Origin of the sequence: Methylopila sp. Yamaguchi, assembly GCF_002897035.1 — a bacterium.
Classification (GTDB): Bacteria; Pseudomonadota; Alphaproteobacteria; order Rhizobiales; family Methylopilaceae; genus Methylopila.
Genome location: NZ_BAUX01000010.1, coordinates 1 through 113254 on the forward strand (window position 1 = coordinate 1; position 113254 = coordinate 113254).

The 113254-nt window shown below is 69.0% G+C and carries 106 protein-coding genes and 1 pseudogene (1 of these 107 cut by a window edge); 60 read left to right on the plus strand and 47 right to left on the minus strand.

Translation table 11 applies throughout. The features are described 5' to 3' along the window. The coding region (locus METY_RS12605) for a YhdP family protein (RefSeq protein WP_103121750.1) at positions 1-3054 on the plus strand (3054 nt) is incomplete at its 5' end. Between the two features lie 9 nt (positions 3055-3063). Here the strand turns inward: METY_RS12605 and tyrS are convergent. Together tyrS and METY_RS20880 are read right to left on the minus strand one after the other, a co-directional pair. Further along, on the minus strand, positions 3064-4323 hold the full coding sequence (gene tyrS / locus METY_RS12610) for a tyrosine--tRNA ligase (RefSeq protein WP_103121751.1): 1260 nt from the start codon (positions 4321-4323) through the stop codon (positions 3064-3066). Positions 4324-4602: 279 nt separating this feature from the next. Further along, positions 4603-5139 (minus strand): hypothetical protein, encoded by a 537-nt coding sequence (locus tag METY_RS20880; RefSeq protein WP_146035718.1) that lies wholly within the window; start codon positions 5137-5139, stop codon positions 4603-4605. 136 nt (positions 5140-5275) lie between these two features. Here METY_RS20880 and METY_RS12615 point away from each other — a divergent pair, with 136 nt between their 5' ends. The 12 genes from METY_RS12615 to lipA all read left to right on the plus strand — a co-directional run bounded on the left by METY_RS12615 (position 5276) and on the right by lipA (position 17009). Beyond that, entirely contained in the window at positions 5276-6370 is a 1095-nt protein-coding gene (locus METY_RS12615; RefSeq protein ID WP_103121752.1) for an anhydro-N-acetylmuramic acid kinase, read from the plus strand. A gap of 147 nt (positions 6371-6517) precedes the next feature. Continuing rightward, positions 6518-8332, plus strand: coding sequence for a potassium/proton antiporter (locus METY_RS12620; RefSeq protein WP_103121753.1), 1815 nt, complete (start codon positions 6518-6520; stop codon positions 8330-8332). A 37-nt stretch (positions 8333-8369) separates the two neighbouring features. Then, the gene (locus METY_RS12625; RefSeq protein ID WP_103121754.1) at positions 8370-8681 is read left to right on the plus strand and encodes an FtsB family cell division protein; all 312 of its coding nucleotides are present in this window, start codon (positions 8370-8372) and stop codon (positions 8679-8681) included. A gap of 191 nt (positions 8682-8872) precedes the next feature. Continuing rightward, the gene (pdhA, locus tag METY_RS12630; protein ID WP_103121755.1) at positions 8873-9931 is read left to right on the plus strand and encodes a pyruvate dehydrogenase (acetyl-transferring) E1 component subunit alpha; all 1059 of its coding nucleotides are present in this window, start codon (positions 8873-8875) and stop codon (positions 9929-9931) included. 83 nt (positions 9932-10014) lie between these two features. Next, positions 10015-11496: a pyruvate dehydrogenase complex E1 component subunit beta gene (locus METY_RS12635; protein ID WP_103121756.1), complete on the plus strand. Its 1482-nt coding sequence runs from the start codon at positions 10015-10017 to the stop codon at positions 11494-11496. A gap of 10 nt (positions 11497-11506) precedes the next feature. Further along, the gene (locus METY_RS21230; protein ID WP_200819671.1) at positions 11507-11674 is read left to right on the plus strand and encodes a hypothetical protein; all 168 of its coding nucleotides are present in this window, start codon (positions 11507-11509) and stop codon (positions 11672-11674) included. Between the two features lie 4 nt (positions 11675-11678). Then, complete coding sequence (locus METY_RS12640) at positions 11679-12281, plus strand: Uma2 family endonuclease (protein WP_103121757.1); 603 nt, start codon at positions 11679-11681, stop codon at positions 12279-12281. 4 nt (positions 12282-12285) lie between these two features. After that, positions 12286-13680, plus strand: a complete 1395-nt coding sequence (locus METY_RS12645; RefSeq protein WP_103121758.1) for a pyruvate dehydrogenase complex dihydrolipoamide acetyltransferase — start codon at positions 12286-12288, stop codon at positions 13678-13680. A 2-nt stretch (positions 13681-13682) separates the two neighbouring features. After that, positions 13683-14063, plus strand: a complete 381-nt coding sequence (locus METY_RS12650; RefSeq protein WP_103121759.1) for a tautomerase family protein — start codon at positions 13683-13685, stop codon at positions 14061-14063. A 17-nt stretch (positions 14064-14080) separates the two neighbouring features. Beyond that, on the plus strand, positions 14081-15520 hold the full coding sequence (gene lpdA, locus METY_RS12655) for a dihydrolipoyl dehydrogenase (protein WP_103121760.1): 1440 nt from the start codon (positions 14081-14083) through the stop codon (positions 15518-15520). A gap of 86 nt (positions 15521-15606) precedes the next feature. Then, complete coding sequence (locus METY_RS12660; protein WP_103121761.1) at positions 15607-15867, plus strand: GlsB/YeaQ/YmgE family stress response membrane protein; 261 nt, start codon at positions 15607-15609, stop codon at positions 15865-15867. Positions 15868-16025: 158 nt separating this feature from the next. Then, the gene (gene lipA, locus METY_RS12665) at positions 16026-17009 is read left to right on the plus strand and encodes a lipoyl synthase (protein WP_103121762.1); all 984 of its coding nucleotides are present in this window, start codon (positions 16026-16028) and stop codon (positions 17007-17009) included. Positions 17010-17373: 364 nt separating this feature from the next. Here the strand turns inward: lipA and METY_RS12670 are convergent, their stop codons facing one another. Further along, positions 17374-18069 carry an alpha/beta hydrolase gene (locus METY_RS12670; protein ID WP_103121763.1) on the minus strand — a complete coding sequence of 232 codons (696 nt, stop codon included), beginning with the start codon at positions 18067-18069 and terminating at the stop codon, positions 17374-17376. Positions 18070-18264: 195 nt separating this feature from the next. Between METY_RS12670 and METY_RS12675 the strand changes: the two genes are divergently transcribed. The 11 genes from METY_RS12675 (at position 18265) to METY_RS12725 (ending at position 28224) form a co-directional block, all read left to right on the plus strand. Further along, positions 18265-19431 carry a cysteine desulfurase family protein gene (locus tag METY_RS12675; protein ID WP_103121764.1) on the plus strand — a complete coding sequence of 389 codons (1167 nt, stop codon included), beginning with the start codon at positions 18265-18267 and terminating at the stop codon, positions 19429-19431. Positions 19432-19530: 99 nt separating this feature from the next. Continuing rightward, positions 19531-21000: a Fe-S cluster assembly protein SufB gene (gene sufB / locus METY_RS12680; protein WP_103121765.1), complete on the plus strand. Its 1470-nt coding sequence runs from the start codon at positions 19531-19533 to the stop codon at positions 20998-21000. 139 nt (positions 21001-21139) lie between these two features. Continuing rightward, complete coding sequence (gene sufC / locus METY_RS12685) at positions 21140-21892, plus strand: Fe-S cluster assembly ATPase SufC (RefSeq protein ID WP_103121766.1); 753 nt, start codon at positions 21140-21142, stop codon at positions 21890-21892. 14 nt (positions 21893-21906) lie between these two features. Further along, positions 21907-23226, plus strand: a complete 1320-nt coding sequence (sufD, locus tag METY_RS12690; RefSeq protein ID WP_244593639.1) for a Fe-S cluster assembly protein SufD — start codon at positions 21907-21909, stop codon at positions 23224-23226. A gap of 151 nt (positions 23227-23377) precedes the next feature. Next, positions 23378-24625, plus strand: a complete 1248-nt coding sequence (locus tag METY_RS12695) for a cysteine desulfurase (RefSeq protein WP_103121768.1) — start codon at positions 23378-23380, stop codon at positions 24623-24625. A 14-nt stretch (positions 24626-24639) separates the two neighbouring features. Next, positions 24640-25011 (plus strand): SUF system Fe-S cluster assembly protein, encoded by a 372-nt coding sequence (locus METY_RS12700; RefSeq protein ID WP_103121769.1) that lies wholly within the window; start codon positions 24640-24642, stop codon positions 25009-25011. A gap of 6 nt (positions 25012-25017) precedes the next feature. Next, complete coding sequence (locus METY_RS12705; protein ID WP_103121770.1) at positions 25018-25452, plus strand: VOC family protein; 435 nt, start codon at positions 25018-25020, stop codon at positions 25450-25452. 112 nt (positions 25453-25564) lie between these two features. Next, positions 25565-25951, plus strand: coding sequence for a HesB/IscA family protein (locus METY_RS12710; RefSeq protein WP_200819672.1), 387 nt, complete (start codon positions 25565-25567; stop codon positions 25949-25951). Then, positions 25951-26313 carry a TfoX/Sxy family protein gene (locus tag METY_RS12715; protein ID WP_103121772.1) on the plus strand — a complete coding sequence of 121 codons (363 nt, stop codon included), beginning with the start codon at positions 25951-25953 and terminating at the stop codon, positions 26311-26313. The genes METY_RS12710 and METY_RS12715 overlap by 1 nt, the downstream gene beginning before the upstream one ends. Beyond that, complete coding sequence (gene tenA, locus METY_RS12720) at positions 26310-26975, plus strand: thiaminase II (protein WP_103121773.1); 666 nt, start codon at positions 26310-26312, stop codon at positions 26973-26975. Before METY_RS12715 ends, tenA begins: the two co-directional genes overlap by 4 nt. 136 nt (positions 26976-27111) lie before the next feature. Beyond that, positions 27112-28224 carry an alkene reductase gene (locus tag METY_RS12725; RefSeq protein ID WP_103121774.1) on the plus strand — a complete coding sequence of 371 codons (1113 nt, stop codon included), beginning with the start codon at positions 27112-27114 and terminating at the stop codon, positions 28222-28224. On the opposite strand, the gene METY_RS12730 is transcribed toward METY_RS12725, so the two are convergent. Then, positions 28194-29315, minus strand: a complete 1122-nt coding sequence (locus METY_RS12730) for a GGDEF domain-containing protein (RefSeq protein ID WP_103121775.1) — start codon at positions 29313-29315, stop codon at positions 28194-28196. The two genes, METY_RS12725 and METY_RS12730, sit on opposite strands and share 31 nt — an antisense overlap. Before the next feature lie 152 nt (positions 29316-29467). Then, positions 29468-30958: a DEAD/DEAH box helicase gene (locus METY_RS12735; RefSeq protein WP_103121776.1), complete on the minus strand. Its 1491-nt coding sequence runs from the start codon at positions 30956-30958 to the stop codon at positions 29468-29470. 198 nt (positions 30959-31156) lie between these two features. Here METY_RS12735 and METY_RS12740 point away from each other — a divergent pair, with 198 nt between their 5' ends. Then, positions 31157-31855, plus strand: coding sequence for an alpha/beta fold hydrolase (locus METY_RS12740; RefSeq protein WP_103121777.1), 699 nt, complete (start codon positions 31157-31159; stop codon positions 31853-31855). A gap of 224 nt (positions 31856-32079) precedes the next feature. Here the strand turns inward: METY_RS12740 and METY_RS12745 are convergent, their stop codons facing one another. Both METY_RS12745 and parE read right to left on the minus strand, forming a co-directional pair. Beyond that, positions 32080-32604, minus strand: coding sequence for a hypothetical protein (locus METY_RS12745; RefSeq protein WP_103121778.1), 525 nt, complete (start codon positions 32602-32604; stop codon positions 32080-32082). Positions 32605-32941: 337 nt separating this feature from the next. Beyond that, positions 32942-34987 carry a DNA topoisomerase IV subunit B gene (gene parE / locus METY_RS12750; protein WP_103121779.1) on the minus strand — a complete coding sequence of 682 codons (2046 nt, stop codon included), beginning with the start codon at positions 34985-34987 and terminating at the stop codon, positions 32942-32944. A gap of 170 nt (positions 34988-35157) precedes the next feature. Between parE and METY_RS12755 the strand changes: the two genes are divergently transcribed. Next, the gene (locus tag METY_RS12755; RefSeq protein ID WP_103121780.1) at positions 35158-36102 is read left to right on the plus strand and encodes an alpha/beta hydrolase; all 945 of its coding nucleotides are present in this window, start codon (positions 35158-35160) and stop codon (positions 36100-36102) included. Positions 36103-36117: 15 nt separating this feature from the next. Here METY_RS12755 and mazG read toward each other — a convergent pair whose 3' ends face one another. The 4 genes from mazG to METY_RS12775 form a co-directional block, all read right to left on the minus strand. Next, positions 36118-36951 carry a nucleoside triphosphate pyrophosphohydrolase gene (gene mazG / locus METY_RS12760; protein WP_103121781.1) on the minus strand — a complete coding sequence of 278 codons (834 nt, stop codon included), beginning with the start codon at positions 36949-36951 and terminating at the stop codon, positions 36118-36120. A gap of 59 nt (positions 36952-37010) precedes the next feature. Further along, positions 37011-37580: a tyrosine-protein phosphatase gene (locus tag METY_RS12765; protein WP_103121782.1), complete on the minus strand. Its 570-nt coding sequence runs from the start codon at positions 37578-37580 to the stop codon at positions 37011-37013. Between the two features lie 482 nt (positions 37581-38062). Beyond that, positions 38063-39151, minus strand: coding sequence for a transglutaminase-like domain-containing protein (locus METY_RS12770; protein ID WP_200819678.1), 1089 nt, complete (start codon positions 39149-39151; stop codon positions 38063-38065). A 19-nt stretch (positions 39152-39170) separates the two neighbouring features. Beyond that, entirely contained in the window at positions 39171-39737 is a 567-nt protein-coding gene (locus tag METY_RS12775; RefSeq protein WP_103121784.1) for a TlpA family protein disulfide reductase, read from the minus strand. 186 nt (positions 39738-39923) lie between these two features. Between METY_RS12775 and METY_RS12780 the strand changes: the two genes are divergently transcribed. The 14 genes from METY_RS12780 (at position 39924) to METY_RS12845 (ending at position 52911) form a co-directional block, all read left to right on the plus strand. Next, positions 39924-41144, plus strand: coding sequence for a threonine ammonia-lyase (locus METY_RS12780; RefSeq protein WP_103121785.1), 1221 nt, complete (start codon positions 39924-39926; stop codon positions 41142-41144). A gap of 142 nt (positions 41145-41286) precedes the next feature. After that, positions 41287-41754, plus strand: coding sequence for a type II 3-dehydroquinate dehydratase (gene aroQ / locus METY_RS12785; RefSeq protein ID WP_103121786.1), 468 nt, complete (start codon positions 41287-41289; stop codon positions 41752-41754). Positions 41755-41783: 29 nt separating this feature from the next. Then, positions 41784-42254 (plus strand): acetyl-CoA carboxylase biotin carboxyl carrier protein, encoded by a 471-nt coding sequence (gene accB, locus METY_RS12790; RefSeq protein ID WP_103121787.1) that lies wholly within the window; start codon positions 41784-41786, stop codon positions 42252-42254. A 7-nt stretch (positions 42255-42261) separates the two neighbouring features. Continuing rightward, complete coding sequence (accC, locus tag METY_RS12795) at positions 42262-43620, plus strand: acetyl-CoA carboxylase biotin carboxylase subunit (RefSeq protein WP_103121788.1); 1359 nt, start codon at positions 42262-42264, stop codon at positions 43618-43620. 10 nt (positions 43621-43630) lie between these two features. Next, positions 43631-44299, plus strand: coding sequence for a leucyl/phenylalanyl-tRNA--protein transferase (gene aat / locus METY_RS12800; protein ID WP_103121789.1), 669 nt, complete (start codon positions 43631-43633; stop codon positions 44297-44299). Between the two features lie 59 nt (positions 44300-44358). Beyond that, positions 44359-45258 (plus strand): hypothetical protein, encoded by a 900-nt coding sequence (locus tag METY_RS12805; protein WP_103121790.1) that lies wholly within the window; start codon positions 44359-44361, stop codon positions 45256-45258. Positions 45259-45323: 65 nt separating this feature from the next. Beyond that, positions 45324-46298, plus strand: coding sequence for a glycosyltransferase family 2 protein (locus tag METY_RS12810; protein WP_103121791.1), 975 nt, complete (start codon positions 45324-45326; stop codon positions 46296-46298). 86 nt (positions 46299-46384) lie between these two features. After that, the gene (map, locus tag METY_RS12815) at positions 46385-47215 is read left to right on the plus strand and encodes a type I methionyl aminopeptidase (protein ID WP_103121792.1); all 831 of its coding nucleotides are present in this window, start codon (positions 46385-46387) and stop codon (positions 47213-47215) included. A 95-nt stretch (positions 47216-47310) separates the two neighbouring features. After that, positions 47311-48087 (plus strand): RadC family protein, encoded by a 777-nt coding sequence (gene radC / locus METY_RS12820; RefSeq protein ID WP_244593640.1) that lies wholly within the window; start codon positions 47311-47313, stop codon positions 48085-48087. Between the two features lie 129 nt (positions 48088-48216). Next, positions 48217-49614: a circularly permuted type 2 ATP-grasp protein gene (locus METY_RS12825; protein ID WP_103121794.1), complete on the plus strand. Its 1398-nt coding sequence runs from the start codon at positions 48217-48219 to the stop codon at positions 49612-49614. A 46-nt stretch (positions 49615-49660) separates the two neighbouring features. Beyond that, positions 49661-50602, plus strand: coding sequence for an alpha-E domain-containing protein (locus tag METY_RS12830; RefSeq protein ID WP_103121795.1), 942 nt, complete (start codon positions 49661-49663; stop codon positions 50600-50602). Positions 50603-50642: 40 nt separating this feature from the next. Further along, positions 50643-51542 (plus strand): transglutaminase family protein, encoded by a 900-nt coding sequence (locus METY_RS12835; RefSeq protein ID WP_103121796.1) that lies wholly within the window; start codon positions 50643-50645, stop codon positions 51540-51542. Positions 51543-51585: 43 nt separating this feature from the next. Further along, positions 51586-52026 (plus strand): hypothetical protein, encoded by a 441-nt coding sequence (locus tag METY_RS12840; protein ID WP_103121797.1) that lies wholly within the window; start codon positions 51586-51588, stop codon positions 52024-52026. Positions 52027-52152: 126 nt separating this feature from the next. Beyond that, positions 52153-52911, plus strand: a complete 759-nt coding sequence (locus METY_RS12845) for a peptidase (RefSeq protein WP_103121798.1) — start codon at positions 52153-52155, stop codon at positions 52909-52911. Between the two features lie 56 nt (positions 52912-52967). Here METY_RS12845 and METY_RS21415 read toward each other — a convergent pair whose 3' ends face one another. The 3 genes from METY_RS21415 to METY_RS12860 all read right to left on the minus strand — a co-directional run bounded on the left by METY_RS21415 (position 52968) and on the right by METY_RS12860 (position 54705). Next, positions 52968-53423 carry a DUF2155 domain-containing protein gene (locus METY_RS21415; RefSeq protein WP_346433156.1) on the minus strand — a complete coding sequence of 152 codons (456 nt, stop codon included), beginning with the start codon at positions 53421-53423 and terminating at the stop codon, positions 52968-52970. A 122-nt stretch (positions 53424-53545) separates the two neighbouring features. Further along, complete coding sequence (locus tag METY_RS12855; RefSeq protein WP_103121800.1) at positions 53546-53965, minus strand: NADH:ubiquinone oxidoreductase subunit NDUFA12; 420 nt, start codon at positions 53963-53965, stop codon at positions 53546-53548. Between the two features lie 86 nt (positions 53966-54051). Then, entirely contained in the window at positions 54052-54705 is a 654-nt protein-coding gene (locus METY_RS12860; RefSeq protein WP_160147355.1) for a TIGR02594 family protein, read from the minus strand. Positions 54706-55240: 535 nt separating this feature from the next. On the opposite strand from METY_RS12860, the gene METY_RS12865 reads away from it, so the two are divergent. The 4 genes from METY_RS12865 (at position 55241) to lexA (ending at position 61834) form a co-directional block, all read left to right on the plus strand. Then, positions 55241-58936, plus strand: a complete 3696-nt coding sequence (locus METY_RS12865; protein WP_103121802.1) for a vitamin B12-dependent ribonucleotide reductase — start codon at positions 55241-55243, stop codon at positions 58934-58936. Between the two features lie 155 nt (positions 58937-59091). Next, on the plus strand, positions 59092-59559 hold the full coding sequence (locus tag METY_RS12870; protein WP_103121803.1) for a hypothetical protein: 468 nt from the start codon (positions 59092-59094) through the stop codon (positions 59557-59559). Next, positions 59541-60617 carry a serine/threonine-protein kinase gene (locus METY_RS12875; RefSeq protein WP_103121804.1) on the plus strand — a complete coding sequence of 359 codons (1077 nt, stop codon included), beginning with the start codon at positions 59541-59543 and terminating at the stop codon, positions 60615-60617. The genes METY_RS12870 and METY_RS12875 overlap by 19 nt, the downstream gene beginning before the upstream one ends. 515 nt (positions 60618-61132) lie before the next feature. Beyond that, positions 61133-61834, plus strand: coding sequence for a transcriptional repressor LexA (gene lexA, locus METY_RS12880; protein ID WP_020185275.1), 702 nt, complete (start codon positions 61133-61135; stop codon positions 61832-61834). Here the strand turns inward: lexA and METY_RS12885 are convergent. After that, a complete protein-coding gene (locus METY_RS12885; RefSeq protein ID WP_103121805.1) occupies positions 61828-64179 on the minus strand; it encodes a ComEC/Rec2 family competence protein in 2352 nt (783 codons plus the stop codon). The genes lexA and METY_RS12885 overlap by 7 nt on opposite strands. 79 nt (positions 64180-64258) lie before the next feature. On the opposite strand from METY_RS12885, the gene gltX reads away from it, so the two are divergent. Both gltX and gltA read left to right on the plus strand, forming a co-directional pair. After that, positions 64259-65689 carry a glutamate--tRNA ligase gene (gene gltX, locus METY_RS12890; RefSeq protein WP_103121806.1) on the plus strand — a complete coding sequence of 477 codons (1431 nt, stop codon included), beginning with the start codon at positions 64259-64261 and terminating at the stop codon, positions 65687-65689. A gap of 179 nt (positions 65690-65868) precedes the next feature. Continuing rightward, on the plus strand, positions 65869-67161 hold the full coding sequence (gene gltA / locus METY_RS12895) for a citrate synthase (protein ID WP_103121807.1): 1293 nt from the start codon (positions 65869-65871) through the stop codon (positions 67159-67161). A gap of 89 nt (positions 67162-67250) precedes the next feature. Here gltA and METY_RS12900 read toward each other — a convergent pair whose 3' ends face one another. The 18 genes and pseudogenes from METY_RS12900 to METY_RS12985 all read right to left on the minus strand — a co-directional run bounded on the left by METY_RS12900 (position 67251) and on the right by METY_RS12985 (position 86384). After that, positions 67251-68330 carry an alanine racemase gene (locus METY_RS12900; protein ID WP_103121808.1) on the minus strand — a complete coding sequence of 360 codons (1080 nt, stop codon included), beginning with the start codon at positions 68328-68330 and terminating at the stop codon, positions 67251-67253. Beyond that, a complete protein-coding gene (locus tag METY_RS12905) occupies positions 68327-68785 on the minus strand; it encodes a RidA family protein (protein WP_103121809.1) in 459 nt (152 codons plus the stop codon). Before METY_RS12905 ends, METY_RS12900 begins: the two co-directional genes overlap by 4 nt. A 67-nt stretch (positions 68786-68852) precedes the next feature. Further along, positions 68853-70484 carry a dihydroxyacetone kinase subunit DhaK gene (locus tag METY_RS12910; RefSeq protein ID WP_103121810.1) on the minus strand — a complete coding sequence of 544 codons (1632 nt, stop codon included), beginning with the start codon at positions 70482-70484 and terminating at the stop codon, positions 68853-68855. A gap of 92 nt (positions 70485-70576) precedes the next feature. Then, positions 70577-71854 (minus strand): amidase, encoded by a 1278-nt coding sequence (locus METY_RS12915; RefSeq protein ID WP_103121811.1) that lies wholly within the window; start codon positions 71852-71854, stop codon positions 70577-70579. Between the two features lie 11 nt (positions 71855-71865). After that, a pseudogene (lpxB, locus tag METY_RS12920) lies at positions 71866-73033 on the minus strand (lipid-A-disaccharide synthase). Continuing rightward, positions 73030-73872 (minus strand): LpxI family protein, encoded by an 843-nt coding sequence (locus tag METY_RS12925; protein ID WP_103121812.1) that lies wholly within the window; start codon positions 73870-73872, stop codon positions 73030-73032. The pseudogene lpxB and the gene METY_RS12925 overlap by 4 nt, the downstream one beginning before the upstream one ends. After that, positions 73869-74675: an acyl-ACP--UDP-N-acetylglucosamine O-acyltransferase gene (lpxA, locus tag METY_RS12930; protein WP_103121813.1), complete on the minus strand. Its 807-nt coding sequence runs from the start codon at positions 74673-74675 to the stop codon at positions 73869-73871. The genes METY_RS12925 and lpxA overlap by 4 nt, the downstream gene beginning before the upstream one ends. A gap of 25 nt (positions 74676-74700) precedes the next feature. After that, a complete protein-coding gene (gene fabZ / locus METY_RS12935; RefSeq protein ID WP_103121814.1) occupies positions 74701-75183 on the minus strand; it encodes a 3-hydroxyacyl-ACP dehydratase FabZ in 483 nt (160 codons plus the stop codon). Beyond that, complete coding sequence (gene lpxD / locus METY_RS12940) at positions 75180-76253, minus strand: UDP-3-O-(3-hydroxymyristoyl)glucosamine N-acyltransferase (RefSeq protein ID WP_103121815.1); 1074 nt, start codon at positions 76251-76253, stop codon at positions 75180-75182. The genes fabZ and lpxD overlap by 4 nt, the downstream gene beginning before the upstream one ends. A gap of 80 nt (positions 76254-76333) precedes the next feature. Beyond that, positions 76334-78706 carry an outer membrane protein assembly factor BamA gene (bamA, locus tag METY_RS12945; RefSeq protein WP_103121816.1) on the minus strand — a complete coding sequence of 791 codons (2373 nt, stop codon included), beginning with the start codon at positions 78704-78706 and terminating at the stop codon, positions 76334-76336. A gap of 185 nt (positions 78707-78891) precedes the next feature. Beyond that, complete coding sequence (gene rseP / locus METY_RS12950) at positions 78892-80040, minus strand: RIP metalloprotease RseP (protein ID WP_103121817.1); 1149 nt, start codon at positions 80038-80040, stop codon at positions 78892-78894. 52 nt (positions 80041-80092) lie between these two features. Next, positions 80093-81286 carry a 1-deoxy-D-xylulose-5-phosphate reductoisomerase gene (gene dxr, locus METY_RS12955; RefSeq protein WP_103121818.1) on the minus strand — a complete coding sequence of 398 codons (1194 nt, stop codon included), beginning with the start codon at positions 81284-81286 and terminating at the stop codon, positions 80093-80095. A 7-nt stretch (positions 81287-81293) separates the two neighbouring features. Beyond that, complete coding sequence (locus METY_RS12960; RefSeq protein WP_103121819.1) at positions 81294-82151, minus strand: phosphatidate cytidylyltransferase; 858 nt, start codon at positions 82149-82151, stop codon at positions 81294-81296. Further along, positions 82148-82915, minus strand: coding sequence for an isoprenyl transferase (locus tag METY_RS12965; protein WP_103121820.1), 768 nt, complete (start codon positions 82913-82915; stop codon positions 82148-82150). Before METY_RS12965 ends, METY_RS12960 begins: the two co-directional genes overlap by 4 nt. 63 nt (positions 82916-82978) lie before the next feature. Beyond that, positions 82979-83539 (minus strand): ribosome recycling factor, encoded by a 561-nt coding sequence (frr, locus tag METY_RS12970; RefSeq protein WP_103121821.1) that lies wholly within the window; start codon positions 83537-83539, stop codon positions 82979-82981. A 40-nt stretch (positions 83540-83579) separates the two neighbouring features. After that, a complete protein-coding gene (gene pyrH, locus METY_RS12975) occupies positions 83580-84305 on the minus strand; it encodes a UMP kinase (RefSeq protein ID WP_103121822.1) in 726 nt (241 codons plus the stop codon). A gap of 10 nt (positions 84306-84315) precedes the next feature. Further along, positions 84316-85242: a translation elongation factor Ts gene (gene tsf / locus METY_RS12980; protein WP_103121823.1), complete on the minus strand. Its 927-nt coding sequence runs from the start codon at positions 85240-85242 to the stop codon at positions 84316-84318. Between the two features lie 104 nt (positions 85243-85346). Further along, entirely contained in the window at positions 85347-86384 is a 1038-nt protein-coding gene (locus METY_RS12985; RefSeq protein ID WP_103121824.1) for a 30S ribosomal protein S2, read from the minus strand. A 313-nt stretch (positions 86385-86697) separates the two neighbouring features. Between METY_RS12985 and METY_RS12990 the strand changes: the two genes are divergently transcribed. Further along, the gene (locus tag METY_RS12990) at positions 86698-87843 is read left to right on the plus strand and encodes a DUF2865 domain-containing protein (RefSeq protein WP_103121825.1); all 1146 of its coding nucleotides are present in this window, start codon (positions 86698-86700) and stop codon (positions 87841-87843) included. Positions 87844-88126: 283 nt separating this feature from the next. Here the strand turns inward: METY_RS12990 and parC are convergent, their stop codons facing one another. Continuing rightward, positions 88127-90370, minus strand: a complete 2244-nt coding sequence (gene parC / locus METY_RS12995; RefSeq protein WP_103121826.1) for a DNA topoisomerase IV subunit A — start codon at positions 90368-90370, stop codon at positions 88127-88129. A gap of 152 nt (positions 90371-90522) precedes the next feature. On the opposite strand from parC, the gene METY_RS13000 reads away from it, so the two are divergent. Together METY_RS13000 and METY_RS13005 are read left to right on the plus strand one after the other, a co-directional pair. Next, a complete protein-coding gene (locus METY_RS13000) occupies positions 90523-91440 on the plus strand; it encodes an aldo/keto reductase (RefSeq protein ID WP_103121827.1) in 918 nt (305 codons plus the stop codon). A 181-nt stretch (positions 91441-91621) separates the two neighbouring features. Beyond that, positions 91622-92326, plus strand: a complete 705-nt coding sequence (locus METY_RS13005) for a DUF6064 family protein (protein WP_103121828.1) — start codon at positions 91622-91624, stop codon at positions 92324-92326. On the opposite strand, the gene recO is transcribed toward METY_RS13005, so the two are convergent. Beyond that, a complete protein-coding gene (gene recO / locus METY_RS13010; RefSeq protein ID WP_103121915.1) occupies positions 92271-92999 on the minus strand; it encodes a DNA repair protein RecO in 729 nt (242 codons plus the stop codon). The two genes, METY_RS13005 and recO, sit on opposite strands and share 56 nt — an antisense overlap. Positions 93000-93162: 163 nt before the next feature. On the opposite strand from recO, the gene METY_RS13015 reads away from it, so the two are divergent. Beyond that, entirely contained in the window at positions 93163-94071 is a 909-nt protein-coding gene (locus METY_RS13015; RefSeq protein WP_103121829.1) for a cation diffusion facilitator family transporter, read from the plus strand. A 9-nt stretch (positions 94072-94080) separates the two neighbouring features. Here METY_RS13015 and METY_RS13020 read toward each other — a convergent pair whose 3' ends face one another. Next, the gene (locus METY_RS13020) at positions 94081-94452 is read right to left on the minus strand and encodes a winged helix-turn-helix transcriptional regulator (protein ID WP_103121830.1); all 372 of its coding nucleotides are present in this window, start codon (positions 94450-94452) and stop codon (positions 94081-94083) included. Positions 94453-94562: 110 nt separating this feature from the next. On the opposite strand from METY_RS13020, the gene METY_RS13025 reads away from it, so the two are divergent. After that, the gene (locus METY_RS13025) at positions 94563-95579 is read left to right on the plus strand and encodes a zinc-binding alcohol dehydrogenase family protein (RefSeq protein ID WP_103121831.1); all 1017 of its coding nucleotides are present in this window, start codon (positions 94563-94565) and stop codon (positions 95577-95579) included. Between the two features lie 133 nt (positions 95580-95712). After that, complete coding sequence (locus tag METY_RS13030) at positions 95713-96126, plus strand: hypothetical protein (RefSeq protein WP_146035720.1); 414 nt, start codon at positions 95713-95715, stop codon at positions 96124-96126. A gap of 118 nt (positions 96127-96244) precedes the next feature. Here the strand turns inward: METY_RS13030 and eno are convergent, their stop codons facing one another. Further along, entirely contained in the window at positions 96245-97528 is a 1284-nt protein-coding gene (gene eno / locus METY_RS13035) for a phosphopyruvate hydratase (protein WP_103121833.1), read from the minus strand. 127 nt (positions 97529-97655) lie between these two features. Between eno and queF the strand changes: the two genes are divergently transcribed. Together queF and METY_RS13045 are read left to right on the plus strand one after the other, a co-directional pair. After that, a complete protein-coding gene (gene queF, locus METY_RS13040; RefSeq protein ID WP_103121834.1) occupies positions 97656-98102 on the plus strand; it encodes a preQ(1) synthase in 447 nt (148 codons plus the stop codon). Between the two features lie 240 nt (positions 98103-98342). Then, complete coding sequence (locus tag METY_RS13045) at positions 98343-99365, plus strand: hypothetical protein (RefSeq protein ID WP_103121835.1); 1023 nt, start codon at positions 98343-98345, stop codon at positions 99363-99365. Positions 99366-99522: 157 nt separating this feature from the next. On the opposite strand, the gene METY_RS13050 is transcribed toward METY_RS13045, so the two are convergent. From METY_RS13050 to METY_RS13085, 8 genes are all read right to left on the minus strand, one after another. Beyond that, positions 99523-100080: a TerB family tellurite resistance protein gene (locus METY_RS13050; RefSeq protein WP_103121836.1), complete on the minus strand. Its 558-nt coding sequence runs from the start codon at positions 100078-100080 to the stop codon at positions 99523-99525. A 120-nt stretch (positions 100081-100200) separates the two neighbouring features. Then, positions 100201-101046: a 3-deoxy-8-phosphooctulonate synthase gene (gene kdsA / locus METY_RS13055; RefSeq protein ID WP_103121837.1), complete on the minus strand. Its 846-nt coding sequence runs from the start codon at positions 101044-101046 to the stop codon at positions 100201-100203. Between the two features lie 150 nt (positions 101047-101196). Next, positions 101197-102006, minus strand: a complete 810-nt coding sequence (locus METY_RS13060; protein ID WP_103121838.1) for a VOC family protein — start codon at positions 102004-102006, stop codon at positions 101197-101199. Between the two features lie 26 nt (positions 102007-102032). Then, the gene (gatB, locus tag METY_RS13065; protein ID WP_103121839.1) at positions 102033-103511 is read right to left on the minus strand and encodes an Asp-tRNA(Asn)/Glu-tRNA(Gln) amidotransferase subunit GatB; all 1479 of its coding nucleotides are present in this window, start codon (positions 103509-103511) and stop codon (positions 102033-102035) included. Positions 103512-103602: 91 nt separating this feature from the next. After that, positions 103603-103905, minus strand: coding sequence for a chorismate mutase (locus METY_RS13070; RefSeq protein ID WP_244593641.1), 303 nt, complete (start codon positions 103903-103905; stop codon positions 103603-103605). Then, complete coding sequence (gatA, locus tag METY_RS13075) at positions 103902-105380, minus strand: Asp-tRNA(Asn)/Glu-tRNA(Gln) amidotransferase subunit GatA (RefSeq protein ID WP_103121841.1); 1479 nt, start codon at positions 105378-105380, stop codon at positions 103902-103904. Before gatA ends, METY_RS13070 begins: the two co-directional genes overlap by 4 nt. Positions 105381-105421: 41 nt before the next feature. Continuing rightward, positions 105422-105709, minus strand: coding sequence for an Asp-tRNA(Asn)/Glu-tRNA(Gln) amidotransferase subunit GatC (gene gatC / locus METY_RS13080; protein WP_103121842.1), 288 nt, complete (start codon positions 105707-105709; stop codon positions 105422-105424). A 237-nt stretch (positions 105710-105946) separates the two neighbouring features. Next, positions 105947-106660 (minus strand): metal-dependent hydrolase, encoded by a 714-nt coding sequence (locus METY_RS13085; RefSeq protein WP_103121843.1) that lies wholly within the window; start codon positions 106658-106660, stop codon positions 105947-105949. Positions 106661-106787: 127 nt separating this feature from the next. Here METY_RS13085 and ruvX point away from each other — a divergent pair, with 127 nt between their 5' ends. Then, positions 106788-107285, plus strand: coding sequence for a Holliday junction resolvase RuvX (gene ruvX, locus METY_RS13090; protein ID WP_103121844.1), 498 nt, complete (start codon positions 106788-106790; stop codon positions 107283-107285). A 50-nt stretch (positions 107286-107335) separates the two neighbouring features. Here the strand turns inward: ruvX and METY_RS13095 are convergent, their stop codons facing one another. Beyond that, a complete protein-coding gene (locus METY_RS13095) occupies positions 107336-107722 on the minus strand; it encodes a hypothetical protein (protein WP_103121845.1) in 387 nt (128 codons plus the stop codon). 175 nt (positions 107723-107897) lie between these two features. Between METY_RS13095 and METY_RS13100 the strand changes: the two genes are divergently transcribed. Further along, entirely contained in the window at positions 107898-108827 is a 930-nt protein-coding gene (locus tag METY_RS13100; protein WP_103121846.1) for an AEC family transporter, read from the plus strand. A gap of 21 nt (positions 108828-108848) precedes the next feature. Here the strand turns inward: METY_RS13100 and METY_RS13105 are convergent, their stop codons facing one another. Further along, positions 108849-109373 carry a hypothetical protein gene (locus METY_RS13105; RefSeq protein WP_103121847.1) on the minus strand — a complete coding sequence of 175 codons (525 nt, stop codon included), beginning with the start codon at positions 109371-109373 and terminating at the stop codon, positions 108849-108851. Between the two features lie 197 nt (positions 109374-109570). On the opposite strand from METY_RS13105, the gene METY_RS13110 reads away from it, so the two are divergent. The 4 genes from METY_RS13110 to dprA all read left to right on the plus strand — a co-directional run. After that, positions 109571-110527, plus strand: coding sequence for an aspartate carbamoyltransferase catalytic subunit (locus tag METY_RS13110; protein WP_103121848.1), 957 nt, complete (start codon positions 109571-109573; stop codon positions 110525-110527). A 5-nt stretch (positions 110528-110532) separates the two neighbouring features. After that, complete coding sequence (locus METY_RS13115) at positions 110533-111828, plus strand: dihydroorotase (RefSeq protein WP_103121849.1); 1296 nt, start codon at positions 110533-110535, stop codon at positions 111826-111828. A gap of 61 nt (positions 111829-111889) precedes the next feature. Then, positions 111890-112519, plus strand: a complete 630-nt coding sequence (gene plsY / locus METY_RS13120; protein ID WP_103121850.1) for a glycerol-3-phosphate 1-O-acyltransferase PlsY — start codon at positions 111890-111892, stop codon at positions 112517-112519. 5 nt (positions 112520-112524) lie between these two features. Next, on the plus strand, positions 112525-113254 hold the 5' portion of the coding sequence (gene dprA / locus METY_RS13125) for a DNA-processing protein DprA (RefSeq protein ID WP_103121851.1). It continues 395 nt past the right edge of the window; 730 of the gene's 1125 nt are visible here — the first part of the coding sequence; it begins with the start codon at positions 112525-112527; its stop codon lies beyond the right edge, outside the window.

Below are 113254 nucleotides of genomic sequence, written 5' to 3' on the forward strand. Positions count from 1 at the left end.
CTCAGGCTCGACGGACTGGCGCTGCTGAGGGGCGACGTTCGGGTGCGCTCCGTCCACGCGACGACCCCGCGCATCGACGCGCAGTTCGAACAGACGATGGGCGCGGCCTCGAAACGGACCGACCTGCCGGACCGCATCCTCGCGGGGGTTGCCGACCTCGACCGGCTGCTCGGGCCGGGCGGCGCGGTCGGCGCGCTCGAGGAGGTCGAGGTCACCGGCGCCGCGCTGCTGGTCGGACGCGCCGGCCAGTCGGTCATGACGCAGGACAACGTCGCGCTGCGGCTCTCCCGAGGGGAACACGGGGCCATCGCCCTGACGACCTCGTCGGCGCGCCCCGAGGATCGCTGGACGATCGCCGTCACGATCGCCCCGGACGCCGCGACGAACGGGCGCGTGATCGACCTGGGGCTGGAGAACGTGTCCCTCGCGCCGTACTCGGCGCCGTTCGCCCAGAAGGCCGGCGCTCCGCCAGCCACGGGGAGGCTGTCGGGCCATCTCAGCGCCCGCATCGGGCCCGACGGGCGGCTCGCGGCGGGCGACGGGCGGATCGGCGCCCGGAGTCTCTCGGTCGCCCTTCCCGGCGCGTCCGACGGCGCGGCGCGCAGCATCGACGTCGATGACCTGAAGCTCGATCTCGCCTGGGATCCGGCGAAGCGCGCCGTGGTCATCGAGCCCTCCCGCATCGTCGGACGCACGGGCCAGATGTCGTTCAGCGGCGCGCTGACCGCGCCGGCCCCCGGCCAGAGCATGTGGCTCGCCCATCTCGACGGGCGCGACGTGCTGCTCGCGGGCGAACAGTTGGGCGACACGCCGCTCCGGCTCGACCAAGTGGTCCTGGACGCCCGATTTGACGCAGAGGCTGCGACTCTCGACGTGACGCGGGCCCAAGTGCTTGGTCCGACCGCCAAGGCGGCGGCGACCGCGCTGATCCGCTTCGAAGGCGCAAGCCCCGCCATTCGGCTCGGCGTGGTCAGCGACCCGATGCCGACCTCCGCCATCCTGCGCCTATGGCCGCCCTTTCTCGGTCGCGACGTGCGGAATTGGGCGGTACAGAACATCCGCGCCGGCCAGGTCGACGCATTCTCCTTGACCCTCGACATTCCCGCCGGCGCGCTCGCCGCAATGGGGCCGACGGACCCGCTTCCTCCGGGCTCGATGGCGATCGACGTCGCCTTCTCCGACGCGACCCTGCGCGGGGCGCCGACGCTGCCCTGGATCGAAGCCGCCACGGGCTCGGTCGCGGCGACGGCGACCGACGCCCGCGTCACGGTAGGGAAGGGCTTCGTCCCCGGTCCGGGCGGCGGTTTGTCGATCGCCGACGTCAGTTTCGCCACGGGCGGCTTCGGCGCGCCCTTCCCGAAGGCGACGGTCGCGTTCACGGCGCAGGGCGCTCTCGATCCGGCGCTCGCGCTCCTGGCCTCAGGCGCGGTCGGACCGAACCCGCTTCCGCCGCAGCTCGATCCCGCGAAAGTCTCGGGCAAGGTCTCGGCCGACGTTTCGGCCGCCTTCGAGCTTGGGCATTCCGACGCCAAGCCGGGACCGCCGGTCGCGGTCAAGGTCGCCGCCGACATCACCGACGTCACAATCACCGACGTTTTCGCCGGCCGCGCCTTCGACAAGGGCGCCTTCAAGCTCGCCGTGGACGGCGCGAGCAAGACGCTGTCGGGGAAAGGCCGCATCGCGGGCGCCCCGGCGACGATCGGCGTAATCGAGACGCCTGCGACCGCGAGCTCGCCCGCCAAACGCCAGTTGACCGCGACCCTCACGGCTGACGCTTCCGACTTGACGCGGCTCGGCTTCGACGTTCCGGGAACGCTCAAAGGCGCCGTGCCGCTGCAGATAGCGCTCGCCCTCGACGAACCTCGCGCTCCGATCAGCCTGTCGGCCGATCTCACCGCCGTCGGGATCGACGGGCTGGTGCCGGGGTTTCGGAAGCCTGCCGGACGGCCCGGCAAGCTCGCGCTGATCGTGGATAAGACCCCCGAAAAGACGGTCGTGAGGGATTTCGCGATCGAAAGCGGCGACCGGTCGGTGCGCGGGGGCATCGAGTTCGGCCCCAAGGGCGAACTGCTCGCGGCCACCTTCCCGATCTACCGCCCAGCCCCCGGCGACGACGCGCGGGTCGAGATCGACAAGCTCCGGTCCGGCTCGACCAAGGTGGTGGTCCAGGGCGCGGCGCTGGACTTGAAGCCGTTGCTCGACTCGTTCCGGGGCAAGACCGCGGCGGCGCGGGGCGCCGACAAGCCCGCCTCCGGCGGCGTTCCGAAGACGCTCGACGTGGTCGCCAAGCTCGGCACCGGCCTCGGCTACGGCGGCGAAGCGATCGCGGGGCTTGATCTCAGGCTCGCCATGCGCGACGGCCGGGTGACGGACGCGGATGGCTCAGGGCGGATCGGAAGCGGCGGCATCAGGCTCGCGACCGCCGACGACGGCCGGCTGCGGCTCAGCGGCGGCGACGCGGGCGCCTTCTTTCGATTTGCGGATCTCTACGGCCGCGTGGATGGCGGACAGTTCGACCTGCAGGCCTCGCTTGCGGGCGGTCCCGGCGTCCTGAACGTCAGGGACTTCCTTGTGCGGAATGAGACCGCGCTCGACCGGGTGCGACAGACGACGGGAGCGGACGCGAACGCCGCCGCCGCGGACGCCCGGAGGGGCGCCACGCGGTTCGAGCGGCTGCGGGTGGCCTTCGCGCAGGGGCAGGGACGGATTGAGGTCAAGGACGCGGTCGTCTACGGGCCGCAACTCGGCGCGACGCTCGAAGGCGTGGTGGACTACGCCGCCGACAGCGTCTCGCTCGTCGGCACCTTCGTGCCGGCGTATTCGCTGAACAACCTCTTCAGCAAGGTTCCGATCATCGGCGCGCTGCTGACCGGCGGAAAGAATGGCGGTCTTCTGGGCGTGACCTTCCAGGTCACCGGCAAGACCGCGTCGCCGACGGTGACCATCAACCCGATGTCCGCGGTGGCGCCGGGCTTCCTGCGCAAGCTGTTCGAGTTCCGGCAGGGCGCCCCCGAGGGCGGGACCGCAGGCAATGTCCCGGCCGAGGCGCAGTAGAGCTTGAGTTCAGCCGCGCGGACGCAGAAGCACGTGCTTCTTGCGGCCCAGCGAAAGCTTGATCACGCCCTCGGGGGTGAGGTCCGCCGCGGTCAAGCTCGCGCGCTCGTCCGTCACCGGGGCGTCGTTGACCCGGAGGCCGCCGCCCTTCACCTGCCGGCGCGCCTCGCCGTTGGAGGCGACGAGCCTGGCGATCTCGGCGAAGGCGGTTAGCACGCCCAAACCGGCCGCGAGCGCCGAAGACTCCACCTCGACCGTCGGCAGGGTGTCGGCGAGGGCGCCTTCCTCGAAGGTCTTGCGAGCTGTGGCCTCCGCCTCTTCCGCCGCCGCGCGGCCGTGGACCAGCGCGGTCGCCTCCGTCGCCAGAACCTTCTTGGCTTCGTTGATCTCAGCGCCGCCGAGCGCGCCGAGGCGTTCGATCTCGGAAAGCGGCAGGTCGGTGAACAGCTTGAGGAAGCGCACCACGTCGGCGTCCTCGGTGTTCCGCCAGTACTGCCAGAACACGTAGGGGCTCGCCATGTCGGCGTTCAGCCACACCGCGCCGCCGGCGGTCTTGCCCATCTTGGCGCCCGAGGCTGTGGTGATGAGCGGGCAGGTGAGGGCGAACACGCCGGCGCCGTCCACGCGGCGCGACAGCTCGATGCCGTTGACGATGTTGCCCCACTGGTCGGAGCCGCCCATCTGGAGCCGGCAGCCGTAGCGCCGGTTCAGCTCCAGGAAGTCGTAGGCCTGCAAGATCATGTAGTTGAACTCGAGGAAGGAGAACGGCTGCTCCTGCTCGAGGCGGGTCTTCACGCTGTCGAACGACAGCATGCGGTTGATCGAGAAATGCCGGCCGATCTCGCGCAGGAACGGCACGTACTCGAGCCTGTCGAGCCACTCCGCGTTGTCGACCATGATCGCGTCGGTCGGGCCCTCGCCGAAGGCCATGAACTGCTGGAAAACGGTCTTGATCGACTGCTTGTTGGCCGCGATCTGTGCGTCGTCGAGCAGCGGGCGCTGGGTGTCGCGGAACGACGGGTCGCCGATCTTGGTGGTGCCGCCGCCCATCAGCACGATCGGCCGATGCCCGGTCTGTTGCAGCCGCCGCAGCATCATGATGTTCGCCATGTGCCCGACGTGCAGGCTTGGCGCCGTCAGGTCGTAGCCGATGTAGGCCGTGACGATCCCCTCGCTCGCGAGCTGGTCGAGCGCGACCGGGTCGGAGATCTGATGGATCTGGCCGCGCTCCTCGAGCAGGCGCAGGAAATCGGAACGGTATGCGGTCATAGGGCGCAGGCTCGTCGCTCAACAGGACTGGATGCGCGGCGTGTGTATCAGGTTCCGGGGGTGAATCCACGCTGATCACCCGAAACGGGCGCGCGCTGGTAGGGGCTTAGAGCCGGTCCGCCAATGCCTTACGGTCCGATCTGGCGTCGTCCCGAGCTTGTCCCGGCACCTATAGCCTCAGCGGTTCATGGTCTGACGCCGTCGCGGCTAGGGGGACCGGCGCTTCGGCCGGAATGACGCCTTTCGTCGGTCGCGCTGTGGGACTTGTAGGACGGATCCCTAGTCGCAGCGACTCTCAGCTTGGTGCGACACCCTGTACGGACTGTAACCTGCTCCAAACATTGCAAAACATTCTCTCAGCTCGGCAGGCGAGAAGAAGCGGCGCGCTTTGGGCTCGCGCCGCGGTCGGTCCACTGCGCCGAGATAAGTCCATGTGGCGCTGTCGCTGGAGCTTACCCTCGGCTTGAAAACATCCTCACCGGCCTTTGGGTCGTTGACGTCGACCATTTCGCTGTCTCCGCCGCCCCCCAAGACGACCAGCCATTCATCTGGCGTCCGATAGAAATTCACTCGCGTGGCAGGTCCCCAGTTCGACCAAAGCCTCCGCTTAGTGGCGCCACGCGGCGTTTGCACGACGAGCCAGAATGTCTCATCGGCGACGCCGGACCACGCTTCAAAGCGGACAGCGACGCCGGCCAAAGGAACGGGCACGTCTACCGAAGCGGAAGGGAGGGCAAAGGCGTAAAGTAAAATCGCACCCATGCACGCGATGACCGCCACGATAAACGCCGCGGCAATCTTCAGCGCGAGGAGCACGAATCTCATAACGGAATTATACCTGGACCAGCGGTGTTCTCGTGCTCGTTTCGGCATCTGCGTCGACGGCGCTGGCTGAAACATTGATGTCCTGGCGCGCAGTTGAACGCTTTGATTGATGATGCAAGGTGCGAATATGCGCGCGATCGGCCTGATGAGCGGTACCTCCTTCGACGGCGTCGATGTGGCGTTGGTGGAGACGAACGGCGAGCGCATCGAGGCCTTCGGGCCCTCAGGCTATCGGCCCTATACGACTGACGAACGCGCCGTGCTCGCCCGGGCCTTGGCCGACGCGCCTGCGATCTCGGTCCGGACGGAGCGGCCCGGCGCCGTCGCGGAGGCCGAATCAATCGTGACGGACGCTCACGCGGAGGCGGTCGAGCGGTTCTTCGCCGAGCATGGGCTCCGCGCCGACGACGTCGACGTCATCGGCTTCCACGGGCAGACCGTGCTGCACCGGCCGGCCGACCGCCTAACGGTGCAGATCGGCGACGGCCAGGCGCTCGCCCGCAGGCTGGGCGTTCAGGTGGTCTACGATTTTCGCGCCGCGGACGTGGCGGCGGGCGGGCAGGGGGCGCCGCTCGCGCCCACCATCCACCCCGTGCTGGTGCGGGCGCTCGACCTGCCGCGCCCGTTGGCGGTGCTTAACCTCGGCGGCGTCGGAAACGTCACCTTCATCGGGGCGGACGGCGCGCTGGTGGCCTTCGACACGGGACCGGCCAACGCGCTCATGGACGATCGGTTGCTGCGCGAGACCGGCGAGGCCTTCGACCGCGACGGCGCGATCGCGGCGTCAGGCGTCGTGAACCGTGAGGCGCTCGCCCGTCTGTTGGGCCATCCCTACTTCGACGTCGCGCCGCCGAAGTCGCTCGACCGCAACGCCTTCGACGCCGGCCCCACGGAGACGCTGCCGCTGCCGGACGCCTTGGCGACCCTCGCGGCCTTCACGGTCGAGGCGGTCGTCCGGGCCGCGGGCCATCTGCCGCAGCCGCCCGCGCTCTGGATCGTCGCCGGCGGCGGGGCGCGCAACCCGACGCTCCTGGCGGGGCTTCGGGATCGGCTTCAGGTCGAGGTGAAAACCGCTGACGCCGTAGGGCTTTCGGCCGATGCGCTGGAGGCGCAGGCCTTCGCGGTGCTCGCGGTGCGCAGTCTGAAGGGGTTGCCGCTGACCTATCCCGGCACCACCGGCGCGCCGCGCCCCTTGACCGGCGGCGTGCTCGCCCGGTCATAAGCCGCATAAGATGTTGTTCCGCCTTGATCTCGCGGCATTCGTCGGGGAAGTTCCAACCTCCTTCCTCTGACGCTTCGGCGCTCGGACCACGCCGGGGTCACCCCAGGCGCGCCCGGTCGCCCGTGGCGTGCATGCGAACCGGCGGGCATGGACAACATCACGGTCGTCAATGCGATCCTGCTGTTCGGGGCGGCGCTGGTGCTCGTCGGCATCCTGTCGTCGCTCGTCGCATCCCGGTTCGGCGCGCCGCTGCTGCTCGTCTTCCTCATCATCGGCATGCTGACCGGCGCGGACGGGCCGGGCGGCGTCGCCTTCGACAACTACCGGCTGACCTATCTGATCGGCTCGCTCGCGCTCGCGATCATCCTGTTCGACGGCGGGCTGCGCACGCGCATCTCCCATCTCGCGGGCTCGCTCGCGCCGGCGATCGGGCTCGCCACGGTCGGCGTGGTGATCACAGCCGGGCTGATCGGCGCCTTCGCCTCCTACGTGCTGAACCTCAGGCTTTCGGAAGGCTTCCTGATCGGGGCCACCATCGCCTCGACCGACGCCGCGGCGGTGTTCTTCCTGATCCGCGCCAGCGGCCTGCAGCTCCAGCGGCGGGTCGGCGGCGTGCTGGAGATCGAATCCAGCACCAACGACCCGGTCGCGGTGTTCCTCACCGTCATGATGGTCGGGCTGGTCAGCGCCTCCGGCGGGCACGACGGGCTGACGATCCTCGGCGAGTTCCTGCAGGAGGCGATCATCGGCGGCGCGGCCGGCGTCGCGGGCGGGTTCGCGCTCGCCTTTGTGCTGAACAAGGTCGATCTGCCGTCCGGGCTGCACCCGCTGTTCGTGGTGGCGAGCGCCGTCGCGCTGTTCGCGCTCGCGGCGGTCATGCACGGTTCCGGCTTTCTGGCGGTCTATCTCGCGGGCATCGTGGTGGGCAACCGGCAGGTGCGCGCGCTTCCCAGCATCATCGCCTTCCACGACACCGTCACCTGGCTTTGCCAGATCGTGATGTTCATCGTGCTCGGCCTTCTCGTCACGCCGTCGACCCTCCTGCCGTCCCTCGGCGCTTCGCTCGCGATCGCCTTCGTTCTGATCTTCGTGGCGCGGCCGGCGGCGGTCGCGCTCTGCCTGCTGCCGTTTGGTTTCTCGCGCAAGGAGATCGGCTTCGTGGGCTGGGTCGGTCTGCGCGGCGCGGTGTCGATCTTCCTCGCCGCGATCCCGACGCTGGCCGGCGCTCCCAACGCGCAGATCTATTTCAACGTCGCATTCGTGGTGGTGATCGTCTCGCTGCTGGTGCAGGGCTGGACGATCACCGAGCTCGCGAAGCGGCTGGGCCTCGCCGTCCGCCAGACCGGCCGGCAGGTGCAGCGGATCGAGATCGACCTGCCGGGCCAGCTCGCGCAGGAGATGGTCGGCTACCCCGTGACGCCGAAATGTCCGATCCTCGCCCGGGACGCGGTGCCCAAATGGGCGACGCCGGTGTTCGTGATCCGGGAGGACCGCATCCTCGATCCGCTCCAGGCCGGCGCGCTGAAGCCTGGCGACTACGGCTATTTTCTTGCGCCGCACAACCGCGTGGCGGAGCTCGATGGCCTCTTCGCGTCCACCGAAGCCGGGCGCGCGCGGCCTGCGCTCAGCGAGTTCGCGCTGCGGGGAGACGCGGCGCTCGCGACGCTGTCGGCTATGTACGGCCTTGAGGTGCCCCCCGAGGACGCCGGATCGACGGTCGCGGAGGTCTTCGCCCGGCGCTTCGAGAACGAACCTGCCGTCGGCGACGCCGTGGAGTTCGGCGGGGCGACCCTCGTCGTGCGCGGCGTCGACGAGGGCAAGGTCGTGCGGGTCGGCCTCCGCATCGAGGACGAGCCCGACGCGACGGTCTCGCTCGTCCCCACGGGGCCGCGCGCCGCCTCGCGCAACGCCGCGGACAGGCTGTGGCGGAAAGTGCAGGGCGCGCTGAAACGCGCGGCTTAAAGGAATTCGAAACCATGTCGGCGTCACTCTCGCGGACATGATCATTCGTCACCGTTGGCGCACGGCCGCCGCCCAGCTCGCGCTCTGGCTCGTCGCCGCCGGCGCAATCGTCTATTTCAGCCAGCAGGCCTATGTGGGCGCCCACGGCCTCGTCGCCAGCCGCGAGTTCGAGGCTGAGATCGCGACGCTGTCGGAGCAGCTCGCCTCTCTCAAGGAGACGCGCCAGAGCTACGAGCATCGGATCGACCTGCTCAGCTCCGACCAGCTCGACCCTGACCTGCTCGATGAAGAAGCCCGCGTCGACCTCGGCTGGCTGCACCCCAACGACAGGGTCGTCGAGACGCGCTGACGTCTTCGCAGATGCAGCGCAGCCTGTTGGGCTGCTCTTCGCTATCGCACAATCAAAATACTCTATGGACCCCCTTGCGACTTTAGTTGCATCCGGGCACATACGTTCCAAGCGATCTGGGCGTCGGCTCGATTTGCCTTAAGGTCGCGTTAGGTTTCCGTCTTAAGGAAGCCCAGCCCAGGGGAACGTCCATGGCCGTATCCGCCGCAAAAGCCGCCCCGACCTCCGACAGCCAACCCGCGCCGGAAGCCGCTCCCGAGACCGGGGTCTCGTCCGCGAGCGGGGCGCTCGAGTTCACGAAGGAGGAAGAGCTTCACGCCCATCGCGAGATGCTCCTCATTCGCCGCTTCGAGGAGAAGGCCGGCCAGCTCTACGGCATGGGCCTCATCGGCGGCTTCTGCCACCTCTATATCGGCCAGGAAGCCGTCGTCATCGGCATGCAGATGGCGGTTGAGCCAGGCGACCAGGTGATCACCGGCTACCGCGACCACGGCCACATGCTCGCCTGCGAGATGGACCCGAAGGGCGTCATGGCGGAGCTCACGGGGCGTCGCGGCGGCTACTCCAAGGGCAAAGGCGGCTCGATGCACATGTTCAGCGTCGAGAAGCAGTTCTACGGCGGCCACGGCATCGTCGGCGCGCAGGTGTCCCTCGGGACGGGCCTCGCCTTCGCCAACCGCTACAAGAAGAACGGCAAGGTCTCCCTGGTCTATTTCGGGGACGGCGCGTCCAACCAGGGCCAGGTCTACGAGAGCTTCAACATGGCGAAGCTCTGGAAGCTGCCGGTCGTCTACGTCATCGAAAACAACAAGTACGGCATGGGCACCTCGGTCGAGCGCGCCTCGTCGAACACCAACCTGTCCCAGCGGGGCGCGAGCTTCGACATCCCCGGCGAGCAGGTCGACGGCATGGACGTGCGCGCGGTCAAGGCCGCCGGCGCGCGGGCGATCGCCCACGCCCGCGAGGGCAAGGGCCCGTACATCCTCGAGATGGTCACCTACCGCTACCGCGGCCACTCGATGTCCGATCCGGCGAAGTACCGCTCGAAGGACGAAGTCCAGAAGATGCGCGAGACCCATGACCCGATCGAGCAGGTGCGCGCGCGCCTGATCAAGGCGGGGCTTGCGACCGAGGACGAACTCAAGGCCGTCGACAAGGAGGTGCGCGACATCGTCAACGCCGCCGCCGAGTTCGCGACCAACGATCCCGAGCCCGATCCGTCGGAGCTCTGGACCGACATTCTGCGCTGAGCGGCCGAACGTAAGCAGTCGTTGCGCCGCCGGCGGGCTCCGCCGCCGGCCAAAAAGCCTTCAAGGATAGAGGGACGTCCCCGATGCCGATCGAAGTCCTCATGCCGGCGTTGTCGCCGACCATGGAGGCGGGGAAGCTCGCCAAGTGGTTGAAGAAGGAAGGCGACGCCGTGAAGTCCGGCGACGTCATCGCGGAGATCGAGACCGACAAGGCGACCATGGAGGTCGAGGCGGTCGACGAGGGCGTGCTCGGCAAGATCCTCATCGCGGACGGTTCCGAGGACGTGAAGGTCAACACCCCGATCGCGCTGATCCTGGCGGACGGAGAAGACGAGAGCGCGCTGAAGAACGGCGCCTCGACTCCGGCTGGAGACGCGCAGCCGAAGCCCGACGCGGCGCCCGCTGCCGGCGAGCCGAAGACCGGCGGGGAGGCGGCCGCGAAACGCGCCGACGAAGGCGCAGCGAAAGACGCGAGCGGCGGCAAGCAGCCGACAGGCGATGCGAAGGCCACGGGTTCGGCGGCGGCGAACCCGCCGGCGCCCGAGGTCCTGCCGGAACCCGACGTCCCTGAGGGCACCGAGATGGTGATGACCACCGTCCGGGACGCTCTGCGCGACGCGATGCTTGAGGAGATGCGCGCCGACGAGCGCGTGTTCCTGATGGGCGAGGAGGTCGCCGAGTACCAGGGCGCCTACAAGGTCAGCCAGGGGCTGCTCGAGGAGTTCGGCGCGGAGCGCGTGATCGACACGCCGATCACCGAGCACGGCTTCGCCGGCGTCGGCGTCGGCGCGGCGCTCGCCGGCCTCAAGCCCATCGTCGAGTTCATGACGTTCAACTTCGCGATGCAGGCGATCGACCAGATCATCAACTCCGCCGCGAAGACCCTCTACATGTCCGGCGGCCAGATGGGCTGTTCGATCGTGTTCCGCGGCGCGAACGGCGCCGCCGCCCGGGTCGGCGCGCAGCACAGCCAGGACTACGCCGCCTGGTACTCGAACGTGCCGGGCCTCACCGTGCTCGCCCCCTACACCGCGGCCGACGCCAAGGGCCTGCTCAAGGCCGCGATCCGGGACAACAACACGGTCATCTTCCTCGAGAACGAGATCCTCTACGGCCAGCAGTTCCCGGTGCCGAAGCTCGACGACTACGTCGTGCCGATCGGCAAGGCCAAGATCGCGCGACCGGGCAAGGACGTGACCATCGTCGCCTGGTCGATCGGAATGACCTACGCCCTGAAGGCCGCGGAAGAACTCGCCAAGGACGGCGTCGACGCCGAGGTGATCGATCTGCGCACCATCCGTCCGATGGACACGGACACGATCATCGAGTCGGTCAAGAAGACCGGGCGGCTCGTGACCGTCGAGGAGGGGTGGGCGCAGTCCGGCGTCGGCGCCGAGATTTCGGCGCGCGTCATGGAGCGCGCCTTCGACTGGCTCGACGCCCCCGTGACCCGCGTTTCAGGCAAAGATGTGCCGATGCCCTACGCCGCGAACCTCGAGAAGCTCGCGCTGCCGAGCGTCGCCGAGGTCGTCGAGGCGGCCAAGGCGGTGTGCTACCGGACGTGAGGAGACGCAGATGCTCGGACGTATCCTGAAGACGGTCGCGAACGAGTTTCTGCGTAACCGCGCCCAGCGCGCCGGCTCGGGGCCCCGGCGGCTGCCCCCGACCTCCTTGCGCGAGGCCCAGAGCCGGGTGGTCCATCATGTGGTCCGCACGGTGCTGAACAGGTTCATGAGGCGATGACCGCATGAGCGCCGATCCGGCTCTTCGCCGCGCAACTTACGCCGATCTGGAGGCTGTCCCGCCGCATCGCGTGGCGGAAATCATCAATGGCCGCTTGGAGACGCACCCGCGGCCGAGGCCGACCCACGGCGCCGCGGCCTTGCGCCTGGGCGCGAAGCTCGGCGAGCCGTTCGATTTCGGCGACGGAGGTCACGGAGGCTGGATTTTCATCATGGAGCCCGAGCTTCATTTCGGAACTGACGTGGTGGTTCCCGATCTGGCCGGCTGGCGCCGTGAACGGCTGCCGGTCGAACCGAAGACCCCCTACCTTGAGATCGCGCCCGATTGGGCCTGCGAAATCCTGTCTCCGCCGACCGAGCGGCTCGATCGTGGCCCGAAGCGCCGGATCTACGCCGACGCCGGCGTCGGCCATCTCTGGCTTCTCGACCCCACCGTCCGATTGCTCGAAGTCTTCGGCAACGTAGCGGGCCAATGGTTGCTGCTCGCGACCGCCGAGCCGGGCGAAGAGGTCCGCGCGGCCCCCTTCGACGCCGTGGGTTTCCCGCTCGACGCGCTGTTTCCGTTCGACGCGCCTTCTCCCGATACGAAGCCTTCCGAAGAGGCCTGAACCGATGCCGACCAACATCCTGATGCCCGCGCTGTCGCCGACGATGGAGAAGGGCAACCTCGCCAAGTGGCTCGTGAAGGAGGGCGACGCGGTCAAGTCCGGCGACGTGATCGCCGAGATCGAGACCGACAAGGCGACCATGGAGGTCGAGGCCGTCGACGAGGGCACCGTTGGAAAGATCGTGGTGCCGGAAGGCACGTCCGACGTCCCGGTCAACGAATTGATTGCGGTCCTCCTGGAGGAGGGCGAAGACGCCAGCGCTCTGGACGGGGCCTCGAAGCCGCAGGCGAAGGCCGCGCCGGAGCCGGCCAAATCCGAAGCGCCGACGTCCGACGCGGCCCCGCGCCCGAGCGAAGCGGCGCACGACGACGCTCCGAAATCCGAGAGCAAGGCGGAGGCGCCGAAGGCGGCCGCGAACGGTCATGACAAGGGCGAACGCGTGTTCGCCTCGCCGCTCGCGCGGCGGCTCGCCAAGGAAGCGGGCGTCGACCTGAAGGCGATCTCCGGATCAGGCCCGCACGGCCGCGTGGTGAAGGCCGACGTGGAGCAGGCCAAGGCCTCCGGGGGTGCGAAGGCCGCCAGCGAAGCGAAGACGCCGTCTTCGGACGCCAACGCGCCGGAGGCGGCGCCCGCCGTCAAGGCCCCGACGCCCACCGGCGCCTCCGACGAGGCGATCAAGAAGCTTTTCGCACCGGGCTCTTATGAGGAGATCCCGCACGACGGCATGCGCAAGACCATCGCGCGCCGCATGACCGAAGCCCGCCAGACGGTGCCGACGTTCTATCTCACGGTCGACTGTGAGATCGACGCGCTGCTGGCCCTCCGGGAGCAGATCAACGCTTCCGCTCCGGAGAAGGATGGCAAGGCCGCCTGGAAGGTCTCCGTGAACGACATGGTGATCAAGGCGCTCGGCGTGGCGCTGGCGCAGGTGCCGGACGCCAATGTGAGCTGGACCGAGGGCGCCATGCTGAGACACAAGCACGCCGACGTCGGCGTCGCAGTGGCGCTGCCGAACAACGGCCTGATCACGCCGATCATTCGCGCGGTCGAGACCAAGACGCTGTCGGTGATCGCGAAGGAGATGAAGGACTTCGCCCAGCGGGCGAAGGACCGCAAGCTGAAGCCTGAGGAGTATCAGGGCGGCACCAGCGCGGTGTCGAACCTCGGCATGTTCGGGATCAAGGACTTCACCGCGGTGATCAACCCGCCGCACTCGACCATCCTGGCGGTCGGCGGCGGCGAGAAGCGCGCGGTGGTCAAGGGCGGCGAGATCAAGATCGCGACCGTCATGAGCCTCACGCTGTCCTGCGACCACCGCTCCGTCGACGGCGCGCTCGGCGCGACGCTGATCTCCGCTATCAAGCGGCTGATCGAGAAGCCCATGGGGCTTTTAGTCTAGCCATGCCCCTGGTTCGCGTTTCTCTCCTGAAGGGCCGCAGCGCGGCCGCCAAGCGCGCGATCGCCGATGGGGTTTATGACGCCCTGCGCGCGGTGTTCTCAGTCCCGGAAGACGACAAGTTCGTCGTGTTTCACGAGCACGACGCCGACGGGTTCATCTTCGAGCCGAGCTATCTCGGCGTCGCGCATGACGACGGCCTCGTGATCCTCCAGATCGCGATCAGCGACGGGCGCACGGTCGAGCTGAAGCAGGCGTTCTATCGCAGCGTCGTCGAGCGGCTTCAGGCGGACCCGGGCGTCGAGCCGCGCAACGTCTTCATCAACCTGATCGAGGTCAGGAAAGAAAACTGGTCGTTCGGCGACGGCGTCGCTCAGTACGTCTGACCACTAAGGGGAACCCCATGGCCGACACCTACGACGTCCTCATCATCGGCGGCGGTCCCGGCGGCTACGTGACGGCGATCCGCGCGGCGCAGCTCGGCTTCAAGACGGCCGTGGTCGAGCGTGAGCATCTCGGCGGCATCTGCCTGAACTGGGGCTGCATCCCGACCAAGGCGCTGCTGCGGTCGGCCGAAGTGTTCCACTACATGGAGCACGCCAAGGACTACGGCCTCTCGGCCGAGAAGGTCGGCTTCGACATGGCGGCCGTCGTGAAGCGCTCACGCGGGGTCTCGTCGCAGCTCAACGGCGGCGTCGGCTACCTGCTGAAGAAGAACAAGGTCGACGTGATCTGGGGCGAGGCGACGCTGACCAAGCCCGGCGAGGTCAAGGTCGTCGCGCCGAAGAAGTCCGTGCAGGGTCCGCCCGCGCCGGCCCCAAAGGGCGCGCTGGGGGAGGGAACCTACGCCGCCAAGAACGTCATCGTCGCCACCGGCGCGCGGCCGCGGGTGCTGCCGGGCCTCGAGCCTGACAAGAAGCTCGTCTGGACCTACTTCGAGGCCATGGTCCCCGAAGCCATGCCCAAGTCCCTGCTGGTCGTGGGCTCAGGCGCGATCGGCATCGAATTCGCGAGCTTCTACCGCACCATGGGCGCCGAGGTGACCGTGGTCGAGGTGCTGCCGCAGATCCTGCCCGTCGAGGACGAGGAGATCGCGGCCCACGCAAGGAAGCGCTTTGAAAAGCAGGGCATCCGCATTCTCACCGGGGCCAAGGTGACCAAGCTCGACAAGAGCGCGAACGACGTCACCGCGACCGTGGAGCTCGGCGACGGCAAGACCGAGACGATCAAGGTCGATCGTGTCATCTCGGCCGTCGGCGTCGTCGGCAACATCGAGAACCTCGGGCTTGAGGCGCTCGGGGTGAAGACCGATCGCGGCTGCGTCGTGACGGACGGCCTCGGCCGCACCAACGTGAAGGGCGTCTACGCCATTGGCGACGTCGCCGGTCCGCCTATGCTCGCGCACAAGGCCGAGCATGAGGGCGTCATCTGCGTTGAGGGCATCAAGGGTCTGCACCCTCACGAGATGGACAAGGCGAAGATCCCCGGCTGCACCTATTGTCAGCCGCAGATCGCCTCGGTGGGCGTCACGGAGAAGAAGGCCAAGGAGCAGGGCCGTAAGGTCAGAGTCGGCCGCTTCCCGTTCAACGGCAACGGCAAGGCGATCGCGCTGGGCGAGCCGGAAGGTCTGGTCAAGACCATCTTCGACGCGGAGACGGGCGAACTCATCGGAGCGCACATGGTGGGCGCCGAGGTGACCGAGCTGATCCAGGGCTTCGTGGTCGCCATGAACCTCGAGACCACCGAAGAAGAGCTGATGCATGCGGTCTTCCCGCACCCCACGCTCTCGGAAATGATGCACGAGAGCGTGCTCGACGCCTATGGCCGCGTCATTCACACGTGAGGGCGGAGTGAATTTTTTCCCGAGCCCGGAACGAGGAACCGCCTCCGAGGTTTATGTCCCGTCGGGACATAAAGGGAGTGCTGTCCATGGAAGGCGTCGGCTGGCTTATGGCGATCATTCTCGGCGCGATCGCCGGGTGGATCGCCGAGCAGATCATGAAATCGGACATGGGTCTGCTCATGAACATTATCCTCGGCATCGTCGGGGCTCTGGTCATGAACGCGATCCTCAAGGCTGTCGGCGTGATCCCGCCGGGCGGCTGGATCTGGCAATGCATCGTGGCGGTCGCGGGCGCGTGCCTGCTGATCTTCCTCTGGCGCCTCATCGCGGGCCGTCGCACGGTCTAGTTCTGCGCGGCGCGCTCCTCGGCCATGCGGAGCCGGGCGCGCGGATCGACGGCGAAGGCGTCTTCGCCTAAGTTTTGAGGAGAGCGGGCTCGCGTCCGCTCTCCTTTTTGTTTGCCGCGAGGGTTCTCGCGACGGAAACGGAAAGACGACACGCTCCCATGGTCACGGTCCTCGATCGCACGACCGGCCCCGTCCGGCCGCGCCACCCCGAAAAGGCGCGCCGGCCCGAGACCGAACAGCTCAAGAAGCCGGATTGGATCCGCGTGCGCGCGCCGGGGTCGCCGGTCTGGCGCGAGACGCAGGAGATCGTGCGCTCCAACAAACTCGTCACCGTCTGCGAGGAGGCCGGCTGCCCGAACATCGGCGAGTGCTGGTCGAAGAAGCACGCGACCTTCATGATCCTCGGCGACACCTGCACGCGCGCCTGCGCCTTCTGCAACGTCCGAACCGGCATGCCCGAGGCGGTCGACGGCGGCGAGCCGCAGCGGGTTGCGGAGGCTGTCGCAAAGCTCGGCCTGCACCATGTGGTCATCACCTCTGTCGACCGTGACGACCTGGCCGACGGCGGCGCAAGGCATTTTGCGGACGTCATCGGCGCCATTCGGCGGTCGAGCCCGGGCACCACGATCGAGGTGCTGACGCCCGACTTCCTCCGGAAGCCGGGCGCGCTGGAGATCGTCGTCGAGGCGCGGCCCGACGTGTTCAACCACAACCTCGAATGCGTGCCGTCGCTCTATCTCACCGTCCGTCCCGGCGCCCGCTACTTCCACTCCATCCGCTTGCTCCAGCGGGTGAAGGAGTTGGACCCCTCGATGTTCACGAAATCCGGCATCATGGTCGGGCTGGGCGAGGAGCGGAACGAGGTGCTGCAGCTGATGGACGACCTGCGCACCGCCGAGGTCGACTTCCTGACGATCGGCCAGTACCTGCAGCCGACCAAGCGCCACCACGCCATCGCCCGCTTCGTCACGCCGGACGAGTTCAAATCCTACGAGACCATCGCCTACGCCAAAGGCTTTCTGATGGTGTCGTCGAGCCCGCTCACCCGCTCGTCGCATCACGCCGGCGAAGATTTTGCGCAGATGGTGGCGAACCGCGCGGCCAAGCTCGGCGCAAAGCCTGCGGCCGTCGCGGCGGAGTAGTGCCTTTCCGCCCGGTTGTTTGCTTGAGAGCCGTTCGAGCCGAACACTGCGTTTGCGACGGCGCGAGCGTCCCGCTTGATCAAGAGCAGGCAAGGCTAGGCGCCGTCATGGTCCGTCTTGACCGGACAATCCACGTCCGATGTCGAGTTTTAAGCTCTCGTCATTCCCCGGTTCATCGGGGAATCCAGGCCGGATCGTCAAGTACGAGCGGGGCAGGGCTGGATGCCCCGGATAAACCGGGGCATGACGCGCGAGGCATCAGGCGGGGTCATATTCCAGACAAGCGCTGAGGCCCGTTGCCGCTCCGGATCCGAGCTTCAGGCCGTTACATGAGGGCCATGTTCCCAGCCGGATGGAGGCAGCCTTACGCCGCGTCCTCGCCCGTGCCGGGCTCCGCTGGGGGCGCCGCGGCTTCTCCGATCGGTCCGAGGCGCTTGTCGAGGTAGGCGTTCACCTCGGTGAGCAGCTCCTCGGTGCGATTCTCGAAGAAATGGTTGGCGCCCGGGATGATCGACTGATCGATCACGATGCCCTTCTGCGTCTTCAGCTTCTCGATGAGCGTCTGGACGTCCTTCATCGGCGCCACGCGGTCCTGGTCGCCGTGCACGAACAGGCCGGAGGAGGGGCAGGGCGCAAGGAAGGAGAAGTCGAAGCGGTTCGCAGGCGGGGCGACGGAGATGAACCCTTCGACCTCTGGGCGGCGCATCAGCAACTGCATGCCGATCCAGGCTCCGAAGGAGACGCCGGCGATCCAGCAGGCGCGGGCGTCGGGATTAAGAGCCTGCGCCCAGTCGAGCGCGGAGGCGGCGTCCGACAGCTCGCCCGAGCCGTGATCGAAGCTGCCCTGGCTGCGGCCGACGCCCCGGAAGTTGAAGCGCAGCACCGAAAAGCCGCGGTTCAGGAAGGCGTAATAGAGGTTGTACACGATCTGGTTGTTCATCGTGCCCCCGAACTGCGGGTGCGGGTGCAGGATGAGCGCGATCGGAGCCCGCCGCTTCTTGGCCGGGTGGTAGCGGCCTTCGATGCGGCCGGCCGGTCCGTTGAAGATCACCTCGGGCATAGATGTGTCCTTGAAAAACGGAGCGCGGCCGCTCCCTCATTCGCGAAACGCGGCGCAAGGCTGCGTCAGCGGCCATGGCCGCGAGGCCGCCTTGCATATAGGAAGCGCTGTCTCTAGCACGAATGATCCGGCGGAATGCAAGGCTTGCGCATCCGCTCAGCCTGTGCGGCCCGGCGAAGACGATCGGAGGCCCCGATGCGCGTCTATCTCGACCACAACGCCACCACCACGACCCGCCCTGAAGCGATCGCCGCGATCGCCGAGACGCTCGCGACGGTCGGCAACCCGTCGTCGGTCCACGCCGATGGCCGCGGCAAGCGCCGGCTGGTGGAGGAGGCGCGGGCGAAGATCGCACGGCTCGTCGGCGCGCAGCCGTCCGGCGTCGTCTTCACCAGCGGTGGTACGGAAGCCTCGAACCTCGCTCTGTCGTCCTCGATCCGCGATCCGCGGGATCCGCGACCGGTGACGCGCCTGATCGCCTCGGCGATCGAACACCCCGCGGTCCTCGCCGGCGCCCGCTTTTCGGCGGACGCCGTGACGATCGCGCCCGTGACGGCAGCGGGTCTGATCGACCTCGCCGCCTTGGAGCGCGCTCTTGCGGAGCACGCCGCCGCGCATCCCGGCAAGCGGGCGATCCTGGCCCTGATGCTCGCCAACAACGAGACAGGCGTGATCCAGCCGGTGGCGGACGCTGTCGCGCTCGCGAAGCGCTACGGCGCGCTGGTCCATGTCGACGCCGTTCAGGCGGTCGGCAAGATCCCGGTCGCTCTCGACGCGCTCGGCTGCGACTTCCTCGCCCTTGCGGCCCACAAGTTCGGCGGCCCGGCCGGCGTCGGCGCGCTCGTGCGCCGGGACGAAGGGATCCATGTGGACGAAGCCGTCGTGCGCGGCGGCGGACAGGAAAAGGGCTGGCGCGGCGGCACCGAGAACGTCGCCGGCATCGTCGGCCTCGGCGTCGCGGCTGAGGCGGCTGGCCGTGATCTCGAGGCTTTCGCCCGGCTGGCGGAACAGCGCGACCGTCTCGAGGCGGGGGTGAAGGCGCTCGGCCCGGTCACGATCTTCGGCGCGGAGGCGCCGCGGCTGCCCAACACCTCCTGCTTCGCCGACCCGCGGGTGTCGTCGTCGAGCGCGATGATCGCGCTCGATCTCGCCGGCGTCTCGGTTTCGTCGGGGTCGGCCTGCTCGTCGGGGAAAGCGAAAGCGTCTCCGGTGCTTGACGCAATGGGAGTGACGCACGATCTGTCGAACGGAATGCTACGCGCGAGCTTCGGCTGGTCCTCGGGACCGAACGACGCCGAAACGTTTCTCGCTGCTTGGTCCGGCATCGTCAAACGCATCGTAGCTCATGCGAACGCGGCTTGACGGTGCGTCAATCGGCCTTCAGCAAGCGTCGCATTCCTGCTACTTAGACTCGTTCAAGCACCGCCTGGCCTCCCGCCGGACGGATGGGAGTGAAGAAATATGCCGGCTGTTCAGGAGACCGTCGCCCGCGTTCGCGAGATCGACGTCGACCAGTACAAATACGGCTTCGTCACCAACATCGAATCCGACCGCGCGGAAAAAGGCCTGTCGGAGGATACCGTCCGCTTCATCTCCGCCAAGAAGGGCGAACCGGAGTGGATGCTGGAGTGGCGGCTCGACGCCTATCGCCGCTGGCGGACCATGGTCGAGCCGGACTGGGCGCGCGTGGACTATCCGCCCATCGCCTATGACGAGCTTTATTACTACTCCGCTCCGAAATCGACCGCCGGCCCGAAGACGCTCGACGAGGTCGATCCCGAGCTTCTGCGCACCTACGAGAAGCTCGGCATTCCGTTGCGCGAGCAGGAGATCCTGGCCGGCGTCGAGCAGCGCCGGGTGGCGGTTGACGCCGTGTTCGACTCGGTATCGGTCGCGACCACCTTCAAGAAGGAGTTGGCCCAGGCCGGCGTCATCTTCTGCCCGATCTCCGAGGCGATCCGCGAGCATCCGGAGCTGGTGAAGAAGTACCTCGGTTCGGTGGTCCCCACCTCCGACAACTTCTTCGCGACGCTGAACTCCGCCGTGTTCTCGGACGGTTCGTTCGTCTACGTGCCGAAGGGCGTCCGCTGCCCAATGGAGCTGTCGACCTACTTCCGCATCAACGAGCAGAACACCGGCCAGTTCGAGCGCACGCTGATCATCGCCGACGAGGGCTCGTTTGTGAGCTATCTCGAAGGCTGCACAGCGCCGATGCGCGATGAGAACCAGCTGCATGCCGCGGTGGTGGAGCTGGTCGCCCACGACGACGCCGAGATCAAATACTCGACCGTTCAGAACTGGTACCCCGGCGACGCGGAGGGCAAGGGCGGCATCTACAACTTCGTCACCAAGCGCGGCGACTGCCGGGGCCGGAACTCCAAGATCTCCTGGACGCAGGTGGAGACCGGCTCGGCCATCACCTGGAAGTACCCGAGCTGCATCCTGCGCGGCGACGGATCGCGCGGCGAGTTCTACTCGATCGCGATCTCGAACGGCCGGCAGCAGGTCGACTCGGGCACCAAGATGATCCACCTGGGCAAGAACACGACCTCCAAGATCATCTCGAAGGGCATTTCGGCCGGGCGCTCGCAGAACACCTACCGCGGGCTGGTCTCGGCTCACCGCAAGGCGACCAACGCCCGCAACTTCACGAACTGCGACAGCCTGCTGATCGGCGATGAATGCGGCGCGCACACCGTGCCTTACCTCGAGGCCAAGACCTCGACCGCGGTGTTCGAACACGAGGCGACGACGTCCAAAATTTCGGACGACCAGAAGTTCTACTGCCTGCAGCGCGGGCTGTCGGAGGAGGAGGCGGTGGCGCTCATCGTCAACGGCTTCGTCAAGGACGTGCTGCAGCAGCTGCCGATGGAGTTCGCGGTCGAGGCTCAGAAGCTGATCTCGATCAGCCTCGAAGGCAGCGTGGGCTAGGGTCTCGCGGCGTCATCCCGGCCGAGCGAAGCGAGAGCCGGGATCGTCTCCAGAACGGGACGTCATATTTTGGATAACGATCCCGGCTCGCGAGGCTCCGCCTCGCGTCCGGGAAGACGGATGTTGAAACGGGAAGACAATGCTCTCGATCAAAAACCTCCACGCCTCCATCGAGGACAAGCCGATCCTGCGCGGGCTCGACCTCGAGGTGAAACCGGGGGAGGTGCACGCGATCATGGGGCCGAACGGCTCGGGCAAGTCGACGCTGTCCTACGTGCTCGCCGGCAAGGACGACTACGAGGTGACCGAGGGTTCCGCGACACTCGACGGTCAGGACCTGTTCGCTCTGGCGGCCGACGAGCGCGCCGCGGCGGGCCTGTTCCTCGCCTTCCAGTACCCGTTGGAGATCCCCGGCGTCGCCACCATGACCTTCCTCAAGGCGGCGGTGAACGCGCAGCGGCGCGCTCGCGGCGAGGGCGACCTGCCGACCCCGCAGTTCATGAAGCTCGTGCGGGAAAAAGCTGACGGCCTTGGCATTTCCAGCGACATGCTGAAGCGTGGACTCAACGTCGGCTTCTCCGGCGGCGAGAAGAAGCGCAACGAAATTTTGCAGATGGCGCTGCTGGAGCCGAAGCTCTGCGTGCTCGACGAGACCGACTCCGGCCTCGACATTGACGCGCTGAAGGTCGTCTCCGAGGGCGTCAACGCGCTCCGGGCCAAGGACCGCGCGTTTGTCGTCATCACCCATTACCAGCGCCTGCTCGACCACATCGCGCCGGACGTGGTGCATGTGATGGCGAAGGGCCGCATCGTCCGCACCGGCGGACCGGAGCTCGCCCATGAGCTCGAAGCTCGCGGCTACGCCGATTACGTCGGCGAAGCCGCGGCGTGAGGAGCGACGACACGATGAACGCCGAAGTCCGCTCCATCCGCACCGCCGCCGAGACCGCCCTCTCCGAGATCTTCGCCTCGGCCTTCGCGGGGCTTCCGGGCGACGCGGCGGTCGCCGAGCGCCGCCGGACCGCCTTCGACGCCTTCAAGACCGCCGGCCTGCCGTCGCGGCGCGTCGAGGACTGGAAGTACACCGACCTGCGCGCTCTGATGCGCGACGCCAAGCCTGTCGCGGGCGCGCCCGACGGCGTGATGATCGCGGCGGCCCGTGGCGCGCTCGCGCCCTACGCCGCGATCGACGCCACCCGCGTGACCTTCGTCAACGGCCGCTTCGTCGAGGAGCTGTCGGACCTTGCGACGGCTGAGGGCGTGTCGGTGACGCTGCTCAAGGACACGCTCGCGACCGGAGCCGGCGTCGAGGCGCTGTCGGACGGCGTTTCGCCCGTCGGCAACGTCGCCGTCGCGCTTAACACGGCCTTCGTCGCCGACGGCGTCGTGGTCTCGGTCGCACCCGGCGTGACCGCGTCGCGGCCGCTCCACGTCGCGAACATCCAGGCGGGCTCGGAGCACGCGGCCTACGGCAGGGTCGTGGCGAGGGTCGGAGAGGGCGGAAACGTCCTGCTGATCGAGAGTCACATCGGCGACGCCGGCGCCCACCAGACCAACAGCGTCGTCACCCTCGACGTCGCGGACGGCGCCCGCGCCGAGCTGGTCAAGATCCAGGACGAGAGCCTCGACACCCTGCATCTCGCCACTCTCGCCGTTCGCTTGGGCGCCAAGGCGGAGCTGAAGACCTTCGCGCTCGCCGCCGGCGCCCGGGCCGCGCGGCAGCAGATCTACGTCTCCTTCACCGGCGACGCCTCCACCGCGGAGATCCGCGGCGCAGGGTTCGCCGGCGCCTCGCGGCACCTCGACACCACGCTGGTCGTCGAGCACGACGCGGTCGGCTGCGCCAGCCGCGAGCACTTCAAGACCGCGCTCGACGGCGAGGCCCGCTCGGTGTTCCAGGGCAAGATCGTGGTGAAGCCTGGCGCGCAGAAGACCGACGGCAAGATGATGGCGCAGGCCCTGCTGCTGTCGGAGGCGGCCGAGGCGGACGCCAAGCCGGAGCTCGAGATCTTCGCCGACGACGTGGTCTGCGGCCATGGCGCGACGGTCGGCGCGCTGGACGACGAGCTGCTGTTCTACCTGAAGTCCCGCGGCATCCCCCAGAAGGAAGCCGAGGCGCTGATGGTGCAGGCCTTCGTCGGCGAAGTGATCGAGACCATCGAGCATGAGGGTCTGCGCGAGCTCGTCACCCACCGCGCGCTCGCTTGGCTCACCGCCCGGACGTGAGCCCCGACGCTTCCGCAGGGCGGCGTCGCGCTGTCGTCGGGCAACGGATCAGCGAGCGCTAGGGTTCATCGCCGTCGCAACATGGTCATGGCCGCCGACGCGTGTGGGCGCTGGGGCTTGTGATCTGACGCAAAACAGTTAGATCACTAGCATGTCCCTCGCCCATATCGCTGACGCGCCTTCCTACGACGTCGAACGCCTGCGCGCGGACTTTCCCGCGCTCGCGCTGACCGTCCACGGCAAGCCGCTCGCCTATCTCGACAACGGCGCTTCGGCGCAGAAGCCTGTCCAGGTGCTCGACCGCATGCGGCGCGCCTATGAGACGGAGTATTCGAACGTCCATCGCGGCCTGCATTACCTGGCGAACGCCGCGACGGAAGCCTTTGAAGGCGGCCGCGAGAGCGTGCGCGCCTTCCTGAACGCCCCGTCGATCGACGACATCGTCTTCACGCGTTCCGCGACGGAGGCGATCAATCTCGTCGCGAACGGCGTCGGCCTCGCCGGCATTAAGGAGGGCGACGAGATCGTCCTCACCATTATGGAGCATCACTCCAACATCGTGCCGTGGCATTTCCTGCGCGAGCGCCGCGGCGCGGTGCTGAAGTGGGTTCAGGTGCGCGAGGACGGCTCGTTCGACATCGAGGCCTTCGAGGCCGCGCTGACGGAGCGCACCAAGTTCGTCGCGGTCACCCACATGTCGAACGTGCTCGGCACCGTGGTGCCGGTGAAGGAGGTCTGCCGCCTGGCCCATGAGCGCGGCGTGCCCGTTCTCGTCGACGGCAGCCAGGGCGCGGTCCACCTCGCGCCGGACGTCCAGGACATTGACTGCGACTACTACGTGCTCACGGGCCACAAGGTCTACGGGCCCACGGGCATCGGCGCGCTCTACGGCAAGACCGAGCGGCTCAGGGCGCTCGCGCCGTTCAACGGTGGCGGCGAGATGATCCGCGACGTGACGGAAGGCAACGTGACCTACGGCGACCCGCCGCACAGGTTCGAGGCCGGCACGCCGCCCATCGTTCAGGCGATCGGCCTCGGCGCCGCGCTCGACTACATGCGGGCGGTGGGGCTCGACGCCATCGCGGCCCATGAGGCCGCGCTCGGCGCCTATGCGCACGAGCGCCTCAGCCGGATCAACGCCGTCACGATCTTCGGCCACGCGCCGGGGAAGGGGGCGATCGTCGCCTTCAATCTTGAGGGCGCCCATGCCCACGACGTTGCGACGGTGCTCGACCGCTCGGGCGTCGCGGTGCGCGCCGGCACCCATTGCGCGCAGCCGCTGCTGCAGCGGCTCGGCGTCACGTCCACCTGCCGGGCCTCGTTCGCCCTTTACAACACGACCGACGAGATTGATCGTCTCGCGGAAGCGCTCACGAAGGCGCGCGACCTGTTCGCGTGAGGAAAGGCTCTGACATGAGCGATGCTGACGTCACCACGGCGCCTGCGCCGTCCGCCGCATCCGCCATCCCGCCGGAGGAGCTCGACCGTCTGACGGACGAGATCATCGGCGCGCTGAAGACCGTGTACGATCCTGAGATCCCGGTCGACATTTACGAACTCGGTCTCGTCTATCGCATCGACGTGTCCGACGACCGCGACATCGCGATCGATATGACGCTGACTGCGCCGGGTTGCCCCGTGGCGGGCGAGATGCCGGGCTGGGTTGAGAACGCGGTCAGCGCGGTGCCGGGCGTCGGCAAGGTGACGGTGACCATGGTGTTCGACCCGCCGTGGGACCAGAGCCGCATGTCCGATGAGGCCCGCGTCGCGCTCGACATGTGGTGACGCCGCATGGCGGACGATGGGAACGGCTCGCCTCGCATCGCCCGCGTCCTTGAGACGGCGCTCTACGTCGACGATCTCGTTCGCGCCTCGCACTTCTATGATCATCTGTTCGGCTTCTCTAAGCTCTTCGCCGACGCGCGGCTGATCGCCTATGACGTCGGCGGGGAAAGCGTGCTTCTGCTCTTCGCGCGCGGCGCGAGCGTGACCACCCAAACGCTGCCGGGCGGCGAAATCCCTGCTCACGACGGCTCCGGCGCGCTGCACATGGCGTTTGCGATCGACCGCGACGAGCTTGCCCCGTGGGAGGACCGGCTCGGCGCCGGAGGGATCGCCATCGAAGGCCGGGTGGAATGGCCCCGCGGGGGGGTGAGCCTCTATTTCCGTGATCCGGACCGGAACCTGCTGGAGCTCGCCACGCCGGGGCTCTGGAAAAGCTACTGAAGCGCGCTCAAGCCGGCATGAGCTCAAGGCGTCCGCTGCTCTTCATTTCGAATGCGCGAAGGCTTATCTTCCGGACCAACGGAAAGCCCGCCGCTACCGGAGCTTCAAGATCATGGCCGCTGCCCGACCCAGGCCCAAGGTGATGACGTTGACCGACCGCGCAGCCCAGCGCGTGCGCACGATCATCGAACGTTCGGAGACGCCGCTCGCGGGCCTGCGCATCGGCGTCAAGACCGGCGGCTGCGCCGGCATGGAGTACACGATGGCCTACGCCGCCGAGGCCGGCGCCCTTGACGAGATCGTCGAGGACAAGGGCGTCAAGGTGATGATCGATCCCAAGGCGATCCTGTACCTGCTCGGGACCGAAATGGACTTCGTGACCGAGAAGCTCACCCAGCGTTTCGTGTTCAACAACCCCAATCAGACCTCCGCCTGCGGTTGCGGCGAGTCGGTCGCCATTACGCCCGCGCTGCCCGAGAGCTACGTCTCCGCGAACTGATGGCCCTCGAGGCGGACGAGGCGGCGGAGCTCTTTCGCAAGCTGGGACCGGTCCAGGTGCGCCGGATGTTCGGGGGTGTGGGCGTGTACCACGCGGGCGCAATGTTCGCGCTCGAGGCTGCCGGCACGCTGTACCTCAAGGCGGATCCCGCCGCCGCCGACGCTTTCCGTTCGGAGGGCTGCGAGCCGTTCTCCTACGAGACCACGACCGGACGGCGGACCATCACATCGTTCTGGCGGGCGCCTGAGCGGTTGATGGACGAGCCGGACGAACTCGCCCTGTGGGCGCGCCGCTCGGTCGCGATCGCCCTGGCGAAGAAAGACGCTGCGAAGCCGCGGCGACGGAAGGGAGCCCGCTCATGACTCTCTTTGAGCGGCTCAAAGCCGACGCCGCCGCGGAGTGGCGCTCCTACGTGGACCACGATTTCGTCCGCGCCCTGGGGGACGGCTCGCTGCCGGAGGCGGCGTTCCGCAGCTATCTCGTCCAAGATTACTTGTTCCTCATCCAGTTCGCCCGCGCCTACGGCCTCGCCGTCTACAAGGGCGGGCGGCTGTCCGACATGCGCGCGGCCGCGGCCACGCTTCACGCCATCCTCGATGTCGAGATGGACCTGCACGTCCGCGTCTGCGCCCAGTGGGGACTGACGGAGAGGGACCTTGAAGCGGCGGAGGAGGGCGGGGCCTGCGTGGCCTACACGCGCTTCGTGCTCGACGCCGGGCTGCGCGGGGACCTGTTGGACCTGCTGACGGCTCTCAGCCCCTGCGTCGTGGGCTACGCGGAGATCGGCGCGGCCTTGGCCCGAGGCGGCGTGGCGGCGGACAATCCTTACCGCTCCTGGATCGAGGAGTACGCCGGCTCCGCCTATCAGCAGATCGCCGAGAGCGCGCGCGCGACGCTCGACCGTCTCGGCGAGGAGCGGCTGACGCTGACGCGCTACGCCGAGCTCGCAAAGCTCTTCGCCGCGGCGTCGCGGCTGGAGGCCGCATTCTGGCAGGCAGGCTTGGACGCAGCGGCGGCCCGCTGAGCGCCGGGCGTTGGCGCAGATCTGGGTTGCGCGCGGATGTCCCGACGCGGCCTCCCGCCAGGAACAGGGCGACCTATCTCGCACTCCAAGGTTCGCGGCCGACGAGCCGCGGCCCAGCAAAAGACCGGAGCCTTTGATGACCGACACCCTCGACCCGCTCTTCCAGCCGCTGAAGGCGGGCGCCCTCAACCTTCGCAACCGCATTGTGATGGCGCCGCTGACGCGATCGCGCGCCGACCACAAGACGCTCGCGCCCCGGCAGATCAACGCCGACTACTATGGCCAGCGGGCGAGCGCCGGCATGATCATCGCGGAGGCGACCCAGATCATGCCCGAGGGCCAGGGCTACGCCTGGACGCCGGGCATCTACTCCGACGAGCAGATCGCGGGCTGGAAGCTCGTCACGGACGCCGTCCACGCCAAGGGCGGCACGATCGTGCTGCAGCTTTGGCACGTGGGGCGCATCTCGCACCGCGACCTGCAGCCCGGCGGCAAGCTTCCCGTCGCGCCCTCGGCGGTGAAGCCCGAGGGGAAGGCCTTTACCGAGACCGGCTTCAAGGATCTCGAGACGCCTCGGGCGCTGGAGCTCGACGAAATCCCCGGCATCGTCGCCCAGTACGGTCAGGCCTCGAAGAACGCCATCGCCGCCGGGTTCGACGGCGTCGAGGTGCACGGCGCGAACGGGTATCTGCTGGACCAGTTCCTGCGCGACAAGACCAACCTGCGCACTGACGCCTACGGCGGATCGATACCGAACCGCGCTCGGTTCCTGCTGGAGGCGACCCAGGCCGCGGTGGACGCAATCGGCAAGGAGCGCGTCGGCATCCGCCTGTCGCCGGTCAGCCCGGCCAACGACTGCGCCGACTCGAATCCCGAACCGCTGTTCACCTACGTGACGGAAAAGCTCTCGGAGATGGGCCTGGCCTTCCTCCACGTGATCGAAGGCGAGACCCGCGGCTCGCGCGCGCCCGAGGGCGCCTTCGACCTCTCGGTGCTGCGAAAGGCCTTCAAAGGCGTCTACATCGGCAACAACGGCTACGATCCGAAGCTCGCGGCGGCGCGCGTGGCGAACGGCGAAGTCGACGCTGTCGCTTTCGGCCGGCCGTTCATCGCGAACCCGGACCTCGTGGAGCGGATCCGCGACGGGGCGCCGCTGGCGCAGCCGGACGAGGCCACGTTCTACGGCGGCGACGCGAAAGGCTACGTGGACTACCCGACCTACCGCGAAGCGGACGCGAAGGTGGCCTGACGCGGGCCGGCGTGCTCGCCGGCGGCGTCCATCTCCGAAAACAGCGGATCGGTCTCGGCGATCACGAGGTTCCGTCCGCTTCGTTTCGCGACGTACATGCAGCGGTCGGCGCGGTCGATCACGGTTTGGCCCGTGTCGCCGCGCCGCCATTCCGCGACGCCGACGGACACCGTGACCCGGCCGAGGTGTTCGCCCGTCGAGCGCTTTACCAGGTCCTTGGTCATGACCGCGCGGCGGATGCGCTCCGCCACGGCGATCGCGCCCTGCAGGCCGGTGTCCGGCAGCACGATCGCGAACTCCTCGCCGCCGAAGCGCGCGGCGAGGTCTTGCCCCTTCACGTTCTGCTTGAGCGCGAGCGCGACGAGCCGAAGGACCTGATCGCCGGTGAGATGGCCGTAGCTGTCGTTGAAGGTCTTGAACCGGTCGATGTCGATCAGCAGAACGGAGAACTGCGCCGGCCGGTCGGCTTGCGACTCGGCGTCCAGCAGCGCGCGGTCAAGCGCGCCCTGCAGGAACTTGCGGTTCGCGAGACCGGTGAGCGGATCGGTGAGCGACTCCGCGCGGATCACCTCGAGCGTGTCGTGAAGCTTGCGCATTTCGGTCTGCGAACCGGCGAGCCGCTCCTCGAGGGCTTTCGTCCGGTTGATCATCGCGTGCGTCGCCGACAGCAGCAGCTCGCCAAGACGTCCGAGCACGACGCCGCCGGCGCCTTCGACGCTCTGGGCCTCGCGCATGACGCTTTCGAGCGCTTTGGCGTAATCGCTGTTTGCGCCCCGCGCGGCCTTCAGCGCGTCGTTGACCTCACCGATCTCTTCGATGATGCGGGTGCCGACGTGATCGACGCGTTCCGACAGACGCAACGGCGACAGGTAGGTTTCGTACAGCAGGTCAAGATCAGCCTCGGAGATGCCCGGGCTGTGCTCCAGCGCCTCGTTGATCGCGCGGTTCAGCGCGGAGTTATACCCCGTCGCATAGGTGTACCAGAGCTCGTAATTGCGTGGATAGGCCGCGTGCCGGTGCACACGCAGCCGCTGGATCGCGGCGTCGCTGAAAGCCAGCGTCCGGTCGAAGTCACTTGAGCCCCGCGTCATCGGAGGGCGCTCCCCAGCCTGCCGTCCCCCACCTCCCCGGCGGGAGTCGTCGGCAGCGGCTTTCGGCCGACAAGTCCTAGATGACGTCCGAGGGCGTAAAACTCGCGTTAAAGCTGCGGCGCCTATTTAAGCTGATTGCAGCTGCGACGATCTTACGCGCGCTTGAGCCGTACAGGCCTAAGCAGGAATGCGGGCACATGATCGCCGAGGCCGAGGACCGGCGCGTCGTCATGCGCCGAGGCCGGCGGCCGGCGCTCGCTATGGTTGCGCGGTCCGCGCGAGGGGGAGGAGCCATCGGTCCGATGCGCGCGCGCGGCGGGAGGCGCCTCGCGGGCCGGCGGGGGAGCCACTGCGGCGGCAGGCGGCTTCGCGCTCCGAGCCCGCTCTTTCGGGGCGGGGGAGGCGGCCTCGGCCGCTGGCGAGGCCGCTTCGATCTTGGGCGCAGTCTTGGCCGCGCCAGCGGCGCGACCGCCGCGCGTGCGCCGCCGCGGAGCGGCGCTGGCGAGCGCCTCGGCGTCGGGCGCGCCGCCCTGCCACTCAAGCTTTGTCTTGATCAGCTTCTCGATCGTCTCGAGGTACTTCCCGTCCGACGGCGAGACCAGCGTCAACGCCACGCCGCTGCGCCCGGCGCGGCCGGTGCGGCCGATGCGGTGGACGTAGTCTTCGGCGTGGATCGGCACGTCGTAGTTCACGACGTGGCTGACGTCCGGGATGTCCAGGCCGCGCGCGGCGACGTCGCTCGCCACGAGCAGGTCGACTTCGCCCGTCTTGAAGCTGTCGAGCGCGGCCATGCGGGCGCGCTGGTCCAGATCGCCATGCAGCGCCGCGACCTTGAAGCCGTGCTGCTGCAGGGATTTGTAGACGACGGCCACGTCGCGCTTGCGGTTGCAGAAAATGATCGCGTTCTTGAACCCCTCGACCTGCGCCACTTCGCGGCGCAGGACCTCGCGCTTGTCGGCGGCGTCGTCGCTGGTGGCGATCAGGCGCTGCGTCACAGTCGTCGCGGTGGAGGAGGGCCGCGCCACCTCGATGCGGACGGGATCGCGCAGGAACTGCTCGGTGAGGCGGGTAATCTCCGGCGGCATCGTCGCGGAGAAGAACAGCGTCTGCCGGGCGGCCGGGATCAGCTTGCAGATGCGCTCAATGTCCGGGATGAAGCCCATGTCGAGCATGCGGTCGGCTTCGTCGATCACGAGGATCTCGATCCCGGTCAGCAGAAGGCGTCCGCGCTCGTGATGGTCGAGCAGGCGGCCGGGGGTCGCGATCAGAACGTCGACGCCGCGGGTGAGCTTGGCGTCCTGGTCGCCGAAGGAGACGCCGCCGATGAGGAGCGCCATCGAGAGCTTATGGTTCTGCCCGTACTTCGCGAAGCTTTCCTCGACCTGAGCCGCGAGTTCGCGGGTGGGCTCAAGGATCAGCGTGCGCGGCATACGCGCGCGCGCGCGGCCTTGCTCAAGCCGCGTCAGCATCGGAAGGGTGAAGGAGGCCGTCTTGCCGGTGCCGGTCTGAGCGATGCCGAGCACGTCCTTGCGCGCCAGCACTTCGGGAATGGCGGCCGCCTGGATCGGCGTCGGGTTCGTGTACCCCGACGCTTCCACGGCGGACAGCACTTTCGGGCTCAGGCCGAGATCGGAAAAGGTCATGTCATCCTTAAGCGGTTCGATCGAGGAGCCGGCGCGGCGCGTCCGCCGAAAGATCCAACTCCTTGGCCCGTGCGGGACGACATCGTCCCACGGCCAGCGATCTGCCGCGGAGATGAGGCATTTGCAGCGAATTGTCAATTGCCGTGGACGCGGAAACTATAACGCGGAGCGCGGACACACGGCGGGAGCGACGATCTGATGGAAGCAACATTGCCAATCGTCTTCGCGCCCGGTCTCGGTTGCACGGAACGACTGTTCACGCCGCAGATCGCGAACCTTGGCGCTCGGCCGTTCATGACGGTCGACCATCGCAGGCATGCGACGATCGCCGAGATCGCCGCCGCGGCGCTGGCCGAGGCTCCGGAGCGTTTCGCGCTGGTCGGGCTTTCCATGGGCGGCTACGTCGCCTTTGAGATGCTGAAAGCGGCTCCCGAGCGGATCGTCCGCCTCGCGCTGCTGGACACGACCGCCTACCCCGACACCGAGGAGGGCCGGGGGCGGCGCCGGGTCCTGATCGCCGCGGCCGAGCGCGGCAAGCTCGGTTCGATCCACGCTGCGACCTACGCGCGCTACGTCCACCCCGCCCGCGCCGACGAGCGCGACCTCGAACGCGTCGTTCATGCCATGCTGATCGAAACCGGAGCGCCGGCCTTCGCGCGGCAGATGACCGCGATCCTGAATCGTGAGGATTTCTCGTCGATCCCGCCGACCATCCGCTGTCCCACGCTCGTGCTTGTGGGCGACGAGGACACGCCGACGCCGCCGGAGCACGCGCGGCGCATGGCGGCCGCCATTCCCGGCGCCGACCTCGTGATCGTCCCGGACTGCGGCCACCTGTCGACCCTGGAGCGGCCCGAGGCCGTCAACGCGGCGCTCGGGCGCCTGCTGGCGGTGTAGGGCGGTCTATTGAAGCGCGGACTCTTGGTGCTAACCACACCCCTGTCCCGGCCTTGAGCCGGGACCCAGATCCGCCTGCGCTCGTGGATTGAGCGCTGGGGCGTCCTGCTAATTTTGAGAACTCTGAGGGTTTGGGTCCCGGCTCGAGGCCGGGACAAGGCAGGCGCGTGGCCCGTCGCGAAGAGCTCAGCTCCCGTGCATCCCCGGCCGCGTCGACCGAGACGTTAGTTCGTAGCCGGACCGAACCGCGTGTCGCCGGGGTCTCCGATGATCAGCACCCAGGTGTCGCGGATGCCGTCCTTGTCAGGGGCCGTGTCCATGAACACCGACACGCCGGTGTCGCTGGCCTCGGCGCGAACGTCGCCGAAGGTGAGCTTCGCGGCCTCCGCGTCTTCAAGCTCCTTCGTCTGCACGATCGCGCCGTCGGGTTCCTTCAGCCACTGCACGTAGAACCGCTGGCGATCTCCGTCGATCACGCCGATGACACGCGAAAAGCCCTTCCCCTCCGCGCCCTCCCAGGGCGCCGCGATGCGGGCGGCGAAGACGTTCGGCGCGACGCCGAGCGGATCCTCGGCGGCCTGGGGCGCGTCCGGTTTGGTCGGCGGCGCCGGCTCGTCCGGCCGCATAGGACCTGGGTCGATCTTTTCCGGCGGCGCGGACGGAACGGGCGAGGGGGCGGGTTGCGCGCCGGCGCTGAACGCGGAAAGCGTCGCGAGCAGCGCGAGCGGCAGGAGAGGGGGTCTCGGCATCGGGGCCTCCAAGGCGCCGGAGGGCGCTGTGCGGATGGTCGCCGAGGTTAACGGCCGAAACGCGGCGTTCGATCCAAGACGCCGCTCGTGATGACGTCCGCTCCGTCTGCGGCCGACCAAGGAAGCGCCGACCGTTACGCATCCCTCCGCTTCGCTCCCACTCCGCCGTCGTCCTCCGGCTCGACCGGAGGACCCACGTCGAGCATGGAACTCGACGTCGGACGTGGATGGTCCGGTCAAGCCGGACCATGACGGCGCTTGGGTCAGACCCGCGCGCACTCGAACACAGTTCCCGGCCCGACGCGCAGGTAATGACGAGAGCGCTTTCAGCGTCGCCTCAGATGTCCACCAGATCGCCGGCGAAGGCCGCGTTCTCCTGGATGAAGCGGAAGCGGGCCTCGGGCTTGGCGCCCATCAGCCGCTCCACCGCGTCGCGCGTGCCCTCGCGGCCGTCCTCGTCGATCTCGACCCGCAGCAGGGTGCGCTTCGCCGGGGACATCGTGGTGTCCTTGAGCTGCTGCGGCATCATCTCGCCGAGGCCCTTGAAGCGGCCGACCTCGACCTTCTTGCCCTTGAAGGTCTTCGCCAGCAGCTCGTCCTTGTGGGCGTCGTCGCGGGCGTAGAGCGTCGTGCCGCCATGGCTGAGCCGGTAGAGCGGAGGAACCGCGAGGAACAGGTGCCCGTGACGGATCAGCTCCGGCAACTCGCGGAAGAAGAAGGTCATCAGGAGCGAGGCGATGTGCGCGCCGTCGACGTCCGCGTCAGTCATGACGATGACCCGCTCGTAGCGTAGGTCCGCGTCCGAGTATCTGGCCCGCGTGCCGCAGCCGAGCGCGAGAAGGAGATCCGCGAGTTGCTGGTTCTGGGCGAGCTTGTCCGCGCCTGCGCTTGCGACGTTGAGGATCTTGCCGCGGAGGGGCAGCACCGCCTGGGTGGCGCGGTCGCGCGCCTGCTTGGCGGAGCCGCCGGCCGAGTCGCCCTCGACGATGAACAGCTCGGAGCCTTTCGAGCCCGCCTGGCTGCAGTCCGCGAGCTTGCCCGGGAGGCGGAGCTTGCGGGTCGCGGTCTTGCGCGCGACGTCCTTCTCCTGCCGCCGGCGAAGCCGGTCCTCGCCGCGCAGAATGACGCTTTCGAGCAGCTTATTCGCCTGCTGGGGCGAGGCGGAGAGCCAGTGGTCAAAGGCGTCCTTCACCGCGGCCTCGACGATGCGCGTCGCCTCCGCCGTCGCCAGCCGCTCCTTAGTCTGACCTTGGAACTCCGGCTCCCGGATGAAGGCGGAGAGCATGGCGACCGTCCCGGCCATCACGTCGTCCCCGGTCAGGATCGACGCGCGCTTGACGTTGGTGAGGTCGGCGTAGCCCTTCAGGCCCCGCAACAGCGCCATCCGAAGCCCCTGCTCGTGGGTGCCGCCTTCGGGCGTCGGGATGGTGTTGCAGTAGGAGCGCGAGAAGCCGTCCTCGCCGTCATCGGTCCAGGCGATCGCCCATTCGACGCCGCCGTGGCCGCCCGCCTTCTTGTGCGAGCCGGCGAAGATTTCGACCACCTGGTCGCGGCCCGCGAGGCTCGACGCGAGGTAGTCCTTCAGCCCGCCGGGGAAGTGCAGGGTGGTCTTCTCCGGCACGTTCTCGACGCCGGCGAGCATTTCGGCGGGGCAGGTCCAGCGGATCTCGACGCCGGAAAACAGATAGGCCTTGGAGCGCGCCATCTGAAACAGCCGCGCCGGCTTCAGCCGCGCCTCAGCCCCGAAGATCTGGCTGTCCGGCAGGAAGCGGATGCGGGTGCCCCGGCGGTTGTGGACCGGCCCGACCTCTTCGAGGTCCCCCAGCCGGTGGCCGCGGGAGAACGCCTGCCGGTAGAGCTTCTGGTTGCGGGCGACTTCGATCTCGACCCGCTCCGACAGCGCGTTCACGACCGAGACGCCGACGCCGTGGAGACCGCCGGAGGTCTCGTAGACCTTGCCGTCGAACTTTCCGCCGGAATGAAGCGTGGTCATGATGACCTCGAGCGCGGACTTGCTCGGAAACTTCGGGTGCGGATCGACCGGGATGCCGCGGCCGTTGTCCGTCACGGTGACCGAGCCGTCGGCGCCGACGTCGACCGCGATGAAGCTCGCGTGCCCGGCGACCGCCTCGTCCATGGCGTTGTCGATGACTTCCGCGAAAAGGTGATGCAGCGCCTTCTCGTCGGTGCCGCCGATGTACATGCCGGGCCGCCGGCGAACCGGCTCCAGCCCTTCCAGCACTTCGATGTCCGCGGCGGTGTAGCCGGCCTCGGCTGTGAGCTCCGGACGGGGCAGGGCGCGCGGACCCGCCTTCGGCGCCGCCGCAGGCTTGCGCTGCTCGCCGCCGAGTCCGGCGAGAAGATCGGATTTGGTTTCGGCCATACGCCTGTCCATAACGATTCGCGCCGCTGCGCGCCAAGACCATCTTGTCACGTGGTCGCTCGGCGAGTCGCCCCCGGAAGGGCGGAGAGCCGCGCGCCGCGCCCAGATTTCGCTTCATTCGCAGCGCCCGATCGGGTCATGTTGGTGCGATGCAACAGGAGCGGCCTCGGATGCGGGAACCTGTCAGCCCCCAGGCGCGCCTGCTCTGCATGGCGCTGCGCTACGGCGTAAAGCCCCGGCTGACCGCTAACCCCGATCTGCTTCGTCTCCGCCGCCAGATCGACGCCATCGCCCGTCTTGCGCCCGACCTGCCGAAGAACGTGGAACGCAGCGCGTTGCGCATCGCGGGCCTCGCAGCCGAGCGGCACGCGCCGGTCGGCTACTGCGGCGGCCGGGTCATCCTCTATCTGCACGGCGGCGCCTTCGTCGCGGGGTCGCCCCGGACCCACCGCGGCGTCGCCGGGCGGCTGGCGCGGGGGGCGCGCGCAGAAACCATCGTTCCGGATTACCGCTTGGCCCCCGAGCACCCGCACCCCGCGTCGCTGGAGGACTCGCTCGCTGTCTACCGCGCCTTGCTCGACCGTGGGCGGTCGCCCGCCGCGATCGCGGTGGCCGGCGACAGCGCGGGCGGCAATCTCGTGTTCGCGCTGTTGCTGCGGCTCAAGGCGGAGGGGCTGCCGCTTCCCGCTGCGGCGGTCGCGCTCTCGCCCTTCGTCGACATGAGCGGCGAGGGCGAAAGCATGCGGAAAAACGCGGTGTTGGACCCGTTTCTTCAGGTGGCGTGTCTGCCGGTGGTGGTCGACGCCTATGCGCCGGGCCGGGATGTCCGCGAGCCTTCGCTGTCGCCGCTCTACGGCGATCTGGTGGGGCTGCCGCCGTGTCTGATCCAGTGCGGCGGCGACGAGATCCTGCGCGACGACTCCGTCCGCATGCACCGGGCGTTGCTGGCGGCCGGCGTCGCGGCCGAACTCGAGGTCTGGCCCAAGATGCCCCACGTCTGGCAGGCCTTCGCCCGCTTTCTGCCCGAGGCGCGCTCCGCCATCCGGCGGATCACGTCGTTCCTCGACGCCCAGATGGAGCGCGAAGGCGAGGGCGGCCTGACGGAGGCCGCGTGACGTGAAGGCGTCGCCCTACTCCGCCGCGGCTTTCGCGGCGCGTTCGGCCGCCTTCGCCTCGTTCCAGATGGCGTCCATCTCGTCGAGATCGCTGTCCGCCGGGGTCTTGCCGCGCGCCCGGAGGCCCGCCTCGATCGCCCGAAAGCGGCGTTCGAATTTTGCGTTGGAGCGGCGGACCGCCGTCTCCGGGTCGACGCCCATGTGGCGCGCGAGGTTCGCGACGGCGCAGAACAGGTCGCCGATCTCGTCCTCGACCGCGTCGCGGTCACCGCTTGCGACCGCCTCGGCGACCTCGTCGGCCTCCTCGCGCACCTTGCCGACGACCAGCGCGACGTCGTCCCAGTCGAAGCCGACGGTCGCCGCCTTCTCCTGAAGTTTCACGGCGCGGGTAAGGCCGGGGAGGGCGCGGGTCACTCCGTCCAGGAGGCTCTGCGCCCTCGCCGGCTCGCCGCGGCGGGCGGCGCGCTCGGCCTTCTCCTCGGCCTTGATGGCGGCCCAGAGCGACTTGACCTCGTCGGCCGGGAGATCGCGCGCGTCGCCGAAGACGTGCGGGTGCCGGCGCACCAGCTTGGTCGTGATGGCCTCGACGACGTCGGGGAGGGCGAAAGCGCCCTGCTCCTCGGCCATGCGGGCATGGAACACCACCTGCAGCAGCAGGTCGCCGAGCTCTTCGCGCAGGTCTTCCAGGTCGCCGCGCTGGATGGCGTCCGCGACCTCGTAGGCCTCCTCGATCGTGAATGGCGCAATGGTCGCGAAGCTCTGCTCGAGGTCCCACGGACAGCCGGTCCCGGGCGTCCGCAGCGCGGCCATGATCTCGACGAGGCGCGCGACGTCGCGGGAAGGTGTCATGGGGCGGCTCGGGCTCGCGTTGGGGAGTTCGCTTAGGTCGCCTTGAGCGCCCCGTCAGGTCAAGAGTCGTGGAAGCCGAGCGACGGCTCCGCCGTCTCCCACATCCGGTCCATGGCGAAGCTCGGCAGCCCCCAGGTCGCGATGTGCCCATAGAGCGGCGACAGCTGCCACTCCGCCGTCTCTTCGTCGGCGTGCTTGATCGCGGCGAGATAAAGCGCGGAGGCCGCTCCAGTGCGGTCCGCGCCGCTGCGGCAGTGGATCAGCAGCGGCTTCGGCGCGTCGCGCATGGTCTGGATCAGCCGCTCGACCTCCATCGGAGTGAGCTCCGACGAGGCCGACATGCGGAAATCGATCAGGGTCACGCCGGCGTCGCGCGCGGCCGCCGCCTCGGCGTCGTACCAGCCCTTGCCGGCGCTTGCGCCGCGCAGGTTCAGGACGCTGGCGACGCCGTAGTTCGCCTTGATCGCGCGCAGGTCGTCCGGCGAGGGTTGCGCCGAGCGATAGACCTCTCCGGGCACAAGCTCATGAAAGTTGTTGGTGGCCACAAGGACGCCGGCGTAGGCGCCCGTCAGGCCCGCGACCGACACGCCCAAGGCGATCGCCCAGCGTCGCACGGAACGGGAGAACATGCGGGCGACCTCACATCGAGCGGGCAGGCGACGAACGTCGTCGCGGACGACGCAAGATTGGCCGCTGCGGCCAAGGCGGAACTAAGGCGCTGCGCTGGCGTCCTGGCCAACCCCCGAGCGATGATCCGAGTCGCATAAGATATATTATGGAACCAAGTCGCCTTCTCATCGGGGCTGAAGGGGCTTCTCCTTAGACGTGACTGGCCTGCGGCGAGACGCCGGATCAGCCCTGAGTTTGGGCGGAACCGGCGCAAATGTTGTCCCGCCATATCCCGCCACGTCCAGCGTTTTGCCGTAACATGGCGGATCGGTGGTTCCGCGTCGCAGCCGGACCGATCCGCCAGCCGATCCCGCCGGGGGGTCGGCGTTTCGCCGGCCCGACGTATGAGGCGCGGAGCTCGCAGGCGACGCGAGCTTTGCCCGCGAAGGCTCTGCGGCGGCGGCGGATTTGGCCCCGCTGGTCCAGGCGCCGCCCCGGCGCCTCAGGCCACGATCTCGCGCGCGGTGATGACGTATTTGAACCCGTCGGCGTCGAGGCAGTCGAGCCGGCCGGCCGCGGTCTCCGCCTGCGGGTACATCAGGAAGCCGAGCTTTCCGCCGGTCGCGCCCGGCAGCGCGACGTCGTGGGCGTCGTTGTAGGCGATCCAGTTGGTCTCCCAGGCGCCGAACAGCGTCTTGCGGGCCGCGGCGACCTTCGGGTCGTCGAGCGGACGGGTCGCCGGCGGCTCCTCCAGCGCGACCTTGCGGACGTCGGCCGGATCGACCGGCACCCAGCCCGGTCCGTCGAGCCAGACCTCGGCGCGGCAATGCTGCGCCTTTGTGATCGTCTCGGAGTTCGCGCCGAGGCTCTTGTAGCCGAAGCGCGAGGGCGCGACGCGGATGCCGTAGACGTCGCGCGCCGGCAGGCCCGCAGCGCGGGCGAGGCCGACATAGAGCGCGTTGATGTCGGCGCATTTGCCGCCGAGGTTGCCGCTCTCCAGCATGGTCGCGACGTCGCCGAGGCCGCAGCCGCGCACCTTGGCGTCGCGGTGGGTGTTCTCGACCACCCACTGGTAGATCGCCTCGGCCTTCGCGCGGTCCGTCTGCGCCGCGCCGATCGCCTTCTTCGCGGTCTCGGCCACAATGCCGTCGGTGGGGATGAGGTCGCTCGGCGCGAGATAGCGCGCGCGCTCGTCCGCCGACAGCGTCGCGCCGGTCGCCGCGAGGTCGACCGCGCGGTCGCGGGTCTGGACGCGGTTCACGACCTCGAGCACCGGCGCCTCAGCGCCGCCTGCCCATTCCGCGACGACCATGCCTACGGGCGCTGAGACCAGCTTCGCCGTCCGCGCGTTGCCGCTGAAAGTGGTCGGCTGGGGACGGGTCCAGCCGCTGTCGGCGAAGACGGGAACCGGCGCCCAGACGCGCGCCGCGCCTTTGACCGAGACGAGCTCGATCCGCGTGCGCATTTCAAAGGTGCGCCAGGCCCCGGGGGCGGGGGCGAATGCGCCCTCCTCCGCAAACGCCAGCCGAGGCGTCGCGAAGGCCGCAGCGGCGAACGCGGCTCCGGTCTTCAAAAGCGTGCGGCGGCGCATCATGGCGTTCTCCCTCGGATCATTGTGTTTGTTCGTTTTCCAGGTGAGCCGAAACTGGGTCGACGGCCCCAAGCGCGGCGAGCGTCCGCGGGGTCGAGGAGGCGTCCCAGTCGACGGGTCCGTGCGCGGCGGCGGCGGTCCTGCCGCCGGGCGCGAGCGCCACGGTGCTCGGAAGGACCTTCACGCCGAACCTCCGCGCCAGCGACCGGTCTTCGTCGAGCGCGACGGGCAAGGCGACGCCGAGCGATGCGAGGAAGCCGCGGACGCGCGACGCCGGCTCGCCGACGGCGACGCCCACGACGCGGACGCCCTCCCCTTGGCGGCCGACGAAGCCCGCCAGCGCCGGCAGCTCCTCCCGGCAGGGCGCGCACCAGGTGGCGAAGAAATGCACGAGCACGGGACGATCGGCGTCCGCGGCCAATGACACGCCGGCGCCGTCGACGCCCAGGACCGGTCCGGTGGGTGGAGCGATCGGGTCCCGCGCCTCGAACGTGGCCACCTCCGCCGCGGCCGGCGCCGTCCATACAACGGCTGCGAAGGCGAGCGCCGTCGCCGGTCGTCGGGGGTGGGGGCGGGTCGCCGTCACGCGGCAGGTCTCCGTAAGACTGTGACGCTACGATGGGTCCGGCCGCCGCGAGGGTCAAGCTGTCGCAGGCCCCGCGCCGAGGTTCGTGATGGCGCCGCGGCGTCGTTTCAGCCATGCGGTCGGCATTGATGCTTCGCCGGCTCCCCTCGCCTATGCTTCCGCGCCGACCTGAAGGACCTGTTCGCCATGACCGTGACGCTCGCCGACGTTCAGGCGGCCCAGAAGATCCTCGAGGGCGCGGTCACGCCGAGCCCCATGCTCGCGGCGCCGAAGCTCTCGGCGATGACCGGCGCCGACGTCCGCGTGAAGTATGAAAACCTCCACGTCACCAACGCCTTTAAGGAGCGCGGGGCGGTGGTGCGGCTCAGCCGCCTGGACGCAGAAGCCCGCGCACGCGGCGTGATCGCCATGTCGGCGGGCAACCACGCGCAGGCGGTCGCCTACCACGCCCGGCGGCTCGGCATTCCGGCCACGATCGTGATGCCCGAGACGACGCCGCACGTGAAGGTGGCGGCCACCCGCGGCTTCGGCGCCGAGGTCGTGCTCGACGGCGAGACGGTCGCCGAGAGCCAGATCCGCGCCAGCGCGATCGCGCTCGAGCGCGGCCTCACCTTCGTCCACCCCTATGACGATCCCGACGTCATCGCCGGCCAAGGCACGATCGCGCTCGAGATGCTCGCGGAGGCGCCCGAACTCGACGTGATCCTCGTGCCGATCGGCGGCGGCGGGCTGATCTCCGGCGTCGCCGTCGCCGCCAAGGCGCTGAAGCCCTCGATCCAGATCATCGGCGTCGAGGCCGCCCTCTATCCCTCCATGTGGAACGCGCTGAAGGGCGCGGAGCTGCCGACCGGCGGCCCGACGCTGGCCGAGGGCATCGCCGTCAAGACGGCAGGCGCCCTCACCCGCGAGATCGCGGCGCGGCTCGTGGACGACATCATCCTCGTCAGCGAGGCCGAGCTCGAGCGAGCGGTGAACGCCTACCTCATGCAGCAGAAGGCGGTCGCGGAGGGCGCGGGCGCCGCGGGCCTCGCGGCGTTGTTCGCCGCGCCCGGGCGGTTCGCGGGCAAGACGGTCGGCCTCATCCTGTGCGGCGGCAATATCGACCCGCGCATCCTCGCCTCCATCATGGTGCGCGAACTCGAGCGCGAGCAGAAGATTCTGGCCTTCCGCATGACGATCGCGGACCGGCCGGGCATGCTGGGCACCATCGCGACCCGGCTCGGCGAACTCGGCGCCAACATCCTCGAGGTGCACCACCAGCGCGGCTTCCTCGACGTGCCCGCCAAGGGCGCCACGCTCGATCTCACCGTCGAGATTCGCGACGGCGCCCATGCCGACGCCATTCTGACGTCCTTCACCGAAAGCGGCCTCCCCTGCCGCCGCCTCGACGGCGGCGCCGGCGGGTGAAGCGTCGCGGCGCGTCGCAGACGGCCTTACGCCCTTTGGCGGAATCGCTTGGGTTCCGCGCCGGCCTTGCCTATAAGAGCCGCTCGTCGCGGCCGTCGGCCTCCGCCGGCCGCCCGTTCACGTCTCAAGCTCGGCTCCCCGCTTGGATCCCGTCGTCTTCGTCCTCAACGGCCCGAACCTGAACCTGCTCGGCCTGCGCGAGCCGGCGGTCTACGGATCGTCGACATTGGCGGACGTCGAGGCGCTGGCGCGGGCGACCGGGGACCGCCTGGGCCTCGTCGTGGAGTGCCGCCAGTCGAACCACGAGGGCGACCTCGTCGACTGGATCCAGGAAGCGCGGACGCGGGCGCGGGGCATCGTGCTGAATGCAGGAGCCCTCACTCATACGTCGGTCGCGATCCATGACGCGATCCGCGGCGTGGGGGTGCCGACGATCGAGGTGCACATCTCCAACGTCCACGCGCGGGAGAGCTTCCGGCACCACTCCTACATCTCGCCTGTCGCGGCGGGCGTCATCGTCGGGCTCGGCCTCGACGGTTACGACCTCGCGCTTCAGGCGCTCGCCCGCCGCATCAAGCGGCCTGACCCATCCGAACCGATCACGGCGTGATCTCGAACGCCGGCGGAGATCGTCCTTCCATGAGCAAGCTGCCTTCCAAAGCGTCCATCGACCAGGAGCTGATCCGCGAACTCGCGAAGCTGCTGTCGGAAAACGATCTGACCGAGATCGAGATCGAGCACGACCAGCTGCGCGTGCGCGTCGCCCGGCATCTCTCGGCCGCCCCGACGACGGCCTACGTTGGCGCGCTGACGGCCGCGCCGGCCTCCCCGGCTGCGGCCCCGGTCGCCGCGGCTCCGACCGATCCGGCCAAGCACCCGGGCGTGGTCCTCTCGCCCATGGTCGGCACCGCCTACATGTCGCCCGAGCCCGGCGCCCGCGCCTTTGTCGAGGTGGGCCAGACGGTCCGCCAGGGCCAGACGCTGCTGATCGTCGAGGCGATGAAGACGATGAACGCGATTCCGGCGACCCGCGCCGGCATCGTCCGAGAAATCCTGATCGCGGACGGGCAGCCGGTTGAATTCGGCGAACCCCTCCTGATCGTGGACTGACGGGCCCATGGCGAGCTTCGACAAGGTTCTGATCGCCAACCGCGGCGAGATCGCGCTGCGCATCCTGCGCGCCTGCAAGGAGCTCGGCATCGCGACCGTCGCCGTGCATTCGACGGCCGACGCGGACGCCATGCACGTCCGCCTCGCGGACGAGAGCGTCTGCATCGGACCGCCGGCCGCCCGAGACAGCTATCTCAACATCCCGGCTCTGCTCGCGGCGTGCGAGATCACCGGCGCGGACGCCGTGCATCCGGGCTACGGCTTCCTGTCCGAGAACGCGCGCTTCGCCGAGATTCTTGAGGAGCACGGGCTGATCTTCATCGGCCCGAAACCCGAGCACATCCGCATCATGGGCGACAAGATCGCCGCCAAGCAGACCGCGAAACGTCTGGGCATCCCGGTCGTCCCGGGCTCAGACGGCGGCATCACCGACGACGACGAGGCCAGGCGCGTCGCCCGCGACATCGGCTATCCCGTCCTGGTGAAGGCGGCCTCCGGCGGCGGCGGACGCGGCATGAAGGTCGCGATGACCGAGGACGACCTCGTCGAGGCGCTGCAGACCGCGCGCTCGGAGGCGAAGGCGGCGTTCGGCGACGACGCGGTCTATCTCGAGAAGTATCTCGGCAAGCCGCGCCACATCGAGGTGCAGGTGCTGGGCGACGGCCACGGCGCCGCGATCCATCTCGGCGAACGCGACTGCTCGCTGCAGCGCCGCCACCAGAAGGTCTGGGAGGAGGCGCCCTCCCCGGCTCTCAACGTCGAGCAGCGTGAGACGATCGGCGAGACGGTCGCCGCCGCCATGCGCGAGCTCAAGTACCGTGGCGTCGGCACGGTCGAGTTCCTGTACGAGAACGGCGAGTTCTACTTCATCGAGATGAACACCCGGATCCAGGTGGAGCATCCGGTGACGGAGATGGTCACCGGCATCGACCTGATCAACGAGCAGATCCGCATCGCGAGCGGCGCCCGGCTCGCCATCGCGCAGGAGGACGTGGTCTTCCGCGGCCACGCCATCGAATGCCGCGTGAACGCCGAGAACGCCGAGACCTTCCGCCCCTCCCCCGGCCGCATCGCCTACTATCACGTGCCCGGCGGTCTGGGCGTCCGCGTGGATTCCGCGGCCTATCAGGGCTATCTGATCCCGCCCCACTACGACAGCATGATCGGCAAGCTGATCGTCCACGGCCGTAACCGCACCGAATGCCTGATGCGGCTTCGGCGCGCGCTGGACGAGTTCGTGGTGGACGGCGTCGACACCACGCTGCCGCTCTTCCGCCGGCTGGTGCGCGACCCGTCGATTCAGGACGGCGAGTACGACATCCACTGGCTGGAGAAGATGTTGGCGGAGAGCCAGGGGGCCGCTTAAGCTTCGCCCCATGACCCGCATCAACGACGTTCTCGTCGAGATCACGCCCGAGGTCCTGCTCAAGGCCTACGCCTGCGGCATCTTCCCGATGGCGGAGAGCGCCGAGGATCCCGGGCTCTACTGGATCGAGCCGGAACTGCGCGGCGTGGTGCCGCTCGACAGCTTCCACGTGACCGAGCGGCTTGCGCGGACGGTGCGGGCGGACGTGTTCGAGATGCGCGTCGACACCGCCTTCGAGGCGGTGCTCGACGGATGCGCCTCTCCGGCGCCCGGCCGCATGAAGACCTGGATCAACGGCCGCATCCGCCGGCTCTATCTCGACCTCTTCCGGCTCGGGCACTGCCACAGCGTCGAGGCTTGGCGGGAGGGGAAGCTTGTCGGCGGCCTCTATGGGGTGCGGCTCGGCGGCGCTTTCTTCGGCGAGAGCATGTTCCACGTCGAGCGCGACGCCTCGAAGGTCGCCCTCGTGCACCTCGTCGCCCGCCTCAAACGGGGCGGCTTCTCCCTGCTCGACACCCAGTTCGTCACCGATCACCTCAGGCGGTTCGGCGCGATCGAGACGCCGCGACGGGACTACCACCGCCTGCTCGACGCGGCGGTGGAGCGGGACGCGGACTTCTTTTCCTGGCCGAAGAACCGGACGGTCACCGGCACCGAAGTCCTGGAGGCGATCCGGTAACCCTCCGGTAACCGTGATGGAGGGTTAATTGCGGGCAGAGTTAACCCGCGAGTAACCCGATGTCGCCCGAGTCGAACCGCGACCTGCCCTCCCCCGGCTTCGGCCGCCCCCGGCCCGCGGTCACGGTGTGGTCGTCCCGACGGCCGCACCCGACGATCGACCTGTACCCGGAGGAGCCAGCCTCCCGGCGCTTCGGGCGGCTGTGGCCCTACGCTACGGCGCTGTCGCTGGCCCTGGCGGCGGGAGCCGGCGCCGCGACCTTTGCGACCGCGCCGGCATTGACCGACGGCGTCGACGAAGTGTCCGCGATATCGGCGATCGAAGCCCGGAGCATGGGCCTCGCCCTCAACATCGATCCGACCGGCGAGCGGGCCCGCGACGCCGCCCTCGGCCGCGACGTCGGAGCGCTGAAGTCCGAGATCGCCCGCCTCAACCGGGCGTTGGGACAGGCGAAGGCCAATCAGGCCGCCCTCTCTAAGACCGCAGCCGGCCAAGCCGCGGCGGGACAGGAGGACGTCAAGGCGCTGAAGGCCGAGATCCTCGCCCTCCAGAAGGACCTCGCCGCGACGCGCGAGACCGCCTCGGCCAAGATCGTCGAGCTGACCGCGAAGGTGGAGCAGCCCCCGAAGCCGGCCGAGGACGCGCAGCGCTTCTCGGAGCTCAAGGAGCGCCTCGACAAGATCGAGAGCCGCGAAACGGTCGCGGCCGCCAAGCCGAAGCCGGTCGACGAGCCCGAGACCACTGGAAGCGTGGCGCCGGACGCCGGCGGCTCCGTCGTTCGCAATTGGACCCTGCGGGAGGTCTACGACGGCCTCGCCCTCGTCGAGGGCCGGCAGGGCTCCTACGAGGTCGCGCGGGGCGATCCGATCCCGGGCGTCGGCCGGGTGCGCTCCATCGAACGGCGCGACCGGCAGTGGGTCGTCGTGACCGACCGCGGGGTCATCCTTCAACGCCCTTAGCCGCTTTAAGCCGCCCTTAAAGCGGACCGTGACAGGGTCGGCGCGCCCTCGTACGGAGCGCGCCCATGCCGCTTGCTGAAGTCCTGCGCGACACCTCGTTCGGCGTCACCCGCGAGGTCGCGGCCCAGCCGCTGAAGATCGCCGTGCTGCTGCCTTGCTACAACGAGGAGGCCGCCATCGGCGAGGTCGTGCGCGGCTTCCGCATGGCGCTGCCGGCGGCGGACATCTACGTCTACGACAACAATTCGACCGACCGCACGATCGAGCGCGCGAGCGAGGCCGGCGCCATCGTCCGTCGCGAGCGCCTGCAGGGCAAAGGCAACGTCGTCCGGCGCATGCTCGCGGACGTCGAGGCCGACGTCTATCTGATGGCGGACGGCGACCTGACCTATGATCCCCTCGCCGCGCCTCTCCTGATCGATCGGCTCGTCAGCCAGCAGCTCGACATGGTGGTCGCGACCCGCCAGGGCGAAGGCATGCAGGTTCGCCGGGGGCATGCCGCCGGCAATCTGATGTTCAATCAGATGATCGGCCGCCTGTTCGGTCCCGGCTTCACCGACATTCTGTCGGGCTATCGCGCCGTGTCGCGTCGCTTCGCCAAGTCGTTCCCGGCCTCGTCCGGCGGCTTCGAGATCGAAACCGAGCTCGCGATCCACGCCCTCGATCTGCGGCTCGCGGTCGAGGAGATCCCGGTGCGTTACGGCCGGCGACCGGCGGACTCGGTCAGTAAGCTCTCCACCTTCCGCGACGGCTTCCGCATCCTCTGGACCATCGCGATGATGTACCGCGCCGTGAAGCCCTTCCGGTTCTTCGGCATGATCGCCCTCGCCCTCGCCGCGACGTCGTTGTGGCTCGCGTTTCCCGTCATCACGCATTTTCTCGAGACGAGGCTGGTGCCCCGCCTGCCGACGGCGGTCCTCGCCGCCTCCATCATGCAGCTCTCGGTGTTGAGCTTCGTCTGCGGGATCATCGTGCAGGCCGTGTCCGAAGGCCGGCGCGAGGCGAAGCGCCTGCGCTACCTCGAACTTAAGAGCGCCTAGCGGGGTCTGCGCCGCCCCAGCTTGGCGCGGCCGGCCGGACGGCTTATGTTTCCGTCTCCCAAGAACCGCCGATCGCTACGCCCCAGATGACCTTCGTCGACGCCCAGACCGCCCCTCTCCGCAAGAACGGGGCGATCAAGATTCACGACGCCGAGGCGTTCGAAGGCATGCGCCGCGCCGGCCGCCTGGTGGCGGAAGCGCTCGATCTGATGAACGACCACGTGGCGCCCGGCGTGACGACCGAAGCGCTCGACAAGCTCGCGCTCGAGTTCGCAATGGACCACGGCGCGCTGCCGGCGTGCCTTTACTATCGCGGCTACACCAAGACGATCTGCACCTCGATCAATCATGTGGTCTGCCACGGCATCCCGAACGACAAGCCGCTTCGCGAGGGCGACATCGTCAACATCGACGTCACCTTCATCCTCGACGGATGGCACGGAGATTCGAGCCGGATGTATCCGGTGGGCCAGATCCCGCGCCGCGCCGAGCGGCTGATCGAGATCACTTACGAGTCTCTGATGCGCGGCCTCGCCGCGATCAAGCCCGGCGCGACCACTGGCGACATCGGGGCGGCGATCCAGGAGTACGCCGAGGGCGAGCGGACCTCAGTGGTGCGCGACTTCTGTGGTCACGGCATCGGCCGCCTGTTCCACGACGAGCCGAACATCCTGCACTACGGCCGCGCCGGCGAGGGCGTCGCGCTTAAGCCGGGCATGTTTTTCACCGTGGAGCCGATGATCAATCTCGGCCGCCCTCATGTCAAAGTGCTTGCGGACGGCTGGACCGCGGTGACGCGCGACCGGTCGCTCTCGGCGCAGTTCGAGCACATGATCGGCGTGACCGAAAGCGGCTGCGAGATCTTTACCCTGTCGCCTCGCGGGCTTCACCAGCCGACGTTCGCCGCCTCCGCCTGAGACGGCGCCGGCTCACGCCTGCTTCCCCTCACGACTCACTTGCAGCGCGGCGCGCTCCGCGCGACGCTTTGCGCGTAGGCGAAGGCGTGGCGCGTATGGCGACAAGGTCTCGAAGCGGCGACGACGGGGAAGTGGAGCTGCCGGGCCTGTCCGAGGCGCCGACGCTTCCCTCCCGACGGAAATCGGCGCCTAAGGTTGAGGCGCCGCACCATGCCGGCCACCGCGAGCGCCTGCGGGCGCGGTTCCTGCAGACGGGCCCGGATACGCTCCCGGACTACGAACTGATGGAGCTGGTGCTCTTCCGCACGATCCCGATGAAGGACGTGAAGCCGCTGGCCAAACAGTTGATCGCGACGTTCGGCTCCTTCGCGGAAGCCTTGGCGGCACCCTATGAGCGCCTCGTCGAGATCAAGGGCGTCAAGGACGCCACGGCCACCGATTTCAAGATCCTGGAGGGGGCGGCGCGGCGCTTCGCCAGGGGCGCCATCGGCAAACGCCCCGTGCTGTCGTCTTGGTCCGCCGTCATCGACTACTGTCGGACCGCCATGGCCTTCGAGGATCGCGAGCGCTTTCGGATTTTGTTTCTCGACAAGCGGAACGCTCTCATCGCCGACGAGGTGCAGCAGACCGGGACCGTGGACCACACGCCGGTCTACCCGCGCGAGGTGGTCCGGCGGGCGCTTGAACTGCGCGCGACGGCGCTCATTCTCGTCCACAACCACCCGTCCGGCGATCCCACCCCAAGCCGCGCCGACATCGAGATGACGAAAACTATCGTGGACGTCGGGAAGCCGCTCGGCATTCTCGTGCACGACCACGTCATCGTCGGGCGCGACGGACACGCAAGTTTCAGGGGTCTCAAGCTGATCTGATGAGACTTTGCGCAGGCGTCATGCACCAAAAACGCGCAGAACACCCCTTTCCACGCGGCCGATCCGGATTAGCATCCTTCCAGGACACCGCAGCGAGGCCGAGGCTTGAGCACCGCCCCTTTCGACGAAATGACCCTGGCTGACGGCTCCGTCCGCCAGGCCTACGCCAAGCTTTCGGAATGGCTCAAGACGGCCCCAGCCGAGCTGTTGAACTACCGCGTTGAGGAAGCGGAGCTTCTGTTCCGGCGCATCGGCATCACCTTCGCAGTCTACGGCGACCAGCAGGCGCAGGAGCGCCTGATCCCTTTCGACATCATTCCGCGGATCATCACCGCTGAGGAGTGGGGTCGCCTGAGCGTCGGACTGGAGCAGCGGGTCGACGCGCTGAACCGCTTCATTTCGGACATGTACGGCCGCCGGGAGATCCTGAAGGCCGGCATCATCCCGGAGGACCTCGTCTTCCAAAACGAGGCGTTCCGCCCCGAGATGGCGGGCAAGACGCCGCCGCACGACATCTGGGTGCACATCGCCGGCATCGACATCGTGCGGGTGGACTCTGAGACGTTCTATGTCCTCGAGGACAACGCCCGCACGCCCTCCGGCGTCTCCTACATGCTGGAGAACCGGGAGGTGATGATCCGCCTGTTCCCGGAGCTGTTCTCGCGCCACCGCGTCGCCCCGGTCGAACGCTACTCCGACGAACTGCTGGCCACGCTGCGGTCGCTCGCGCCGCGGTCGTCCTCGGCCGATCCCAACGTCGTGCTGCTGACGCCGGGCGTCTACAACTCGGCCTATTACGAGCACTCGTTCCTGGCCGACAAGCTCGGCATCGAGCTGGTTGAGGGCCGCGATCTCTTCGTGCGGGACGACGTCGTCTACATGCGCACGACCGAAGGGCCGAAGCGCGTCGACGTGATCTATCGCAGGCTGGACGACGAGTTCCTCGACCCGCTGGTGTTCCGTCCCGACAGCGTGCTCGGCGTGCCGGGCCTGATGGCCGCCTACCACGCTGGCAACGTGACGCTGACCAACGCGGTCGGCACGGGCGTCGCCGACGACAAGGCGATCTACAGCTACATGCCGGAGATCATCAAATTCTATCTGGGCTCCGAGCCGATCCTGAAGAACGTTCCGACCTATCGCTGCCGCGAGCCGGAAGCGCTGAAATACGTGCTCGACCACCTGCCCGAGCTGGTCGTGAAGGAGGTCCACGGCTCCGGCGGCTACGGGATGCTGGTCGGGCCTCACGCCTCCAAGGAGCAGATCGAGCTGTTCCGCGCCAAGCTGATCGCGTCGCCGGCCGGGTTCATCGCGCAGCCGACGCTCGCGCTCTCGACATGCCCGACCTACGTCAATTCCGGAGTGGCGCCGCGCCATGTGGATCTGCGGCCCTTCGTGCTGACGGGCTCCGACGGCGTCCGGATCGTGCCCGGCGGCCTAACCCGCGTGGCGATGCGCGAAGGGTCGCTGGTGGTGAACTCGAGCCAGGGCGGCGGCACCAAGGACACCTGGGTGCTGGACGAATGACCGCCGCCGAACCCATGACCGCAGGACGAACGAGGACGCCGCCCGTATGCTGAGCCGCACCGCCGACAACCTGTTCTGGCTGTCGCGCTACGTCGAGCGCGCGGAAGCGCTCGCCCGCATCCTGGAGGCGACCCAGCGCCTCGCGTCGCTGCCCGTGGCTTACGCCGGCTCGAGCAACGAGTGGGAGAGCGCGGTCTTCACCGCGGGCTGTGACGACGGCTTCTTCGCCAAGTACGAGGACGCGACGGCCGAGACCGTGATCGACTACCTCGTGTTCGAGAAGGAAAACCCCTCCTCGATCGTCAGTTGCTTTGAGGTCGCGCGGCACAACGCGCGTGCGGTCCGCACCGCGCTGACCGTCGAGATGTGGGAGGCGATCAACGGCGCCTGGCTTGAGCTCCGTCGGCGGCAGGACCGGAAGCTCGAGGGCGAGGAGCTCACGCGTTTCCTCGCCTGGGTCAAGGAGATCGGGCTGCGGTTCGACGGCTCCGGCCACCGCACGATGCTGCGGAACGACATCTACGACTTCTCGCGCCTCGGCATGCTCCTGGAGCGGGCGGACAACACGGCGCGCATCCTCGACGTGAAATACCACCTGCTCCTGCCGAAGGAGACCCAGGTCGGCGGCGGGCTGGACTACTATCAGTGGTCGGCCATCCTGCGCGCCGTGTCCGCGGTCACGAGCTATCATTGGGTGTACCGCGAAAGCCTGAAGCCGTGGCTGATCGCGGACCTGCTCATTCTGAACGACCAGATGCCGCGCTCGCTCGCGGCCTGCTACGGCGACCTGGTGCGGCACCTCGACGATCTGGCGAGCGGCTACGGACGACAGGGCCCCGCTCAGCGGATCGCCCGCTCGACGCGCATCAAGCTGGAGAACGCCGAGATCAAGCAGGTCTTTCAGGGCGGGCTGCACGAGTTCATCACGGCTTTCATCGCGGACAACAACCGTCTCGGCGCCGCGATCGCGGAGCAGTACCTGATATGACGCGCGCGCCCCACTTCGATGACATGGGACCGGACGGTTCATGCGCCTGAGCATTCGCCACCAGATCACCTACGGCTTCGAGATCCCCGCGACCGCGGTGGTTCAGACGTTGCGGCTGACGCCGCGGAACTACGAAGGCCAGCATGTCGTCCGGTGGCGGCTCGACGTCGACCGCAACTGCCGCCTCCGCTCGTCCGAAGACGCCTTCGGCAACCTCACGCACGTCTTCGCAGCCGAAGGCCCGATCGAGACCCTGACGGTTCTGGTCGAAGGCGAAGTGGACACGATGGACAACGCCGGAGTGGTGCGCTCGACAGTTGAGCGCTTTCCGCCCGCGCTCTACCTCCGGAACACGGACCTCACGGCGCCCGACCTCGACATCGGCGCCTACGCCCAGTCCGTCATCGCGGACAGTCCTGGCGACGTGCTGGCGCAGCTCCACACGCTGCTGGCGGCGCTGCATGAGGACATGAGCTATGAGCGCGGCCCTCGCGACAGCATGACGACGGCCGCCGAAACGTTCCGCCTGAAGCGCGGCGCGAGCCACGACCTGGCCCATGTCTTCCTCGTCGCCGCGCGCCACCTCGGCATTCCGGCGCGCTACGTCAGCGGCTACTACCGGCGCGACGACGAAGCTGAGCCCGCAAACGACGGCGGCCACGCCTGGGTGGAAGCCCACGTTCCGGGCCTCGGCTGGGTGGGCTTCGACCCCTCGACGGGCGTCTCCACCACGGACCGGCACATCCGGCTTGCGAGCGCGCTCGACTATCTCGGCGCCGCCCCCATCCGCGGGACGCACTACGGCGGCGGCGGCGAGACGCTCGACATCTCGGCTGTGGTCAGCGATTGCCAGGCGACGCGTAACTACCGCCGAAAAGTCCGCTCCGATCCAGGGCCTGATACGCCGGCCATTGGTGGGCAGACGCAGGTCCAGCGCTAGATCCCGTCGGCGCGGCGAAGCGCCGCCCGATCAAGGATCTCGCATGACTGGATATCGTCTGGCGGCCGCCTTCGCGGCCGGATTCATTTCGGTGCTGGTGTTTCATCAGAGCCTACTCGCGCTTCTCGCCGCCGCCGGCCTGACGGCGGCGCAGCCCTGGTCCTTGGCGCCGACGGCGCCCTTCGGCGTCGCCCGCGTGATCTCCGCAAGCTTCTTTGGCGGCCTGTGGGGCGTCGCTTTGGCGTTTCTTCTGCTCCGGTTTCCGAAAGCGCCAAGCTACTGGATCGTCGCCCTGCTCTTCGGCGCGATCGCCCCGAGTCTGATCGCATGGTTCGTGGTGCAGCCGCTTAAGGGCTCCCCCGTGGGCGGCGGTTTCCCACTCGCCGGCGTTCTGGTGGCGCTTGCAGTGAACGGCGCATGGGGTCTTGGGGCGGCGCTTCTGTTCCGGCTGGTCGGCCCGCGCCGGTCCGCGCTCGCGATCTAAGCCGCCGCAGGCGCCCAAATGACACGCCTGCCCCGCTTCCATGCAGGATCAGGCCGCAAGCCATTGGCGCTGGCGGGTGTCTCTTGATAGCGTCCCGCGTCACGTCAGTCGGGGCTCAAGCGTATCATGACCTATTGCGTCGGCATTCTCGTCCGCGACGGCCTCGTCATGATCGCCGACACGCGCACGAACGCGGGCATCGACAACATCGCCGTCTTCAGGAAACTCAAGATCGTCTCGGAGAAGGGCCGGCGGGTGCTCGCGATCGCGACCTCCGGCAACCTCTCGATCAGCCAGTCCGTCCTGAGCCTTCTGGCGGAAGGGCTCGAGAATCCGGAGACCGGAGATCTCGAGACGCTCGAGAATCAGCCGACGATGTTCAAGGCCGCCCAACTTGTGGGCCGCGCCGTGCGCGAGGTCTGGCGCACCGACGGCCCCAGCCTGGAACAGATGTCGGCGCGCTTCGACGTGCAGCTGCTGTTCGGAGGCCAGGTCGCGGGCGGGCGCCTGCGGCTTTTCATGATCTACGCCGCGGGCAACTTCATCGAGGTGACCCCGGACACGCCCTATTTCCAGATCGGCGAGCACAAGTACGGCAAGCCCATTCTCGACCGGGCGGTGAAGTACGAGACCGACCTCTATGACGCGCTCAAGATCGGTCTGATCTCCATGGATTCGACCATGCGCTCGAACCTCGGCGTCGGGCCGCCCATCGACGTTCTCGTGCTGCGGAAGGACGCCCTGACGCCCGAGCTCGACTACAGAATCGAGCCGACGGAGCCGTATTTCCTCGATCTTCGCGAGCGCTGGTCTGCGGCCCTGCGCACCGCGCACATCGAGATCCCGCGGCCGCCCTACGGCGACAACGTTCCCGGCGACATCTGAGGCGCGACAATCGTCAGCGCGGCATCAGGCTTGAGGGCGGCGGGTTGAGCCGGCGCTTACTCGCCGAGCGTCGGGCCCTGCGGCGCCTGCGGGCGTGCGCCGCCTTTGCAGTCGACCAGCCACACGTCGTAAATCGGGTGCTCGACGCCGGAAAGCCCTGGGCTGGAGGCGAACATCCAGCCCGAGAAGATCTTCTTCTGCTCGTTGGTCAGCGTCGTCTCGATCACGTCGACATAGGACGTCGTGTTGGGCGCTTCGGTCGGGGGCCGCGTGTAGCACACGTGCGGCGTGACCTTGAGCTCGCCGAACGCCACGGTTTTGTCGATCTGCGCGTCGAATTCGGTGATGCGGCCGGTGATCTTGTCGAGCCCGTTGAACACCGCCACGGGGTTGTCGATGCGCGGGGTCGGCGCGACGATCTCTGGCTTGCCCGCCTTTGGCTGAGGGCCGATCGGCGCGGTGCCGGGGCTCTGGGCCTGCGCCGGAGCCCCATGAAGCGCTCCGAGGGACAAGACGGCGGCGGTCAAAGAACGTTTGAAGGACACGAAGTGATTCTCGCGGGCGAGGCGTGGCGGATGCCTGTCGCGACAAAGCCCGCCAAATGCGGCCCCGTCGGGGCGGCGCAGCGGGACGATCAGGCGCCCGGCGACCAGGCGTCGTAGTCCCCCGTCGCGGCCGGGCGGCGGCGATCCGGCGAAAGGGTCGAGCCCTTGGGGCGGTAGGCCTCGACCGAGCCGGTCTTGTTGGACCGGTGCGGCTTCTGCCACTCCTTGGCGGCGTAGGTTTCCGCCGTCGGCGGCGTGTCGACGGTGTGGTGCATCCAGCCGTGCCAGCCGGTCGGAATGGAGGAGGCGTCGGCGTAGCCGGCGTAGACCACCCAGCGACGTTCCGGGCCGAAGGCGGCGTTCTTGGTCGGGTCGTTCTTGAGCCGGTAGTACCGGTTTCCAGCCTCGTCCTCGCCGACAAGCTCCCCTCCCCGCAGCGCTACGCGCGTGCCGATGGTGGAGCCGTTCCACCAGGTGAAGATGTCGGTGAGGACGCTCATCAAGGACATGGACGTCGCTGGCTCGTGCGGTTGCTCGGCGGAATGGAGCCGTTATGCGACCTACCCCCGCCAAAGTCCAGCCATGGGGGTGAGCGTCATGGGCGTCGGATCGCGACAAGCTTGTAGGCGAACGGGCCCTTCTTGCCGTCCTTCGGAAAATCGCTGATCGAGACCCGGTTCCCTTGGTTGCCGCCGAGAAGCGAGATCTTGTTTCCCAGATCGGCGACGTAGAAGCCGACATGTCCGCCAGAGCTCGACCCGCCGGTGCGGGTGAAGACGACGATGTCGCCGACGGCCGGAGACGTCGCTCTGGAGCCGAAACTCTTCCAGTCAAGCGCCCAGGCGCTTTTCAGCCCCGTCCGGCCGTCCATCTCCACGCACCAGTTGACGAAGGCGGCGCACCACGCGGTGGCGTCGGTCCCTTTAGCGGCGGCGGACAGAGTGGTCGTCGCGAGGTATTCAAGAATGCGCGGGTTCGAACCTGGATCGCGCTCGGCCACGCCGATTTCGCGGCGGGCGATCTTGAACCAGCCGGGTTCGGTCCCCGGATAGACCTCCGCCGCCGCGGCGGCCAGAAGCTTCGGCCGGGATACAGCCTCCGGCAGCAGGATGGCCTGGCCCGAAAAGATGAGGTTGGGATTCTCGATCTGCGGTTTGATGTCCAGCAGCGCCGCCAGCGGCGTTCCGGCCCAATGAGCGATCCCGCCGAGCGTGTCGCCCGGCCGTACGTTGTACATTTTGTGCGGCATCTCATCCCCCGATCTCGCCGTTGCAACCATAATGAGATATGGCGATTTAAATGCAACTTTAAAGTGATTTTCTCTCTCCAGGCCGCCGCGGCGGGTGCGTCGTCCCCGTTCTTATGCACAGCGTCCGGCAGCGCCGGCGACCGACGGGCGGCATTGATCGATCAGGCGAAAACGGTCTCGGCCGCCGCGTCGTCAACCTTTGATTCACGGTTGGCGGACACCATATCTGGTGTCGATGGATGATGCCGCGACGATAGCTAGTGTTCAGCGGGGTGGAAAACCCAGGTTCCGACTCGACGGCCTGTAAGACTCGATTTACGTTCCTAGCCGTCGCCGAGGCCCGAGGGGCCCGCGCTGCGTAACACCTGACCTTTGATTTCGAACGGCGATTTCGCGATCGCCGCACCGTCGTCGCGCAATTCGTTTGCGGGCTCGCGCCCGTGCGCTTCGACAATCGTCGCCGGACCCCTCCCGGCATGCGTTTTCGCCTTGACGCCCCTCGCTGCGGCGTCTTTCGGACTGGAGCTTGGACGAGATGCGGATCGAACGTCGCTACACCACCGCCGGCCAGTCCCCTTACGCGGCGATTCCGTTCCGCAAGGCGACGAGCGAGATCCGCAATCCAGACGGCTCCACCGTGTTCCGCGCCGCCGACATCGACGTGCCGGAGGCCTGGAGCCAGGTCGCGGTCGACATCCTGGCGCAGAAGTACTTCCGCAAGGCCGGCATCCCGGCGAAGCTGAAGCCGGTCGAGGAGAACACCGTTCCCTCCTGGCTCTGGCGTTCGGTCCCCGACCAGGGGGCCCTCGACCAGCTTCCGGCCGACCAGCGCTCCAGCGGCGAGCAGGACGCGCGCCAGGTGTTCGATCGTCTGGCCGGCGCGTGGACCTACTGGGGCTGGACGCACGGCTATTTCGACTCGGAAGAGGACGCGCGCGCCTTCTTCGACGAACTCGCCTTCATGCTGGCGACCCAGAAGGCCGCGCCGAACTCGCCGCAGTGGTTCAACACCGGACTGCACTGGGCCTATGGCATCGACGGGCCGAGCCAGGGTCACTTCTACGCCGACCATACGACCGGCGAGGTCCGCGCCTCCGAGAGCGCCTATGAGCGCCCGCAGCCGCACGCCTGCTTCATCCAGGGCGTCTCCGACGACCTGGTGAACGACGGCGGCATCATGGACCTGTGGGTGCGCGAGGCGCGGCTGTTCAAGTACGGCTCGGGCACCGGCTCCAACTTCTCGCAGCTCCGCGGCGAGGGCGAGCGGCTCTCGGGCGGCGGCAAGTCCTCCGGCCTGATGTCCTTCCTCAAGATCGGCGACCGCGCGGCCGGCGCAATCAAGTCGGGCGGCACCACGCGCCGCGCGGCCAAGATGGTCGTGGTCGACGCCGACCACCCCGACATCGAGAACTACGTCTCCTGGAAGGTGAAGGAGGAGCAGAAGGTCGCCGCGCTCGTCACCGGCTCCAAGGTCGTCAAGAAGCACCTCTCGGCGATCCTGAAGGCCTGCGTGAACTGCGAGGGCCCCGAGGGCGACTGCTCCAACCCGGAGAAGAACCCCGCGCTCAAGCGCGAGGTGAAGCTCGCCCGCAAGGCCTCCGTGCCGGACAGCCTGATCAAGCGCGTGCTGCAGCAGGCGACGCAGGGCGTGACGGAAATCGACTTCGACACCTACACCACCGACTGGGACGGCGAGGCCTACCTCACGGTCGCGGGCCAGAACTCCAACAACTCGGTCCGCGTCACTGACGACTTCCTGCGCGCGGTCGAGACCGACGGCGACTGGAATCTCGTCGGCCGGACCACCGGCAAGGTCACCAAGACGCTGAAGGCCCGCGGCCTGTGGGACCAGGTGTCCTACGCCGCCTGGGCCTGCGCCGACCCCGGCATCCAGTTCCACACCACCGTCAACGACTGGCACACCTGCCCGGCGTCGGGGCCGATCCGCGCCTCCAACCCGTGCTCGGAGTACATGTTCCTCGACGACACGGCCTGCAATCTCGCGTCGCTGAACCTGCTGCAGTTCCGCCGCGCCGATAAGAGCTTCGACGTCGAGGCCTACGCCCACGCCTGCCGGCTCTGGACGATCGTGCTCGAGATTTCGGTGCTGATGGCGCAGTTCCCGTCGCGGCAGATCGCGGCGCTCAGCTGGCGCTACCGCACGCTCGGCATCGGCTACGCCAACATCGGCGGCCTGCTGATGTCCTCCGGCGTCGCCTATGACAGCGCGGAAGCCCGCGCGATCTGCGGCGCGCTCTCCGCGCTGATGACCGGCACGGCCTACGCGACCTCCGCCGAGATGGCCGGCCAGCTCGGCGCCTTCGAGGGCTACCCCGAGAACCGCGAGCACATGCTCCGCGTCATCCGCAACCACGCCCGCGCCGCCCGCAGCGAGGCGACCGGCTACGAGAGCCTCGCCACCCTCCCCGTCCCGCTCGACGCCGGCTCGTGCCCGGACCAGTCGATCGTGGCGGCGGCCCGCGCCGCTTGGGACCGCGCGCTGTCGCTCGGCGAACAGAATGGTTTCCGGAACGCGCAGGTCTCGGTCATCGCGCCGACCGGTACGATCGGCCTGGTGATGGATTGCGACACCACCGGCATCGAGCCCGACTTCGCGCTCGTGAAGTTCAAGAAGCTCGCCGGCGGCGGCTACTTCAAGATCATCAACCGCGCGGTGCCCGAAGCCCTGCGGGCGCTCGGCTACGCCGAGCACCAGATCGCCGAGATCGAGGCCTACGCGGTGGGCCACGGCTCCATGCGTCAGGCTCCGGCCGTCAACCCCGGCTCGCTGCGCGCGAAGGGCTTCCCCGACGCGCTGATCGAGACGCTCGAAGCGGCGATGAAGTCGGCCTTCGACATCAAGTTCGTGTTCAACAAGTGGACGCTCGGCGAGGCCTTCCTCACGGGTCAGCTCAAGGTCCCGGCCGAGAAGCTCGACGACGCCTCCTTCGACCTGCTGGCCTATCTCGGCTTCTCGAAGGCCGAGGTCGAAGCCGCGAACACCCACGTCTGCGGCGCGATGACCGTCGAAGGCGCGCCCCACCTGAAGACCGAGCACTACCCCGTGTTCGACTGCGCCAACGCTTGCGGGCGGACGGGCAAGCGCTTCCTTTCGGTCGAGAGCCACATTCGCATGATGGCGGCGGCGCAGCCCTTCATCTCGGGCGCGATCTCCAAGACCATCAACATGCCGAACGACGCGACGGTGGAGGACTGCTCGGCGGCCTACATGCTGTCGTGGAAGCTCGCGCTGAAGGCGAACGCCCTCTACCGCGACGGCTCCAAGCTCTCCCAGCCGCTCTCGTCCCAGCTGATCGCGGACGAGAACGACGAGGACGACGCCGTCGAGGCGCTGGTCGCCCAGCCGAACGCCGCCCGCACCGCCCAGGTGATCGAGAAGATCGTCGAGCGTGTCCAGCTGATCCGCGACCGCGAGAAGCTGCCCTCCCGACGCAAGGGCTACACCCAGAAGGCGATCGTCGGCGGGCACAAGGTGTATCTGCGCACCGGCGAGTACGACGACGGCCGCATCGGCGAGATCTTCATCGACATGCACAAGGAAGGCGCCGCCTTCCGTTCGGTGATGAACAACTTCGCCATCGCGGTTTCGCTCGGCCTCCAGTACGGCGTGCCGCTGGAGGAGTATGTGGAGGCCTTCACCTTCACCCGCTTCGAGCCGGCCGGCTTCGTTCAGGGCAACGACACCATCAAGAACGCGACGTCGATCCTCGACTACGTGTTCCGCGAGCTCGCGATCTCCTACCTCTCGCGCTACGACCTCGCGCACGTCGACCCCTCCGACATCACGCCGGACGCGATCGGCGGCGGCGTCGAGCAGGGCAAGGCGCCCGCGGTTCCGGTGTCGAAGGGCCTTCTGCGCGGACGCCAGCTCTCGGCCGTGCCCTCGGTCAGCCCGACGCCGGAGCCGAAGGGCGCGTCGAACGTGACCACGATCGGGACGCCCCGCCCCGTCTCCGCCGGCCTTGCTGTCCAAGGCGCGACCGCGCTGAAGCGCGAGCCGCAGCCGGCGGACGAGGAGGCCCTCGGCCACCTCGCCTGGGAGGCCCCCGCGCCCGCCCCGGCCGCCAAGACCGCCGAGACCCGCCGCATGGAGGCCCGCGTCAAGGGCTACGAGGGCGACAACTGCTCGGAGTGCGGCAACTACACGATGGTCCGCAACGGCACCTGCCTGAAGTGCGACACCTGCGGAAGCACGAGCGGCTGCAGCTGATTTACGACGACCTATGGCGGGAGACCCAAAGTTGGGAATTCCGACCCAAAGTTTGAAACAAGACGCCCGCCCGACATTCTCGTCGGGCGGGCGTCTTTCGAAGCGCCATCGGCCGCTCGGGCTGGTGGGCAGAGCGCATTGCCTTCAGGAGGGCGATGGTGAAGTCGCTAGGCATCAACCTGATGAAGGGGGTCGTGCATCACGCCGTGCTCGAGGGCACCGCCGACGCCCCGGTCTACGTCGCGCACGACCGCTCGCGTTTCGACGCTGACCAAGGTCGCACCGACCAGGCCAACTTCTTCCGGAACCTGTTCAACGAGCTGATCACCCGCCACGCCCCGACCGTCATCGGCTACCGGGTCTCCCTCGACGCGAAAAAGGCCGACCAAGTCGCCTACCTGCACTTCCCATACGGCGTGCTGAACCTCCTCGCCTACGATCAGCACCTCCCCTCGGAGGGCGTCACCAGCAGCGCGTTCACGGCCAAGAGACTGAAGCGGATACCTGCTCCGGGCACCAAGTTCGACAAGCTGGCCTCTTGTGACACAATCTCTGGTTGCCCGAGCGGTTGGAACAACGACGCGAAGATCGCAGCGCTGACGGCATGGATTTTCCTGACGTGACCTTGCCAGCCAAGCCACTGTTCCAACCAGGCGATGTCGTGATTGGCAAGTACCGGATCGACGTCGCGTTGGGCGCCGGACGCTATGGCGAGGTCTATCGGGTCTTCAATACCGCGATGGGCCACATGTCGGCGCTGAAGGTAATCAACGTCGAGAACCCGGCCCTGCACAAGGCTGGCATCGAGGCCCAGGCTCACGCGTTGTGCCAGCACGACCATGTCGTGAAGATCCTGACGGCCGACGTCCTCAATGGCGCGGTGCTGATAGAGATGGAGCTCATCGACGGTCGGTCACTCGAAGACCGCCTGTTCGCTGAGTTCGTCCCCGTCCTCGAGTCGCTCTCGTTCATCAAGGACATCCTGTTCGCGCTCGAGCACGCCCATGCCCGCGGGATCATCCATCGAGACGTGAAGCCGGGGAACATCATGCTGTGCGCCGGGCGAGCAAAGCTGTCCGACTTCGGCGTCGCGCTTCATCCCGAGACTGGCCTGAGCCCCAGCGGCCACTCCCACTTCTATCGGCCCCATGCCTCGCCCGAGGCCTACAACGACAACTCCTTCTCAGCTTCGAGCGACGTGTTCTCGACCGGGCTCACCCTCCTCCGCGCCGTAAACAATCAGGCGGACTGGAAGGGAGCGCTCGGCGGGGCCGACTGGCGCGCTCTCGTCGGCAACGGCAGGCTCGCCGAGCAGATGGGTGTAGCCCCGTATGTCCCGCGAGCACTCAAGACTATCATCAACAAAGCGGTCCACCGCGACCCGGGCCAGCGCTACGACAGCGCCGTGAAGTTTCGGGAGGCACTGCAGCGGCTGCGCCCAGCTCGCTCTTGGTTGCGGGAGAGCGATGACCATTGGAGCTGCTTGTTCAAGGGCAAGACCGAGATCGTGCGCTTCATCCCGGCAACCAACGCCGTGGACTACCTTGTCTCGGGTCGTCGCCAATCGTTCGGGTCTAAGAGGTTCGACACCGAGCTGCAGGCTCGCGCCCATATGGCCAAGCTGATCGGTGAGTCGACGCTCCTGAAGCCGACGGCTAGGCGGCCTCGCCCTGCAGCCTGATAGACACTGGATGAAACCCTGTCCCGAACTCATCCTTGGCAGCCGTGTCCAGGTCGAACGGAAGTCGAGCCATCATTCGGGATCGGATCTCAAGTTCTCAACTTTGGGTTCAATCGCTACCCAACATAGGCTCCGGTTTTCAAGCGCCCCAAAATGCCCTCGGACGCAATCGGTTATCGATGGGGCTGTTCGCAACTTTGCGTCTCCCGCCAACCTACAGAAAGGCGCTCTCTACGAGCTTTCGGTTGTCCGTAACTGGACCATACTTTCGAAACCCGGGCGGCCTCGAGTTGGGCCGCCCGGAAGGCGTTAAGGAACATACGACGAACGGCTGCAGACGCTGCGCCGGGATCGACGGAGCCCCCTTCGGGCACGGGATCTGCCCCGCCCGCCAGACGCGCCATCGCTCGAAGCTTCTTGAACCACGCGGGAACGGAACGTTAAGAGTTGCGGAACACATCTAGAACAGGTAGATATCTGTTCATGATTTGTTTTGATTCTCGGCGGACCCGCCCATGCTGACGCGCAAACAGTACGAACTGCTCCGCTTCATCCATGAGCGGCTGAAGGAGACCGGCGTGCCGCCGTCCTTCGACGAGATGAAGGACGCGCTGGACCTTAAGTCGAAGTCCGGGATCCACCGGCTCATCATGGCCCTCGAGGAGCGCGGGTTCATCCGTCGCCTTCCAAACCGGGCCCGGGCTCTCGAGGTGGTGAAGCTGCCGGAGGCGGCTGCGCCGCCCGTCTCGCGGCCCACCGGCCGGTTCGCGCCCAATGTCATCGAGGGCAATCTCGGGCGCGTGCGCCCGCCGCAGTCGGACGATGACGACAATCGCATGGTCGCGATCCCCGTCATGGGCAGGATCGCCGCCGGCGTGCCGATCGAGGCGATCCAGGCGAAAAGCCACACCATCGCGGTCTCCCCCGACATGCTGTCCACGGGCGAGCACTTCGCGCTCGAAGTGCGCGGCGACTCGATGATTGAGGCGGGGATCCTCGATGGCGACCTCGTTCTGATCCGCAAGCAGACCGTCGCGGACACCGGCGACATCGTGGTCGCGTTGGTCGACGACGAGGAGGCGACGCTGAAGCGCCTGCGCAAGCGCGGAGCGTCGATCGCCCTCGAGGCGGCCAATCCGGCCTACGAAACGCGCATCTTCGGCCCGGACCGTGTGGCGATCCAGGGACGGCTCGTTGGGCTCATCCGGCGCTACTGATCGTCGTCCGAAGGCGCGTCGTCGTCCGCCGGATCGGTGGGATCGACTGGTTTTGCGACAGCGTTCGCCTTCGGGGGGCGGCGCGGTGCGAAGCGCAGCGCCAGAACGTCCGGCGGCGGGCGGACGATCGACGCGGATCCCTCCCAGGGCCGATGTCCGGCGGGATCGCGCGCCGCGGTCGCGATAAAGGCGTCGCCCTGGCGGGTCAGCGACAGCGCGCCGGTGGCCCGCAGGGCGGCGCGGTCGATCACGGCCGCCGTCTCCGCGCAGGCGGGGGGCGCATCGAGCCGGGTGATGACGAGCGCCGCGCGGCGGCAGTCCTCCTCGAACGCGCGGGCGTCCCAGACCAGCGCCACGTCGCGTCCGTCGTCGAGGCGGCCGACGCAGCCATAAGGGTCGCAGCGCGGCGTCGCTGGTCCTGGGGGCCGACCATCGCGGTCCGCGATGTCGCCGTCGGCCGCGAGCCAGACCTTCGCGGCGAAATTGGTCGCGCGGGCGCCGAGCAGCGCCAGCCGGCCGTCAGGGCCCCGGATCGCCGCGGCGCGTCCGTCGCGGTCGATCGCGACGTCCGGCCGCGCAGGCGCCGCCGCCAAAGCGAGGCCCGCCGCGATCATTGGCGCGGCGGCGTACCGGAGGGCGGTGCGCCACACGCAGAGCCAGGCCAGCCCTAGTGACAGCAGCGCGAGCGCGGTCGAGCCGAAGGCAGGGATCGCGCGCTCGGAGCCTGGCCAGGAGGCGACCGCGCGGGCGATCGCCAGCACGCCGCTGAGGCCCCATCCCATCAAGGTCCACCACGGCCCATCGAGGCCGAGCGGCGCGAACAGCAGGCCGCCGACCACGCAGGGCATGACGATCAGGCTGATCAGCGGCGTCGCAAGCGCGTTTCCAGCGAGCGCATAGGGCGTCACCCGGTGGAAGTGGTAGGCGGCGAAGGGCGCGGTCGCGAGCCCCGCCACCAGCGTGGTGACGAGCGCGAGCGCGGCTGCAGTCCGCAGCCATCGCAGCGCGCGCGCCGCCCGGCCGTCGGGCGGCGGCCGCTCGTCGCGCGGCCGGGCCTCGAACCAGGCGACGAGCGCCGCGACGGCCGCGAACGACATCTGGAAACTCGGACCCAAGACGGCCTCGGGCGTCAGCGCCATGACGCACAGCGCCGCAAGCGCGAGGTTGCGCGGGGTGACGGCCGGGCGGCCGACGACGATGGCCGCGAACACGATCGCGACCATCAGGAAGGACCGCTGGGTCGCCACCTCCGCCCCGGAGAGCGCGAGGTAGAACGCGGCGCCCGCAAGCGCGACGACCGCCGCGACGCTCTTTACCGGCCAGGCGAGCGCCGCGCGTTGCGACAGCGCGAGCGCGGCGCGCACCAGCCAGAACAGGGTGCCCGCGACCAGCGCCATGTGCAGCCCCGAGATCGAGAGAATGTGGCTGAGGCCGGCCGCGCGCATTTCGTCTTCGACGGTCGCGCTGATCGGCCCCCGCACGCCGGTGACGAGAGCCGCCGCGACGGCGCCTTCGTCGCCGGCGACCGTGGCCGAGATCCGCGCCGTCAGGCGCTCCCTCAACCGTTCGAGCCGCGCGGCCAGCCGCTCGGCCGGGCCTGCGTCCGTCGCTGGCCCCAAATTGCGGACGTCCCTTGCCTGCTGCCCTGTCGCGCCCACGGCCTCGAAGAAGGCCGCCCGGGCGAAGTCGTAGCCGCCGGGCCGCACCGGCCCCTGGGGCGGCCGCCAGAACGCCGAAAGGGTCAGGCGGTCGCCGGCGGAGAGGGCCGGCCCCGCGCCGAGCGTCACCCGCGCCCGTCGGGGTCGCTCGCCGGGACTGAGCGACCCAAGCCGCTCGAGCTCCAGGGTGATCCGGCGCTGGCCGCGGTCGCTCGGCTCGATCGCGATCACCCGGCCCGTGGCCTCCGCCCGAAACGCGCGCGTCAGGGCCGGGGCCTCGACGCGGACGGTCGCGAGCTTGGCCGCGAGGAATCCCGCTGGCCCGAACGCGAGGACAAGCGCGAGCCCGAGGGCGACGAAGCGGCGCCGCGCGGCGACAGCCAGCCCCGCGCCCAGCCCCGCGAGCAGGACGGCGGCCCAGAGTTCGGGCTCGTGCGCCGCGGTGAAGTAGAGGATGACCCCGGCGCCGAAGGCGACCGGCGCCCACAGCGCGAAGCGCCCTGCGTCGGCCTCCTCGACCAGGCGGTCGAGCGTCCAGCCGCGCGCTCTCGCCAGGGCGTCCGCGAACCGGTCGCCGGGGACCGCGCCGAAGCCCGGCAACGCGGCGGCCCGCGCGCCTCTCCGTCTCCCCTGATCCGGCCCCCGCGCCATGCCGCCCGCGATCGTTTCCCTAGCTGCGGTCGTCATGCTACACGGGCCGGCCGCTGCGCCTAGCGCCCTCGTGCGCGCCGGATCGGCCCGTCGTCAGCACCGTTCGAGACCGCCCTTGTCCGAGACCGTCGTCACCCGTTTCGCGCCCTCGCCCACGGGCTTCCTGCACATCGGCGGCGCGCGCACCGCGCTGTTCAACTGGCTGTTCGCGAAGAGCCTGGGCGGCAAGATGCTGCTCCGGATCGAGGACACCGACCGGGCGCGATCGACCGAGGCCGCGATCGCCGCGATCCTCGACGGACTGACGTGGCTTGGCCTCGACTGGGACGGCGAGCCGGTGTTCCAGTTCGCCCGCGCCGCGCGCCATCGCGAGGCGGTGGAGCAGATGCTGGCGGACGGCCGCGCCTACCGCTGCTACGCAACGGCGCAGGAGCTTGAGGAGATGCGCGCCGCCGCGCAGGCCGAGGGGCGGCCCCCGCGCTACGACGGCCGCTGGCGTGATCGCCCCGCCTCCGAGGCGCCGGCCGATCGCCCGCCCGCCATCCGGCTGAGGGCCCCGACCGAGGGCGAGACCGTGGTGGAGGATCTGGTCCAGGGCCGCGTCGTGATCCCGAACAAGGACCTCGACGACCTCGTCCTGCTGCGCTCCGACGGCACGCCGACCTACATGCTCGCGGTTGTGGTCGACGACCACGACATGGGCGTCACCCATGTCATCCGCGGCGTCGACCATCTCACGAACGCCGCGCGCCAGACACAGATCTACGCGGCGCTCGGCTGGCCCGTGCCGAAGATGGCGCACATCCCGCTGATTCACGGCCCGGACGGCGCGAAACTGTCGAAGCGGCACGGCGCGCTCGGCGCCGAGGCCTACCGCGAGATGGGCTTCCTGCCGGAGGCGCTGCGGAACTATCTCGCCCGGCTCGGCTGGAGCCATGGCGACGATGAGATCTTCTCGACTGCGCAGGCGATCGAGTGGTTCGACATCGCCGACGTCGGCCGTTCCGCCGCGCGGTTCGACATGGCGAAACTGTCGAACCTCAACGGCCACTACATGCGCGCGACGCCGGACGACGAGCTGCTGGCGGCGTTCAGGGCGTCCCTGCCCTATCTGCCGGGCGGCCCCGAAGCGGCGGCCCGGCTCGAGGCGACCGGACGCTGGAGCGCCTTCGAAGGCGCCCTCCCCGGCCTGAAGGAACGCGCCAAGACCCTGGTTGAGCTGCTCGACGGGGCGCGCTTCCTGACCGACGCGCGCCCGCTAGCGATCGAGCCCGCGGCCGCGGCTCTGTTGACGCCGGAAGCGCGCGCCCTGCTCGCCTCCCTTCATGGCCGACTGACGACGCTGGAGCCCTGGTCCGCGACGGGGGCGGAGGAGATCGTCCGCACTCTGGCGGAGGAGGCCGGGGTCAAGCTCGGGGCGCTTGCCCAGCCGTTGCGCGCGGCGCTCACCGGTCGCAAGACCTCGCCTGGAATCTTCGACGTGCTGGTCGCGCTGGGCAAGGAGGAAAGCCTCGCTCGCATCGCAGATCAGGCCACGGGCGCCTAAGTCGTGAGCGTGTCGAGGGCTGGTCAGAAAGGTGTCAGACGCTAATTTGCGCTGCAACAAAAGTTGATATACGCCAGCGGGAGCTTCCTCGCAGCCGCCCCGATCGCCCCGCAGCAGAGGGCCGGGCGCGGTCCCGCCCGAGGGCGCCTTAAGGCTTTTCAGCGAAGGGGCATCAGCGCATGACCGACACCACCGGCTCCCTGAACGTTGGCGGGACCGAGCTCAAGCTGCCCATCCGGGAGGGGTCGATCGGCCCCGCTGTGATGGATATCCAAACGCTCTACAAGAACACGGGTCTGTTCACCTACGACCCCGGCTTCACCTCCACTGCGAGCTGCGAGTCCAAGATCACCTTCATCGACGGCGACGAAGGCGTTCTGCTCTACCGCGGCTACCCGATCGACGATCTCGCCGAGCATGGCGACTTCCTCGAGACCAGCTACCTGCTGCTCCACGGCGAGCTGCCGACCTCGGCGCAGAAGGCTGAGTTCGACCGGCTCGTGACGCGCCACACGATGGTGCACGAGCAGATGTCCCGCTTTTATTCCGGTTTCCGCCGCGACGCCCATCCGATGGCGGTGCTCTGCGGCGTCGTGGGGGCGCTTTCGGCCTTCTATCACGACTCCACCGACATCACTGACCCGGCCCAGCGCGAGATCGCGGCGATCCGCATGATCGCGAAGATTCCGACGCTCGCCGCCATGGCCTACAAGTATTCGATCGGCCAGCCGTTCGTGTACCCACAAAACTCGCTCGATTTCGCCGCGAACTTCCTGAACATGTGCTTCGCTGTGCCGTGCGAAGAGTACAAGGTGAACCCGGTCCTGGCGCGCGCTATGGATCGCATCTTCACTCTGCACGCCGACCATGAGCAGAACGCGTCGACCTCGACAGTCCGCCTCGCGGGCTCCTCCGGCGCGAATCCCTTTGCCTGCATCGCGGCGGGCATCGCCTGCCTCTGGGGCCCGGCCCACGGCGGAGCCAACGAAGCGGCGCTGAAGATGCTGTCGGAGATCGGCACGCCGGACAACGTCGACAAGTACGTCAAGAAGGCGAAGGACAAGAACGATCCCTTCCGCCTGATGGGCTTCGGCCACCGGGTCTACAAGAACTACGACCCGCGCGCCAAGATCATGCAGAAGACCTGTCACGAGGTGCTCGGCGAGCTTGGCATCAAGGACGATCCGCTGCTCGAGGTGGCGATCCAGCTCGAGCAGATCGCGCTCAAGGACGACTACTTCGTCGAAAAGAAGCTCTATCCGAACATCGATTTCTATTCGGGCATCACGCTGAAGGCGATGGGATTTCCGACCGACATGTTCACGGTGCTGTTCGCCGTGGCGCGCACCGTCGGCTGGGTCGCGCAGTGGAAGGAGATGGTGGAGGATCCCGGCCAGAAGATCGGCCGGCCGCGCCAGCTCTACACCGGCTCGCCGAGGCGCGACTACACGAGCATCTCGCAGCGCCGCTGACGGCCCGCCGGTCTTCCGGCGACGCGTCTCAGACGCCCGGTCCCAGGACCGGGCGTTTCGCGTTCCGGCGCCCGCGCCGCCGCGTGGCCTCAGACGATCCGGCCGCGCGCCGCGACCTCGATTTCGCCGACGATCGTCTCGCCCCGGACGGCCACCAGCCGGTCCACCATGTTCACGACGACGCAGACGTGGTTCGGAACCACGCGCACGACATCGCCGACCGCAGGCTTTACGGAGCATGCGGCGAGGCCGAGGAAGCCGTGCTCCTCCGACAGCGCGCCGATCCGGGCCTCTGGGTGCTCCAGAAGGAGCCCGTGACCGTCGAGACCGCCGGGATCGCTCGTCAGCGTCTTGGAGCCGGCGTCGAGGATCCCGCGGTCCGCGCCCGCGCGGCTCACCACCGTGGCGTAGACCGTCGCCGCGCAGTCCCGAAGCCCGGCGACGCCCGCCGCCATCTGCATGCGGTCGTTGAAGATGTAGGTGCCGGGCCGGTGCTCCGTCGCGCCGTGGAGCGCGCCGAGATGGGCCAAGTTCGGCGAGCCGCCGGTTGAGACGATGCGCGGGGACAGTCCCGCGGCGGCGAGGCCGGCGCTCGCCTCGTCGAAGAAGGCTTGCGTCGCGGGCCAGGCGGTTGGCGGAGGATAGAGCAGCAGGCCGGCGAAGCGCAGGCCGGGCGTCCCCGCGATCCGCGTCGCGAGCGCGACGGCTTCCGCGGGCGTCTCGACGCCGGCGCGCTTCAGCCCGGTGTCGCACTCCACCACGACCTCAAGCGGACGGCCGGCGATCGCCGCCGCGGGCACCAATCCGTCCACGGTGACGGGGCTGTCCGCGGCGACCGTCACCTGCGCGCGGGCGAGCAGCGCGCCGAGGCGGCCGACGTTCCGCTCGCCCAGAAGGTTGTAGCTGATCAGGATGTCGTCCAGGCCGGCGTCGGCCATCACCTCGGCTTCGCCCAGCTTCTGACAGGTGATCCCTCTCGCGCCGGCGGCTACCTGCAGCTTGGCGAGCTCGGGGGACTTGTGGGTTTTGATATGGGGACGGTTCGCGACGCCGGCGTTGTCGCACAGCGCCTGCACGCGCGCGATGTTCGCCTCCACGACATCAAGGTCGACGACGACGGACGGCGTGCCGAACACGCGGGCGATCTCGGCGGCGAGAGGCGTCGTCACGGCAGGACCCGAACGATCGCTTCGATCTCGACCGTCATGCCGTTCGGCAGCGAGCCCATGCCGACCGCGGAGCGGGCGTGCCGGCCGCGTTCGCCGAGCACCGCGACGAAAAGGTCGGAGCAGCCGTTGATCACCTGCGGCTGCTCCGCGAAGTCCGGCGTCGCGTTGACCATGCCGAGGAGCTTCACGATCTCGACCTTGTCGAGGTCGCCCACGGCGGCCTTGATCGCGGCGAGCAGTCCCAAGCCGACGAGCTTGGCGTGCTCGTAGGCCTCCGCGACCGACACCTCGGCGCCGACCTTGCCGACGTGATGGGAGCCGTCCGCAAGCCGCGGTCCTTGCCCCGACAGGAACAGAAGGTCGCCCACGCGCTTCGCCGGCACATAGGTGGCGACTGGCGTGTATGTCGCCGGAAGGGTAAGCCCAAGCTCCCGAAGTCTGTCGTCCGCGCTCACGTCGCCTCCATCGCCCCGTCAACGCCGGAGCTGTTTCGCGTCGCCGCCATCCGCGGCGTTCCCCCGTTCAGAGCGCCGCCAGACGCTCCAGCACGCGCGCGACTGCTTCGGCGCCGGGGTCCGGCACGCCATTGAGCGCGCTCGACGGCACGTAGGACGACCGACCCGCCCCGGCCCTGGTCATCGCTTTCGTCGCCTCCGCGCCCTGCCGCGCAGCGGCCGCGGCCTCCGAAAGTGTGCCCCCACGCGAGAGCGTGTCGAGCGCTGGCTCCAGCGCGTCGATCATGGTGCGGTCGCCAACCGTCGCGCCGCCATAGCTCTTCATGCGGTCAAGCCCCGCGGCGAACGCCTTCGGCCAGCCGCCGTGCGCGAAGGCGGCGCCGGCGGCGGTGAAGAAGGTCGCGAGCAGAACGCCGCTGCTGCCCCCGCCGATGCGGGAGAGCACATGGCCGAGCGCGGCGAGAAGCGCGGTCCCGTCAGCCAGCGGCAGCGCGTCCACGCGCGCCTCCACGGCCGCGGCGCACTTGGCGAAGGTGGAGCCGGCGTCGCCGTCGCCGACCTTGGCGTCGAGCGCGTCGATCTCCGGCCCCATCGCCTGCAGCGCCTGCGTCGCCGCGAGCAGCAGGCGCCGGACGGCCGGGTCGTCCGAGGCGGGCGCCGCCCCCTCGTCGTCGAGGGCTGGGGTCGGTACGAGCCGCGGCGCCGCGACCTCGCGCGCGGGGACCCACGCCGCGCTCGCGGAGGGCGCGAGCAGGCCCGCGCGGCGCCCCTCGTCCAGGATCAGGGCCGTCAGCGAGAAACCCCGCATGTCGAGCGACGTCATCAGCGGCGCAGGGCCGATGACGTAATCGGCGCGCGCGCCGAGGGGCGTCTTCATCACCGCGCCCATGACGATCGCCATGTCGAGCGGCGGCGTGCCGCCGAGAGAGTTGACCATCAGCGCGATGCGGGTTTCCGGCTCGAGCGTCGCCGCAAGCGGCCCGGCGACCTGCCCGACCAGGGCGTCGGCGGCGTCGAACGGGACGGTCCGGCTTCCGGGCTCGCCGTGGATGCCGAGGCCGAGTTCCACCGCGTCGGCGGAGATGCGTTCCTCGCGCTCGGCGCCCGGCATCGCGCCGGTGGTGAGCGCGAGGCCGAGCGACCGAACATGCGCGGCCGCGTCCCGCGCCCGCGCCGCGACCTCGGCCAGCGGCAGCCCTTCGGCGGCGGCCGCGCCTGCCAGCTTGTGGACCAGCAGCGTGCCCGCGATCCCCCGCGGCTGCGGCGCGCCCTCGATCGCGATGTCGTCGCCGACGATCACCATCTCGACCCTGAGCCCGCGGGCCCTCGCCTTCTCCGCCGCCAGGCCGAAGTTCAGCCGGTCGCCCGTGTAGTTCTTGACGATGAGCACGCAGCCCGGCTCGCCGGTGACCGCGAGGATCGCCGCGAGCACCGCGTCGACCGTCGGCGAGGCGAAGACCTCGCCGCAGACGGCCGCCGTCAGCAAGCCCTCGCCGACGAAGCCCAGATGGGCCGGCTCATGCCCGGAGCCGCCGCCCGAGACCAGCGCCACGCGGCTGCGGTCCCAATCCGTGCGAAGCACGACCTTGACGTCCGGGAAGCCGTCGAGCCGGCCAAGGCGTCCCGCGCCGGACGAGGCGAGGAAGCCGTCGATCGCATCCGTGACGACCGCGTCGCGGGTGTTCAGAAAGCTCTTCATTCCAGCTCCCTTTCGCAAGTCTGCTTCGCCGCGACCGTAGGGCTCACGCTTGGGACGTCCGCGGCGCCAGCGCCGGTTTAGGGCTTCGATCCTCAGCCGAGGGGCGGCCGTCCCACGTGCAACGGACAGGCCTTGAGAAAGGCCTGCGCCGCCGCGAGCAGAGCCCGGTCCTCGCCGAAGCGCCCGACGAGCTGCAGCCCGAGCGGGAGGCCCGCCGACGACATGCCGACGGGCAGGCTGAGCGCGGGAAAGCCGAGCGTCGTCCAAGGCACGCAGAACTGCGGGTCGCCGGTGTAGTCGAGCCCGAGCGGGGCCTCGCCCGTCGCCGGGACCGTGAGGAGCGCGTCGTACCCTACGAGACGTTCGCCGACCCCCATGCGGAAGCCCTGCTGCGCCCCGATCGCCTCCTGGTGGGCGATCTCGGAGATCTCTTTGCCGGCGTCCACATAGGCGGCCATGGATGCGCTCATCTTGTCGGGGAACCGTGCGCGAAGCTCGCCAAACACCTCGGCCGCCTCGAACCCCATCAAAGTGTCGGCGACGTGGAGCAGGCGCGGGAGCGCGTCCGAGAGGTCAATCGCCTCCACATAGGCGCCCGCCGCGCTGAGCTTCGCGCAGGCGTCGTCGAACAGCGCGACCTGCTCAGCGCTCGCGATGTCCGCGGGCGGCCGAAGCGCCGCAATCCGGAGGCCGCTGGGCGCGCCTCCGACCACCGCATCGGCGTCGGGCTTCAGCAGCGCGAAGGCCGCGGCCACGTCCTCGAGCGTGCGCGCGAACAGGCCGACGTGGTCGAGCGAAGGGCTCAGCGGATGGACGCCGTCGCGCGGAAGCTCGCCGAAGCTCGGCTTGAAGCCGACCACGCCGCAGAACGCCGCCGGCCGGATGACGGAGCCGAAGGTCTGGGTGCCGAGCGCGATGGTCACTATCCCCGCGGCGACGGCGGCGGCCGATCCGCTCGAGGAGCCTCCCGGCGTGTGATCAAGCGCCCATGGGTTCCGGGTCGCCCCCGGATGCCGCCAGGCGAACTCGGTGGTCACGGTCTTGCCCAACGTCGTCGCGCCGAGCGCCCTGAGCTGCGCGACGATCGCCGCATCGGCCGCAGGACGATGACCCTCGTAGATCGCGGAACCGTAGTCCGTGGGCATGTCGGCGGTGTCGATCAGATCCTTGACCCCAACCGTAACGCCGGAGAGCGGCCCCTCGCTCGGCGCCACCGGGGCCTCCTTGGGGAGATGCGCGAAAGCCCTAAGCTTCGGCTCCAGCCGGCGCGCGCGCTCCCACAGCGGCGTCACCAGCGCCTGCGCCTCCGCGCCGGCGGAACGCTCGGCCTGAATCTCGGCGATCGAATGGGCGGCGACGTCGTCGGCCATGGCGCTCTCCTTCAGCTCGGGGTCGGTCGCTTTTCCGCCCAGGCGCGCAGCGTCACCTCCGCCGCGCGCTCGGAGGGGGATCCTTCCGGCAGCCGCATGAGGCGGTCAAGCCGGCTAAGCGCTTGAATCTGCGCGCTTCGGGCGGGCGTTTCGTCCAGCAGCGGCCCGAGCGCCGCGGCGAGCTTGTCCGGCGTGGCGTTGCGATGGACGAGCTCGGGGATCGCCCGTTCGCCGAGGATCAGGTTCGGCAGCAGGATGAAGGGCGCTTCGATCTTGATGAAGGGCTCCAGCAGCGGCGCGAACCACTCCAGCCGGTAGGCCGCCGCCGTAGGCACGCCCGCGAGCGCGAGCTCCAACGTCACCGTGCCGGAGGCCGCGAGCGCCGCCTGCGCCGCGCGAAAGGCTGCGAGCTTCTCAGCCTCGCCCGTCACGATCCGCGGAGTCACAGGCCAGGACGAGGCGAGGCGCGCGACCTCGCCCGCCAGCTTCGGCGTGGTAGGGAGCGTCACCTCGACGGGGCGATCGCCCAGCCGGGCGAGGGTCGCGCCGAAGAGCGGCATGTGCCGATGGACCACGCCCGCCCTGCTGCCCGGAAGAACCAGCAAGCGCACGGGTCCGTCGCCCAGGGCCGGGCGCTCGCCCGCCCTGGGGCGAAATTCGTCAAGCCGCTCGATCAGCGGGTGGCCGACATAGGTGCAGGCGGGCCCGCCAAGCCGCGCGTGCGCCGCGGGCTCGAACGGCAGCAGCGCGAGCACATGGTCGACATAGGCCCGCATCCTGGCTGCGCGGCCCGGCCGCCAGGCCCAGACGCTGGGTGAGACGTAGTCTACGACGGTCAGACCGGGCAGCGCCGCCCGCGCTTTGCGCGCCACGCGGTGGGTGAAATCCGGGCTGTCGACGATGACGAGGATGTCCGGCGGGCGGTCGATGATCGCTTGGGCCGTTGTGGAGATCCGCCGAAGCAGCGTCGGGAGCCGCGCGACGACGGGCCCGATCCCCCATCACCGCGATGTCGTCCATGGGAAAAAGCGTGGCGACGCCCTCCGCCTGCATGCGGGGGCCTGCGACGCCGTAAAGCTCCAAATCGGGGATGCGGCTCCTGAGCGCCTCGGCGAGCTTGGCGCCCAGCGCGTCGCCCGAGGCCTCGCCCGCGACGATCGCGATCCGGCGCGGCGTCACGCCGCCTCGGCGACAGGCACGCCCGCCAGGAACAGGCCGAACTCGTCCGCCTTCGCCGCGAGTTCGTCGCGGTCTGCGAGCAGCACCTGCCCCGCTGCGACGGCGACGCCGGCCAGCTGCGCCTCGGCCGCGAGCTCCAGCGTCCGCACGCCGATCGCCGGCAGGTCCACCCGCAGATCCTGGCTGCGCTTCGGCGTTTTCACGAGCACCCCGCCGCGTCCGTCCCGCCGGAGCTTGCCGCCCTTGCTGAGCCGCGTCACCCGGCCGAGCATGCTGTCGGTGCCCTCCGCCGCCTCCACGGCCACGACGCGCCGACCGATGGCGACGACCCCCTGGCCGACGTCGAAGGGCCCGAGCGCCCGCAGCGCGCCGACTGCGAGCGCGATGTCCGCTACGTCGGCGGCGTTCGGCTGGCGCCGGCCGACGAGGCCAAGCGGCGCGGCGAGTTCCGGGGCGACTTCGTGCACGCCGCGGACGACAAAGCCGCGGTCCTCGACGAACTTGATGACGCCGCGCAGCAGATGGTCGTCTCCTCCGGCGAGCAGGCGCGTGATTTCCGGCAGGCTGCCGAGCCCGCCCATGTCGATCCGAAGGTCCTTCAGCGCCGGGCGCTGGACGGCGCCCACGAGCGCCACCTCGCGCACGCCGGCGCCTTCGAGCGAGCGGAACAGCTTGCCGATCTCGCCCATGCGGATCCAGACGTGCGGGAAACGCTCGACCTCCGCCGCGGCCGAGCCCTTCAGCGCCGCGAGGAACACGGGGCGACCCGCGCGCTGGATGAGGTCGGCCGCATCGATCGGAAGCGATCCGGAGCCGCAGATCAGCCCGACGGCGCTCACGCCGCGCGCGCCTCGCCGGACCGCGGTGTGCAGATCGCGCGGTCTCCGCCAGCCGCTATGAAGGCCGTGACCTCCTGCACCAATTCATCGTCCGGATAGGCCGCCGCGATTTCCGCCGCGCGGGCCTTCAGCACTCCGCCTTCCGCGAACAGATCCTTGTAGGCGCGGCGCAACGCGTGGATGCCGTCGCGCTCGAAACCTCGGCGCTTGAGCCCGACGAGGTTCAGGCCCGCGAGATGGGCGCGGTTGCCGATCGCCATGCCGAACGGGATCAGATCGTTCTCGAGGCCGGCGAGACCGCCGAGGAAGGCGTGCGCGCCGATCCGCACGTATTGGTGCGCCGCCGATCCGCCGCCCAGGATCGCGAAATCGCCGATCGTGACGTGGCCCGCCACCATTACGTTGTTCACGAGGATGACGTTGTTCCCGATGCGGCAGTCGTGCGCCACGTGGGCCCCGGCGAGCAGCGCGCAGTCGTCGCCGATCTCCGTCACCATCGCGCCGCCTTCGGTGCCGGGATTGATCGTGACGTTCTCGCGGATCAGCGCGTTGCGGCCGATGACCAGCCGGCTGGGCTCGCCGCGGTACTTGAGGTCCTGCGGCTGGTGGCCGACCGAAGCGAAGGGGAAGATCTGCGCCCCCTCCCCGATCACCGTGCGTCCGTCGACCGCGACGTGGGACCGGAGCACGGATCCCGCGCCGATCTCCACGTCGGGTCCGATCGCGCAGAACGCGCCGACAACGACGTCGTCGGCCAGGCGCGCGCCCTCAGCGACGAAGGCGGTCGGGTGAATGTCGGGCATCAGGTCTCCTTGCGGGGAGGAACGGTCACTTGTCGACGAGCATGGCCGAGACTTCGGCCTCGCAGACCAACACGCCGTCGACCTTCGCCTCTCCGCGGAACCACCACATGTTCGCGCGCTTCTTGATCTGGGTCATGTGGTACTTGACCACGTCGCCCGGAACGACCGGCCGGCGAAACTTCGCCTTGTCGATCGTCATGAAGTAGACGATGCGCGGCGAGGACGGCGCAGTCTTGGACGAGACGCACATGGCGCCCGCCGTCTGTGCCATGCCCTCGATCAAGAGCACCCCCGGCATCACCGGCGCGCCGGGGAAATGGCCCTGGAAGTGCGGCTCGTTGAACGTCACGTTCTTGATGCCGACGCCGGAGCGGTCGCCGTCGATGTCGACGATCTTGTCCACCAGCAGGAAGGGGTAGCGGTGCGGGAGGTAGGACAGGATCGTCTGGATGTCGGCGGCGCCCAAGGTCGTGGGCGCGCCGGCGGCGGGGGTCTCTGCGTCGGTCATTGCTTGGAACCTTCGGATGCGTCGCTGGCGGGGCGCGTCCGGCCCTCCGACGCAATGCGCTTCAAAGTGGTCATCTCACGAAACCAGTCACGGACCGGCTTGGCAGGCGTCCCGCCCCACCGGGCCCCGGGGGGCACGTCTTCCCGCACGTTGCTCGAACCTGCGATCTGGGCGCCCATACCGATGCGGACGTGGCCGACTACGCCGACATGGCCGCCGAGCACGACGAAGTCCTCCAGCGTGACGCTGCCCGAGATCCCGACCTGCGAAACGATCACGCAGTGCCGCCCAATCACCACGTTGTGGGCGATCTGGACGAGGTTGTCGATCTTGCTGCCTTCGCCAATCACCGTGTCGCGGTTCGCGCCCCGGTCGATCGTGGTGTTGGCGCCGATCTCGACGTCGTCCTGAATCACCACACGGCCGATCTGCGGCACCTTCAGGTGGCCGCCGGGGCCCATGGCGAAGCCGAAGCCGTCCTGCCCGATGCGCGCGCCCTGGTGAATGATCACACGGTCGCCGACGAGCGCATGCACGATCGTGGCGCCTGGCCCGACGGTGCTGTCCCGCCCTATCCGCACCTCCGGGCCGATCACCGCGTTGGCGCAGATGATCGCGCCGCGGCCGATCTCCGCTCGTGGGCCAACGACCGCGCCGGGGTCGATCGTAACATCGCTCTCCAGCCGCGCGTCCGGATGCACCACCGCGCCGGGCGCGACGCCCTGCCCGAAGATCGGCTGCGGCCGCGCCGCCTGGGGGTAGAGCGCCGCGGCGACGCGGGCGAAGGCGCGGTAGGGTTCCGGCGACACCAGCACGAGGGCCTTCGCCGGCGCGCGATCGCGAAACTTCGGCGCCAGCAGACAGGCGCCGGCGCGGCTGGCGGCGAGAGAGGCCGCATAGGCCGGATTGTCGAGGAAGGTCAGGTCGTGCGGCCCGGCGGCGTCGATCGGCCCCACGCCTGTGATGCCGATCCCCTCGCCCGCCCCCGCCGCGACGGTCGCTCCCGTGATTGCCAGCAGGCGATCGAGGCCGAGCGGCTCGGGCGAGGGAAAGAAGCGCGGTTCGATCATGAGGCCTGCATCAAGACGCGAAAACGGGCGGCGAATGAGTCCGCCGCCCGTTTACGGGATTTCGAGCGCCTTCGGAAGGCTTAGAAGCGCGTGCCACCCGAGAACCGGAAGAACTGGGTCTCGTCGTACTTTTCTTTGCTCAGCACGTGCGCGAAGTCGAAGCGGATCGGTCCGAGCGGCGAGGTCCACAGGAGCGAAGCGCCGACCGACGACCGGATCTTCGTGCTGTCCTTGTCGTTCACGGTTATGTCCGTGCCCCGAAGATCATAGCTCTTGATGCCCTTGTAATCGAACACCGTGCCGGCATCCGCAAAGACCGCGCCCTTCAGGCCGATCTCTTTGGGTAGTCCGAAAATCGGAAACTGAACTTCGGCCGATCCGCCGAAGTAAGTCGTGCCGCCGAGCGGGTCGTCGTTGGGGCTGCCTCTTGTAAGAACGCTGGTACCGACGTCGCGCGGGCCAAAGCCCTGCGGCTCGAAGCCGCGCACCAGATCAGGTCCGCCGGAGAAGTGATCAAGCACGCGAAGGTCATCTTTGCCGAAAGCAACGATGTGGCCCGCTTGGCCGCGCAGCATCCCGATGAAGTTCTCATTCCAAATCGGATGATAGTAGCGACCGTCGAACGTGCCTCGCACAAACTTTGCGTCGCCGCCAAGTCCAGCCACGTCACCCTTCAACTCGAGATAGAGGCCCTGCGTCGGATCGCGCGGCACATCGAGCGTGTTGTAGATCAACGAGAGCCCGGCAAGCGACGTCCAGGTTTTTCCCTCTGCTTCGAGCAGGGCCACAGATGCGCGATCGTCGTCGAGCCGCTTGTAACGGTTCGGCACCGTCAGGTCCTGCTGGTAAAGCTGGTACCGCGTGCCCACCGAGAACTCGTCGGTGATCGCGAAGCCGAAGCGGAGGCCGCCGCCGTAGGTGTCAATCTTGTACGACGAGTAATCCGTCTCGTCCCGCTCCTTGGCGTAGAGGTCGATGCCGGCCGAGATGCGCTGGCCGAGGAAATACGGCTCCGTGAACGAGAAGTCGAAGCCCTGCACGTTCTGACCGAGCTGCGCCGCGATGCGGGCGTACTGGCCGCGGCCGAGGAAGTTGCGCTCGCCGAGCGCGACTTCGCCGATGACGCCGTCCGAGGTCGAGTAGCCGCCGGCGACCGAGAACTCGCCGGTCGGCTGATCCTCGACGTCGACGTTCACGATGACACGGTCGGGCGCCGAGCCGGGCTCGGTCGACATGCGCACGGTCTTGAAGAAGCCGAGCGCCTTCAGGCGCCGCTCCGCGCGGTCGATGAAGATCTGGTTGTAGGCGTCGCCCTCGCCGATGTCGAACTCACGACGCACGACGTAGTCGCGCGTCCGGGTGTTGCCGCGCACGTTGATGCGCTCGACGTAGACGCGCGCGCCCTCCTCCACCACGTAGGTGAGGTTGATGGTGCGGGTCTCGAGATTGCGGTCAGCGCGCGGGCGAACCTGCGCGAAGGCGTAGCCGCGGCTAGCCAGATCGAGCGACACGGCTTCGACGGACTTGTCCACGTCCTGCGAGCTGTAGGTCGACCCTTCGGACGACACCACCTTACCGCGCAGGGTCGAGGCGTCGACTTCGGCGACGCTCGATTCGACGTTGACGGTGCCGAAACGATAGGGCTGGCCTTCCTCGACGACGATGTTGATGACGAAGGCGTTCTTCGTCTTGTCGAGATCGGCGCGCGCCGAGACCACGCGGAAGTCGGCATAGCCATGGTTCAGGTAGAACCGGCGGATGAGCTCGAGGTCGGCGTTGATCCGGTCGGGGTCGTAGACGTCCGAGGTCTTGATCCAGCTCAGCCAGTTCGACTCGGTGGTCGTCATCTGGTCGCGCAGCGTGCCGTCGGAATAGGCCGTATTGCCTTCGAACTCGATCGAGGAGATCGAGGTCTTGCCGCCCTCGTTGATCTCGAACACGAGGTCGACGCGGCCGTTCGGCTGGGCGATCGTCTTCGCTTCGACGGTCGCCTCGTAGCGGCCGGAGCGACGATAGATCTCGGTGATGCGCTGCGTGTCGGCCTGGACCAGCGCCGGGTTGAACGGTCCGCGCGCCTTCGACTGGATTTCGGCGGTGAGCACCGCGTCCTTGACCTTCGAATTGCCTTCGAAGGCGACGCGGTTGATGACCTGGTTCTCGTTCACGCTGACGACGATTCCGCCGCCTGACCGGGTGACGCGAACGTCCGAGAACAGACCGCTCGCGTAAAGGCCACGGATGCCCTCGTCGATCTTCGCCTGATCGAGCGGGCCGCCGGTGAAGTAGGAGCGCACCGTTTCGGCGTCGACGCGCTGGTTGCCGCGGACCGTGATGCTGCTGGCGCGCTGCGCCTGCGCTTCGGTGACGCTGGCCATCCAGAAGCCCGTGCCGGCGGCCACGGCGCCGACGGCGACCGAGGATGCGACTGCAAGGCGCCCGACTACTCGAACCATACGCTTCATGGGGTGACGGGCCCTCGTGCCGTTGAACGGACGTTCGCAGCCCTGAAAGCCCAAAGGATTCCCGGGTGCGACGCCGATCGCTTCTATCGAACTTTTACGCACGTGCAAACTCGCTACTCGACACAGGTTCGACGTTTCACAGGCGCCGTTGCGGCACAGACACGCCCAATTGGAATTCAGCCTAGTGACGAAAGATGAACGATGTCGTTCCACGTCGCGAAGATCATCAGCATCAGCACGAAGGCGAGGCCGACGCGCATTCCCATCTCCTGCGCGCGCGCGCCGAGCGGCCGCCCGCGCAGCGCTTCGACGGCGTAAAACAGCAGGTGGCCGCCGTCGAGCATCGGGATGGGGAGGAGGTTCAGCAGCCCGATCGACACCGAGAGGATCGCGGCGAGATTGATCAGCGCGACGAAACCAAGCGTCGCGACGTCGCCTGAAGTCTTGGCGATCCGGATCGGGCCGCCGATCTGGTCCGTCGATTCCCGGCCGATAACCATCCGGCCAAGATAACGGCCCGTATGCTCGACGACGAACCAGGTTTCCTTCGCGCCCTCGACCACCGCCTCGATCGGACCGAAGGTCTCATAGCGGACGTTAGCGGCCGTGGTGGAGCGGGTGACGCCGAGAACGCCGACGCGCTGCTTGTTGCCGAAATTGTCGGTCAACTCGCGCTGGCGCGGCGTGGCTATCAGAGAGAGCTCACTCGCCCCACGTTCGATCGTCAGCTTGAGCGGACGTTCGGCGTTAACGCTCACGATCCGCTGCATGTCGCTGAACGAGCGGATCTTCTGCCCGTTGATCGCGGTCACGAGGTCCCCCGCGACGACGCCGGCCTCGGCGGCCGCGCTCCCGGGCTCCACCTGATCGACCAGGGCGTCGGTCGCTGGGCGGCCGACCGTCATGAACACGGCGGCGAAGATGACGATCGCCAGCAGGAAGTTCGCGAGCGGACCAGCGGCCACGATGGCGGCGCGGGCGGGCAAGGGCGCGAAGAAGAAGCTTCCGCGGCGCTCCTCGGGCGTCATGCGTTCAAGTGCGTCGACGTCGGGTGCGCTTGCGGCGTTCTCGTCGCCTGCGAAGCGGACATAACCGCCGAGCGGGATCGCCGCGAGGCGCCAGCGTGTGCCGCGCCGGTCGTTGAAGCCTACGATCTCGGGGCCGAATCCGAGCGAGAAGGCGAGCACTTTCACGCCCGTCCAGCGCGCCACCAGGAAGTGGCCGAGCTCGTGAAAAAAGATGACGAGCGTCAGCACGAACAGGAAGGGAATGATGTAGCCGAGCGTGGCCAAGCCCGCGCCGAGCATCTCGTTCAGAAACGTCATCGGATCCCCTAGATCCCCGACCCGCGCCGTGACCGCGCGCGCCCCTGCCCCTTTAGTGCGCCCGAAGGCGGGCGTCTGGCAAGCGCCCCGACACGAGGCCGCGAACCTCGACGTCGAGGTCGATCGCCGCCGCGACGGTCTCGGGCGCCGCGGTCAGCCCCTGTCGGTCGGCGGATTCGAGCGCCTCCTCGACGAGTCGAGGGATGTCCGCGAAGCCGATCTCGCGTGCTAGAAAAGCCGCCACCGCCACTTCATTCGCGGCGTTGAGCACGGTCGCCGCGGCGCCTCCGGCGGCCAGCGCCTCGCGTGCCAGGCGGAGCGCGGGGAACCGACCCAGATCTGGCGCCTCGAAGGTGAGGCTCCCAATGCGGGCGAGGTCAAGCCGAGCGGCCGGCGTGGTCAGACGCTGCGGATGTCCCAGAGCATGCGCGATCGGGACCCGCATGTCGGGCGCCGCGAGGCCCGCGGTCACCGCGCCGTCGCGGAAGGTGACGAGGCCATGGATCACCGATTGCGGATGCACGACCACGTCGAGGCGTTCGGCGTCGATCGCGAACAGGTGGTGGGCTTCGATCAGCTCCAGGCCCTTGTTCATCAGGGTCGCGGAATCGATCGTGATCTTCGCGCCCATGGACCAGGTGGGGTGGCGCAACGCGTCCTCGGGGCGCGCGCGAGCGATACGCTGCGCATCCCATGAACGGAACGGACCGCCCGAGGCCGTCAGCGTCATACGCTCGACGTCCTCGACGCCCTGGCCGCCAAGCGCCTGCAGGAGGGCGTTGTGCTCGCTGTCGACCGGCAGCAGCGTCGCTCCGGCGGCGGCGACTTCGCGCATGAAGGCCGCGCCGGCGCAGACGAGACATTCCTTGGTGGCGAGCGCGACCGCGCCGCCCTGCCGCACGGCGGCGATGGTGGGGGCGAGGCCGGCGGCTCCGGAGATCGCCGCCATGGTCCAGTCGACGGGCGACGCCGCCGCCTCCACGGCGGCTTCCGCCCCGGCCGACGTGGCGACGCCCGAGCCCTCGAGGGCTGCAGCGAGCGCCGGGCCGGCGGACGCGTCCGCGACGACGGCGCGCCGCGCGTTGAGCCTGCGGGCAACCGCCGCGAGCCCGGCCGCATCGCTGTTCGCCACCACGGCCTCGACCGCGAACAGCGTCGCATGGCGTTCGAGCAAATCCACCGTCGCCAGCCCGACCGACCCGGTGGCGCCGAGCACCGTCACCCTGCGCCGGGGCGCGCCGGTCATACGCCGCTCACCATCGGAGCAGCCCCTGCGCCGCGCCGTCGAAGCCGCCGCGGGCAAGACCCACGAGGGCGGCAAGCGTAGCCGCGACGAGGAAGCCGTCCATTCGGTCCATCAGCCCGCCGTGGCCGGGGATGATCCGCCCGGAATCCTTCGCGCCGAAGCGCCGCTTCATCGCCGACTCGAACAGGTCGCCGACCACGGTCGCCACCGTCGCGAGGAAGCCGAGCACAACCAGCGGACCGAGCGCCTCGACCCCGCCGAGGCGGGCGACCAGGAGGCTTGCGCCGGTCCCGATCACCGCGCCGCCGATCGCGCCGGACCATGTCTTCTTCGGCGACAGCGCCGGCGCGAGCTTCGGCCCACCGAGCGTGCGCCCGGTCGCATAGGCGCCGATGTCCGCCCCCCAGACCGCCGCGAACAGCCAGAGCGTGGCGAGCAGGCCGTCGGAGGGATCCTGACGGAGCAGGATGACGCCGAGGAAGGTCGCGGCTCCATAGGGCGCGGCGGCTCCCGCCAGATAGGCCGGCCGCGCCGCAAAGGCCGCGGCGAGCCCGCCGAGGGCGATCAGCGGCAGGGTGAGGCCATAATCGAACAGCAACAGGCTGCCGACGCTGAACAGCGCGCCCGCGGCGCCGAGCGTCACCGCGACGATCGCCGCCGCGTTGCGGCGGGCCTTCGGCTCGGGCGTGGCGAGCCAGGCCCATTCGACGCCGACCGCGACGCCGACCAGCGTCCAGAACAGTCCGAAAAGCGGGCCGCCGAGCCAGGCGACGGCCAGCGCCGCGGCCGCCATGACGGCGCCGGAGACAATCCTGAGCGCGAGTTCCGACGTGCGCCGCGGGCCCGGCGCGACCGCGACGTTCACGCGTCCACCCGCGCGGCGCGGCCGCCGTAGCGGCGCTCGCGCGACCGGAAGCTCGCGATCGCGGCGTCGAACGCCGCCCGGTCAAAATCGGGCCAGTGCTGCGGTAGGAAGACGTATTCCGCGTAGGCCGACTGCCAGAGCAGGAAGTTTGAGATCCGCTGCTCGCCGCTGGTGCGGATGACGAGGTCGGGATCCGGAATGTCCGCGGTGTGGAGATTCGCGGCGATCGTCTGCAGGTCGATCGCCTTCGGGTCGAGCGCGCCCATGCGCGCGGCCTCGGCGATCCGACGCACGGCGGCGACGATCTCCTGCCGACCGCCATAGTTGAAGGCCACGACGAGCGTCAGCCCGTCATTCGTCCGGGTGAGACCTTCCGCCTCGTCGAGCAGGCCGGCGATGTCCGGCGCGAGGCCTGTCCGCTCACCGATGACCCGCACGCGGACGTTGGAGCGGTGAAGCTCGGAGAGGTCACGGCGCACGAAGAGGCGGAGCAGGTTCATGAGGTCCGAGACCTCGTCCTCCGGGCGCGACCAGTTTTCCGAGGAGAAGCTGTAGAGCGTGAGGTAGCGGACGCCGAGTTCGCCGGCGGAACGCACCGCCTTGCGGAGCGCCTCGACGCCGCGGCGGTGCCCTTCGGCCCGGGGCAGACCGCGGGCGGCGGCCCAGCGGCCGTTGCCGTCCATGATGATCGCGACGTGGCGTGGGGCGCCGGCGCTCTCATCGGCTGCGGCCGCTTCGGTCCATCTGGGCAAATCGGTCGACATGATCGCGCTCGGCGCCCGGATCGTTCGAGGATAAACGACGACGCGCTCTCGCGGCGCGCGACGTCAGACCTGCATGATGTCCTTTTCCTTCGCAGCCACCGCCTGGTCCACCTCGACGATGGCCGCGTCGGTCGCCTTCTGGACCTGATCGGCCAGGCGGACCTGATCGTCCTCGCTGATGTCGCCGTCCTTCTCCGCCTTCTTCAGCGTGTCCAGACCGTCGCGGCGCACGTGGCGCACGGCGACGCGGGAGGCTTCGGCGTACTTGTGCGCGACCTTCACGAGCTCCTTGCGGCGCTCGGCGTTGAGCTCCGGCAGCGGAATGCGAAGGAGCTGGCCTTCGCCGATCGGGTTGAGGCCGAGGTTGGCCTCCCGGATCGCCTTCTCGACCGCGCCGGTCATGGAGCGGTCCCACACCTGCACGTTCAGCATGCGCGGCTCGGGCACGCTCACGGTCGCGACCTGGTTCAGCGGCATCTCGGCGCCGTAGGCGACGACCACGACCGGATCGAGGAGGCTGGAGGAGGCGCGGCCGGTGCGCAGGCCCGCGAGGTCGCTCTTGAGCGAGGCCACGGCGCCCTGCATGCGGCGCTTGATGTCGTCGAGGTCGAAGGATCCGGCCATGGGATGAAGGTCCTTGAGGTTCGGGCGGTTCGTCCGCCTCTCAGCTCGCCACGGTGGTGGCGCGTCCTTCGCCGCGCACGACCGCCGAGATCGACCCGGGCTCGTGAATGGAGAAGACGATTACCGGAAGCGCGTTCTCGCGCGCAAGCGCGAAGGCCGCGGCGTCCATGACCTTGAGGTCCCGGTGCAGGACGTCGTCATGGGTCAGGCGGTCGAACCGGGTCGCCGTCGGATCCTTCTTCGGATCGGCGCTGTAGATGCCGTCGACCTGCGTGGCCTTCAGCAGCGCCTCGCAGCCGGTCTCGACTGCGCGGAGCGCCGCCGCGGTGTCGGTCGTGAAGAAGGGATTGCCGGTCCCGGCGGCGAACACCACCACCCGGCCGCGGTCAAGATGGGCGAGCGCGCGCGGCCGCGTGTAGGTCTCGCACACCGCCGGCATGTCGAGCGCCGAGAGCACCCTAGCCTGGGTCCCCTGACGAGTGATCGCGGCCGACAGCGCGAGGCCGTTCATCACGGTCGCGAGCATGCCCATGTAGTCGCCGGTCGCGCGGTCGACGCCCTGGGACGAGACCTGCACGCCGCGGAAGATGTTGCCCCCGCCGACGACCACCGCGACCTCCACTCCAAGGGAGTGGGTCGCGGCGATGTCGGCGGCGATGCGGTCGACGGTCGGCTGGTGCAGGCCGAAGGCGTCGGGACCCATCAAGGCCTCTCCCGAGACCTTGACGAGCACCCGCTTGTAGATCGGCTCCGGCCGTCCCGTCATCGCGCGGGCGTCAGCGCGTGCCGGCCGCGGCTGCGACCTCGGCCGCGAAGTCGTTCTCTTCCTTCTCGACGCCCTCGCCGAGCGCCAGCCGGACGAAGCCGGTCAGCTTGATGGGAGCGCCGGCCTCGGCCTCGGCCGCCTTCACGGCCTGCGCGACGGTCTTGGAGCCGTCGTGCACGAAGGGCTGCTCGAGGAGAGTGGCCTCCTTGTAGAAGGTCTTGATGCCGCTCTCGACGATCTTCTCGATGACGTTCTCGGGCTTGCCGCCTTCGCGCGCCTTGTCGGCCAGCACCGCCTTCTCGCGCTCGACGATCGCGGGATCGATCGACGCCGCGTCAAGGCCCTGCGGGTTCGTCGCCGCGACATGCATCGCGACCTGGCGGCCAAGCGCCGCCAGAACGTCGGCTTTGCCTTCGGACTCCAGCGCGACGAGCACGGCGATCTTGCCGAGGTTCGGCGCGACCTGGCCGTGGACGTAGCCGCCGATCACGCCCTTCGAGACCGACAGCTCGGCCGCGCGGCGGAGGGTCATGTTCTCTCCGATCCGGGCGATGGTCGACTGGATCTTGTCCGCCACCGAGCCGCCGCCGGGATAGCCCGCGGCCTCGATCGTGGGAACGTCGGCGCCGGCGGTCAGGGCCACGGTCGCGATGGTCGAGACCATCTCCTGGAACTCGACGTTGCGCGCGACGAAGTCGGTCTCGGCGTTCACCTCGACCGCGACCCCCTTGGCGCCGTCGACGGCGAGCGCGACGAGACCCTCGGCCGCGACGCGGCCGGCCTTCTTCGCGGCCTTGGCGAGGCCCTTCTTGCGCAGCCAGTCGAACGCAGCCTCGATGTCGCCTTCGACCTCGGAGAGCGCGTTCTTGCAGTCCATCATGCCGGCGCCGGTCTTCTCGCGAAGCTCCTTCACCATGGCTGCGGTGATGTTGGCCATGTCATCCTCTGAAACGTGCGCCGCCCTGTGAAGGGCGGCGAAGATTAAGGTCAGGCGAGGCCCGCGAGATCACGAGGACCCGCGGGCGTTCTGAAGCTTGAGCGTTACGCGGCGAGGCCGGCGAGCAGCTCGCGGGCCTGCGCGACCCAGCCCTCGCGGTCGAAGCGACCGTTAAGCTTCAGGTCGGAATCGGCCTTGGCCACGTCGGTCGGGGTCATCGCGGCGATCTGCCAGTAGTGATAGACGCCGTACTCGTTCAGCTTCTGCTCGAGCTGCGGGCCGACGCCGGAGAGCTTCGCGAGATCGTCGGGCGCGCCGCGCGGGGCGGCGAGCAGCTCGAACGCCTCAACGGGCGCTTCGATCTCTTCGACCGCGACCACGGAGACCACCTCCGCCGGCAGATCCTCCACGAGGGGCTCTTCCTGGGCGCCGAGGTCGATGCCGAGATCGCCCTGGCCGCGGCTGATGCCGTCAAGCGCGGCGCGGGCGATCAGGTCGCCATAGAGCGCCAGCGCGCGCCCGGCGTCGTCGTTGCCCGGGATCGGATAGGTGATTCCCTCGGGGTCCGAGTTGGTGTCGAGGATGGCCGCGACCGGAATGCCGAGGCGACGAGCCTCCTGCACCGCGATCTGCTCCTTGTTGGTGTCGATCACGAAGATCAGGTTGGGCAGGCCGCCCATGTCCTTGATGCCGCCCAGGGTCTTCTCGAGCTTGTCGCGCTCGCGCGACAGCGTCAGGCGCTCCTTCTTGGTGAAGCCATGGGCCTCGCCGGAGAGCATCTCTTCGAGCTTGCGCAGGCGCTGGATCGAGCCGGAGATGGTCTTCCAGTTCGTCAGCATGCCGCCCAGCCAGCGGGCGTTCACGAAGTACTGCGCCGAACGACGGGCCGAATCCGCGACGACCTCGGCCGCCTGGCGCTTGGTGCCGACGATGAGGACGCGGCCGCCGCCGGCGACGACGTCGGACACGGCCTGCAGCGCGCGGTGCAGCAGCGGCACGGTCTGCGCGAGGTCGATGATGTGGATGTTGTTGCGCGCGCCGAAGATGTAGGGCGCCATCTTCGGGTTCCAGCGGTGAGCCTGGTGGCCGAAGTGCACGCCCGCCTCGAGCAGCTGGCGCATGGTGAAGTCAGGAGCAGCCATCGTCTTGAATCCGTCTTTCCGGTTGCCTCCGCGGGCGATCGCCGGAGCCCGATCGTCGAGCCCGGCGCCGGTGCGGCTTGGTTATCGCCGCTGAAGCCCGCGTGTGGGATGGCGCGGCTTATAGGCGCAAACCCCCGAAGAAGGCAAGACGGCGGCCGGTCGAGCCAGCGTCCAAGCGCGCCCCTGCCGCCGAGCGCCCTCCTCACTTCGGTCTCATTCCGCCGCCTCTGTGCGGAGCCGTTGCGACGGGGTATGTACGTCCGGGGTCGACGCTCTCGGCGCCAATCCCTTCGAGTCGCCTGAAAGGATGCGCATGAGGTCCAGTTTCGTCACGCTCGCGGCTGTCGCTTTGACGCTGGCGGCGGCGATCGGAGACGCCCGGGCCCAGCAGGGCTCCGACCAGTGCCTGCGCCTCGAGGCGCAGCTTGCGGCCGTCGACCGCGGCGGCGCCCGCCGGCCGGACCCCCGCGCCATCGAGCGCGACTTCAACCGCCAACGCTACGAACTCGACCGCACCAAGGCCTACGCGCGCGGCCTCGGCTGCGGCCGCGGCTTCCTGTTCTCCTCGCCGCCGGCCGAATGCTCCGACATCGAGCGGCGCATGGGGCAGATGGAGACCAACCTCGACAAGCTCGAGGCCCAGCTCGCCCAGGCTCAGCAGGGCGGCGGCGTGGACCCCCGCCGGCGCGACCTGCTGTTCGCCCTCGCCCGCAACCAGTGCGGTCCGCAGTACCGCCTCGTCGAGCGCAAGATCGAGCGTGAGCCGCAGCAGCGGCAGGGCTTCTTCTCCATGCTGTTCGGCGGCGGCGGCTCGGACGGCCCGCGCGAGGAGACTGTGGTCGAGCCCGAGATGGATCCGCAGTCCACGCCGCGGGTCTCGACCTACCGCACAGTGTGCGTGCGCACCTGCGACGGCTTCTTCTTCCCGATCTCGTTCCAGACCACACGCAACGCCTTCGAGCGCGACGACGCGATCTGCCGCGCCACCTGCCCCGGCGCCGAAGCCAAGCTCTACTCCTATCCGAATCCCGGGGGGGCGATGGAGCAGGCGTCGAGCGTCGACGGCGAGGCCTACGCCAAGCTCCAGAACGCCTTCCGCTACCGCAAGGAGTTCGTCGCGGGCTGCTCGTGCCGCCCAGAAGGCATGAGCTGGGCCGAGGCGCTCGCGGGTGTCGAGGACAAGACCGTGAAGAAGGGCGACATCGTCGTCGACGAGCAGAAGGCGCTCGAGCTGTCGCGGCCGCAGGGCGCGGGCCAGCCCAAGCCGCCGGCGCCGAGCGCCCCGACCGCCCAAGCGCGGCCGAGCCGCCAGGAGCAGCTGCGCGCCCCGGCCGACCCTGCGCCCCAGGACGCGCCCGCCGTGACGCCGCGCTCGAACTCGAACGACGTGATCATCCTCGACGACCCGCTGAACCGCGGCGCCCCTATCGAGCGCCGCCCGCTCAGCCAGCCGAACTGAGTCTCGGGGTCGTTCGGAATCACGCCGTCGCTCCGGGCGAAGTCCCGGAGCCCAATGATCGCGCCGTCGGCGGCATGAGCGCGGACCCCCGATCGCCGCGAGTATGGGTTCCGGCATTTCCGCTTCGTTGCAGCCGGAACGACGGCGCGGTTTGTTCCAGCGCTGTCTCACCCTCCGCCGTCATGGTCCGGCTTCACCGGACCATCCATTTCAGACGCGAAGCCGACGTCGGCGGTGGCTCCTCCGGTTTAGCCGGAGGGCGACGGTCGCGTTTTACGGCGTTCTAGCCGCTGAAGGTGTTCGACGCCGGGAAGCCGCGGGGCGGGAGACGTCCGCTCTCCGCGCGGTGGCCCAGCCAGTCGCGCAGCTCCTCGCCCTTCAGCGACCAGGTCTTGCCGCCGTTGGTGACGAAGGAAAAGCCCTCGGCGAGCGCGAAGACCTTCACGTCCGAGAGGCCGCCGTCCTTGTAGCGTTGCAGCCGGACGCCGCGGCCGCGCGCCATCTCGGCGACCTGCGCGAGCGGGAACAGCAGCAGCTTCCGGTTCTGGCCGACCACAGCGACCGTGTCGCCGTCGGCGGGCGCAAACCGCACGACGCGCGCGGTCCCGTCGAGATTGACGACCTGCCGGCCCTTGCGGGTCGAGGACAGCAGCTGGTCGTCCGAGACCAGGAAGCCGCGGGCGTCGCTGGTCGCAACCAGCCGCTTCGCCCCGGCGCGCGCTGCGAAGACGTCGATGACGTCGGAGCCCTCGTCGATGTCGACCATCAGCCGAACCGGCTCGCCAGCGCCGCGCCCGCCGGGAAGCTTCGCGGCGTCGAGCGTGAAGGCCTTGCCGTTCGAGGTCACCACCAGAAGCTTCGCGGTGGTTTCGGTGTGGAACGACAGCTTGAGCGCGTCGTCGGCCTTGAAGGTGAGGCCGGACACGTCGGCGACGTGGCCCTTGAGCGCCCGGATCCAGCCCTTCTGCGAGACCACGACGGTCACCGGCTCGCGCTCCACGAAGGCGTCGGCGACGTCGGCTGCGGTCGCCGAGGGCGGCGCCTCGAAGGTGGTGCGGCGCTTGCCGAGCGGGGTGTCCGGCCCGAAGCTCTTCGCGAGCCCGTCGAGCTCCTTGCCCACCCGCTTCCACTGCTTGGCCTCGGAGCCCAGCAGTGAGCGCAGGTCGTCGCCCTCCTTCGTCAGCTTGTCGTGCTCGCGGCGGATCTCGATCTCTTCGAGCTTCGCCAGCGACCGGAGTCGCATGTTGAGGATGGCCTCGGCCTGCGTGTCGGTCAGCGTGAACGCCGCGATCAGCTCGGCCTTCGGGTCGTCCGCCTGACGGACGATGCGGATCACCTCGTCGATGTTGAGGAAGGCGATCAGCAGGCCTTCGAGGATCTCGAGGCGCCGGACAATGGCGTCGAGCCGGTGCTGCGCCCGGCGCTGGATCACCTCGCGGCGGTGGTCGAGCCAGTGCTTGAGCACGTCCTTGAGGCCGAGCACCATCGGCGTCTGGCCGCGCACCAGCACGTTCATGTTGATCGGGATGCGGCTTTCGAGCTCCGTCAGGCGGAACACCGATTCCATCATCACGATCGGATCGACGGTGCGGACCCGCGGCTCCAGCACCAGCCGGACGTCCTCGGTCGACTCGTCGCGGACGTCGACGACCAGCGGCAGCTTGCGGTCGTTGATCAGCTCCGCGATGCGCTCCACCAGCCGGCTCTTCGGCACGAGCCACGGGATCTCGGTCACGACAGCGACCCAGGTCCCGCGGCCGAGGTCCTCGACCGCCCAGCGCGCCCGCGTGCGGAAGCCGCCGCGGCCGGTGCGGTAGGCCTCGGCGATCCCCCCGGGGCCGTCGATGATCACGCCGCCGGTGGGGAAGTCCGGCCCCTTCACATGGACCAGCAGGTCGTCGGTGGTGGCGTCGGGATTGGCGAGCAGCGCGCGCGAGGCCTCGACCAGCTCGGCCACGTTGTGCGGCGGGATCGAAGTCGCCATGCCGACCGCGATGCCCTGGCTGCCGTTGGCGAGCAGATTGGGGAAGGCGCCGGGGAGGACGATCGGCTCCTTCTCGGTGCCGTCGTAGGTCGCGCGGTAGTCGACCGCGTCCTCGTCGAGCCCGTCCAGCAGCAGGCGGGCGACCTCGGTCAGCCGCGCCTCGGTGTAGCGCATCGCCGCGGCGTTATCGCCGTCGATGTTGCCGAAGTTGCCCTGCCCCTCAACCAGAGGCCAGCGCTGGGCGAAGTCCTGCGCGAGCCGCACCAGCGCGTCGTAGACCGACTGGTCGCCGTGCGGGTGATACTTGCCAATCGTGTCGCCGACCACGCGGGCGCATTTCTTGAACGCCGCGCCGGGATCGAGCTTCAGCTCGCGCATCGCCCAGAGCACGCGCCGGTGCACGGGCTTCAGCCCGTCGCGGACGTCGGGCAGCGCGCGTTGAGTGATGGTCGAGAGCGCGTAGGCGAGGTAGCGCTCCTCGAGCGCAGAGCGCAGCTCGATGGGAAGCACGCCGTCGCCCGGCGGCACTTTAAGTTCGCTCATCGTTCTCACCTACCCGCAGCGCCGATTCGGAGCAAGAAGCGCTTGGGGATAAGCGCCGATGGCGCACGCCGGCGTCGCGCTTTCGTGTCCGGCCGCCCGTCGCCGCCGCGCCGCGCGGCCCCACCTATCCCAGCACATCGGAGGAGGGCGACATGCCGACGACACTCGACCGCCGAACCGTCGCCGCGGGTCTTCTCGCCGGCGGGGCCGCAGCCGCCCTGCCCCGCGCCGCGCGCGCCCAGGCGCCGGCGCCGCTGGCGAAGACGATCCCCTCCACGGAAGAGAAGATCCCCGCGGTCGGGCTCGGCACCTGGATCACCTTCAACGTCGGTGACGACGCCGATCTCCGGAAGGACTGCGTCGCCGTGATGGCCGCGTTCTTCGAAGCCGGCGGGCGGATGATCGACTCCTCGCCCATGTACGGCTCCGCGCAGGCGGTGGTCGGAGCCGGCCTGAAGGCCCTTGAAAACCCGAAGCCGCTGTTCTCGGCCGAGAAGGTCTGGACCTCCTCGGACGGTCCGGCGCAGATCGAGGCGACCCGCAAGCTTTGGGGCGTTCCGCGGTTCGACCTGCTTCAGGTCCACAACCTCCTGAACTGGGAGGCGCATCTCGACACGCTGTTTGCGATGAAGGACGCGGGGAAGCTGCGCTACGTGGGCGTCACCACCTCGGAGGGCCGCCGCCACGGCGAGCTCGAGAAGATCATGGCCGCGAAGCCGCTCGACTTCGTCCAGCTCACCTACAATCCGGTCGACCGCGAGGCGGAGCGGCGCCTGCTGCCGCTCGCCCGCGAGCGCGGGGTTGCGGTGATCGTCAACCGCCCGTTCCAGCAGGGCGACCTCACGGGGCGCCTCGAGGGCCAGCCGCTCCCTGCCCTTGCGGAGCCTCTCGGCGGAACGACCTGGGCGCAGCTCATCCTCAAGTTCATCGTCTCGCACCCAGCCGTCACTTGCGCGATCCCCGCCACCACGCGCGTCGACCACGTCCGCGAGAACCTCGCCGCCGCCGCGGGCCCGCTTCCGGACGAGTCCACGCGGGCGAAGATCGCGGCCGAGATCGCAAAGCTTTGACGGGCGGAGCGACGAAGGGCGAGCGTGCTTCGGGACGCCTTGCTCGCGCGAGGCTCCGGACGAGGCAGGAGGGTTTGCAAAGCAAAGATCTCCTCATGCTGAGGAGCCGGCCGCAGGCCGGCGTCTCGAAGCACGCGAACCGTCTTCCCATTCAAAGCCTTCGCTCGCCGGACGCCCTCTGATGTCGGAATGGTGGACCTACCGGCCGTCCGACTTCCTGCTGTTCGCGCCGCGCACCTACTACCGGCTGCTCGAACATTACGGCGCCGGCCTGTGGCCTTGGCAGATCGCGGCGCTGGCGGCCGGCGTCGCGCTGTTGGCCGTCGCGCTTCGGGGACGGCCGGGCGAGGTGCGGCTCGGCCTCGCCCTGCTCGGAGCCGGCTGGATCGCGGCGGCATGGCTCTTCCTCTGGGGGCGTCTCGCGTCCATCGCCTGGTCCGCGGACTACGCCGCTCCGGCCTTCGTCGCCCAGGGCGCGCTGATGATCCTTCTTGCGGCGATCCCCCTCTCCGCTGTCCCAACTTCTAAGCCGCAGCGTCTGGGAGCCTCTGCGCTGCTCGTGGCCGCCCTCGCCTATCCCCTCTTGGCGCCGGCCATGGGCCGGCCGTGGGCCGCGGCGGAGGTCTTGCTGCTGTTTCCCGACCCGACCGCGATCGCCACGCTGGGCCTGCTCGCGCTGCTGCCCACCGGCCGGCGGGCGGTGCTCATGATCGCGCCGTTGGGGTGGTGCGCGTTTCAGGGCATGACGCTGTGGACCATGGGCGCGCCGGAGGCCGGCGTTCTTCTCGGCGCGGCGGTCGTCGCGCTGCTGCTTCCGCTCGCCGGAAGTCTCAGGCGGCGCGACCGAGCAGCGCGAGATAGGCCGCCCGCGAGTCCGGCGGCTTGATGCCTCTCGGCTCCCACACCCGCGCGTTGAGAAAGTGGCCGGTGATCGCGAAGCCGGCCGCCACGTCCTGGGGCGTCGGCGAGGCGTTGGGGCCGGAGCCGAGCAGGAACGGCGGCAACGTAAACAGCTTGTCGGCGTAAGGGCCGCCGGCCTCGCGGCCGACCGCACGGCCGGACTTCGGCGACACGTAGATCAGGTCCTCGGTGCCGCCCGTCGCCGCGCAGGAGGACAGGTCGAGCCCGAAGCCGAGCTCTGCCAGCAAGGCGACCTCCAGCTTCACGATCAGCGCCGGCGCCACCTCGGGGTCATCAAGGTTTTCGGCGATGATCTCCGCGATCTCGTAGAGCGCCTCGTGCCGCTCCCGCTCGGGCAGCAGCCGCAGCAGCTGGCCGAGATGGCCGACGCCGTGCAGCGCGTCCGCCCGCGCCATCAGCCGTCCCGCGCGCCCCGCGAGCGGCTCCACCGCGAACGCTCCGAGGTGGTCGTCGAGTCGCGCCCGCCAGGTGACGGAGACGCTGTTGCCCGGCTGCAGCGTCGCTTGAAGGCGGCGCGAGCGCCCTCCCCGCACGAGCCCAAGGTGGCGGCCATGGGCGCGCGTGAAGAGCTCCAGCACCACGCTGGTCTCGCCGTGGCGGCGAAGCCCCAGGATCAGGCCGTCATCGGTCCATTGCATGGCGGGCAAGATGGCGCAGGCGACGTCAAACGTCACGTTCGCGAGATCGCGCGTCGGCGGTGTTTGTCCCGGTCCCGGGTGTCGCTGAAGATGATCAGGGCCTCGGCCGACCACGCCGTCATGCCCGTCTTACAAGCCGTTCTACCTGCCCAAGACCGATGTCATGCCTCCAAGCGCCACCGAGCAAAGCGTTCTGAAGCGGTCGATCGCGGCCACCGTCGCGATCGGGCTGATCGGCGTCGTCTTCGGTGTGCTCTCTGGGTCCGCCTCGATCCTGTTCGACGGCGTGTTCGGAGGGCTCGACGCCTCCATGACGTTGCTCGCGCTGCTGGTGTCGCGGCTGATCGCAGGCGAAGCCAGCCGGCGATTTCAGATGGGATTCTGGCACGTGGAGCCGCTGGTTCTCGCCGTCAACGGCGGGCTGCTCACCCTGCTCTGCGTCTACGCCTTCCTCAACGCCGTCGGCTCGCTGCTGTCGGGCGGTCACGAGCTCGCCTTCGACTGGGCGCTCGCCTACGCCGCGCTGACGCTCGCGATCTGCCTAGCGCTCCTGGTTTACGTGCGTCGCGCCAACCGCACGATCGGCTCGGCGCTGCTCGCGCTCGACGTGAAGAGCTGGCTCATGAGCTGCCTGATCAGCGCCGCGCTGCTCCTCGCCTTCCTTGTCGCATGGGCGCTCGAGGGCGGTCCTTACCAGGCTTGGACGCCCTACGCCGACCCGGCGATCCTGGCCGTGCTGACCGCGCTGCTGATCCCCGTGCCGGCGTCGACCGTGGTCGCGGCGGTAAAGGAAATCCTGCTGGTGGCGCCCGCCGAGCTCGACGTCCGCGTGCGCACCGCGGCCGAGGCCGCGGTGGCGAAGCACGGCTTCGACGGCTGCCGCACCTACGTCGCCAAGGTCGGCCGCTCGCAGGTGATCGAGATCTACCTGATCGTCCCCGCCGACCGCGTCGTCGGCTCGATCGCGACGTTCGACGCCGTGCGCGAGGAGATCGGCGCCGCCATAGGCGGCGAAGGCCGCGACCGCTGGCTTACCATCGCCTTCACGGGCGATCCGAAGTGGGCGGAGTGAACGCCGCAGCTACGCCGCGGCTTCCGCGCGAACGGTCCCGACCTCCGGCCCGACCGCGTGCGCGTCGCCCCAGGCCTTGAGCGCCAGGATCACCGGCTCCAGCGTCCGGCCGCGCTCCGTGAGGCTGTACTCGACCCTGGGGGGAACCTCGGCGAAGACCTTGCGGGCGACGAAGCCGTCCACCTCGAGCTCGCGCAGCTGCGTCGTCAGCATGCGCTGGGTGACGCTCGGCAGCCGGCGGCGGATTTCGTTGAAGCGCAGCGTGCCCGCGAGCAGGTGATAGAGGATCACCCCCTTCCACTTGCCGTCGATGAACTGAAGCGTCGCCTCGACCGCACAGCCAGGCGAACAGTCGAGCCGGTCGTGGCGAACCCGAGCCATCACGGTATCCTTTTCGACACTATGGGCGTTTCAAGTGCGTTCTTGCGTCAAACGCACATAAGGCTCATCTCGGCGGCACGCAAATTGACGCCAACCGGAGATCGCCCGACATGCGCGCCATCGGATTCGACGCCCCCCGCCCCATCGCCGACCCCGCCGCGCTGGTCGACGTCACGCTGCCCGACCCAGTCCCTTCGGGCCGGGACATCCTCGTCGAGGTCCGCGCGGTTTCCGTGAATCCGGTCGACACGAAAGTGCGGAGGTCGGCGACGCCGCCCGCAGGCGACCCGCGGGTTCTGGGCTACGATGCGGCCGGCGTCGTCCGCGCGGTCGGGCCGGAGGCCACGCTGTTCAAGGCCGGGGACGAGGTGTTCTACGCCGGCGCCCTGGAGCGTCCTGGCACGAACGCCGAGCTTCATCTGGTCGATGAGCGGATCGTGGGGACGAAGCCCGCCTCCCTCTCGTTCGGCGAGGCGGCGGCGCTGCCGCTGACCACCATCACCGCCTGGGAGGCGCTGTTCGACCGGCTCGACGTGGCCAAGCCCGTTCCGGGCGCCGCGTCCGCGATCCTCATCATCGGCGCCGCCGGCGGCGTCGGCTCGATCGCGATCCAGCTCGCCCGTCGGCTGACCGGGCTCATCGTCATCGCCACCGCCTCCCGTCCGGAGACGCAGGCCTGGGTTCGGGAGCTCGGCGCGCATCATGTGATCGACCACCGCCAGCCCCTGGCCGGCCAGGTCGCCGCGCTCGGGATCGGTCAGCCGGCTTTCGTGTTCTCCACCACCAACACAGGGGACCACCTGTCCGAGATCGTCCAGCTCATCGCGCCCCAGGGCCGCTTCGCGCTGATCGACGACCCCGCCGCGCTCGACGTCAACCCGTTCAAGCGCAAGAGCGTCTCGGTGCACTGGGAGTTCATGTTCACCCGCTCGATGTTCGGCACCGCCGACATCGCGGCGCAGGGCGCGCTGCTCAACGAGGCCTCCCGCCTGGTCGACGCGGGCGAGATCCGCACCACCGCGAGCGAGGCCTTCGGCCCGATCACCGCCGAGAACCTGAAGCGCGCCCACGCCCTGATCGAAAGCGGCGCGGCCAAGGGCAAGGTGGTGCTGGAGGGGTGGGACTGACCTTAGATCCTATTTGTTCAGGGAGGCGGCATGGCATCCACCGACCGGCCCCTGCGGGACGCCCGCTCGGCGCCGCCATTGGCGACGAAAGCCGCGACCGCCGCGTCACCAACGCCTTCTCCGGCCATTCGAGATGGGCGAACTCAGGAACAGCGCTCCCGGCGGTGATCAGTTACGCTATGCGATCTCGATTGAGTTCGGGTTCACGCCCGCCGGAAGACCTTTGATGACGATCAATCGCCGGTTTGCGGCCACGCTGTTTGCGGCCTTAGGCTATAGCTCGGCGGCGGACGCCGAGGGCTCCACATCGAAATACTGCAAGTGGTTCGAAAACCTGAGTTCTCTTCCGAACGTTTTTACGCTCGACGGGCATGTGAGCTTCCCAGACAACGAAGCCGATATTTATCTCTCCGACACCTGCGAGTGCCTTGTCTACTATAGACATCCCGAGGTCGATTCTTCGGAATCCCTCGAGGACTCTAAGAAGAAAATGTCTCAGGCGACCTTCCAAAAGCTCTCCTGCAGCGAGCGGAAAACAAGGAAATAAATCTCTCCGACTCCACCTTCAAACCTCAATGACGCCAGCGCAAACGAAAGGGCGGCGCGCTGAAGCACGCCGCCCTTGTTCTTGACCCCGTCGAACCGACGAACGCCGTCTTAGATCGTCAGCGCAGCGCCTTCAGCGCGTTGCGGCCCGCGTAGACCGCGACGTCGCCGAGCTGCTGCTCGATGCGGAGCAGCTGGTTGTACTTGGCGAGCCGGTCGGAGCGGGCGAGCGAGCCGGTCTTGATCTGCCCGCAGTTGGTGGCGACGGCGAGGTCCGCGATGGTCGAGTCCTCGGTCTCGCCCGAACGGTGGGACATCACGGCGGTGTAGCCGGCGCGGTGCGCCATATCGACCGCGGCCAGCGTCTCCGTCAGCGTGCCGATCTGGTTGACCTTCACCAGGATCGAGTTGCCGACGCCTTGGCGGATGCCGTCCGAGAGGCGCGTGACGTTGGTGACGAACAAGTCGTCGCCGACGAGCTGACACTTGTTCCCGATAAGGTCGGTGACGGCCTTCCAGCCGGCCCAGTCGTCCTCCGCCATGCCGTCCTCGATTGAGGCGATCGGGTACTTGGCGACGAGGTCGGCGAGGTACTGCGCCTGCTCCTCCGGAGACCGGGTCTTGCCCTCGCCTTCGTAGACGTAGGCGCCGTTCTTGAAGAATTCGGTCGAGGCGCAGTCGAGGCCCAGCATGACGTCGTCGCCCGGCTTGTAGCCGGCCTTCTCGATCGCCTTCATGCAGAAGTCGAGAGCCGCTTCCGCCGAGGGTAGGTTCGGGGCGAAGCCGCCCTCGTCGCCCACGTTGGTGTTGTGGCCCGCGTCCTTCAGCGCCTTCTTCAGCGTGTGGAAGATCTCGGCGCCGACGCGCAGCGCCTCGGCGAAGGTCTCCGCGCCGACCGGCAGGATCATGAACTCCTGGAAGTCGATGGGGTTGTCGGCGTGCGCGCCGCCGTTGACGATGTTCATCATCGGCACCGGCAGCACGCGGGCGGAGACGCCGCCGACGTAGCGGTAGAGCGGCGCCTCGGAGGCTTCGGCGGCAGCCTTCGCGACGGCGAGCGACACGCCGAGGATGGCGTTGGCGCCAAGGCGGGCCTTGTTCGGGGTGCCGTCGAGGCCGATCAGCGTCTCATCGATGCTGACCTGCTCCTCGGCGTCGAACCCGCCGATCGCGTCGAAGATCTCGCCGTTGACCGCGTCGACGGCCTTTGCGACGCCCTTGCCGAGATAGCGGCCGGCGTCGCCGTCGCGCAGCTCGACCGCCTCGTGCGCGCCGGTCGAGGCGCCCGAGGGAACGGCGGCACGGCCGAAGGAGCCGTCCTCGAGGACGACGTCGACTTCGACGGTCGGGTTGCCGCGGCTGTCCAGGATCTCGCGGGCGAGGATGTCGACGATGGCTGTCATGGGATCAGCGGCTCCGGTGGCGCGCGGGGTGGGTCGGCGCACGTCCTAGCCCAAGAGGGCCGCAGGGAAAAGGTCGCGCGAAGCCGCGGGGCGCCGTACATGCGTCTGACATCTGGAGAGCTCTGCGATGACCGAACCCCTGCTCGGCCGCATGGTCGGCCTGCCGTCCTCCCCCGAGGAGGCGGAACTCGACCGCGTGCCGAACCCCCACCCGGACGTGACCTATCTCGCCCGCTTCACCGCGCCGGAGTTCACCTCGCTTTGCCCCGTGACCGGCCAGCCCGACTTCGCGCACATCGTCATCGACTACGCGCCTGACGAATGGCTGGTCGAGTCGAAGTCGCTGAAGCTCTACCTCGGCGCCTTCCGTAACCATGGCGCCTTCCACGAAGACTGCACGGTGGCGATCGCCAAGCGCCTGATCGCGACGCTCAAGCCCCGCTGGCTGCGCATCGGCGGCTACTGGTATCCCCGCGGCGGCATCCCGATCGACGTCTTCTTCCAGGCCGGCGAGCTGCCGCCAGGCGTCTGGGTCCCAGAGCAGGGCGTCGCGCCCTACCGCGGCCGTGGATGATGGGTTCCGACCTTTCGCCCCGCTGCAGCCGGAGCGACGCCGCGTTCGGCTCGAACGCCTCCAATCATGGCGAGGGCGTGGAGCGCGCTCCGTCACTGCGTCGTCGCGGAGGAGGCGTCTGGTCGAGAGCCTGACCGGGCGCCGCGACGAACGCCGGCGCGCCCCGGAAACGCCCCAAGCGACGCTCACCTTCGCGGCCCGAATCGAAAGCCCCGCTTCGCTCCCTCGGAGGCCGCGCCAATGCCCAACCCCGACGCGCCCAGCGGGCCCGAAGACGTGCTGATCATCACCAACGGCGACAGCGCCGTGGCGCGGATCGAGGAGGCGCGCGTCGCAGGCGCCATCCTGCCGTGGCGCGACGTGCTGCACGACGGCCCGGTGCCCGCGACAGGCGGGCTCGAGCGGCTCTCCGCGATCCGTGCCGCTTTCATCGCCTCCGATCTCGGTCTCGGCGTCAGCGAGGTGGCGGCCGAGTTCACGGCTCGCGACGCGGCGGTCCGTGGCCACGCCGGCTTCGCGCGCGTCGAGATCTGGCTGGAGCACGACCTCTACGACCAGCTGCAGCTGCTGCAGATCCTCGACTTCTTCCACGCCGAAAACCGCACCGAGGGGCTCTATCTGGTCCAGGCCGACGACTACCTCGGCCTCCAGGGTCCGGAGGCGATGCGCGCGCTCGCGGGCCGCGCCGCGCCGGTGACCGAGCGCCAGCTCGCGCTGGCCGACCGCGCCTGGGACGCGTTCACGGCCCGGACGCCGCATGCGCTCGCGCGTTTGGCCAAGGAGGACACCACCGCCCTGCCCCACCTCGCGCCGGCGCTCAAGCGTCTGCTGGAGGAGCTTCCCGATCCCGTGCGGGGGCTGACGCTGACGGAGGAGCGGGCGCTCGGCGGCCTCGCCGAGGCCGAGGCGACGACGGGAGAGCTGTTCCGCCACGTGACCGAGCAGGACGAGGCGCAGTTCTTGGGCGACGCAAGCTTCTTCCGCCGGCTGGACAGTCTGGCCTTCGCCGACGAGCCGCTGATCGACGGCCTGCCCGGCCCCTCGCCCGATTACTGCGGCCTGGGACCCGGCCGCCACCTCGGCTATGCCGACTACGCCCGCGCCCGGCTTCGCCTCACCAAGGCCGGACGGGCGGTGATGACCGGGCGGGTCGACCATCGCGTCATCAACCGCATCGACCACTGGGTCGGCGGCGTCCACGTCTCGCCCGCGGCCTTGATCCGTTACGACCGAGCGCACGGGCAGTTGGTGGCGCAGGACTAAAGAACGGCGCGTCCCGGCCAAGCGGCGATGCGCCTCCTTGTCCCCGGCCTTGAGCCGGGCCAAGGAGGGCTTCAACGCTCCGCGGTCGTCCTCTGGCTTGGCCGGCGCGCAGGATCGCTCGCCCGACCCAGGCGAGGCCGATCGCGCTCGAACGGCCTCAACCGTGCGCCTTGGTCCAGCCGAACCCTTGCCCGACGGCTTCGGGCGGCGCCAGCCGCTGACGAAGCGCGACGATCAGATGGAGCTGATCTTCGTTCGGAGGCCCGTCCACATGGGCGATGCGCTCGAGCATCGCGACGAGGTCCTCTCGCTCCTGCGTGGTGAGGCGCTCGTTGAACAGGGGAGCGAGGTCCTGGATCGCCGCCGTCGCGCTCGGCGTCTTGGTGCAGGCGAAGCGGGCGAAGGACTGGGCTTCGGCCAGATCGCCCGAGAGCGACATCACCGTGCGCATCTCATGTTCGATCGCGCTCAACTGGGCGGCCGAATAGTCGCCCTTCTGCCGCGCGATCAGGAACAGCAGGACGGTCCCTGCCTCGCGCGGATCCTTGATCGACTTGATCGGCGCGCGGGCCTGGGCGTCGAGGGACGCGAGGCGGCGCTTCGTGTTGCGCCGCTGGATCAGCATCTCTTCGATGCGCTTGTGCCCGTCGAGCCGAAAGAACCAGTAGCAGAACCAGAAAAAGGCTCCGCTCAGGATCGCCGCGATCACAGGCATGCCGCCCTCCGTGCCTCGGGCCGCTGGCGAGCCCGGTGTCAGATCGGCAGCGTTTCTAGCAAATAGTCAGCCGACTTCAAACTTCCGCGATGAGCCCACGTCCGGGGGAGCGCGCAGTGGTCACCCCTTCGCGAGCCGGTCGAACGCCATCAGTCGGGCAAGCAGGGCCGGCATCTGTTTCAGCGGCACCATGTTGGGGCCGTCGGAGGGGGCGTGGTCCGGGTCGGGGTGGGTCTCGATGAAAACGCCCGCGACGCCGACCGCGACGGCGGCCCGCGCCAGAACCGGCACGAACTCGCGCTGGCCGCCGGAGGACGTCCCCTGCCCCCCCGGCTGCTGAACGGAGTGCGTGGCGTCGAAGATCACCGGGGCTCCGGTCTTCGCCATCTCCGGCAGCGCCCGCATGTCGGACACCAACGTGTTGTAGCCGAAGGAGGCGCCGCGTTCGGTCAGCAGCACCTTGGGATTGCCGGCGCCGACCAGCTTGTCGACGACGTTCTTCATGTCCCAGGGCGCGAGGAACTGGCCCTTCTTGACGTTGACCACCCGTCCCGTCGCGGCGGCGGCGAGCAGCAGGTCGGTCTGGCGGCAGAGGAACGCCGGGATCTGCAACACGTCGACGACCTCGCCCACCGCGGCGCACTGGTGGGAGTCGTGAACGTCGGTCAGCGTCGGCAGGCCGAGGCTTTCCTTGATCTCGGCGAAAACGGGAAGCGAGGCCTCGAGACCCATGCCCCGCTGCGCCGTGGCGCTGGTGCGGTTCGCCTTGTCGAACGAGGTCTTGAAGATCAGCCCGATGCCCAGCGCCCCGGCGATCTCTTTCAGCGCGGAGGCCACCTCCAGCGCATGGTCGCGGCTCTCCATCTGGCAGGGGCCGGCGATCAGCGCGAGCGGCAGGTCATTGCCGAACTGGACGGACCCGACCTCGACGACGGCGGACGGGCGGATTTGGACTGGTGTGGTCATTTTCGCTCTTCACGAACGCGCCGTCATGCCCGGCGATCAGCCGGGCATCCACGACTTGGGGCGGCGCTCGACGTCGAAGTCGTGGATGCCCGGGACAAGCCCGGGCATGACGGCGAGCATGTGATCGCCGTCCGCTTATCAGCACTGGGCTCAGGCTTCCAGAACCAGCGTCAGGCCGTACAGACGTTCGGGCGGGACGACCCGCTCCGCCCCGGTCGGGACCTTGATCCGCAGCGCCGAGAGACGAAGCTCCGGCCCGACCTCGACGGCGAGCCCCGTGCGCCGACGGTAAGCCTCGCCGGTGAGCACGTCGATCTCGCCCCGCGGCGTGGGGAACGTCAGCCCTGAGGAGGTTGCGCGAAAGGCGTCGATACCCGTGAAGGCGCGCAGAAAGACGTGGTGGTCGGACGGGTTCTCCGCCGTCAGGACGACGCCCGCGACCGCGCTCGCGCCGTTCGGATGCGCCTGCGCGGCCGGGCTCCAGAAGTTCTCCGGCCGCTTCTGCTCGCAGGCGAAGAAGCTAAGGTCCGGCGCGGCGGGATCGGCCGCGAAGGCGAGCTCGAACGCCACTTCGACGGGCGAGCCGTCCGCCCGGACGCCTCGGCGCTCGAAGAAGAACGGCGCGTAGTCGCCGATCTTCGTCCGGGCGTAGGCCGCTGCGTCCGCCTTGGCGTCGAGGCTCTCCAGAACCAGCCCGGAGGGTCCTTCGCCCGCGCGCGCAAGCCGGTCGCGGTGGAACGCCGCAAAGGAGAAGAACCTCAGGCCGTGCTCGGAGATCAGCCCGGGGTCGCCGATCGCGAGCAGCTCGGCGAAGAAGCCGGGCAGCTGCACGATGCGGTTCTTCGTTCCGAACGGATGCCGGTTCTCAGGCCCGACCTGGAACCCCAACGTCTCCCAAGCCGCGGCCGCGGCGTCGAGGTCGCGGACGAGGTGGATCAGATGGTCGAGGCCGCGCGGCACAGCGCGTGAGGGCCCGGGCCGCGCGGTCAGATCTCGAGCTTCCGCTTGAGCAGATCGTTCACGGCCTGCGGGTTGGCCTTGCCGCCGGAGGCCTTCATAACCTGGCCTACGAACCAGCCGATCAGCGTCGGCTTGGCCTTCGCCTGCGCGACCTTCTCCGGGTTCGCGGCGATCACCTCGTCGCAGACCTTCTCGATCGCGCCGACGTCCGTCACCTGCCGGAGGCCGCGGCTCTCGACCAGCTCGCGCGGGTCCCCGCCTTCGGTCCACAGGATCTCGAACAGGTCCTTCGCGATCTTGCCCGAGATGACGCCTTCCGAGACGAGGCTGATCAGCCCGCCGAGCTGGGCCGCAGACACCGGGCTCGCCTCGATCGCGAGACCCTGCTTGTTGAGGCGGCCGAACAGCTCGTTGATGGTCCAGTTGGCCGCGAGTTTGGGATCGCCGTGCTTCGCGACGGCCTCGAAGAAGTCCGCGGACTCCCGCTCCAGCGTCAGCACCATGGCGTCATAGGGCGTCACGCCGTAGTCGGCGATGAAGCGCGTCTTCTTGGCGTCGGGCAGCTCGGGCAGCGCGGCGCGGAGCTCGTCCACCTCCGCCTGCGCGATCTTGAGCGGCAGCAGGTCCGGATCGGGGAAATAGCGGTAGTCGTGCGCCTCCTCCTTGGAGCGCATCGAGCGAGTCTCGCCCTTGCTCGGGTCGAACAGCCGGGTCTCCTGGTCGATCGTCCCTCCATCCTCGAGGATCTCGATCTGGCGCCGCGCCTCGATCTCGATCGCCTGTCCGATGAAGCGGATCGAGTTGACGTTCTTGATCTCGCAGCGGGTGCCGAGCGGGGCGCCCGGCTTGCGCACCGAGACGTTGACGTCCGCGCGCAGGTTGCCCTTGTCCATGTCGCCGTCGCAGGCGCCGATGTAGCGCAGGATGGTACGCAGCTTGGTGACGTAGGCCTTGGCCTCCTCCGACGACCTGAGGTCGGGCTTCGACACGATCTCCATCAGCGCGACGCCGGAGCGGTTCAGGTCGACGAAGGAAAGCTTGGGGTCCTGGTCGTGGATCGATTTGCCGGCGTCCTGCTCGAGGTGGATGCGCTCGACGCCGACGACGATGCTCTCGCCCTCGCCAAGATCCACGGTGACCTCGCCCTCGCCCACGATCGGGCTCTTGTACTGCGAGATCTGGTAGCCCTGCGGCAGGTCCGGGTAGAAGTAGTTCTTGCGGTCGAACGTGGAGACCAGGTTGATCTGGGCGTTGATCGCGAGGCCGGAGCGGATCGCCTGCCGGACGCATTCGTGGTTCAGCACCGGCAGCATGCCGGGCATCGCCGCGTCGACCAGGCTGACGTGGCTGTTGGGGGGCGCGCCAAAGCCGGTGGAGGAGCCCGAGAACAGCTTGGCCTCCGAGGTCACCTGCGCATGGATCTCCATGCCGATCACGACCTCCCAGTCGCCGGTCGCGCCGGGGATGAGTTTGGAGCTCGCAGGGACGCGGGAGGGAGCGTTCATGGGGATCGCCGAACCTTCGAAATGCAGAGAGGTCTTCCTAGACCTATGTCGCCGCCGGTGACAACGCCGCGCCGTCCGGCGAACAGCGGGATCAGCGGCTCGCCGCCTTCTCCATCAGCTCGCGCTCGTGCGCGATGAACTCCGCCATCATCGCGCGCCACAGCCTGTCGGCCAGCACGGGGTCGAGCCCGTGGCGTTCGGCCAAGGCCCGGGCGTTGGCCGCGACCTCCTCGACGCGCCATGGCACGAGCGCGACCTCAGGGTCGTTCTTGATGCGGGCGGCCTCGGCGATGCAATGCGCGCGGGCGGCCATCAGCGGCATGATCTCGGCGTCGAGCGCGTCGATCGCGGCCCGCACCTCGTCCATCGAGGCGTAGGTCGGCCGCGCGCTCACCACCAGCGCTCGGGGGTGAAGCCGCCGCCGGCCGCGTCCTCGATCACCGCCGCGGTCGAGACCAGCGTCTCTTCGTCGAACGGGCGGCCGATCAGCTGCAGCGCGAGCGGCAGGCCGTCCGCGGACTTGCCCGCCGGCACGGCGACCCCCGGCAGGCCGGCCATATTCACCGTCACTGTGAAGACGTCGTTGAGGTACATCTCGACCGGCGAGGCGTTGGCGTTCTCGCCGATCCCGAAGGCGGCGGAGGGGGTCGCCGGCGTCAGGATGGCGTCGACCCCGTCCGCGAACACGGTCTCGAAGTCGCGCTTGATCAGCGTGCGCACCTTCTGAGCGCGGACGTAGTAGGCGTCGTAGTAGCCGGCGGAGAGCACGTAGGTGCCGATCATGATGCGGCGGCGAACCTCGTCGCCGAAGCCTGCGGCGCGCGTCTTCTCGTACATCTCCACGACGTCGCGGCCGGGCACGCGCAGGCCGTAGCGCACGCCGTCGTAGCGGGCGAGGTTCGAGGAGGCCTCCGCCGGAGCCACGATGTAGTAGGCCGGCAGCGCATACTTCGTGTGCGGCAACGAGACCTCGACGACCTCGGCGCCGGCCGCGCGCAGCCATGCCGCGCCCTGCTCCCACAGCGCCTCGATCTCGGCCGGCATGCCGTCGACCCGGTATTCCTTGGGGAGGCCGATCCTCAGCCCCTTCACCGAACGCCCGACCGCCGCCTCGAAGTCCGGAACCTCACGCTCGACCGAGGTCGAGTCGCGCGGATCATGCCCGGACATGGCGCCGAGCAGAATGGCGGCGTCGCGCACGTCGCGGGCGATCGGCCCAGCCTGGTCGAGCGAGGAGGCGAAGGCGACGACGCCCCAGCGCGAGCAACGGCCGTAGGTCGGCTTGATGCCGACCGTGCCGGTGAAGGCCGCCGGCTGGCGGATTGAGCCGCCGGTGTCGGTCGCGGTCGCCCCGAGGCACAGCCTCGCCGCCACCGCGGCCGCCGAGCCGCCGGAGGAGCCGCCCGCGACGAGCGCCGCCTCCGATCCGGTCTTGCGCCAGGGGTTCACCGGCGTTCCAAAGCAGGAGCTCTCGTTGGACGAGCCCATGGCGAACTCGTCGTTGTTGAGCTTGCCCAGCATCACGGCGCCCGCGGCGCGCATCTTCTCGGTCACGAAGGATTCGTAGGGCGGCGTGAAGCCGTCGAGGATCTTCGAGCAGGCGGTGGTCCGCACGCCCTCGGTGCAGAACAGGTCCTTCACGCCGAGCGGCAGGCCTTCGAGCGCGCCGGCCTCGCCCCTCGCGATGCGCTGGTCGGACGCCGCCGCGCGCTCCAAGGCGACCTCCGGCGTCTCGAGCACATAGGCGTTCAGGCCGCGGCCGGCCTCAAGGGCGTCGAGGTAGGCCTGCGTCAGCTCGACGGCCGAAAAATCCTTTGCCGCCAGTTTCTTGCGGGCGTCGGCGAAGGTGAAATCGAGGAGATCGGACATCGCGGCTCAGGACTGACGTTGCGGGCGGACGGGGGCGGACGTCACTCGACGACCTTCGGAACGACGAAGAAGTCGCCCTCCCGCGCGGGGGCGTTCTGCAGCACGCGCTCGGCGTTCTCGCCGTCGGTCACCGCATCCTCGCGCAGCCGGATCGACACGGGCGTCACGCCCGTCATCGGCTCGACGCCGTCCACGTCGAGCTCCGACAGCTCCTCTACGAAGGCGAGGATCGCGTCGAGCTCGCCCTTGAGCTTCGCCACCTCGTGGTCCTCGACCGCGATGCGGGCGAGCTTGGCGACGCGGCGGACAGTGCTTTCGTCGACGGACATCTCAAGCCTTTTGAAGCGGTCGGGCGTCAATCAATACTGATGGACGGGGCGGGCTTTAGCACGGGCTATCCAAGCGTCGCAACGCGGCGGCCCGGCGAGCTGACGACGCGGCTCACATGGGGAGCGCCCTGCCCGCTCCGCCGGGGCGCTGAGCATGAGCCGTCGATCTGCATGCCCCGGACAGCTTGGGGACGACGCCTGCTCTTCCAAAGCCGACCGCTCAGACGAACGCCTCGCCTACCCCTCGACCTCGAAGGTCTCGCCGATCACCGGCACCTTCACGGTGGTCCCGCGCACGCTGTCCATCAGCTCCACGAACCGGTCGGCGTTCGGCTCGAGGATGGGGAACGTCCCGAAGTGGCAGGGCACGACCAGATCGAAATCGAAGAAGTGCCGGCAGGCGTAGGCTGCGGTCTTGGCGCCCATGGTGAAACGGTCGCCGACCGGCACGAAACCAACCGTTGGGGCGTAGAGCTCGTTGATCAGCTTCATGTCGCCGAAGATTCCAGTGTCGCCCATGGCGTAGACCACCGGCTCGTCTTCGCCCTCGGGCGTCACGATCAGGCCGTGCGCCTCCCCAAGCGCGACGGCGACGCCGTTTTCGTCGAGCTGACCGGAGGAATGCAGCGCTTGAGTCATCGTCACGCGGAACCCGCCGAGGCCGACCGAGCCGCCGGTGTTCATCGGCTCGAGCGCCTTGACCCCCTTCGACCCGAGCCAGGTCGCGAGATCGGCGTCCGCCACCACGGTGGCGCCCGTCTCCGCCGCGATCGCGACGGTGTCCCCCACATGGTCGAAGTGCCCATGCGTCAGGAGGATGTGCGTGGTCCCCTTGGCGGCGGCCGCCTTGTCCCCCTTGAAGACGCCGTTTTCGAAGAAGGGATCGATCAGGACGACGCTAGATCCAAAGTCGAGCCGGAAGACCGAATGGCCGTACCAGGTGATGCGCATGGGGGCTCGCGTCCTTGTGCGGTTTTGGAATCGTTCGGGGCGGAGAATAGGAACCGCGGCCGAGAGAACAAGCGCAGTGATGCGGGCCGTCGTGGCGGGCGCCCCACCTCCGTGCTACGCGGAGCCCATGTCGACCATCTTCCCAGACTTCGAAAGCTTTGTGGCCGCGCTGCCGGAGGAAGGCTCCCTGTTCGGGCTCGACCTCGGCACGAAGACGGTGGGCGTCGCCGTCTCTGACCCGCGCCGCGCCATCGCGTCGCCGATCGAGACCATCATTCGCCGGAAGTTCACGCTCGACGCCGACCGGCTGCTGGAGCTCGCGGCCGGGCGCAAGGTCGTCGGCTTCGTGCTTGGCCTGCCGGTCAACATGGACGGCAGCGAAGGCCCGCGATGCCAGGCGACGCGCGCTTTTGCGCGCAGCCTCGCCGGCCGCACGCCTCTGCCAATCGGCTTCTGGGATGAGCGGCTCTCGACGGCCGCCGTGGAGCGCATGTTGATCGCGTTCGACACAAGCCGGAAGCGGCGCGACGAGGTCGTCGATAAACTCGCCGCAGCCTACATCCTGCAGGGCGCGATCGACCGCATCAGCGGCCTGCGACGGGCGGCGCAGGACGCCGCCCGATGACGGCGGCCCGACCCAGAGGGGCGAGCCGCGGCCTTCCAGTCACGACTGCGTCAGCACGGACGATAGTCGACCACCTTCACCAAGCGGCCATAGCCGTCGTAGTGGGTCGAGACCACCCGGCATCCGCCGCCGGCGTAGACCGGGCCATAGGGCGCTCCGTAGACTTGGCTGCCGATCAAGGCGCCCGTCGCCAAGCCGATGGCGCCGGCTCCCCAGTAGCCTCCGCCCCAACCGTGGTGGTCATGCCATCCGCCATGGTCTCCCCAACCCGGGCCGCGGTGCGGGCCGCCCCAGCCCGGACCTCCGACGCCATGGCCTCCGAAGCCGCCGCGCTCCGGGCCGCCATGAAACGGAGATGCGCTGGCCGGCGCGACAGCGAGGCCGGCGACCCCAAGGGCGCAGACGGCGGCGGCGATTGTGGTGCGAAGAGACGTCATCGAACTGTCCTCCTAAGGAAGTCCGCCGAAAGCTTGCGGCAGGCGCCGCCCCGACATGGGAAGCCTCTTCGGTGGGCTCGGCAAAACAACGCGCGCCGGGTTTCGGAATTCAGGCGAGAATGGCAGCTATGCGGCCAGTGACGAGCGCGCCCACGGTCCCGGGGTTCGGCCCCGCATGATCCTCGCTTTCGAAAGCCTCCTGCCCTCGTTCCTGCTCATCCTGGTCGGCTTCGGCCTATCCCGCTCGCCGCTGCTGCCGGCGGCGCTGTGGGAGGGGATCGAGCGGCTGAACTACTACGTGCTGTTTCCCGCGCTGCTCTTCGTGACGCTGGCCCGCGCCGACCTGGCCTCGGCGCCAATCGGACCCATGGCCGCGGCGATGGTCTTGGCGATCCTGCTGGTCGCGGGCGGCATGCTCGCGACGCGAGGGTGGTGGATGAGCCTTCCGGGCGTCGACGGACGCGCCTTCAGCTCGCATTTCCAGGGCGCCATCCGCTGGCAGACCTCCGTCGCTCTGGCCTTGGCGGCGACGCTTTACGGCCGTGAGGGCTTGGCGCTCGGCGCGATCGGCGTCGCGGCCATGATCCCGTTGCTCAACTTGCTAAGCGTCGCGGTCGTCGCCTCGCACGGCGCGAGCACCCCTCCCTCTCGCTGGGCGCTGGCGCGGGAACTCGCGCGCAACCCGCTGATCCTGTCGGTGCTGGCCGGCGCGGCGCTCAACGCCTCCGGCTTTCGGCTTTACGGACCGGTGGTGGAGACCGTCGACCTGCTCGGCCGTGGCGCGCTTGGGGTCGGGCTGCTGCTGGTCGGCGCGGGGCTCGCGCCCGCCACCCTCCGGCTGCGGCTCGACATCGGCTTGGTTGTTGCGGTGAAGCTGATGCTCATGCCGATCCTGATGATCGGCTTCGCGACGCTCTTCGGCGTCGAGGGCGTGGCGCTTGGCGTGGTCGCGATCTCGAGCGCTGTTCCGACGGCCAGCAACGCCTACCTGCTGGCGCGCCGCCTTGGGGGCGACGCGCCGTTGATGTCCGCCATCATCACGGTGCAGACCGTCGCCGCGTTCGCGACGCTGCCCGCGATCTTGTGGCTGATCGGCGCGACGTGATCCGCCGCGCCGATCGCGCGCTCAGCACGGGCGGTAGCGAACCACCCGATAGCGGCGGCCGTCGTAGCCGCGCCGCGTGGTGATCACCTCGCACTCGCCGCCGTAGGAGCGGTAGTAGCCCGACCGATAGTAGGTCGGGCGGCCGTAGTAGTAATCGTCGTCGTAGTAGCCGCGGTTCCCGGCGATCAGCGCGCCGGTGGCGAGGCCGATCACCCCCGCCGCGGCGTAGCCGCCGTAGTTGTGATGGCGACGGTAGCCGTAGTAGCGACGGCCGCCCCAGCCGCCGCCATAATAGCGGCGTCCGCCGCCGCCCCAGCCGCCGTAGTGTCGGCCGCCGCCGCCCCAACCGCCGTAATGACGGCCGCCGCCGCCCCAGCCGCGCCCGCCGCGACGGTCGACGAGCATGATCTGGTCGGAGCGGATGCCGGCGATCGACGTTGCGGATGCGGGCTTCGCCGAGGACGACGCCGCTTCAGCCGGCATTGCGCCCAAGGCCACGCCGAGCGCGCAGGCACCGGCGACGATGAACTTACGAACAGACGTCATTGAGATACCTCCTCGAGCGACGTTGCGCTCTTGCCCGGCGTCATTGGACGTCCCAATGCCGCCGAGATTGTGATCGCACGACCCAAAGTCGTGACCAAAACCGCCCTTGACGCACAAGATGGCGTCGTCAGACGCGGGGACAAGGCGTCGCCTTCTCTTGCCGGCCGCCATGCGCTGGCGCTATGACACCAGCCTTGATGAGCACCCCCGCCGAGCCCGCGCCCTTCGCCTTTCCCCACCGCCATCTGCTGGGGATCGAAGGCCTTTCCGCCTCCGAGATCGAAGGTCTGCTCGCCGCGGCCGAGGACGCCGTGGCGCTCAGCCGCCAGGTCGAGAAGAAGCGCACGACGCTGCGCGGCCGCACCCAGGTCAACCTGTTCTTCGAGAATTCGACGCGGACGCAGTCCTCGTTCGAGATCGCCGGGAAGCGCCTCGGCGCCGACGTCATGAACATGTCGGTCGGCAATTCGTCCATGAAGAAGGGCGAGACGGTGCTCGACACCGCGGCCACCCTCAACGCCATGCGGCCGGACATCATCGTCGTGCGCCACCATGCGGCGGGCGCTGTCGCGCTGCTCGCGCAGAAGGTCGACTGCTCGGTGGTGAACGCCGGCGACGGCGCCCACGAGCACCCCACCCAGGCGTTGCTTGACGCGCTCACCATCCTCCGCGCCAAGGGGCGCATCGCCGGCCTCGTGGTGGCGATCTGCGGCGACGTGCTGCACAGCCGCGTGGCGCGCTCGAACATCATCCTGCTGAACGCCCTCGGCGCGCAGGTGCGCGTGGTCGCGCCGTCCACGCTGCTGCCGACCGGGATCGAACGGCTCGGCGTCGAGGTGTTCCGCACCATGCGCGAGGGTCTCGCCGGCGCCGACGTCGTCATGATGCTGCGGCTGCAGCTCGAGCGCATGAACGGGTCCTTCGTGCCTTCGGTGAAGGAGTACTTCAAGCACTTCGGCCTCGACGGGGCGAAGCTCGCCTACGCCAGGCCCGACGCCGTGGTGATGCACCCCGGCCCGATGAACCGCGGCGTCGAGATCGCCTCCGAGGTCGCCGACGGCCCCCGCTCGCTGATCCGCGATCAGGTCGAGATGGGCGTCGCCGTGCGCATGGCCGTTCTCGAGACGCTCGCGCGTCACCTGCCGAACGCGTGAGCCCGATGCAACCCCAGGACGACCGCCCTCTCCTCTTCGTCAACGCGCGCCTCGTCTGCCCGGCGAGCGGCCGCGACGAAATCGGCTCGCTGCTCGTGGCCGAAGGCGTCATCGCCGAGATCGGCCCGAGGGTCCCGCCCTCGGCGCGGGCGGAGACGGTGGACTGCCGCGGCCATGTGCTGGCGCCGGGCTTGGTCGACCTCGGCGCCTTCGTCGGCGAACCCGGCGCGGAGCACCGCGAGACCATCGAGACCGCGAGCCGGGCGGCCGCGGTCGGCGGCGTCACCACCATCGTCGCACGGCCCGACACGACCCCGCCGGTCGACGCGCCGGAGATCGTCGACTACCTCATGCGCCGCGCCCGCGACACCGCGAGCGTCCACGTTTGCCCCATGGCCGCGCTCACCAAGGGCCTCGCCGGCGCGGAGATGACCGAGGTCGGCCTGCTGCTGGAGGCTGGCGCGGTCGCCTTCACCGACGGTCCGCGCTCGGTCGCGAGCGCCCGCGTCATGCGCCGCGCCATGACCTACGCCCGCGACTTCGACGCGCTGATCTGCCACCACGTCGAGGACGCCGATCTCGCCGCCGGCGGCGCCATGAACGAGGGCGAACTCGCAAGCCGGCTCGGCCTGCCCGGCCGCCCGGTCGCGGCGGAGGCGCTGATGCTGGAGCGCGACCTGCGGCTCGCCGCGCTCACCGGCGCCCGCTACCATGCGAGCCTCGTCAGCTCAGCCGAGAGCGTCGGCCTCATCGCCCGCGCGAAGGCGGCGGGAACCCGCGTCACCTGCGGGGCCTCGGTCGCGCATCTCACCCTGAACGAGAACGACGTCGGCGAGTACCGCACCTTCTTCAAGCTCACCCCGCCCCTGCGCCACGAGGACGACCGGCGCGCGCTGGTCGAGGCCCTCGCCGACGGCGTCATCGACGTGGTCTGCTCGGCCCACGACCCGCAGGACGTGGAGACCAAACGCCGCCCCTTCGCCGAGGCGGAAGACGGCGCGATCGGCATCGAGACCATGCTCGCCGCCGGTCTCCGCCTGGTTCATTCGGGCGACGTCACGCTGCACCGCCTGCTTGCGGCGATGTCGACCAACCCTGCGAAACTGCTCGGCCTGGCCGCCGGCGCGCTGACGGTCGGCGCCCCGGCCGACCTCATCCTGTTCGACCCCGACGCCCCCTGGGTGCTGGAGGCGGCGCGGCTGAAATCGAAGTCCAAGAACACCCCGTTCGATCAGGCCCGGTTGCAGGGGCGGGTCTGGCGCACCGTCGTTGCGGGGCGCACGGTCTACCCCTACGCTTGATCCCTGCGCAGACAGACGCGGACGGCTCAGGCCGCCGCCCACCGGAACCGAACCCCGCGCGATGACGAACTCCACGGCCCTCGACATCGTCGCCGCCATTCCGCTCGGCTACCTCCTCGGCTCAATTCCCTTCGGCGTGCTGGTCACGCGCCTCGCCGGCGTCGGCGACGTGCGCAACATCGGGTCCGGCAACATCGGCACGACCAACGTGCTGCGCACCGGCCGGCGCGACCTCGCGGCGGCCACGCTCATCGGCGACATGCTGAAGGCGACCGCGGCGGTCATCATCGCCCGCCAGCTCTGGGGCGAGGCCGCGGCGCTCGCAGCGGGCGCCTCGGCCTTCATCGGCCACGTCTATCCCGTGTGGCTGCGTTTCAAAGGCGGCAAGGGCGTCGCGACCTACCTCGGCGCGCTGATCGGCGTCGCCTGGCCCGTCGCGCTGATCTTCGCGGCCGTCTGGATCGGAGTCGCGGCCGCCAGCCGCTACTCCTCCGCCTCGGCGCTCGCCGCAAGCGTCGCGGCGCCGGTCATGCTGGCCGTCCTCAGCCGCCACCCCACCTCAGCGGCGGTCGTGTTCGCGATCCTCAGCGTGATGCTGTGGGTTATGCACCGGGACAACATCGCTCGCCTGATGCAGGGGCGTGAAAGCCGCATCGGGCAACGATCAGACCAGCCGCGCAGCGGGGCCTGACGGCGATGGCCGGGCTGACGGACGAGCAACGCATCGCCTGGCTCCGGCTGATCCGCTCCGAGAACGTCGGACCTCGCACCTTCCGCGATCTCGTGAACCACTTCGGCGGGGCCGCGGCTGCGCTCGAAGCCCTCCCCAGCCTCGCCCGGCGGGGCGGACGCGCCGTGCGCGTCTGTTCAAGAAGCGAAGCCGAGGACGAGATCGCCGGCGCGCTGGCCCGCGGCGCCCGACTGATCGCGCTCGGCGAGCCGGACTATCCCGCGCCGCTCGCCGCGATCGAGGGCGCGCCCCCGCTGATCACCGTGGCGGGCGACCCCGCCGTGTTCCGCCGCCCCGCGATCGGCGTCGTCGGCGCGCGCAACGCCTCGTCGGCGGGCCGAACCTTCGCGGCGCGGGTCGCCAGCGAACTCGGCGGCGCGGGCTGGGCGATCGTCTCCGGTCTCGCGCGCGGCGTAGACGCCGCGGCGCACGCCGCCTCAACCCGGTCCGGCACGATCGCCGTGTTCGCGGGCGGGCTCGACTGTCTCTATCCTCCCGAGCACGCGGACCTTGCGCGCCGGATCGTGGAGACCGGCGCGCTCATCACCGAGATGCCGCTGGGTTGGCAGCCGCGCGGCCGGGATTTCCCGCGCCGCAATCGGATCATCGCCGGCCTGTCGCTCGGCGTGCTGGTGGTGGAGGCCGCGGTGCGGTCGGGCTCGCTCATCACCGCTCGGCTCGCGGCGGAGCTCGGCC

Bases quoted from the DNA above. Each gene is read 5' to 3' on its own strand.
- accC (WP_103121788.1), top strand. From the start codon at position 42,262: ATGGCGAGCTTCGACAAGGTTCTGATCGCCAACCGCGGCGAGATCGCG.
- METY_RS12825 (WP_103121794.1), top strand. From the start codon at position 48,217: ATGACCCTGGCTGACGGCTCCGTCCGCCAGGCCTACGCCAAGCTTTCG.
- METY_RS12985 (WP_103121824.1), bottom strand. From the start codon at position 86,384: ATGGCTGCTCCTGACTTCACCATGCGCCAGCTGCTCGAGGCGGGCGTG.
- METY_RS13045 (WP_103121835.1), top strand. From the start codon at position 98,343: ATGCCCAACCCCGACGCGCCCAGCGGGCCCGAAGACGTGCTGATCATC.
- METY_RS13005 (WP_103121828.1), top strand. From the start codon at position 91,622: ATGTCGGAATGGTGGACCTACCGGCCGTCCGACTTCCTGCTGTTCGCG.
- METY_RS13115 (WP_103121849.1), top strand. From the start codon at position 110,533: ATGCAACCCCAGGACGACCGCCCTCTCCTCTTCGTCAACGCGCGCCTC.
- METY_RS12835 (WP_103121796.1), top strand. From the start codon at position 50,643: ATGCGCCTGAGCATTCGCCACCAGATCACCTACGGCTTCGAGATCCCC.
- queF (WP_103121834.1), top strand. From the start codon at position 97,656: ATGACCGAACCCCTGCTCGGCCGCATGGTCGGCCTGCCGTCCTCCCCC.
- METY_RS12645 (WP_103121758.1), top strand. From the start codon at position 12,286: ATGCCGACCAACATCCTGATGCCCGCGCTGTCGCCGACGATGGAGAAG.
- METY_RS12725 (WP_103121774.1), top strand. From the start codon at position 27,112: ATGACCGACACCCTCGACCCGCTCTTCCAGCCGCTGAAGGCGGGCGCC.
- radC (WP_244593640.1), top strand. From the start codon at position 47,311: ATGGCGACAAGGTCTCGAAGCGGCGACGACGGGGAAGTGGAGCTGCCG.
- METY_RS12700 (WP_103121769.1), top strand. From the start codon at position 24,640: ATGAGCGATGCTGACGTCACCACGGCGCCTGCGCCGTCCGCCGCATCC.
- METY_RS13050 (WP_103121836.1), bottom strand. From the start codon at position 100,080: ATGCCTGTGATCGCGGCGATCCTGAGCGGAGCCTTTTTCTGGTTCTGC.
- METY_RS12675 (WP_103121764.1), top strand. From the start codon at position 18,265: ATGCGCGTCTATCTCGACCACAACGCCACCACCACGACCCGCCCTGAA.
- METY_RS12635 (WP_103121756.1), top strand. From the start codon at position 10,015: ATGCCGATCGAAGTCCTCATGCCGGCGTTGTCGCCGACCATGGAGGCG.
- METY_RS13015 (WP_103121829.1), top strand. From the start codon at position 93,163: ATGCCTCCAAGCGCCACCGAGCAAAGCGTTCTGAAGCGGTCGATCGCG.
- gltA (WP_103121807.1), top strand. From the start codon at position 65,869: ATGACCGACACCACCGGCTCCCTGAACGTTGGCGGGACCGAGCTCAAG.
- METY_RS13030 (WP_146035720.1), top strand. From the start codon at position 95,713: ATGGGCGAACTCAGGAACAGCGCTCCCGGCGGTGATCAGTTACGCTAT.
- parE (WP_103121779.1), bottom strand. From the start codon at position 34,987: ATGGCCGAAACCAAATCCGATCTTCTCGCCGGACTCGGCGGCGAGCAG.
- parC (WP_103121826.1), bottom strand. From the start codon at position 90,370: ATGAGCGAACTTAAAGTGCCGCCGGGCGACGGCGTGCTTCCCATCGAG.
- eno (WP_103121833.1), bottom strand. From the start codon at position 97,528: ATGACAGCCATCGTCGACATCCTCGCCCGCGAGATCCTGGACAGCCGC.
- METY_RS12845 (WP_103121798.1), top strand. From the start codon at position 52,153: ATGACCTATTGCGTCGGCATTCTCGTCCGCGACGGCCTCGTCATGATC.
- METY_RS12640 (WP_103121757.1), top strand. From the start codon at position 11,679: ATGAGCGCCGATCCGGCTCTTCGCCGCGCAACTTACGCCGATCTGGAG.
- METY_RS12755 (WP_103121780.1), top strand. From the start codon at position 35,158: ATGCGGGAACCTGTCAGCCCCCAGGCGCGCCTGCTCTGCATGGCGCTG.
- METY_RS13025 (WP_103121831.1), top strand. From the start codon at position 94,563: ATGCGCGCCATCGGATTCGACGCCCCCCGCCCCATCGCCGACCCCGCC.
- METY_RS12670 (WP_103121763.1), bottom strand. From the start codon at position 18,069: ATGCCCGAGGTGATCTTCAACGGACCGGCCGGCCGCATCGAAGGCCGC.
- METY_RS12735 (WP_103121776.1), bottom strand. From the start codon at position 30,958: ATGACCTTTTCCGATCTCGGCCTGAGCCCGAAAGTGCTGTCCGCCGTG.
- METY_RS12705 (WP_103121770.1), top strand. From the start codon at position 25,018: ATGGCGGACGATGGGAACGGCTCGCCTCGCATCGCCCGCGTCCTTGAG.
- METY_RS13100 (WP_103121846.1), top strand. From the start codon at position 107,898: ATGATCCTCGCTTTCGAAAGCCTCCTGCCCTCGTTCCTGCTCATCCTG.
- METY_RS12865 (WP_103121802.1), top strand. From the start codon at position 55,241: ATGCGGATCGAACGTCGCTACACCACCGCCGGCCAGTCCCCTTACGCG.
- lpdA (WP_103121760.1), top strand. From the start codon at position 14,081: ATGGCCGACACCTACGACGTCCTCATCATCGGCGGCGGTCCCGGCGGC.
- lpxD (WP_103121815.1), bottom strand. From the start codon at position 76,253: ATGATCGAACCGCGCTTCTTTCCCTCGCCCGAGCCGCTCGGCCTCGAT.
- METY_RS12745 (WP_103121778.1), bottom strand. From the start codon at position 32,604: ATGCCGAGACCCCCTCTCCTGCCGCTCGCGCTGCTCGCGACGCTTTCC.
- METY_RS12770 (WP_200819678.1), bottom strand. From the start codon at position 39,151: ATGCGCCGCCGCACGCTTTTGAAGACCGGAGCCGCGTTCGCCGCTGCG.
- plsY (WP_103121850.1), top strand. From the start codon at position 111,890: ATGACGAACTCCACGGCCCTCGACATCGTCGCCGCCATTCCGCTCGGC.
- METY_RS12810 (WP_103121791.1), top strand. From the start codon at position 45,324: ATGCCGCTTGCTGAAGTCCTGCGCGACACCTCGTTCGGCGTCACCCGC.
- METY_RS12780 (WP_103121785.1), top strand. From the start codon at position 39,924: ATGACCGTGACGCTCGCCGACGTTCAGGCGGCCCAGAAGATCCTCGAG.
- METY_RS21230 (WP_200819671.1), top strand. From the start codon at position 11,507: ATGCTCGGACGTATCCTGAAGACGGTCGCGAACGAGTTTCTGCGTAAC.
- METY_RS12730 (WP_103121775.1), bottom strand. From the start codon at position 29,315: ATGACGCGGGGCTCAAGTGACTTCGACCGGACGCTGGCTTTCAGCGAC.
- gatB (WP_103121839.1), bottom strand. From the start codon at position 103,511: ATGAACGCTCCCTCCCGCGTCCCTGCGAGCTCCAAACTCATCCCCGGC.
- pdhA (WP_103121755.1), top strand. From the start codon at position 8,873: ATGGCCGTATCCGCCGCAAAAGCCGCCCCGACCTCCGACAGCCAACCC.
- METY_RS12965 (WP_103121820.1), bottom strand. From the start codon at position 82,915: ATGTCGACCGATTTGCCCAGATGGACCGAAGCGGCCGCAGCCGATGAG.
- sufD (WP_244593639.1), top strand. From the start codon at position 21,907: ATGAACGCCGAAGTCCGCTCCATCCGCACCGCCGCCGAGACCGCCCTC.
- METY_RS12915 (WP_103121811.1), bottom strand. From the start codon at position 71,854: ATGGCCGACGACGTCGCCGCCCATTCGATCGCCGAGATTCAGGCCGAG.
- METY_RS12805 (WP_103121790.1), top strand. From the start codon at position 44,359: ATGTCGCCCGAGTCGAACCGCGACCTGCCCTCCCCCGGCTTCGGCCGC.
- METY_RS12860 (WP_160147355.1), bottom strand. From the start codon at position 54,705: ATGCCGCACAAAATGTACAACGTACGGCCGGGCGACACGCTCGGCGGG.
- frr (WP_103121821.1), bottom strand. From the start codon at position 83,539: ATGGCCGGATCCTTCGACCTCGACGACATCAAGCGCCGCATGCAGGGC.
- METY_RS12740 (WP_103121777.1), top strand. From the start codon at position 31,157: ATGGAAGCAACATTGCCAATCGTCTTCGCGCCCGGTCTCGGTTGCACG.
- METY_RS12855 (WP_103121800.1), bottom strand. From the start codon at position 53,965: ATGTCCTTGATGAGCGTCCTCACCGACATCTTCACCTGGTGGAACGGC.
- METY_RS12625 (WP_103121754.1), top strand. From the start codon at position 8,370: ATGATCATTCGTCACCGTTGGCGCACGGCCGCCGCCCAGCTCGCGCTC.
- METY_RS12910 (WP_103121810.1), bottom strand. From the start codon at position 70,484: ATGAAGAGCTTTCTGAACACCCGCGACGCGGTCGTCACGGATGCGATC.
- pyrH (WP_103121822.1), bottom strand. From the start codon at position 84,305: ATGACGGGACGGCCGGAGCCGATCTACAAGCGGGTGCTCGTCAAGGTC.
- METY_RS13105 (WP_103121847.1), bottom strand. From the start codon at position 109,373: ATGACGTCTGTTCGTAAGTTCATCGTCGCCGGTGCCTGCGCGCTCGGC.
- sufC (WP_103121766.1), top strand. From the start codon at position 21,140: ATGCTCTCGATCAAAAACCTCCACGCCTCCATCGAGGACAAGCCGATC.
- METY_RS12990 (WP_103121825.1), top strand. From the start codon at position 86,698: ATGAGGTCCAGTTTCGTCACGCTCGCGGCTGTCGCTTTGACGCTGGCG.
- tenA (WP_103121773.1), top strand. From the start codon at position 26,310: ATGACTCTCTTTGAGCGGCTCAAAGCCGACGCCGCCGCGGAGTGGCGC.
- dxr (WP_103121818.1), bottom strand. From the start codon at position 81,286: ATGACCGGCGCGCCCCGGCGCAGGGTGACGGTGCTCGGCGCCACCGGG.
- lpxA (WP_103121813.1), bottom strand. From the start codon at position 74,675: ATGCCCGACATTCACCCGACCGCCTTCGTCGCTGAGGGCGCGCGCCTG.
- METY_RS12650 (WP_103121759.1), top strand. From the start codon at position 13,683: ATGCCCCTGGTTCGCGTTTCTCTCCTGAAGGGCCGCAGCGCGGCCGCC.
- sufB (WP_103121765.1), top strand. From the start codon at position 19,531: ATGCCGGCTGTTCAGGAGACCGTCGCCCGCGTTCGCGAGATCGACGTC.
- accB (WP_103121787.1), top strand. From the start codon at position 41,784: ATGAGCAAGCTGCCTTCCAAAGCGTCCATCGACCAGGAGCTGATCCGC.
- lexA (WP_020185275.1), top strand. From the start codon at position 61,133: ATGCTGACGCGCAAACAGTACGAACTGCTCCGCTTCATCCATGAGCGG.
- tsf (WP_103121823.1), bottom strand. From the start codon at position 85,242: ATGGCCAACATCACCGCAGCCATGGTGAAGGAGCTTCGCGAGAAGACC.
- ruvX (WP_103121844.1), top strand. From the start codon at position 106,788: ATGTCGACCATCTTCCCAGACTTCGAAAGCTTTGTGGCCGCGCTGCCG.
- METY_RS12830 (WP_103121795.1), top strand. From the start codon at position 49,661: ATGCTGAGCCGCACCGCCGACAACCTGTTCTGGCTGTCGCGCTACGTC.
- METY_RS13095 (WP_103121845.1), bottom strand. From the start codon at position 107,722: ATGACGTCTCTTCGCACCACAATCGCCGCCGCCGTCTGCGCCCTTGGG.
- METY_RS12870 (WP_103121803.1), top strand. From the start codon at position 59,092: ATGGTGAAGTCGCTAGGCATCAACCTGATGAAGGGGGTCGTGCATCAC.
- METY_RS12875 (WP_103121804.1), top strand. From the start codon at position 59,541: ATGGATTTTCCTGACGTGACCTTGCCAGCCAAGCCACTGTTCCAACCA.
- METY_RS13085 (WP_103121843.1), bottom strand. From the start codon at position 106,660: ATGCGCATCACCTGGTACGGCCATTCGGTCTTCCGGCTCGACTTTGGA.
- aat (WP_103121789.1), top strand. From the start codon at position 43,631: ATGACCCGCATCAACGACGTTCTCGTCGAGATCACGCCCGAGGTCCTG.
- rseP (WP_103121817.1), bottom strand. From the start codon at position 80,040: ATGACGTTTCTGAACGAGATGCTCGGCGCGGGCTTGGCCACGCTCGGC.
- lipA (WP_103121762.1), top strand. From the start codon at position 16,026: ATGGTCACGGTCCTCGATCGCACGACCGGCCCCGTCCGGCCGCGCCAC.
- METY_RS12765 (WP_103121782.1), bottom strand. From the start codon at position 37,580: ATGTTCTCCCGTTCCGTGCGACGCTGGGCGATCGCCTTGGGCGTGTCG.
- METY_RS12715 (WP_103121772.1), top strand. From the start codon at position 25,951: ATGGCCCTCGAGGCGGACGAGGCGGCGGAGCTCTTTCGCAAGCTGGGA.
- METY_RS13110 (WP_103121848.1), top strand. From the start codon at position 109,571: ATGAGCACCCCCGCCGAGCCCGCGCCCTTCGCCTTTCCCCACCGCCAT.
- gatC (WP_103121842.1), bottom strand. From the start codon at position 105,709: ATGTCCGTCGACGAAAGCACTGTCCGCCGCGTCGCCAAGCTCGCCCGC.
- METY_RS13000 (WP_103121827.1), top strand. From the start codon at position 90,523: ATGCCGACGACACTCGACCGCCGAACCGTCGCCGCGGGTCTTCTCGCC.
- recO (WP_103121915.1), bottom strand. From the start codon at position 92,999: ATGCAATGGACCGATGACGGCCTGATCCTGGGGCTTCGCCGCCACGGC.
- METY_RS12840 (WP_103121797.1), top strand. From the start codon at position 51,586: ATGACTGGATATCGTCTGGCGGCCGCCTTCGCGGCCGGATTCATTTCG.
- gatA (WP_103121841.1), bottom strand. From the start codon at position 105,380: ATGTCCGATCTCCTCGATTTCACCTTCGCCGACGCCCGCAAGAAACTG.
- METY_RS13020 (WP_103121830.1), bottom strand. From the start codon at position 94,452: ATGGCTCGGGTTCGCCACGACCGGCTCGACTGTTCGCCTGGCTGTGCG.
- METY_RS12695 (WP_103121768.1), top strand. From the start codon at position 23,378: ATGTCCCTCGCCCATATCGCTGACGCGCCTTCCTACGACGTCGAACGC.
- map (WP_103121792.1), top strand. From the start codon at position 46,385: ATGACCTTCGTCGACGCCCAGACCGCCCCTCTCCGCAAGAACGGGGCG.
- METY_RS12620 (WP_103121753.1), top strand. From the start codon at position 6,518: ATGGACAACATCACGGTCGTCAATGCGATCCTGCTGTTCGGGGCGGCG.
- bamA (WP_103121816.1), bottom strand. From the start codon at position 78,706: ATGGTTCGAGTAGTCGGGCGCCTTGCAGTCGCATCCTCGGTCGCCGTC.
- METY_RS12710 (WP_200819672.1), top strand. From the start codon at position 25,565: ATGGCCGCTGCCCGACCCAGGCCCAAGGTGATGACGTTGACCGACCGC.
- kdsA (WP_103121837.1), bottom strand. From the start codon at position 101,046: ATGACCACACCAGTCCAAATCCGCCCGTCCGCCGTCGTCGAGGTCGGG.
- fabZ (WP_103121814.1), bottom strand. From the start codon at position 75,183: ATGACCGACGCAGAGACCCCCGCCGCCGGCGCGCCCACGACCTTGGGC.
- mazG (WP_103121781.1), bottom strand. From the start codon at position 36,951: ATGACACCTTCCCGCGACGTCGCGCGCCTCGTCGAGATCATGGCCGCG.
- tyrS (WP_103121751.1), bottom strand. From the start codon at position 4,323: ATGACCGCATACCGTTCCGATTTCCTGCGCCTGCTCGAGGAGCGCGGC.
- METY_RS12885 (WP_103121805.1), bottom strand. From the start codon at position 64,179: ATGACGACCGCAGCTAGGGAAACGATCGCGGGCGGCATGGCGCGGGGG.
- METY_RS12615 (WP_103121752.1), top strand. From the start codon at position 5,276: ATGCGCGCGATCGGCCTGATGAGCGGTACCTCCTTCGACGGCGTCGAT.
- METY_RS12660 (WP_103121761.1), top strand. From the start codon at position 15,607: ATGGAAGGCGTCGGCTGGCTTATGGCGATCATTCTCGGCGCGATCGCC.